The sequence below is a fragment of the Acidisoma sp. C75 genome, assembly GCF_054665095.1.
In genome coordinates this window covers 1-111969 of sequence record NZ_BAAFHD010000004.1, presented here as the reverse complement: position 1 = coordinate 111969, position 111969 = coordinate 1, and the positions used below count along the sequence as shown (strand labels likewise).

General features: G+C 65.5%; 105 protein-coding genes, 1 tRNA gene and 1 pseudogene (1 of these 107 only partly in view). 58 read left to right on the top strand and 49 right to left on the bottom strand.

Annotation, left to right across the window (positions count from 1 at the left end; translation table 11 throughout):
- From tilS to thiD, 5 genes are all read left to right on the top strand, one after another.
- Positions 1–150 carry the final stretch of a tRNA lysidine(34) synthetase TilS gene (gene tilS / locus ACYQ7X_RS06725; protein ID WP_459696141.1) on the top strand. 1167 nt of this gene lie to the left of the window's left edge, so the window shows 150 of its 1317 coding nt (coding positions 1168–1317); the start codon falls outside the window, past its left edge; its stop codon occupies positions 148–150.
- Between the two features lie 258 nt (positions 151–408).
- Positions 409–2349, top strand: coding sequence for an ATP-dependent zinc metalloprotease FtsH (gene ftsH, locus ACYQ7X_RS06720; protein WP_459696140.1), 1941 nt, complete (start codon positions 409–411; stop codon positions 2347–2349).
- A gap of 69 nt (positions 2350–2418) precedes the next feature.
- The gene (folP, locus tag ACYQ7X_RS06715; RefSeq protein ID WP_459696139.1) at positions 2419–3276 is read left to right on the top strand and encodes a dihydropteroate synthase; all 858 of its coding nucleotides are present in this window, start codon (positions 2419–2421) and stop codon (positions 3274–3276) included.
- A gap of 140 nt (positions 3277–3416) precedes the next feature.
- Positions 3417–4811 carry a phosphoglucosamine mutase gene (gene glmM, locus ACYQ7X_RS06710; RefSeq protein ID WP_459696138.1) on the top strand — a complete coding sequence of 465 codons (1395 nt, stop codon included), beginning with the start codon at positions 3417–3419 and terminating at the stop codon, positions 4809–4811.
- Positions 4811–5644 (top strand): bifunctional hydroxymethylpyrimidine kinase/phosphomethylpyrimidine kinase, encoded by an 834-nt coding sequence (gene thiD, locus ACYQ7X_RS06705; RefSeq protein ID WP_459696137.1) that lies wholly within the window; start codon positions 4811–4813, stop codon positions 5642–5644. Before glmM ends, thiD begins: the two co-directional genes overlap by 1 nt.
- Positions 5645–5687: 43 nt before the next feature.
- Here the strand turns inward: thiD and ACYQ7X_RS06700 are convergent, their stop codons facing one another.
- Positions 5688–6953 (bottom strand): sulfotransferase family protein, encoded by a 1266-nt coding sequence (locus ACYQ7X_RS06700; RefSeq protein ID WP_459696404.1) that lies wholly within the window; start codon positions 6951–6953, stop codon positions 5688–5690.
- A 71-nt stretch (positions 6954–7024) separates the two neighbouring features.
- The gene (locus ACYQ7X_RS06695) at positions 7025–7450 is read right to left on the bottom strand and encodes a DUF6314 family protein (RefSeq protein WP_459696403.1); all 426 of its coding nucleotides are present in this window, start codon (positions 7448–7450) and stop codon (positions 7025–7027) included.
- A 296-nt stretch (positions 7451–7746) separates the two neighbouring features.
- Here ACYQ7X_RS06695 and ACYQ7X_RS06690 point away from each other — a divergent pair, with 296 nt between their 5' ends.
- The 6 genes from ACYQ7X_RS06690 to ACYQ7X_RS06665 all read left to right on the top strand — a co-directional run bounded on the left by ACYQ7X_RS06690 (position 7747) and on the right by ACYQ7X_RS06665 (position 14557).
- The gene (locus tag ACYQ7X_RS06690; protein ID WP_459696136.1) at positions 7747–8931 is read left to right on the top strand and encodes a phosphoserine transaminase; all 1185 of its coding nucleotides are present in this window, start codon (positions 7747–7749) and stop codon (positions 8929–8931) included.
- 6 nt (positions 8932–8937) lie between these two features.
- Positions 8938–10527 (top strand): phosphoglycerate dehydrogenase, encoded by a 1590-nt coding sequence (gene serA, locus ACYQ7X_RS06685; RefSeq protein ID WP_459696134.1) that lies wholly within the window; start codon positions 8938–8940, stop codon positions 10525–10527.
- A 31-nt stretch (positions 10528–10558) separates the two neighbouring features.
- A complete protein-coding gene (locus ACYQ7X_RS06680; RefSeq protein WP_459696133.1) occupies positions 10559–10702 on the top strand; it encodes a hypothetical protein in 144 nt (47 codons plus the stop codon).
- 160 nt (positions 10703–10862) lie between these two features.
- Positions 10863–11918 (top strand): NAD(P)-dependent alcohol dehydrogenase, encoded by a 1056-nt coding sequence (locus tag ACYQ7X_RS06675; RefSeq protein WP_459696132.1) that lies wholly within the window; start codon positions 10863–10865, stop codon positions 11916–11918.
- A gap of 278 nt (positions 11919–12196) precedes the next feature.
- Positions 12197–13507 (top strand): O-fucosyltransferase family protein, encoded by a 1311-nt coding sequence (locus tag ACYQ7X_RS06670; RefSeq protein WP_459696131.1) that lies wholly within the window; start codon positions 12197–12199, stop codon positions 13505–13507.
- A 60-nt stretch (positions 13508–13567) separates the two neighbouring features.
- Entirely contained in the window at positions 13568–14557 is a 990-nt protein-coding gene (locus ACYQ7X_RS06665; protein WP_459696130.1) for a glycosyltransferase family 2 protein, read from the top strand.
- Between the two features lie 44 nt (positions 14558–14601).
- On the opposite strand, the gene ACYQ7X_RS06660 is transcribed toward ACYQ7X_RS06665, so the two are convergent.
- The 5 genes from ACYQ7X_RS06660 to ACYQ7X_RS06640 form a co-directional block, all read right to left on the bottom strand.
- Positions 14602–15492: a hypothetical protein gene (locus ACYQ7X_RS06660; protein ID WP_459696129.1), complete on the bottom strand. Its 891-nt coding sequence runs from the start codon at positions 15490–15492 to the stop codon at positions 14602–14604.
- Positions 15493–15577: 85 nt separating this feature from the next.
- The gene (locus tag ACYQ7X_RS06655; RefSeq protein ID WP_459696128.1) at positions 15578–16534 is read right to left on the bottom strand and encodes an acetyl-CoA carboxylase carboxyltransferase subunit alpha; all 957 of its coding nucleotides are present in this window, start codon (positions 16532–16534) and stop codon (positions 15578–15580) included.
- Positions 16535–16600: 66 nt separating this feature from the next.
- Positions 16601–17404 carry an ABC transporter ATP-binding protein gene (locus ACYQ7X_RS06650; RefSeq protein WP_459696126.1) on the bottom strand — a complete coding sequence of 268 codons (804 nt, stop codon included), beginning with the start codon at positions 17402–17404 and terminating at the stop codon, positions 16601–16603.
- A gap of 5 nt (positions 17405–17409) precedes the next feature.
- Entirely contained in the window at positions 17410–18285 is an 876-nt protein-coding gene (locus ACYQ7X_RS06645; RefSeq protein WP_459696125.1) for an ABC transporter permease, read from the bottom strand.
- 120 nt (positions 18286–18405) lie between these two features.
- The gene (locus ACYQ7X_RS06640; RefSeq protein WP_459696124.1) at positions 18406–18804 is read right to left on the bottom strand and encodes a hypothetical protein; all 399 of its coding nucleotides are present in this window, start codon (positions 18802–18804) and stop codon (positions 18406–18408) included.
- 251 nt (positions 18805–19055) lie between these two features.
- Here ACYQ7X_RS06640 and ACYQ7X_RS06635 point away from each other — a divergent pair, with 251 nt between their 5' ends.
- The 3 genes and pseudogenes from ACYQ7X_RS06635 to ACYQ7X_RS06625 all read left to right on the top strand — a co-directional run bounded on the left by ACYQ7X_RS06635 (position 19056) and on the right by ACYQ7X_RS06625 (position 22871).
- A complete protein-coding gene (locus ACYQ7X_RS06635; RefSeq protein WP_459696402.1) occupies positions 19056–20723 on the top strand; it encodes a transglycosylase SLT domain-containing protein in 1668 nt (555 codons plus the stop codon).
- A gap of 241 nt (positions 20724–20964) precedes the next feature.
- Positions 20965–21511 (top strand): annotated as a pseudogene (bfr, locus tag ACYQ7X_RS06630) (bacterioferritin).
- A gap of 94 nt (positions 21512–21605) precedes the next feature.
- Entirely contained in the window at positions 21606–22871 is a 1266-nt protein-coding gene (locus ACYQ7X_RS06625) for an NRAMP family divalent metal transporter (protein WP_459696122.1), read from the top strand.
- 28 nt (positions 22872–22899) lie between these two features.
- On the opposite strand, the gene ACYQ7X_RS06620 is transcribed toward ACYQ7X_RS06625, so the two are convergent.
- The 3 genes from ACYQ7X_RS06620 to ACYQ7X_RS06610 all read right to left on the bottom strand — a co-directional run bounded on the left by ACYQ7X_RS06620 (position 22900) and on the right by ACYQ7X_RS06610 (position 26170).
- Positions 22900–23925: an asparaginase gene (locus tag ACYQ7X_RS06620; RefSeq protein ID WP_459696121.1), complete on the bottom strand. Its 1026-nt coding sequence runs from the start codon at positions 23923–23925 to the stop codon at positions 22900–22902.
- A gap of 8 nt (positions 23926–23933) precedes the next feature.
- On the bottom strand, positions 23934–24656 hold the full coding sequence (locus ACYQ7X_RS06615) for a M48 family metallopeptidase (protein WP_459696120.1): 723 nt from the start codon (positions 24654–24656) through the stop codon (positions 23934–23936).
- A gap of 101 nt (positions 24657–24757) precedes the next feature.
- On the bottom strand, positions 24758–26170 hold the full coding sequence (locus ACYQ7X_RS06610) for an NAD(P)H-dependent flavin oxidoreductase (protein ID WP_459696119.1): 1413 nt from the start codon (positions 26168–26170) through the stop codon (positions 24758–24760).
- A 280-nt stretch (positions 26171–26450) separates the two neighbouring features.
- Here ACYQ7X_RS06610 and ACYQ7X_RS06605 point away from each other — a divergent pair, with 280 nt between their 5' ends.
- From ACYQ7X_RS06605 to ACYQ7X_RS06585, 5 genes are all read left to right on the top strand, one after another.
- Positions 26451–27335, top strand: a complete 885-nt coding sequence (locus tag ACYQ7X_RS06605) for a pseudouridine-5'-phosphate glycosidase (RefSeq protein ID WP_459696118.1) — start codon at positions 26451–26453, stop codon at positions 27333–27335.
- A 68-nt stretch (positions 27336–27403) separates the two neighbouring features.
- The gene (locus ACYQ7X_RS06600; protein ID WP_459696117.1) at positions 27404–28261 is read left to right on the top strand and encodes an N-formylglutamate amidohydrolase; all 858 of its coding nucleotides are present in this window, start codon (positions 27404–27406) and stop codon (positions 28259–28261) included.
- Between the two features lie 15 nt (positions 28262–28276).
- Complete coding sequence (locus ACYQ7X_RS06595; RefSeq protein ID WP_459696116.1) at positions 28277–29320, top strand: Atu2307/SP_0267 family LLM class monooxygenase; 1044 nt, start codon at positions 28277–28279, stop codon at positions 29318–29320.
- Positions 29321–29390: 70 nt separating this feature from the next.
- Positions 29391–30353 (top strand): 2-hydroxyacid dehydrogenase, encoded by a 963-nt coding sequence (locus ACYQ7X_RS06590; RefSeq protein ID WP_459696115.1) that lies wholly within the window; start codon positions 29391–29393, stop codon positions 30351–30353.
- Positions 30354–30365: 12 nt separating this feature from the next.
- Complete coding sequence (locus ACYQ7X_RS06585; protein ID WP_459696113.1) at positions 30366–31400, top strand: L-idonate 5-dehydrogenase; 1035 nt, start codon at positions 30366–30368, stop codon at positions 31398–31400.
- Between the two features lie 79 nt (positions 31401–31479).
- On the opposite strand, the gene ACYQ7X_RS06580 is transcribed toward ACYQ7X_RS06585, so the two are convergent.
- Positions 31480–31770 (bottom strand): DUF1330 domain-containing protein, encoded by a 291-nt coding sequence (locus tag ACYQ7X_RS06580; protein ID WP_459696112.1) that lies wholly within the window; start codon positions 31768–31770, stop codon positions 31480–31482.
- 65 nt (positions 31771–31835) lie between these two features.
- On the opposite strand from ACYQ7X_RS06580, the gene ACYQ7X_RS06575 reads away from it, so the two are divergent.
- Entirely contained in the window at positions 31836–32342 is a 507-nt protein-coding gene (locus ACYQ7X_RS06575; RefSeq protein WP_459696111.1) for a MarR family winged helix-turn-helix transcriptional regulator, read from the top strand.
- Between the two features lie 53 nt (positions 32343–32395).
- Here ACYQ7X_RS06575 and ACYQ7X_RS06570 read toward each other — a convergent pair whose 3' ends face one another.
- The gene (locus ACYQ7X_RS06570; protein WP_459696110.1) at positions 32396–32722 is read right to left on the bottom strand and encodes a hypothetical protein; all 327 of its coding nucleotides are present in this window, start codon (positions 32720–32722) and stop codon (positions 32396–32398) included.
- A 41-nt stretch (positions 32723–32763) separates the two neighbouring features.
- On the opposite strand from ACYQ7X_RS06570, the gene ACYQ7X_RS06565 reads away from it, so the two are divergent.
- Together ACYQ7X_RS06565 and metH are read left to right on the top strand one after the other, a co-directional pair.
- Positions 32764–33762, top strand: coding sequence for an ArsR/SmtB family transcription factor (locus tag ACYQ7X_RS06565; RefSeq protein WP_459696109.1), 999 nt, complete (start codon positions 32764–32766; stop codon positions 33760–33762).
- Positions 33759–37253 carry a methionine synthase gene (gene metH, locus ACYQ7X_RS06560; RefSeq protein ID WP_459696108.1) on the top strand — a complete coding sequence of 1165 codons (3495 nt, stop codon included), beginning with the start codon at positions 33759–33761 and terminating at the stop codon, positions 37251–37253. The genes ACYQ7X_RS06565 and metH overlap by 4 nt, the downstream gene beginning before the upstream one ends.
- Positions 37254–37573: 320 nt before the next feature.
- On the opposite strand, the gene ACYQ7X_RS06555 is transcribed toward metH, so the two are convergent.
- On the bottom strand, positions 37574–40024 hold the full coding sequence (locus ACYQ7X_RS06555; RefSeq protein ID WP_459696107.1) for an SIR2 family protein: 2451 nt from the start codon (positions 40022–40024) through the stop codon (positions 37574–37576).
- A gap of 670 nt (positions 40025–40694) precedes the next feature.
- Here ACYQ7X_RS06555 and ACYQ7X_RS06550 point away from each other — a divergent pair.
- The 3 genes from ACYQ7X_RS06550 (at position 40695) to ACYQ7X_RS06540 (ending at position 42115) form a co-directional block, all read left to right on the top strand.
- Complete coding sequence (locus ACYQ7X_RS06550) at positions 40695–40952, top strand: hypothetical protein (protein ID WP_459696106.1); 258 nt, start codon at positions 40695–40697, stop codon at positions 40950–40952.
- 33 nt (positions 40953–40985) lie between these two features.
- Positions 40986–41279, top strand: coding sequence for an ArsR/SmtB family transcription factor (locus ACYQ7X_RS06545; RefSeq protein ID WP_459696105.1), 294 nt, complete (start codon positions 40986–40988; stop codon positions 41277–41279).
- Positions 41280–41371: 92 nt separating this feature from the next.
- Positions 41372–42115 (top strand): SDR family NAD(P)-dependent oxidoreductase, encoded by a 744-nt coding sequence (locus ACYQ7X_RS06540; RefSeq protein WP_459696104.1) that lies wholly within the window; start codon positions 41372–41374, stop codon positions 42113–42115.
- A gap of 113 nt (positions 42116–42228) precedes the next feature.
- Here the strand turns inward: ACYQ7X_RS06540 and ACYQ7X_RS06535 are convergent, their stop codons facing one another.
- Positions 42229–42975: a dienelactone hydrolase family protein gene (locus ACYQ7X_RS06535; RefSeq protein ID WP_459696103.1), complete on the bottom strand. Its 747-nt coding sequence runs from the start codon at positions 42973–42975 to the stop codon at positions 42229–42231.
- Between the two features lie 22 nt (positions 42976–42997).
- Positions 42998–43981 carry a LysR family transcriptional regulator gene (locus ACYQ7X_RS06530; protein ID WP_459696102.1) on the bottom strand — a complete coding sequence of 328 codons (984 nt, stop codon included), beginning with the start codon at positions 43979–43981 and terminating at the stop codon, positions 42998–43000.
- A 121-nt stretch (positions 43982–44102) separates the two neighbouring features.
- Here ACYQ7X_RS06530 and ACYQ7X_RS06525 point away from each other — a divergent pair, with 121 nt between their 5' ends.
- The 3 genes from ACYQ7X_RS06525 to ACYQ7X_RS06515 all read left to right on the top strand — a co-directional run bounded on the left by ACYQ7X_RS06525 (position 44103) and on the right by ACYQ7X_RS06515 (position 46905).
- A complete protein-coding gene (locus ACYQ7X_RS06525; protein ID WP_459696101.1) occupies positions 44103–44930 on the top strand; it encodes an SDR family NAD(P)-dependent oxidoreductase in 828 nt (275 codons plus the stop codon).
- Positions 44931–45003: 73 nt separating this feature from the next.
- Positions 45004–46548 (top strand): peptide chain release factor 3, encoded by a 1545-nt coding sequence (locus tag ACYQ7X_RS06520; RefSeq protein WP_459696100.1) that lies wholly within the window; start codon positions 45004–45006, stop codon positions 46546–46548.
- A gap of 69 nt (positions 46549–46617) precedes the next feature.
- The gene (locus tag ACYQ7X_RS06515; protein ID WP_459696099.1) at positions 46618–46905 is read left to right on the top strand and encodes a hypothetical protein; all 288 of its coding nucleotides are present in this window, start codon (positions 46618–46620) and stop codon (positions 46903–46905) included.
- Positions 46906–46941: 36 nt separating this feature from the next.
- On the opposite strand, the gene ACYQ7X_RS06510 is transcribed toward ACYQ7X_RS06515, so the two are convergent.
- From ACYQ7X_RS06510 to rpmH, 8 genes are all read right to left on the bottom strand, one after another.
- Complete coding sequence (locus ACYQ7X_RS06510; RefSeq protein WP_459696098.1) at positions 46942–47700, bottom strand: hypothetical protein; 759 nt, start codon at positions 47698–47700, stop codon at positions 46942–46944.
- A 120-nt stretch (positions 47701–47820) separates the two neighbouring features.
- Positions 47821–48513 (bottom strand): hypothetical protein, encoded by a 693-nt coding sequence (locus tag ACYQ7X_RS06505; RefSeq protein ID WP_459696097.1) that lies wholly within the window; start codon positions 48511–48513, stop codon positions 47821–47823.
- Positions 48514–48552: 39 nt separating this feature from the next.
- Positions 48553–49455, bottom strand: a complete 903-nt coding sequence (argB, locus tag ACYQ7X_RS06500; protein ID WP_459696096.1) for an acetylglutamate kinase — start codon at positions 49453–49455, stop codon at positions 48553–48555.
- Between the two features lie 74 nt (positions 49456–49529).
- On the bottom strand, positions 49530–50210 hold the full coding sequence (gene yihA / locus ACYQ7X_RS06495; protein ID WP_459696401.1) for a ribosome biogenesis GTP-binding protein YihA/YsxC: 681 nt from the start codon (positions 50208–50210) through the stop codon (positions 49530–49532).
- Between the two features lie 30 nt (positions 50211–50240).
- Positions 50241–52037 carry a membrane protein insertase YidC gene (gene yidC, locus ACYQ7X_RS06490; RefSeq protein ID WP_459696095.1) on the bottom strand — a complete coding sequence of 599 codons (1797 nt, stop codon included), beginning with the start codon at positions 52035–52037 and terminating at the stop codon, positions 50241–50243.
- Positions 52037–52354 (bottom strand): membrane protein insertion efficiency factor YidD, encoded by a 318-nt coding sequence (yidD, locus tag ACYQ7X_RS06485; protein ID WP_459696400.1) that lies wholly within the window; start codon positions 52352–52354, stop codon positions 52037–52039. The genes yidC and yidD overlap by 1 nt, the downstream gene beginning before the upstream one ends.
- Positions 52355–52359: 5 nt before the next feature.
- Positions 52360–52731, bottom strand: coding sequence for a ribonuclease P protein component (rnpA, locus tag ACYQ7X_RS06480; protein ID WP_459696399.1), 372 nt, complete (start codon positions 52729–52731; stop codon positions 52360–52362).
- 43 nt (positions 52732–52774) lie between these two features.
- Positions 52775–52909 (bottom strand): 50S ribosomal protein L34, encoded by a 135-nt coding sequence (gene rpmH / locus ACYQ7X_RS06475; RefSeq protein WP_459677055.1) that lies wholly within the window; start codon positions 52907–52909, stop codon positions 52775–52777.
- 340 nt (positions 52910–53249) lie between these two features.
- Here rpmH and ACYQ7X_RS06470 point away from each other — a divergent pair, with 340 nt between their 5' ends.
- Complete coding sequence (locus ACYQ7X_RS06470) at positions 53250–53993, top strand: ATP-binding protein (RefSeq protein ID WP_459696094.1); 744 nt, start codon at positions 53250–53252, stop codon at positions 53991–53993.
- A gap of 39 nt (positions 53994–54032) precedes the next feature.
- Here the strand turns inward: ACYQ7X_RS06470 and ACYQ7X_RS06465 are convergent, their stop codons facing one another.
- The 4 genes from ACYQ7X_RS06465 to ACYQ7X_RS06450 all read right to left on the bottom strand — a co-directional run bounded on the left by ACYQ7X_RS06465 (position 54033) and on the right by ACYQ7X_RS06450 (position 57234).
- Positions 54033–55241 (bottom strand): MFS transporter, encoded by a 1209-nt coding sequence (locus ACYQ7X_RS06465; protein ID WP_459696093.1) that lies wholly within the window; start codon positions 55239–55241, stop codon positions 54033–54035.
- Between the two features lie 160 nt (positions 55242–55401).
- Positions 55402–55863, bottom strand: coding sequence for a cupin domain-containing protein (locus ACYQ7X_RS06460; protein WP_459696091.1), 462 nt, complete (start codon positions 55861–55863; stop codon positions 55402–55404).
- Positions 55860–56525 carry an MBL fold metallo-hydrolase gene (locus ACYQ7X_RS06455; protein ID WP_459696089.1) on the bottom strand — a complete coding sequence of 222 codons (666 nt, stop codon included), beginning with the start codon at positions 56523–56525 and terminating at the stop codon, positions 55860–55862. The genes ACYQ7X_RS06460 and ACYQ7X_RS06455 overlap by 4 nt, the downstream gene beginning before the upstream one ends.
- 10 nt (positions 56526–56535) lie before the next feature.
- On the bottom strand, positions 56536–57234 hold the full coding sequence (locus tag ACYQ7X_RS06450) for a DUF6134 family protein (RefSeq protein ID WP_459696088.1): 699 nt from the start codon (positions 57232–57234) through the stop codon (positions 56536–56538).
- Between the two features lie 232 nt (positions 57235–57466).
- On the opposite strand from ACYQ7X_RS06450, the gene ACYQ7X_RS06445 reads away from it, so the two are divergent.
- The 3 genes from ACYQ7X_RS06445 (at position 57467) to gltA (ending at position 61057) form a co-directional block, all read left to right on the top strand.
- The gene (locus ACYQ7X_RS06445) at positions 57467–58000 is read left to right on the top strand and encodes a SixA phosphatase family protein (RefSeq protein ID WP_459696087.1); all 534 of its coding nucleotides are present in this window, start codon (positions 57467–57469) and stop codon (positions 57998–58000) included.
- On the top strand, positions 57997–59595 hold the full coding sequence (locus ACYQ7X_RS06440) for a CYTH and CHAD domain-containing protein (RefSeq protein ID WP_459696086.1): 1599 nt from the start codon (positions 57997–57999) through the stop codon (positions 59593–59595). Before ACYQ7X_RS06445 ends, ACYQ7X_RS06440 begins: the two co-directional genes overlap by 4 nt.
- Before the next feature lie 157 nt (positions 59596–59752).
- Positions 59753–61057: a citrate synthase gene (gene gltA / locus ACYQ7X_RS06435; RefSeq protein WP_459696085.1), complete on the top strand. Its 1305-nt coding sequence runs from the start codon at positions 59753–59755 to the stop codon at positions 61055–61057.
- 191 nt (positions 61058–61248) lie between these two features.
- Here the strand turns inward: gltA and ACYQ7X_RS06430 are convergent, their stop codons facing one another.
- The 4 genes from ACYQ7X_RS06430 to ACYQ7X_RS06415 all read right to left on the bottom strand — a co-directional run bounded on the left by ACYQ7X_RS06430 (position 61249) and on the right by ACYQ7X_RS06415 (position 65412).
- On the bottom strand, positions 61249–63435 hold the full coding sequence (locus ACYQ7X_RS06430) for a methyl-accepting chemotaxis protein (RefSeq protein ID WP_459696084.1): 2187 nt from the start codon (positions 63433–63435) through the stop codon (positions 61249–61251).
- A 151-nt stretch (positions 63436–63586) separates the two neighbouring features.
- Positions 63587–64465: a glycerophosphodiester phosphodiesterase family protein gene (locus ACYQ7X_RS06425; protein WP_459696082.1), complete on the bottom strand. Its 879-nt coding sequence runs from the start codon at positions 64463–64465 to the stop codon at positions 63587–63589.
- Positions 64462–65169: a GNAT family N-acetyltransferase gene (locus ACYQ7X_RS06420; RefSeq protein WP_459696081.1), complete on the bottom strand. Its 708-nt coding sequence runs from the start codon at positions 65167–65169 to the stop codon at positions 64462–64464. The genes ACYQ7X_RS06425 and ACYQ7X_RS06420 overlap by 4 nt, the downstream gene beginning before the upstream one ends.
- A 3-nt stretch (positions 65170–65172) precedes the next feature.
- Positions 65173–65412, bottom strand: a complete 240-nt coding sequence (locus ACYQ7X_RS06415; protein ID WP_459696079.1) for a hypothetical protein — start codon at positions 65410–65412, stop codon at positions 65173–65175.
- Between the two features lie 208 nt (positions 65413–65620).
- Between ACYQ7X_RS06415 and ACYQ7X_RS06410 the strand changes: the two genes are divergently transcribed.
- From ACYQ7X_RS06410 to ACYQ7X_RS06400, 3 genes are all read left to right on the top strand, one after another.
- On the top strand, positions 65621–66352 hold the full coding sequence (locus ACYQ7X_RS06410; protein WP_459696078.1) for an orotate phosphoribosyltransferase: 732 nt from the start codon (positions 65621–65623) through the stop codon (positions 66350–66352).
- Between the two features lie 224 nt (positions 66353–66576).
- A complete protein-coding gene (gene rpsD, locus ACYQ7X_RS06405) occupies positions 66577–67191 on the top strand; it encodes a 30S ribosomal protein S4 (RefSeq protein WP_459696077.1) in 615 nt (204 codons plus the stop codon).
- Positions 67192–67264: 73 nt separating this feature from the next.
- Entirely contained in the window at positions 67265–67777 is a 513-nt protein-coding gene (locus ACYQ7X_RS06400) for a GNAT family N-acetyltransferase (protein ID WP_459696076.1), read from the top strand.
- Here the strand turns inward: ACYQ7X_RS06400 and ACYQ7X_RS06395 are convergent.
- The 4 genes from ACYQ7X_RS06395 to mutS all read right to left on the bottom strand — a co-directional run bounded on the left by ACYQ7X_RS06395 (position 67765) and on the right by mutS (position 74736).
- Positions 67765–68103, bottom strand: a complete 339-nt coding sequence (locus ACYQ7X_RS06395; protein WP_459696075.1) for a hypothetical protein — start codon at positions 68101–68103, stop codon at positions 67765–67767. The two genes, ACYQ7X_RS06400 and ACYQ7X_RS06395, sit on opposite strands and share 13 nt — an antisense overlap.
- 217 nt (positions 68104–68320) lie before the next feature.
- Positions 68321–69187: an SMP-30/gluconolactonase/LRE family protein gene (locus ACYQ7X_RS06390; RefSeq protein WP_459696074.1), complete on the bottom strand. Its 867-nt coding sequence runs from the start codon at positions 69185–69187 to the stop codon at positions 68321–68323.
- A 75-nt stretch (positions 69188–69262) separates the two neighbouring features.
- Positions 69263–72073: a [protein-PII] uridylyltransferase gene (locus ACYQ7X_RS06385; protein ID WP_459696398.1), complete on the bottom strand. Its 2811-nt coding sequence runs from the start codon at positions 72071–72073 to the stop codon at positions 69263–69265.
- Positions 72067–74736, bottom strand: a complete 2670-nt coding sequence (gene mutS, locus ACYQ7X_RS06380) for a DNA mismatch repair protein MutS (RefSeq protein ID WP_459696073.1) — start codon at positions 74734–74736, stop codon at positions 72067–72069. The genes ACYQ7X_RS06385 and mutS overlap by 7 nt, the downstream gene beginning before the upstream one ends.
- A 522-nt stretch (positions 74737–75258) precedes the next feature.
- On the opposite strand from mutS, the gene ACYQ7X_RS06375 reads away from it, so the two are divergent.
- From ACYQ7X_RS06375 to ACYQ7X_RS06335, 9 genes are all read left to right on the top strand, one after another.
- Positions 75259–76380 carry a Hint domain-containing protein gene (locus tag ACYQ7X_RS06375; RefSeq protein ID WP_459696072.1) on the top strand — a complete coding sequence of 374 codons (1122 nt, stop codon included), beginning with the start codon at positions 75259–75261 and terminating at the stop codon, positions 76378–76380.
- 97 nt (positions 76381–76477) lie between these two features.
- Entirely contained in the window at positions 76478–77386 is a 909-nt protein-coding gene (gene speB / locus ACYQ7X_RS06370) for an agmatinase (RefSeq protein ID WP_459696071.1), read from the top strand.
- Positions 77387–77419: 33 nt separating this feature from the next.
- Positions 77420–78442 (top strand): P1 family peptidase, encoded by a 1023-nt coding sequence (locus ACYQ7X_RS06365; RefSeq protein ID WP_459696070.1) that lies wholly within the window; start codon positions 77420–77422, stop codon positions 78440–78442.
- 164 nt (positions 78443–78606) lie between these two features.
- A complete protein-coding gene (locus tag ACYQ7X_RS06360; protein ID WP_459696069.1) occupies positions 78607–79488 on the top strand; it encodes an SDR family oxidoreductase in 882 nt (293 codons plus the stop codon).
- Between the two features lie 8 nt (positions 79489–79496).
- Positions 79497–81065: a GMC oxidoreductase gene (locus ACYQ7X_RS06355; RefSeq protein WP_459696067.1), complete on the top strand. Its 1569-nt coding sequence runs from the start codon at positions 79497–79499 to the stop codon at positions 81063–81065.
- Positions 81062–81556, top strand: coding sequence for a DoxX family membrane protein (locus ACYQ7X_RS06350; protein WP_459696066.1), 495 nt, complete (start codon positions 81062–81064; stop codon positions 81554–81556). Before ACYQ7X_RS06355 ends, ACYQ7X_RS06350 begins: the two co-directional genes overlap by 4 nt.
- A complete protein-coding gene (locus tag ACYQ7X_RS06345; protein WP_459696065.1) occupies positions 81549–81989 on the top strand; it encodes a cupin domain-containing protein in 441 nt (146 codons plus the stop codon). The genes ACYQ7X_RS06350 and ACYQ7X_RS06345 overlap by 8 nt, the downstream gene beginning before the upstream one ends.
- Positions 81974–82894 carry an SMP-30/gluconolactonase/LRE family protein gene (locus ACYQ7X_RS06340; protein WP_459696064.1) on the top strand — a complete coding sequence of 307 codons (921 nt, stop codon included), beginning with the start codon at positions 81974–81976 and terminating at the stop codon, positions 82892–82894. The genes ACYQ7X_RS06345 and ACYQ7X_RS06340 overlap by 16 nt, the downstream gene beginning before the upstream one ends.
- Entirely contained in the window at positions 82891–83778 is an 888-nt protein-coding gene (locus ACYQ7X_RS06335) for a VOC family protein (RefSeq protein ID WP_459696063.1), read from the top strand. The genes ACYQ7X_RS06340 and ACYQ7X_RS06335 overlap by 4 nt, the downstream gene beginning before the upstream one ends.
- On the opposite strand, the gene ACYQ7X_RS06330 is transcribed toward ACYQ7X_RS06335, so the two are convergent.
- From ACYQ7X_RS06330 to ACYQ7X_RS06305, 6 genes are all read right to left on the bottom strand, one after another.
- On the bottom strand, positions 83768–85255 hold the full coding sequence (locus ACYQ7X_RS06330) for an amidase (protein ID WP_459696061.1): 1488 nt from the start codon (positions 85253–85255) through the stop codon (positions 83768–83770). The genes ACYQ7X_RS06335 and ACYQ7X_RS06330 overlap by 11 nt on opposite strands.
- Entirely contained in the window at positions 85252–86064 is an 813-nt protein-coding gene (locus tag ACYQ7X_RS06325) for an ABC transporter permease (protein WP_459696060.1), read from the bottom strand. The genes ACYQ7X_RS06330 and ACYQ7X_RS06325 overlap by 4 nt, the downstream gene beginning before the upstream one ends.
- A gap of 7 nt (positions 86065–86071) precedes the next feature.
- Complete coding sequence (locus ACYQ7X_RS06320) at positions 86072–87022, bottom strand: ABC transporter permease (protein ID WP_459696059.1); 951 nt, start codon at positions 87020–87022, stop codon at positions 86072–86074.
- A gap of 72 nt (positions 87023–87094) precedes the next feature.
- On the bottom strand, positions 87095–88594 hold the full coding sequence (locus ACYQ7X_RS06315; RefSeq protein WP_459696058.1) for an ABC transporter substrate-binding protein: 1500 nt from the start codon (positions 88592–88594) through the stop codon (positions 87095–87097).
- A gap of 139 nt (positions 88595–88733) precedes the next feature.
- Positions 88734–90881 (bottom strand): malate synthase G, encoded by a 2148-nt coding sequence (locus tag ACYQ7X_RS06310; RefSeq protein WP_459696057.1) that lies wholly within the window; start codon positions 90879–90881, stop codon positions 88734–88736.
- A 12-nt stretch (positions 90882–90893) separates the two neighbouring features.
- On the bottom strand, positions 90894–92333 hold the full coding sequence (locus tag ACYQ7X_RS06305) for a PfkB family carbohydrate kinase (RefSeq protein ID WP_459696397.1): 1440 nt from the start codon (positions 92331–92333) through the stop codon (positions 90894–90896).
- 221 nt (positions 92334–92554) lie between these two features.
- Between ACYQ7X_RS06305 and ACYQ7X_RS06300 the strand changes: the two genes are divergently transcribed.
- Together ACYQ7X_RS06300 and ACYQ7X_RS06295 are read left to right on the top strand one after the other, a co-directional pair.
- Positions 92555–92628, top strand: a tRNA-Gln gene (locus tag ACYQ7X_RS06300).
- A gap of 89 nt (positions 92629–92717) precedes the next feature.
- Positions 92718–94460 carry a DUF6538 domain-containing protein gene (locus ACYQ7X_RS06295; protein WP_459696055.1) on the top strand — a complete coding sequence of 581 codons (1743 nt, stop codon included), beginning with the start codon at positions 92718–92720 and terminating at the stop codon, positions 94458–94460.
- Here the strand turns inward: ACYQ7X_RS06295 and ACYQ7X_RS06290 are convergent.
- Positions 94455–95015 (bottom strand): hypothetical protein, encoded by a 561-nt coding sequence (locus ACYQ7X_RS06290; protein ID WP_459696054.1) that lies wholly within the window; start codon positions 95013–95015, stop codon positions 94455–94457. The two genes, ACYQ7X_RS06295 and ACYQ7X_RS06290, sit on opposite strands and share 6 nt — an antisense overlap.
- 407 nt (positions 95016–95422) lie before the next feature.
- Here ACYQ7X_RS06290 and ACYQ7X_RS06285 point away from each other — a divergent pair, with 407 nt between their 5' ends.
- Complete coding sequence (locus tag ACYQ7X_RS06285) at positions 95423–95764, top strand: hypothetical protein (protein ID WP_459696053.1); 342 nt, start codon at positions 95423–95425, stop codon at positions 95762–95764.
- A gap of 338 nt (positions 95765–96102) precedes the next feature.
- Here the strand turns inward: ACYQ7X_RS06285 and ACYQ7X_RS06280 are convergent, their stop codons facing one another.
- Complete coding sequence (locus tag ACYQ7X_RS06280; protein ID WP_459696052.1) at positions 96103–96687, bottom strand: helix-turn-helix domain-containing protein; 585 nt, start codon at positions 96685–96687, stop codon at positions 96103–96105.
- Between the two features lie 218 nt (positions 96688–96905).
- On the opposite strand from ACYQ7X_RS06280, the gene ACYQ7X_RS06275 reads away from it, so the two are divergent.
- The gene (locus ACYQ7X_RS06275) at positions 96906–97157 is read left to right on the top strand and encodes a hypothetical protein (RefSeq protein WP_459696051.1); all 252 of its coding nucleotides are present in this window, start codon (positions 96906–96908) and stop codon (positions 97155–97157) included.
- Positions 97158–97189: 32 nt separating this feature from the next.
- On the opposite strand, the gene ACYQ7X_RS06270 is transcribed toward ACYQ7X_RS06275, so the two are convergent.
- Positions 97190–98830 carry a hypothetical protein gene (locus ACYQ7X_RS06270; RefSeq protein ID WP_459696050.1) on the bottom strand — a complete coding sequence of 547 codons (1641 nt, stop codon included), beginning with the start codon at positions 98828–98830 and terminating at the stop codon, positions 97190–97192.
- 85 nt (positions 98831–98915) lie between these two features.
- Here ACYQ7X_RS06270 and ACYQ7X_RS06265 point away from each other — a divergent pair, with 85 nt between their 5' ends.
- From ACYQ7X_RS06265 to ACYQ7X_RS06230, 8 genes are all read left to right on the top strand, one after another.
- Entirely contained in the window at positions 98916–99227 is a 312-nt protein-coding gene (locus ACYQ7X_RS06265) for a hypothetical protein (RefSeq protein WP_459696049.1), read from the top strand.
- 587 nt (positions 99228–99814) lie between these two features.
- Positions 99815–100471, top strand: coding sequence for a recombinase family protein (locus ACYQ7X_RS06260; protein ID WP_459696048.1), 657 nt, complete (start codon positions 99815–99817; stop codon positions 100469–100471).
- Positions 100472–100622: 151 nt separating this feature from the next.
- Entirely contained in the window at positions 100623–101384 is a 762-nt protein-coding gene (locus ACYQ7X_RS06255; protein WP_459696047.1) for a hypothetical protein, read from the top strand.
- 2 nt (positions 101385–101386) lie between these two features.
- Complete coding sequence (locus ACYQ7X_RS06250) at positions 101387–101707, top strand: hypothetical protein (protein ID WP_459696046.1); 321 nt, start codon at positions 101387–101389, stop codon at positions 101705–101707.
- Between the two features lie 41 nt (positions 101708–101748).
- Positions 101749–102126 (top strand): hypothetical protein, encoded by a 378-nt coding sequence (locus tag ACYQ7X_RS06245; protein WP_459696045.1) that lies wholly within the window; start codon positions 101749–101751, stop codon positions 102124–102126.
- A 683-nt stretch (positions 102127–102809) separates the two neighbouring features.
- On the top strand, positions 102810–102983 hold the full coding sequence (locus ACYQ7X_RS06240) for a hypothetical protein (protein WP_459696044.1): 174 nt from the start codon (positions 102810–102812) through the stop codon (positions 102981–102983).
- Between the two features lie 274 nt (positions 102984–103257).
- Entirely contained in the window at positions 103258–105585 is a 2328-nt protein-coding gene (locus tag ACYQ7X_RS06235; protein WP_459696043.1) for a virulence-associated E family protein, read from the top strand.
- Between the two features lie 346 nt (positions 105586–105931).
- Complete coding sequence (locus tag ACYQ7X_RS06230) at positions 105932–106582, top strand: hypothetical protein (RefSeq protein WP_459696042.1); 651 nt, start codon at positions 105932–105934, stop codon at positions 106580–106582.
- On the opposite strand, the gene ACYQ7X_RS06225 is transcribed toward ACYQ7X_RS06230, so the two are convergent.
- Together ACYQ7X_RS06225 and ACYQ7X_RS06220 are read right to left on the bottom strand one after the other, a co-directional pair.
- Entirely contained in the window at positions 106575–106931 is a 357-nt protein-coding gene (locus tag ACYQ7X_RS06225) for a hypothetical protein (RefSeq protein ID WP_459696041.1), read from the bottom strand. The genes ACYQ7X_RS06230 and ACYQ7X_RS06225 overlap by 8 nt on opposite strands.
- A gap of 24 nt (positions 106932–106955) precedes the next feature.
- Complete coding sequence (locus ACYQ7X_RS06220; protein ID WP_459696040.1) at positions 106956–107168, bottom strand: DUF2188 domain-containing protein; 213 nt, start codon at positions 107166–107168, stop codon at positions 106956–106958.
- A 219-nt stretch (positions 107169–107387) separates the two neighbouring features.
- Between ACYQ7X_RS06220 and ACYQ7X_RS06215 the strand changes: the two genes are divergently transcribed.
- On the top strand, positions 107388–108110 hold the full coding sequence (locus ACYQ7X_RS06215) for a hypothetical protein (RefSeq protein ID WP_459696038.1): 723 nt from the start codon (positions 107388–107390) through the stop codon (positions 108108–108110).
- Here ACYQ7X_RS06215 and ACYQ7X_RS06210 read toward each other — a convergent pair.
- From ACYQ7X_RS06210 to ACYQ7X_RS06200, 3 genes are all read right to left on the bottom strand, one after another.
- Entirely contained in the window at positions 108076–109155 is a 1080-nt protein-coding gene (locus ACYQ7X_RS06210) for a hypothetical protein (RefSeq protein WP_459696035.1), read from the bottom strand. The two genes, ACYQ7X_RS06215 and ACYQ7X_RS06210, sit on opposite strands and share 35 nt — an antisense overlap.
- A 130-nt stretch (positions 109156–109285) precedes the next feature.
- On the bottom strand, positions 109286–110062 hold the full coding sequence (locus tag ACYQ7X_RS06205) for a ParB N-terminal domain-containing protein (RefSeq protein WP_459696034.1): 777 nt from the start codon (positions 110060–110062) through the stop codon (positions 109286–109288).
- A gap of 72 nt (positions 110063–110134) precedes the next feature.
- Entirely contained in the window at positions 110135–110734 is a 600-nt protein-coding gene (locus ACYQ7X_RS06200; RefSeq protein ID WP_459696033.1) for a hypothetical protein, read from the bottom strand.
- Positions 110735–111407: 673 nt separating this feature from the next.
- Between ACYQ7X_RS06200 and ACYQ7X_RS06195 the strand changes: the two genes are divergently transcribed.
- Entirely contained in the window at positions 111408–111599 is a 192-nt protein-coding gene (locus ACYQ7X_RS06195; protein WP_459696031.1) for a hypothetical protein, read from the top strand.
- The last annotated feature ends 370 nt before the right edge of the window (positions 111600–111969 follow it).

Genomic DNA, 111969 nt, shown 5'->3' with positions numbered 1-111969 from the left:
CTGCGCGGCGCGGATGGCAGCCTGTGCTCCGTCGCCGGGCTCGGCGCGGCCCAGTGCCCTGCTTTGCCCGCGGGCGGCCCTCGCCTGCTCTTCGCGCCGCGGCAGCCCGCGAGCGCCGCCCGCTTCACCTCCGTCCCAGCTCTGGCCTGAGGTTTTTCCCATGTCACTACGGCCGTGGCGCCGCCCAGATGCATGCCGCGCGCGGCGAGCGGGCATGAGATGCCCCGTCCAGATAGAGGATGCGCTTTGCGTCAAGACTTCCTATGTTAGGCTTGTATCGCGGATTGGTTCTGGTGAAGTGTTCCGCTGATGGAGATCGTCTGGCACTCTCAGCGCTCGGCCCCGCTCTCGGAGGGGGTCAGGCGCCGCCCGCGATGCTTCTAGGCCGGTTAGGAACTGGATGACGGAATGAGCAATTTTGGTCGCAACCTGGCGCTGTGGGTGATCATTGCCCTCCTCCTGGTGGTGCTTTTCAGCCTTTTCCAGCCCGGTGGGCTGCGCGGGACGAATGATTCCGCGAATGTCACGCAAATGGCCTATTCCGAGTTCCTCACCCAGGTGAAGGATGGCAACGTCAAGGACGTGGTCATCCAGGAACGCAACGTGACCGGCGATCTCAAGGATGGCCGCGCGTTTGCGACCTATACGCCGAACGATCCGTCGCTCGTGCAGACGCTGATGGGCAAGAATGTCGAGATCGTCGCCAAGCCGCCGGAAGCGGACAGCAACCCGCTGCTCCACTACCTGCTCTCCTGGTTCCCCATGCTGCTCTTCGTGGGCGTCTGGATCTTCTTCCTGCGCCAGATGCAGTCGGGCGGCGGGCGCGCCATGGGCTTCGGCAAGTCCCGCGCGCGGCTGTTGACGGAGAAGCAGGGCCGCGTGACGTTCGACGATGTCGCAGGGATCGATGAAGCCAAGGTCGAGCTCAGCGAGGTCGTCGAATTCCTCAAAGACCCGCAGAAATTTCAGCGCTTGGGCGGCAAGATCCCTAAAGGCGTGCTGCTCGTCGGCCCCCCCGGCACCGGCAAGACGCTGCTCGCCCGCGCGATCGCCGGTGAGGCGAATGTGCCCTTCTTCACGATTTCCGGCTCGGATTTCGTCGAGATGTTCGTGGGCGTCGGCGCCAGCCGCGTGCGCGATATGTTCGAACAGGGCAAGAAGAACGCCCCCTGCATCATCTTCATCGACGAGATCGACGCCGTCGGCCGCCATCGCGGCGCGGGCCTGGGCGGTGGCAATGACGAGCGGGAGCAGACGCTGAACCAGCTCCTGGTGGAGATGGACGGCTTCGAGAGCAACGAGGGCGTCATCCTCATCGCGGCGACCAACCGGCCGGACGTGCTGGACGCGGCGCTGCTGCGCCCCGGCCGCTTCGATCGCCAGGTCGTGGTGCCGAACCCGGATGTGAACGGGCGGGAGCGCATCCTCCGCGTTCATATGCGCAAAGTCCCGCTCGCGGCGGATGTGGACCCCAAGACGATCGCCCGCGGCACCCCCGGCTTCTCTGGCGCCGATCTCGCCAATCTCGTCAACGAAGGCGCGCTGCTCGCGGCGCGGCGGGGGCGGCGCGTCGTCTCCATGCTCGAATTCGAGGATGCGAAGGACAAGGTCATGATGGGGGCGGAGCGCCGCTCGCTCGTCATGAGCGAGGATGAGAAGAAGATGACCGCCTATCACGAGGCGGGGCATGCGGTCTGCGCCATCCTCGAGCCGGAATGCGATCCGGTGCATAAGGCGACGATCATTCCCCGCGGCCGGGCGCTCGGCCTCGTCATGAGCCTGCCGGAGGGCGACCGCTATTCGAAGAGCAAGTCCAAGCTGCTGAGCGAGCTGACCATGGCGATGGGCGGCCGCGCGGCGGAAGAGATCATCTTCGGGCCGGACAAGGTTTCCAACGGCGCGGCGGGGGACATCAAGATGGCGACCGACCAGTCCCGCCGGATGATCACCGAATGGGGCATGAGCGACAAGCTCGGCATGATCGCCTATGGCGATAACGGCCAGGAGGTGTTCCTCGGCCATTCGGTGACGCAGCACAAGAACGTGTCGGAAGCGACGGCGCGCGAGATCGACAACGAAATCAAGTCGATCATTGATGCCGCCTATGCCAAGGCCAAGCGCCTGCTGACCGAGAACATCGGCGCGCTGCATGCCATCGCCCGTGCGCTGCTCGAATTCGAGACGCTGACCGGGGATGAGGTGCGCGGCGTCATGCGCGGGGAGCCGGTCGTCCGCAAGCCGGTGGACGATCAGCCGCCCCCCGAGAACCGCCGCGCCTCGGTGCCGACCGCCGGGCGACCGGTGCCCCCGCTCGCCGGCGGCATCGGCCCGACGCCGAACCCGGCCTGAACGCGCCGCCTTCCGCTTCTACGCAAACCCCCGGGTCCCCAAGGCCCGGGGGTTTTGCTATCTGGCGGTATGGACAAGCACCCGCGCCGGCAATGGGCCGGCCTCAGCCTCGGCCGCCCGCTCGTCATGGGCATCCTCAACGTCACCCCGGATAGTTTCAGCGATGGCGGCCGGCATCATGGCGCGGCCGCCGCCATCGCCGCCGGCCGCGCCATGCGCGAGGCCGGGGCCGATATCATCGACATCGGCGGTGAAAGCACCCGCCCCGGCGCGGCAGCCGTGCCGCCTGCCGAGGAACAGGCGCGGATCATCCCCGTCATCCGCGCGCTTGCCGCCGAAGGCGCCGTCGTCTCGGCCGATACCCGCAACGCCACGACCATGGCAGCGGCGCTCGATGCCGGGGCACGCATCGCCAACGACGTGACGGCGCTGACGCATGATCCGGCGGCGCTGCCGCTGGTCGCGGCACGGGGCTGCCCGGTCGTGCTCATGCATATGCGCGGCACGCCGGAGACGATGAACGGCCTCAACACCTATGGCGCGATCGGCGCCGAGGTCGCGGCCGAACTCGGCGAAGCGGTGGCGCGGGCGCTTGCCGCCGGGGTGGAGCGCGCGGCGATCGTGACCGATCCGGGCTTCGGCTTCGCCAAGCTCGGCGCGCAGAACGTGGAGCTCCTGCGCAACCTCGGGCCCTTGCGGGCGCTCGGCTTTCCCATGCTCATCGGCCTTTCGCGCAAGGGCTTCATCGGCCAGCTTTCGGGCGAAGCCGCCGCCGAGCGCCGCCTCGGCGGCTCGCTCGCCGCCGCGCTCTTCGCGCTGAGCCAAGGGGCCGCGATCCTCCGCGTGCATGACGTGGCCGAGACGGTGCAGGCCGTGCGGGTGTGGCAGGCGCTGGCAGACGAGACCCCGGGGCACGGCGGAGGATAATATGCTGCCGGCAGAGGAGGTTTTGGGCCGCCCGCCTGCCTCTCCTCGAAACACGCTGATACCAGCCCTGAATTGCCTGGCCCGCGGCATGTCGCTACACGGCAAAAGCGTGACTGCTGCATGACGAGAGGCTGAACACCATGAGCAACGGCACTGGCGGCCAGCAGGCCGCGCCCGCCCGCGCGCTCTTCGGCACGGATGGCATCCGGGGCCGCGCCAATCTCCACCCGATGACGGTCGAGACCGCGCTCCGCCTCGGCCAGGCGGCCGGGGTGATGTTCACGCGCGGCAACCATCGCCACCAGGTGCTCATCGGCAAGGATACCCGGCTTTCGGGCTATATGATCGAACAGGCGCTGACCGCGGGCTTCCTCTCCGCCGGGATGGACGTGGTCCTCGCCGGGCCTCTGCCGACGCCCGCGATCGCGATGCTCACCCGCAGCCTGCGGGCGGATCTCGGCGTCGTCATCTCCGCCTCGCACAACCCGTTCGAAGATAATGGCATCAAGCTCTTCGGCCCCGATGGCGTGAAGTTATCGGACGCGCATGAGGCGCGGATCGAAGCCGAGATGGCGCGCGGCGACCTCGCCCTTGCCGGCCCCGATGCGCTCGGCCGCGCCCGGCGGCTGAACGATGCCGCCGGCCGCTATATCGAGGGGGTGAAGAGCACCTTCCCGCGCGGCCTGCGGCTCGACGGGCTGAAGATCGTGCTCGATTGCGCCAATGGCGCGGCCTATCGGGTGGCGCCGACCGCGCTTTGGGAATTGGGCGCGCAGGTCATCCCGCTCGGCGTCTCGCCCGATGGCTTCAACATCAACAAGGGCTGCGGCTCCACCGTGCCGGATCATCTCTGCGCCGCGGTGGTCGAGCATGGCGCCGATATCGGCATCGCGCTCGACGGCGATGCCGACCGCCTGATCCTTTCCGATGAGCATGGCGAGATCATCGACGGGGACCAGATCCTCGCGCTCATCGCCCGCTCCTGGGCCAAGGCGGAACGGCTGACCGGCAGCGGGATCGTGGCGACCGTGATGTCCAACCTCGGCCTGCAGCGTTTCCTGCGCGAGATGGGGCTCGATCTGCACCGCACCAAGGTGGGGGATCGCTACGTGGCGGAGCGGATGCGGGCGCTCGGCATCAATCTCGGCGGCGAGCAGTCCGGCCATGTCATCCTCTCGGATTTCGCGACCACAGGGGATGGGCTGGTGGCCGCCCTGCAGGTGCTCGCCGTGCTGGTGCGGCAAGGCAAGCCCGCCTCCGACGTCTGCCGCGTCTTCCGCCCCTCGCCGCAGCTTCTCCGCAATGTCCGCTTCGCCGGCGCTTCCCCGCTCGGCGATGAGCGGGTGCAGGCCGCCATCACCCGCGCCGAAGCGGCGCTCGGACCGGAAGGCCGCCTGCTCATCCGCCCCTCCGGCACCGAACCGCTCATCCGCGTCATGGCCGAGGCGGATGACGATCAGCTGATCAGCCGAATCGTCGGTGAATTGTGCGAGATCATCGCAGCCGTCGCCCGTATGCCGGAAGCCGCCGCCTGATGGGCGCGCCCGGCCGCGTGCTGGTCGTCGCCGGGTCCGATAGCGGCGGCGGCGCCGGCATCCAGGCCGATATCAAGGCGATCATGGCCTTGGGCGGCTATGGCATGACGGCGCTGACAGCGCTCACCGCCCAGAACACGCGGGGCGTCTCGGCTGTGCTGCCGGTGCCGCCGGACTTTCTCCGCGCCCAGATCGAGGCCGTGCTCTCCGATATCGGGGCAGACGCGATCAAGACCGGCATGCTGCCCGACTCGCCGAGCATCGAGGCGGTTGCCAGCATGCTGCAGGGTGCGGCGCGCGGCCTGCCCTTCGTGATGGACCCGGTGATGGTGGCAACCAGCGGGGACCGGCTGCAAAACGCCGAGGCGCTCTCGGCCCTCAAGACGCTGCTGCTGCCGCGGGCCACCCTCATCACCCCGAATATCCCGGAAGCCGAATTGCTGCTCGGGCGCCGCATCACCGATGAGCCGGCGCAGCGGGAGGCGGCGCAGGCACTCCTGCAAACCGGGGCGCGGGCGGTGCTCGTCAAAGGCGGGCATCTGCAGGGCGCCGTCGTCACCGATCTGCTGGCGACCGATCGCGGCATCATCGCCTTCAGCGGCCCCCGCATCGACTCCACCAGCACCCATGGCACCGGCTGCACCCTCGCCTCGGCGATCGCGGCGGGGCTCGCGCAAGGCATGGCGCTCGAAGCCGCGATCGCCCGCGCGCGCGCCTATGTGGCGGAGGCGATCCGCCAGGCGCCGGGCCTCGGCCAGGGCCACGGGCCGCTCGGCCATGGCATCACGGTCGATCCGCAGCGCATCGCGGCCCTCGGCGCGCTTCCGGCCTGACGCGCCTGACAGAGGCGCCCGCCACGCGCCCCTCCGCTCCCCGCTACCCGCTGACCGCGAGGCCCACGAAATTGGCCCAGGCGAAGTAGTTCGTGCGCGCCGCATCGGCCATCTCCGTCCGCAGCACGAGATCGGCGGTGGCGAGGCCGGGCGGCACGGCGAGCGCGAGTTCGCAATCCGCGCCGAAGCTGCAACTGCCCGCCGTCTCCGCAAGCAGGAGATCGCCCTGCCACAGCTCCATCCTGCCGCACACGGCAGCACCCTCGGGGTGCCCATGCTCCAGCCGGCAGCCGATAAAGCGGGCGCCTGCGAGATCCACCGCTCGGAAGCGGACGGCGGAGGGCTTCCCGTGAAGCTCGTTCGGATGCAGCAGAAAGCGGTTCCAGCCTGTCGGAACGAAATAGGAGGGGTCGGCAAGCGCGGAGAGATCGACCGCCCGCGGATCGACCGTATAGGTGATCGGCCGCTGCGGCGCGGCGACAATGCCCGGATCCTCGAAGCCATAGCCGAAGAGCGCCATGCAATGGGCGGATCGTTCATAGACATAGGCCTTCTCGTCCTCCGGCCAGTCGGCCTCGGAGAGGCGCAGGCTCACGCTCTCGGCCTGCGTCTGCTCCGGCTTGCAGCGTGCGAGCAGATCGCGGATTTCGGCTGCGCGCGCCGGCTCGCCCAAGAAGGCAGCCAGTTGGTGCGCGATCTCCTCCGGGCGCTCGACGAGATCGCGATGATCGATCTCGAGCGCCACGCGCCCGAGGCGCGGGCCGAGGCGCCGCCACTGCATCATCGTCTCGACCCATTGGTCGCAGATGGCCCTCACCGTACCGCCATCCCGCCCGAAGCGCCGGCGGGCCGATTCGATCACGTCGATCCCGCGTCTTTTGCAGAAGATGAATCTGGCGCGGGGGAAGTAGGAGAGCAGCGCAGGCGCCGCCCGTACCGCCGCCGGCCCCGGTGTCTTGTCCGCCCAACGCTCACCGAAACGCTGCACCATGAACTGCTCGAACAAGCGCAGCATTCCCGCTTTGAGCGCCAGGAAGGGGAATTCCGAAACGGCCCAGGCGTTGTTGGGCGCCGTCAACCGCAGATCGCCTTCGTGCCGCTCCACATCCGCCTGTAAGGCGGCGAGAAGCTCGAAGAGATGCCCCTCCTCGTAGCCGTGCCAGCCGAGATGGTTGAGCAGAAGGGCGGCCAGGCTGGTCGCGGAGCGGGGGGAGCCGAGCACGAAGACCGGCGCGCTCGCGAGGCCGGGCCCGGGCAGATCACCAGGCGGCGGGTTCGAGGATGCCGGCAGGGTCGGGAGATGGGACATACTGCTCAAAGCGATACTCGTCCTCAAGCCCGGAGACGGTATCGATCCGCGTGGATTGACCAGTCTCCATTCTATGCGGGCAAAGGTAAAGACGGGGCAAGCGCGCCGCGCGAGAAGAGCGACGTGATGACGAGATCCTTGCGCGGCCCGGTGACGCGCCAGGACAGCCACCAGCGATCGGGCCCGGCGAGGCGGTAGCGGCCGCGATAGAGATCGGGCGCGCATTCATGCACGACATGGGCAAGCCCCTGCGCGAAGGCCGCCTCGTGGAAGAAGCGCCCATCGGGAAACAGCACGCGAAAGCCATGCGCCGTCATCTCGAAGCGATAGTCGCGCTTCGCCTCGCTCCGCATCATCGGCAGGGTGAGGAGGCCGCGTTCGGAGAAGGCGAGCACGCCCGGTGCTGCGGGGACGAAGCGCGCCTCCCCGCTCAGGCGGCCGATCTCACCGCGCCGTAGATCTTGAATGCGCCGCGTCAGCCGCCAGGGGCCGCGCAGATAGTCGGTCAGTTCGGCCAGAACTCGGCCTCCATCTCGTTCGCCCAGGCGTCGAAGGCGCGGTCATCGGCGTCGCGCGGCGGAGCATCCGCCGTCTTGCCCGTGGCCCAAGCCTAGCAGAAGCGCGATGGCCGCCAAAGCGGGGGGCGCCTGGGCTCGGCCGTCACGCAATCATCACGCCCGCGCAGGCCAGCCAACGCTTCTGACGATTGCCCTTCGCCAAGCCATCCTCTACAGGCGATAGCGGGTCACACCCCCCCACCGGGGTGCTTCTCTTCTGAAAGGGAGAGCCATCAATGGCGCTCGCATCGAAGCCGGATATCCGTCCGCGCAATCCCAATTTCTCATCCGGCCCCTGTGCCAAACGCCCGGGCTTCACGCTCGACGCCCTCGACGGCGCGCTGCTCGGCCGCAGCCACCGCGCGAAGGAGCCGAAAGCCCGCCTCGCCGAGGTCATCACCCGCTCGCGCGCGATCCTCGGCATGCCGAGCGATTGGAAGCTCGGCATTGTCCCGGCGTCAGACACTGGCGCGGTCGAGATGGCGCTCTGGTCCCTCCTCGGGCCGCGGCCGGTGGACGTGATCGCCCATGAAAGCTTCTCCGAGGCTTGGGCGACGGATATCGTCAAGCAGCTCAAGCTCGCCGATGCCCGGGTGCTGACGGCGCCCTACGGCAAGCTGCCGGATCTCGGCCAGGTCGATCCGGCGCGCGATCTCGTGCTTGCCTGGAACGGCACCACCTCCGGCGTGCGCTTCCCCGATGGCGGTTTCATCGCGGATCGCCGCGAGGGGCTGGTGATCTGCGACGCGACCTCCGCCGCCTTCGCCATGGATCTGCCCTGGGCCAAGCTCGATGTCGTCACCTGGTCCTGGCAGAAGGTGCTGGGGGGCGAGGCTGCGCACGGCATGCTCGCCCTTTCGCCCCGCGCCGTCGCCCGGCTCGAAAGCTTCAAGCCCGAGCGGCCGCTGCCCAAGATCTTCCGCCTCACCTCGGGCGGCAAGCTCAGCGAGGGCATCTTCCTGGGCGAGACGATCAACACCCCCTCCATGCTCTGCGTGGAAGATGCGCTCGATGGTCTGCGCTGGGCGGAGGGCATCGGCGGGCTGCCGGCGCTCATCCGCCGGTCGGAAGCGAACCTCGCCGCCATCGCCGGCTGGGTGGAGCAGAGCCGCTGGGCGCGCTTCCTGGCGGAAGAGCCGGCCACCCGCTCCTCCACCGCGATCTGCCTCCGCATCGCATCCCCCTGGTTCAGCAGGCTCGATGCCGCAGCCCAGGCGAAGGCGGCCAAGCGCCTCGCCGGCCTGCTGGAAGCCGAGGGCGTCGCCTACGACATCGCCTCCTACCGCGATGCGCCGCCGGGCTTGCGCATCTGGGGCGGGGCGACGGTGGAGACCGCCGATATCGCGGCCCTCCTCCCCTGGCTCGATTGGGCGGAAGCCCAGGTTGAAGCCGAATTTTCCACCCTCAAGGCGGCGGAGTAAGCCACGATGGCCCCCAAGGTTCTGATTGCCGACAAGCTTTCCCCCGCCGCCATCGAGATCTTCCGCGCGCGCGGGATCGAGACCGACGTCAAGACCGGGCTTTCGCCGGCCGAGCTTCGCGCCATCATCGGCGGCTATGACGGGCTCGCCATCCGCTCGGCCACCAAGGTGACGAAGGAGCTGCTGGACGAGGCGGCCCGTCTTAAAGTGGTCGGCCGCGCCGGCATCGGCGTCGATAACGTGGACATCAAGGCGGCGACCCAGCGCGGCGTCGTCGTCATGAACACGCCCTTCGGCAATGCCATCACGACGGCCGAGCATGCCATCGCCATGATGTTCGCCCTCGCCCGCCAGCTGCCGGAGGCCTCCGCCTCCACCCGCGCCGGGCGGTGGGAGAAAAACCGCTTCATGGGCGTCGAACTCACCGCCAAGGTGCTCGGCATCATCGGCTGCGGCAATATCGGCTCGATCGTCGCCGATCGCGCGGTCGGCCTCCATATGAAGGTCATCGCCTACGATCCCTTCCTCTCGGACAAGCGGGCGGTGGAACTCGGCGTCGAGAAGGTGGAGCTTGCAGAGATCTTCGCGCGCGCCGATTTCATCACGCTCCACACCCCGCTGGTGGACGGCACGCGCTACATCATCAATGCCGAGGCGATCGCCGCCATGAAGCCGGGCGTGCGCATCATCAACTGCGCCCGCGGCGGGCTGGTGGACGAGGCGGCCCTCTATGACGGGCTCGTCTCCGGCCGCGTGGCTGGCGCCGCGCTCGACGTGTTCGAGGTGGAGCCCGCAAAGGAAAGCCCGCTCTTCACCCTTGAAAACGTCGTCTGCACGCCGCATCTCGGCGCGGCGACGCTCGAAGCGCAGGAGAATGTGGCGCTCCAGGTCGCCGAGCAGATGAGCGACTATCTGCTCACCGGCGCGGTCGCCAATGCGATCAACGTGCCGGCGATCTCGGCCGAGGATGCGCCGCGCGTGCGGCCCTATATGGACCTCGCCCGGCGCTTAGGCGAATTCGCCGGCCAACTCACCCAGGCGAAGGACGGCGTGGTGAGCCAGGTCACCATCGAATACGAAGGCGCCGTCTCCCATATCAACCACAAGCCGCTGACGGCGGCGGCGCTCGCCGGCCTCATGGCGCCGATGATCACGGGCGCCAATATGGTCAATGCCCCGGTGCTCGCCCGCGAGCGCGGCATCGAGGTGACGGAGGCGGTGCATGACCGAGCGAGCGAATACCAGACGCTGATCCGCCTCACCGTCTCCACCCCGTCGATGACCCGCACGGTCGCCGGCACGCTCTTCGCCGGCTCCAAGCCGCGCCTCGTCGAGATCAAGGGCATTCCCGTCGAGGCCGATTTCGGCCGCCACATGCTCTATGTCACGAATAAGGATAAGCCCGGCTTCATCGGCCGGTTTGGCGAGACTTTGGCAGCCGCCGGCATTAATATCGCGACCTTCCATCTCGGCCGCGCGGCGGCCGGGGGGGATGCGATCTGCCTCGTCTCGGTGGACGAGCAGGTGCCCGAAGTGGTGTTGGAGCAGGTGCGCCATCTGCCGCTGGTGATGCAGGCGACGGCGCTGAGCTTCTGAAGGCGGCGGCAAGAACAGGAGGGCGGGCAGAATGGGCGAGCGCGGCACGATCGTGGCCCTCATTCTGCTCGTCGCCATCGCGCTGGTGATGGTGGGCGGCTGGCTGCTCTTCCCCACCCTCACCCATTTCATGCAGCGGCAGGATTGCATCGCGACCGGCCGCGTGAACTGCTGAAAAGCCGCGGGCTTCGCCTAACACTTATGCGCGGCCCTCCCGAAACCGTGAGGGTGGTGCCGCTTCACAACCCCGCTGCCGGCGTGGTTAGATCCTGACCGAAGAGAGCGCTACCACGATCCGCGCTCTTTTTGCGTTTCCGAAATCAAGAGGACTTCCCATGCTCGAATGTGTCGGCTTCGGCGCGACGGCGGCAGACACGCCGGTTTCGCGCCTCTCCATCACGCGGCGCGATCCTGGCCCCGATGATGTGCTCATCAAGATCGCCTATTGCGGCGTCTGCCATTCCGACCTTCACCAGGCCCGTAACGAGTGGCGCAACACCGTCTATCCTTGCGTGCCGGGGCACGAGATCGTCGGCCATGTCGAGGCGGTGGGCGCCAATGTCACCCGCTTCAAGGCGGGCGATACGGCGGCCGTCGGCTGCATGGTGGGCTCCTGCCGCAGCTGCTCGGCCTGCCGCGAAGGGCTGGAGCAGTATTGCGAGAAGGGCCTCAACGGCACCTATAACGGCGTCGATCCGGTGATCGGCGGCCCGACCTTCGGCGGCTATTCCGATCGCATCGTGGTGCCTGAGCATTTCGTGCTGACGGTGCCGAAGGGGATGGACCTCGCGGCGACGGCGCCGCTGCTCTGCGCCGGCATCACCACCTATTCGCCGCTGCGGCACTGGAAGGTGGGGCCGGGCAAGAAGGTCGGCATCGTGGGGCTCGGCGGGCTCGGCCATATGGGTGTGAAGATCTCGCACGCCATGGGCGCGCATACTGTGCTCTTCACCACCTCGCCGGGCAAGGCGGAGGACGCCAAGCGCCTCGGCGCCGATGAGGTGATCGTCTCCCGCGATGCGGACCAGATGGCGAAGCACTATGAGAGCTTCGACTTCATCCTCGATACGGTGGCGGCCGACCATCCGCTCGACCCCTATATGAACCTCCTCAAGCGGGAGGGGACGCTCTGCCAGGTCGGCGCGCCCGAGAACCCGCTCGCGATCGCGGCCTTCAGCGTGATCTGGCGGCGCCGCAGCTTCGCGGGCTCGCTCATCGGCGGCATCCCCGAGACCCAGGAGATGCTCGATTTCTGCGCCGCGCACGGCATCACGGCCGATATCGAGATGATCCGCATGGAAGAGATCGAGACGGCCTATAGCCGCATGCTCAAGAGCGACGTGAAATACCGCTTCGTGATCGACATGGCGACCCTGCCGAAGGCGGCTTGATCCTTCGCAGCCTTGGGGCGGGCCGGTGAAATCTGGCCCGCCTCCCCTTGCCTGCCGCCCGTTGGTCGATGAGAGTTAGCCTCGCGCTCTTGCTCCCATCCAGAAGGCTGCATCATGACCCTGACGCTTAGAGACACGGTTCGCTTCCGGACAGGCAGGTGGGATAATTTCAGCGGCCGGCGGATATTGGGGTTTACCTTGACTGAAGGATTGGACGAGGCTTGCACCGCCAGAGACCGCCCTGTCATCAACATTCAGTTCTGGGCGGGCCGAACCCCGTGAGCCGCCTTCACGCAATCCATAGCGGCTGGGAAGGCGACCTCATCCTTTCCGACGACGGCCAGACGCTCACGCTGGATTTCAGCGGAGAAACGGCGCGCTACGTTCTCAAGGGAGATCATCTCCAAGTTTACTGGCACCGGTTTCCACCGGAGTTGTTCATCAAATGCGGCGACGACTTCGTGTTTGATGAGCACCTCCACCCGGAGCGGCGGCGGCCACACGGCGCACCGATCATCCAGATCCTGCCACAGGGAAACCTCGGCAACCAGATGATCCAGTATCTGGCGGCCGAAGCCCTCCGCGCCCGCGTGCCAGGAGCGTACATCACAGGCCACTCCCTGCCTCAGTGGAATCGCTTTGATGCACTCCCGCAACGCTTTGACTCACCTCTGATGGCCGAGCGTTTTACCTGGCATGATCTTCCTCTGGGGAAGACCGCGCAACGACTTAATGAGCGCTCACTTACCGCTGTGGTTTTGAGCGGCTATTTCCAGCGGCTAAGCCAGCTTCCCTCCGTGGAGGAAAGCCGGCTAATATTCAGCGAGCCTGAGACCGATGCCCAAGGGTTCGGCGACGACACTCTTGTCATCAACATCCGATCGGATGACATCCTGTCCGGCCTGCATCGGCACTACACGCTGATTCCGGTAAACTACTACCGGGAGATCATCGAAACGACCAAGCTCCGCCCGGTCTTTTTTGGCCAACTCTCCAACAACTCCTATCACGAATACTTAAAGAAGCATTTTCCAGACGCGACATTCATCAATGGCACCCAACCGATCAGGGATTTTCAGACGCTGCGCAACTCCAAGAATCTGGTTCTATGCGTCAGCACATTTTCCTGGCTGGCTGGATGGCTCTCGAATGCACAGCGTATCTACATGCCGCTGACAGGATTCTTTAATCCTTTTCAGGATCGTGAGCCCTTTCTTGTTCCGTGCGACGACCCGCGTTACATCTTTCATCTCTTCCCGGTAAACTTTGCCGTCCCGCCACAGAAGCTTGAGGACGCCCACCGCAAGTTGGACAAGCAATGGGTTCAAATCGGGCCCGGAGCGCTTCGTTCGCTCATAGAGGCCGCGGCACGCGCGCAGCGCCCGTCCTTCGAGCAGTACAAAGCCCTGAATGAAGATGAAATCCACAATCATTTCGACTTCGATGAGCAATGGTATGCCCAGACCTATCTCGACGCGGCCATCGATGTCGGCCAGGGCCGCTTCACGACATTGAGGGATCATTACATTCTGAAGGGTCAGAGCCGAGGCTATGCTCCCTGCCCGCGTCTGGCGGAGGCCCTTGCATGAAGAGTACCCGTCAGTTAGGCAGGCATTGCCTCAGTTTTCGCCGCTTGATCTGGAGATAAGATGGACCCGTCAGCCCTGATTTGGTCGGGACGCGCGCTCGATCTTGTAGAGCACGAAAACCTCGATCCAGCCTCCTGGGAGGGCGCCACGCAAGCCGATATGCGCCATTACGTCTCTGCCGGGATGGCACTCCGGCAATCCCTGAAAAGCTTCGTGGTGATCAGCGCCTGCGTTGTCATGATGGTGAAAAACGAGGCGGATATCGTGGGACTCAATCTAAGGCATTTGTATCACCTTGGATTTCGCCGGTTTCTGATTCTCGATAACGGCTCGTCAGATGAGACGCAGGCTGAGCTACGACGCTGCCGCGAGGCATTTCACGACGGCGAGCTTATCATCGTCGATGATTCGACCGTTCGCTATACGCAGTCGGAGAAAACGACGGGCCTGATGTGGATGGCAACCTCCTTCTGGCCGGACTTGCAGTGGATCTTTCCGATCGACGCGGATGAATTTCTTTGTGCGGAGACAAGCTTGGAAGGCTTGTCCCAACTGCCCGCGGACATCGATGCCATTGTGCTTCAGAAAGTGAACCACTATTTCACTGAGTTTAGTCTAACGCTCGATATCGGCAATCCTCTCAGTCGAATGCCGATGCGCACTCATCTGGGGAAAATGCCTCCGAAAGTGGCGGTCAGGGCATCAACAGAATTCGTAATATGGCAAGGCAACCACGACATCATATCCCGCCCTGGCAATCCGTTACGCTATAAAAGCGGGCTTGACTTGGGGCTTTATTATCGCGAGTTCCAGTTCCGAAGCTACGCGCAATTTAAGTCAAAGGTTGTCAACGGCGCTCGCGCACTACAGGCCGCAGAGCGCGAACGAGGGAAATCAGTCGGCGGCGATCACTGGAAAGGCTGGAATGCTGAACTGGAACGGGGCGGTGATGCGGGATTGATAAGCATCTTCAACCACATGGCGATAAAGCCCACAGACGAGTTGAGCTTTGACCCCTTGACCACCGCCAGCCTGCACTCGTCCACCTGAGACTTTGCCTCACCCTTCGCCCAAGCCGCAGCCGCAGCCGCATGTCATGGCGGCTGCAGCACCGCTAAGGCGTCGTGGACTCCGGGAAAGTGCGCTTTGAGCGCCTGCGCCGCGGCAGCTTCCGACCGTTCGTAGATTTCTCTGTCGCGATCGGCCGAAAAGCCGTTGCCCCCGGGGCTGAACGGCGCGTGCACAACGCCCTGAAACCAGTTTTTGAACCGAAAGCCACGCAGAACCATATCCCGGAACCACTGCGTTCCGATATCCAACGTCATAACCCCGAACGGATAGATGCTTCCTTGCGGAATCGTGACGGGCCGCGCCTTGCGCATGTCGATCAAGCAAGCAAATTCGTTGAGACGACATTCGGGAAAAGGCATCGGATGCGCCCGATCAATGCCTTCGGGCACCGTGCGCGGCCCAGGATGGGCCTGAACGATCGCCAGCGCCTCTTCATAGCTCGGATTGAAGGACGCATAGCGATCACCATCGCACCGCCCCGCCTTCGCAGCAGGGCAGTTCCAGCACTGCCCGATCCAGCCGACGCCCGCGAAGTCGCCCGCCGCCTGTTGCTCCAGCATCCCGCCCACAACATCGGCGGAAAACACGCAATCATTGTGCGCGATCAGAAGAAAGTCCTTATCGGTGTTTTCCCAGGCGTATTGGTAGCGAATCGACTGCCGGTGCGCGGCATCGTCCAGGCTCTGCCCGTGATAGAACTCAAGCCCTATGTGGGTTGCCGGCTCATGGTAGACGAAGCGTTCGTGCCTGAAGACCTTGCGGATCGGAGAGATGTCAATCCCGTGCGGCTGCACAGGATCAATCTGCAAAAAAATCCTATCAATCCGATCCCCGCTGTGATGCAGAAGCGACGCAAGGGTCATCGCCGTCTGGTATGGCTTCCCGTACACGCAAATCGCCACGTCAACTTTCATTACGCTGCCTTCGGTGCGGGTACCGGAAAACCGGAGAGACGATAGGACGGGCTAGTTATAATGTTCTAAACACGTTTGGAAAGAACTAACCCAAGCCCTCGCGGCCCATGGAGAGGAACTTCTCCCGCCGCCGGGCGCGCAGCGCCTCGGGCGATTGCTCGGCGAGCGGGGCGAGGGCGGCGCTCACCGCCTCCCCCACCGCTTCGATCATCTGCTGCGGGTCCCGATGCGCGCCGCCCTGCGGCTCGGGGATCACGGCGTCGATGAGGTCGAGCCGGCGGAGATCGTCCGCCGTCAGCTTCAGCGCCTCGGCGGCGAGCGGGGCGGCCGCCGCGTCACGCCAGAGGATGGAGGCGCAGCCCTCCGGGCTGATCACCGAATAGATCGCGTGCTCCAGCATCAGCACCCGGTCGGCGGTGCCGATGGCGATGGCGCCGCCCGAGCCGCCCTCGCCGATCACGGTCGCGACGAAGGGCACGGGCGCGGCGAGCCCCGCCTCGATCGCGCGGGCAATCGCTTCCGCCTGGCCGCGCGCTTCCGCATCCACCCCGGGATAGGCGCCGGAGGTATCGATGAAGCTCAGGATCGGCAGGCGGAAATGGCCCGCCATCTCCATCAGGCGGCGCACCTTGCGGTAGCCCTCCGGCCGGGCGCTGCCGAAATTATGCTTGATGCGGCTCTCCGTATCCGTCCCCTTCTCGGTGCCCATCACAACCACCGGCCGGCCCCGGAAGCGGCCGAGGCCGCCGACGATCGCCGCATCCTCGGCAAAGGCCCGGTCCCCGCCGAGGGGGGTATAGTCCTCGATGAGCTGGCGGATATAGGCGAGCGCGCGCGGCCGCTCGGGGTGGCGGGCGACGAGCGTTTTCTGCCAGGGGGTGAGCTTGGCATAGAGGGTGCGGAGCTGCCGGTCCGCCTTGTCCGACAGGCGGGCGACCTCGTCGGCGATGCTCATACCCTCGGGCCCGGGCATGCGGCGCAGCTCGTCAATCTTCTGCTCAAGCTCGGCGAGAGGTTTTTCGAAATCCAGATAATGGCGCATGGCAGTGTGATGAGCGAAATTGAGCCGGCGAACAAGGCCGGGCGAGGTGAAAAGGCGAAGCGCGCCTCAGGTGAGGGCGGTTTCGGGGAAGAGCGGCGTGATGCCGCCGCTGCCACCGCCGCTGCCGGGGGCGAAAAGCTCCATCACCTCGGCGGTCGGCCCGTCGGCGCGCACGCGCCCATCCTCCAGCCAGATCACGCGGGTACACCAGGCGTGCACGATATCGTTCAGATGGGTCGAGAGCACCAGGATGTCGGCGCCGCGGACCATCGCCTCCAGCCGCGTCTGCGCCTTCTCGCGGAAGGCAGCGTCACCGGCGAGGAACCACTCGTCCATCAGCAGCACCTCCGGGCTGATCGCGGTCGCCATGGCGAAGGCGAGGCGGATGATCATGCCGGAGCTGTAGATGCGCACCGGCAGATCGAAGAAGTCACCCAGCTCGGCGAAGGCGCGCACATCCTCCTGCAAGGCCTCCACCGCCGCCGCACCCATGCGGTGGTAGCGGCCGCGGAGTGCCACATTCTCGCGGCCCGTCAGCTCGGGGTTCATGCCCTGGTTGGGGTCGAGCAGCGCGTTGAGCGTGCCCTGGATGCGCACCGAGCCCGCCACCGGCTCGTAAACGCCGGCGAGCGCCCGCAGCAGCGTCGTCTTGCCGGCGCCGTTATGGCCGACGAGGCCGAGCCGCTCGCCCGGCTGGAGGGTGAAGGTGAGGTCGCGCAGCGCCTCCACCACCAGGCGGTGGCGGGCGTTTTCCTGCAGGCGGCGGCGGCCGGTGGCGGCGGCGAGCAGGCTCTTTTTCAGGCTGCGGGATTGGCCATGATAGAGCGGGAATTCGATGCGAAGGCTCTGAACCTCGATACGGGCGGCCATGGCGATCAGACCCAGAAGGCGATGCGGTGGCGGACGCGGAGGAAGCAGAGCCAGCCAAGGCCGCAGAGCGCGGCGGAGAAGCCGAGCGCGCTGATATAGGTCGCCTGCGAAGGCAGGGCGCCGAGGATCGGCGCACGCAGCACTTCGAGGATGCTATAGAACGGATCGTAGAGCAGGAAATGGCTGCGCTGGCCGAGCATGCCGGGCTTGAACATGACGCCGCTGACGTAGAAGGCGACCTGCATGAGGCTGCTCACGATGGGCGGGATATCGCGGAAGCGGGCGCAGAGCGCGCCAAGCATGAGGCAGACCGCGGCGCCATCGACCAGCCAGAGCAGCAGCGCCGGCACGGCCGCGAAGACCGACCAGTTCACCGGCGTCTGGAAGGCGATGAAGACGACGATGATGACCACGATGTTATGCGCGAAGATCAGCACGTTCCGCGCCAAGAGCTGGAAGATGTAGAGCGAGAAGGGCACCCGCATGGAGCGGATCATCCCCTCGGCCTGGGTAAAGACCGTCGATCCGTCGGTGACGATGGCGGAGAGGAAATTCCACAGCGTCAGCGACAGGGCGAGGAAGGGCAGATAGTCCCGGATCGGCGTCTTGAAGAGATAGGCATAGAGGAAGCCGAGGGCGCCGACCATGACGGCGGTGGAGAGGGTGAGCCAGAGCGGCCCCAGCACCGAGCCGCGATAGCGCAGCCGGATATCGAGCCAGCTCAGCATGAGGGCGAGCCGCCAGAGGCTGAGCCCGCGCGCCACGTCCCGCGCCGCCATGCCGTTGCGGGCCCAGAAGCCGAGGCCGTGGCGCAGATCGATCGCGAAGCCGGCATCGGCCTCGGCGCTAATGATCGTGGGGGAACCCGAGATGGCGTTCATGCGCGGCGCCGATAGCCGATCCGCCCCGCCGCTGCAACTCTTGTCCGCCGAAGCCAGCCGCGCGGGCGGTCCGGCCTTGGGGGGGGCTGAGGGCGAGGATGAACCGCCTTCGCTCGCCCCCTAGCTCGCGGGCGCCGCGAAGCCCGGCCGCACCAGGCTCAGCCGATCGCCCGCGCTGATGACGACGCGGCTGCCGAGCGCCGGCGCGCTGCCGGCGGGCGCGACGACGGAGAGCGTCTCGCCATCATCCGTGCGCACCAGCACCTCGGCGAGCGGTGGGGCGGCTTGCTGCCCGCCGAGGCCGAGGGCTGCGAGCAGGGCGCCGCCGCTTTGCGCCGCCGGGCCAGGCACCGGGCGGATCGCCGCGACCGTCGCGAGGCGCGCGCCGGGGCTCGGGGCTGCTGCCGGCACCAGCACCGTGCGCGGCGCGCCGGCGCAGCCTGAAAGCGCGAGCAGCAGAAGCGCCGCGAGCCCAGGGCGGCAGAAACCGCGCCAGGCGGCGCGCGAAAACGTGACCATTCCTCGGAGACCTCACCAAAGCCGGAGCGTCTTACACTCTAGGCAATCTTTCGGACAGGCACGAGCGCAAAACCGCTGGTTCGTGTTGCGCAAAACTTCACCTTGCACTAATGGGTTAGTCGGTTTTGCTGCCCACGAGGTTTAAGCAATCTTAGGAAAGCGACGGCATCACAGCCGTCGTGACTCAACGGCCCCCGGGCCGCGCCACGACGGAGGCTGCCGTGACCCCGCCTGAAACGCCCGCAGATGTGATGAGCGCCAAGCTTGTTCGGGCGCCGCGGGGCTGGGCACGCCGGCTCGGCCGCCCGCTGCGGCTGGCGGGCGGAATTGGCGCGATGGCGCTGCTCGCCGCCTGCGCCGCCCATAATTCCCACATCTCGGCGAGCCAGCAGGCAGTCAACTACCGGTCGAGCGCCAGGGGCGATTACGCCCCGCCCGGCCCGCCCTCGGATCCTTGGGGCCCCTATATCGCCGAGGCTTCGCGCCGCTTTGATGTGCCGCAAAGCTGGATCCGCAACGTCATCCACGTCGAATCCGGCGGCCATGAATACATTAACGGCCAGCTGACCACCTCCGATGTCGGCGCCATGGGGCTGATGCAGCTGATGCCGCAGACCTATCAGGAGCTGGAAGCCCAGTACGGGCTGGGGGACGATCCCTTCAACCCGCATGACAACATCATGGCCGGCACCGCCTATCTGCGCGAGATGTACGATCTCTTCGGCTCGCCGGGCTTCCTCGCCGCCTATAATGCCGGGCCGCAGCGCCTCAACGAATATCTGACGGATGGGCGGCCGCTGCCCGCCGAGACGACGCATTACCTGGCGATGATCGAGCCGCATATTCAGGGCGACATGCCGAGCGGCCGCTCCCCCGCCGACCAGTTCGCCATGAACAGCATGACGGCGCCGAGCGCGGCACCCTATGGCGGCGGCAGCCAGAGCAGCGGCCCGAGCCTTGCCGAGACCGGGGGCGGCCTCGTCGGCAGCCCCGGCGTCTTCAACGGCATGGGCGCGGGCAGCGGCGCGCGCGGCGGCGGCACGCTCGTCGCCATGAACCAGATCGCCCCCTCGGCGCCGATCGCCGGCGCCGTCGCGAGCCCCGCCGCTTCCGGCGAATCGGCGACCGAGGCGCTGAACGACCAGCAGTTCGCCGCCCATGCCGCGACGCTTGCCGCCAATGGCGGCGGCGCGGTGCCGGCGGACCTCATCATGAGCCAGCAGCAGGCCACGGCGCCCGCCGCCACCGCCGCACCGGTGGTGGTCGCCTCCGCCGCCCTGCCGCCGCCCGTGGTGGTGCCGGCGCAGCCCGCCTATCGCCCGGCCGTCGTCGAAGCGAGCCCGGCGGCCGCGGCCCCGGCGCCCCTGCCCGCGCGCCAGCCCGTCTTCCAGGTGGCACCCGCCTATCAATCGGCTAAGGCCCCTGCGGCGCCGGTGCCGGCGGGCACGCGGCTTGCCGAAAATGCCGCCCGGGCGGCCGCTTTCGCCCCCGCTACCTATCGGCCGGCGGCGCCCGCCGTCATCGGGCCGGGGGGCATGCAGAACCTCGCCGCCGAGATCGGCCAGCCGGTCAACGCCAGCTACCAGCCGCCCGTGCAGCACGGGCTTCACCTGATCGCCCCGGCCGAGGCCGATACGCTGCCGGCCACCAGCGCGCCTGGGCCTGGCGGGTGGGGCATTCAGGTCGGCGCCTTCGGCAGTGCGGGGGATGCGCGGCACGCCATCAGCCTCGCCCGGCATAGCGACCGGATCCACCTCGCCGCCGCCCGTTCCATCGTCATGCCGGTGCAGGTTTCCGCCCACACGCTCTATCGGGCGCGTCTCGCCGGCCTGTCGCAGAACAGCGCGGTGACCGCCTGCCAGGATCTGCGCGAGCATGCGGCCTGCATGGTGCTCTCCCCGGATGCCCTCGCCGAGTAGCGGAGGGCGGCCGCAGCCTACGGCCGCCGGCATGGCGCCAGAGGTCTGATCCGGGCTCCTGGAGCAGTCGGCCACGCTGCCTTGGCAGCCGGCGGCGCGGCCTTATGCCTCATCATCTTCGGTCTCGACAGGGCGCGTCTTTACGTCTGATAAACGGTATCGGATATGACGCGCGGCGGCGATAGAGACCCGGGCGGCTCGAAGCCGCGGCGCGCAGCCGGCGTGAGGGAGAGAAGAGGCCATGCTGCGCGACCCCAAGGTGATCGAATTCCTCAATCTCCAGCTCACCCATGCGCTCAGCGCCATCAACCTGCATTTCCTGCACGCCCGCATGCTGGACCATTGGGGCATCGGCAAGCTCGCGGCTTATGCGGCGAGCCGGATCGAGCGGGAAACCCAGCATGCGGACAGGCTGACCCGCCGCATCCTCGTCCTCAAAGGCATTCCGAACCTGCAGCGGATCCACGCTTTCGCCGCGGCCGAAGGGGGTCGATGCCATCCTCACGGCGGACCGCACCATCAAGACCCGCGCGATCGAGGATCTGCGCGAGGCGATCGCCTATTGCGAGATCATGCGGGACTATGTCTCGCGCGATCTCCTTACCCTCATCCTGCAGGACGAGGAGCGGCACCTCAGCTTCCTCGACCATCAGATCGACCTCGTGGCGATGATCGACCTGCCCCACTACATCCAGCTCAACGCGACCGCCGTAACCAGCCCCGACCGCGATAGCCTCGGCGCGAGCGCCTCCCTCGCCGGCTTCAGCCCGCCTTTGGGGAAGGCCTGACACCCGCAGCGCGCGGGGAGATTTCATTTTACACGGGGGTGATTTTGCGGCCATTTGCAAATCATTCGCAATTTCAACTCCTGGATCGCGTGGAATGACGATGATGACTGCCTCGCCGAAACTCGCCCAGCGGTTCCGCTCCCACCGGGCGGCCGCGTTTTTCGCCGTCTTCGGGCCTGGTCTCGTCGTCATGCTGGCCGATACCGATGTCGGCTCGATCATCACCGCCGGCCAGAGCGGGGTGCAATGGGGCTACAAGCTGCTGCTGCCGCAGTTCATCCTCATGCCGGTGCTCTATATCGTGCAGGAGCTGACCGTCCGCCTCGGCATCTTCACCGGCCGCGGCCATGGCGAGTTGATCCGCGATACCTTCGGGCCGGCCTGGGCCTGGGTCTCGGCGGCGGGCCTCGCCATCGCGACGGTCGGCGCGCTGCTCACCGAATTTTCGGGCGTCGCCGGCGTGGGCGATCTCTTCGGCATCCCCCATGTCGCCTCGCTCGGCCTGTCGGCCGCGGCCCTGCTCGCCATCGTCGTCACCGGCTCCTACAAGCGGGTGGAGCGGCTGGCGATCGCCATCGGCCTCTTCGAACTCGCCTTCTTCGTCGTCGCCTGGGCGGCGCATCCCGATCTCGGCACCATGCTGCGGGATGCGGTGCGGGTTCCGCTCTTCGATGCGCATTACGAATATCTCGTCGCGGCCAATATCGGCGCGGTCATCATGCCGTGGATGGTTTTCTACCAGCAGTCGGCAGTGGCCGATAAGCGGCTGAAACCCGAGCATTTCACCGCCGCACGCTGGGACACGGCGATCGGCGCGGTCGTCACCCAGCTGGTGATGGCGGCGATCCTGATCGCCGCGGCGGCCATCATCCGCCCGCACAACCCCTCTGCCTCGCTCGCCGATGTCGGGCAGATGAGCCAGGCGATGGCGCCATTCCTGGGCCCCGAGGTCGGGCGCGTGGTCTTCGCCCTCGGCGTGCTCGGGGCCGGCATGATCGCCGCGATCGTCGCCTCACTGGCGCTCGCCTGGGGGCTTGGCGAGGTCTCCGGCTATCGCCGCTCGCTGGAATACCGGCCGATGGCGGCCAAGTGGTTCTACGGGGTCTATGCCGTCTGCGTCATCGGCGGGGCAGCCGGGGTCGGCATCGCGCCCAACCTCGTCAGCCTCAATGTCGGCGTGCAGGTGATGAACGCGCTGCTGCTGCCGGTGGTGCTGGGCTTCCTGCTGCGGCTGGCGATGAAAACCCTGCCCGAGGCGCAGCGCCTCAAGGGCTGGTATCTCTGGCTCACGGCGATCGTCTGCACCATCACCTGCGCCTTCGGCGTGCTGGGCGGCATCGGCGGCTTCTTCATCAGCTGAGCCCCGGGCGCTGGCGCCGGCGCCGGCGTCAATCTGCGACGGCGGCGACGGCTTCCGCGAGGCACGCCATCGCCGCGGGGCTGGCGAGCGGGCTGCCCGCCCCTTCCCGTCCGAGCAGAAGGGCGAGGAGGATGCGCGCCTTCTGGCCCGTCAGATCGCCGGCGAAGATCGCCCCCGCCGCCGCGAGATCGACCCCGCCGCCATTGCCATAGACCGGCTTCACCCGCCCCTCCCCGCAGCGGGAGGTGACAAGCACCGGCAGGCCTTGCGCGACCGCCGCCGCCGTCGCGCCGACGAAGGCCGGCGGGCAATTGCCGCGGCCGAAGCCTTCCAGCACGAAGCCGCGGCTGCCATCCGCCATCGCCCAGCGCATGAAGCGATCGTCCATCCCCATCGCCATCTTGATGAGGTCGATCCGTGGCTCTACCCGCTCGGCCGCGATCCGCGGCAGCTGCGCCGGGCGGCGGTAGAGCCGCACCGCACCCTCATCCACCACGCCGAGCTTGCCGTGATCGGCCGAGCTGAAGGTGCCGGGGCGCGAGGTGTGGGTCTTGCGGGCATCGCGCGCGGCGTGAAACGTGCCATCGAAGAGGATGACGGCGCCCAAGCCCTCCGCCGCCCGATCCCCCGCGAGGCGCACCGCGTCGCTCAGATTGCGCGGGCCGTCGGTATCCGCCGCATCGGCATTGCGCTGCGCGCCGGTAAAGACCACCGGCTTGCCGGCGCCGAGCATGAGCGCCACGAGGAAGGCGGTTTCCTCCATCGTATCCGTCCCATGGGTGACGACGGCGCCCCGCACCCCCGGCTCCGCCAGGATCGCCGCGAGGCGCCGGGCGAGGGCATGGGCCATCGGCAGGTCCATGCGGAAGCTGTTGAGGTTGCAGAAGGCCTCGGTGCGCAGCCGCAGGCCCGGCGGCAGATCGCGCAAGCCGCCGGCCAGTTCCTCGGCCGAGACGGAACTCACGAAGGCGTCCGCCGCCGCATCGTGGCGGGAGGCGATGGTGCCCCCGGTGGTGACGAGGACGACCGTATCGCCCGGACGATCCGCCTGCATGCTCCGCCTCAGCCTCCTTCCCCATCCGCCGCCAGGCTGGCGCCGATGCGCAGCAGCCCCGGCCCTTCCACCTGCAACCATTCCCCCGCCGCTTGCCAGCCGGGGCAAAGCACCTCCACCAGCGCCCAGAAGGCGGGCCCATGATGGAGGTGGCGCAGATGCGCCACCTCATGCGCCGTCACGTAGCTCTGCACGAAGCGCGGCGCCATCACCAGCCGCCAACTGAAGGCAAGCGTGCCATCGGCGGCACAGCTGCCCCAGCGGCTGCGCGTGTCCTTGATAAGAATGCGGCGGGGCTGGCGGCCGAGCCCGGCGGCATGGCCGAGGGCCAAGGGCGATAGCCGCCGCCGCGCCTCGGCCCGCAGGAAATCGGCGACCCGCCGGCGCAGGAAGGCGGCCTCGCCGGCGACGCACACTTCCCCCTCCGCGATCCAGGCGCCGCCGCGCGCCCGCGGCAGATGGCGAATGGCATGCGGCACCCCTTCGATGGGCAGCAGCGCGCCCGGCGCGAAGCGAATGCCCGGCGGCAGGGCCGCGAGCCGCGCCGCCACCCAGCCGGCATTCTCGTCGAGCAGCGCGAGCCCCGCCCGGCGCGAAGCGCGGTTCGGCAAAGTGACGATTACGGCCGCCTCCGCCGCGTCGATCCTGAGGGATAGGCGGCGCGCGCGCGGGCTACGCCGCCAGCGGATGAGGGCCTGGCCACCGCCGGGGAGCGCGATGGTCTCAGCCACGGGGGCCGCGCGCGCGGCATCGCCCGCAGGCAGCCGAGGCGGCCGAACCGCCGCCTCGCCCGCGCCGCCGCCCCGCTTCACCGGCTCACCGTCTCACCGGCTCACCGGCCGGTCTTGATCCGCTCGATCAGCTGCTTCACGGTCGGGATGAAGCCGTTGGAATAGAAGGGATCGAGGCCGAAGCGGAAGCCGTTATGGCCGCTGAACATGAGGTTATGCTCCGTCATGTCCTCGCCCTCGGCCTCATGCCCGATCGTCTGCAGCGTCTTCTGGATGCAGAAGCTGCGCGGATCGGCCTTCTTGCCGTTGGTGTATTCCGGCGCTTCCTGGCTCCAGTTGGAGAAGCGGCACTGGCTGAGGCAGCCCATGCAATCCACCTGGTCCTGGTAGATCTGCTGCGCGCGCTCAGGGGTGACGAAGATGAGCGTGGTATCGGGGGTGCGCAGCGCCTCGGTAAAGCCCTGCGCCACCCATTGGCGCACGCGCGCCAGATCAGGCTTGGTGAGATAGACGATGCGCTTGCGGGGGCCGACGCCGAATTCCGCCGTGTGCTCGCCCACCGCCTCGGTGGTGTAAGCCACCTGCCGCTCGCTGCGGCCGCGCAACTCACGCAGGAATTCGTTGTTGACCGCGCTGGAATAAAAGCCGGTCGGGCTGAAGCGGTTGAGGAAGATGTCCCCCTTCTTCAGCGTCAGCAGCTTCTGCTTCCAGCCCTCGCCGATCGGGCTTTCCTGGGTCAGCAGCGGCCGGGTGCCGAATTGGAAGGCGATGGGCCCGAGTTCCTTATTGTCGATCCAGTCCTCCCACTCCTCCAGCCACCAGACGCCGCCGGCCATGATGATCGGCGTCTCGCCCAGGCCGAAGGCGCGCATCTGCTGGCGAAGGGCGAGCACGCGCGGGAAGGGATCTTCCGGCTTGGTCGGGTCTTCGCTGTTCGACAGGCCGTTATGCCCGCCGGCAAGCCAGGGGTCTTCATAGACCACCCCGCCGAGCAGGTTGGAGGCCTTGTGATAGGCGCGCTTCCAGAGCGCACTGAAGGCGCGGGCCGAGGAGACGATGGGGTAGTAATGGACCCCGAATTTCATCGCGATCTCGGACAGCCGATACGGCATGCCGGCACCGCAGGTCAGCCCATTGATGAGCCCCTTGGCGCCTTCCAGCACCCCGGTGATGACGCGCTCGGCGCTGCCCATCTCCCAGAGGATATTGGCGTGGATGCGCCCGCGCCCGGCATTGATCTCATGCGCGCGCTGGGCCTGGGCGATGCCGCCGCGAATCGCATAGTCCACGAGTTCCTCGTGCCGGTCCCGCCGGGTGCGGCCGTGATAGACCTGCGGAATGCGCCGGCCTTCGGCATCGTAGCTATCGGCGTTCACGGCGCTGAAGGTTCCCACCCCGCCCGAGGCCGCCCAATGGCCGCAACTCGCGCCGTCGCTGACGGCCACGCCCTTGCCGCCTTCGACGAGGGGGAGCACCTCCACCCCGCCCATCCGGATCGCATTCAGCGCCTTCATACTTCCTATTCCACCCTGCACGGCCTCACCGCGCTTATGCCACACTTACCACCATTGTCCCGCGCGGAAGCTGCCGCCAGTATGCGATGCAGATCCCCCGCCGGCCTCATGGCCTCTCCCGTCGTCCACTTTTCTGACGGTGCTCGAACCGATGCAACTCCCTAACCCCAAACCAACCCCTGCGGATGCAGACCACCCCGCCGCTTCCGCGGCATCGCCGCCCCGGCAGCGCCCTGCCGGCGATGTCGCGCGCGGCGCAGGTGTTACAATATCTGAAGAGGTGACAGAAGCGTTACAGGCCGGGCGGCCGGTTGTCGCGCTCGAATCGACGATCATCACCCATGGCATGCCCTATCCGCAGAATCTCGCCATGGCGCGGGATGTGGCGGCGGATTGCCGGACGGGCGGGGCCGTGCCGGCGACGATCGGCGTGCTCGGCGGCCGCATCCTGGTCGGCATGAGTGCCGCGGAATGCGAGGAACTCGCCCAAGAGCCGGCGCCGATGAAGCTCTCCCGCGCCGATCTCGCCTTCGCGGCGGCGCTCGGCCGCTCCGGCGGCACCACCGTCTCGGCCACCATGATCGCGGCGGCCCGCGCCGGCATCCGCATCTTCGCCACAGGCGGCATCGGCGGCGTGCATCGCGGCGGCGAATCGAGCCTCGACGTGTCGGCCGATCTCGCAGAGCTGGCGCGCACGCCGGTGGCCGTGGTCTGCGCCGGGCCCAAGGCGATTCTCGATCTGCCCCGCACGCTCGAATATCTTGAAACACAGGGCGTGCCGGTGATCGGCTATCGCACCGGGCAGCTTCCCGCCTTCTGGAGCGCCGCGAGCCCCTGGCCGCTGACCTTGCGGGCCGAAAGCGCGGCCGAAATCGCCGCCGTCATCGCCGGGCAGCGCGCTCTCGGCCTCGAAAATGGCCTGCTCGTCGCCAATCCTATTCCGGCGGCAGAGGAAATCCCCTTCCCCGCCATGGCAGGCTGGATCGACCGGGCGCTTGCCGAGGCAGAGGCCGCGCGCATCACCGGCAAGGCCGTCACCCCCTTCCTGCTCGACCGTCTGCTCACGCTCACCAGCGGCCGCAGCCTTGCCGCCAATATCGCGCTGGTGCGGAACAATGCCCGGCTCGCCGCGGCGATCGCGGTGGCGCTCGCTTCCGCGCCATGATCGGCTGCCCTGCGTGGCTGCCATGATTGGCTGATGACAGGTGCTGCGCGGGGCGCTTGAATGGCGGTATGGATTTCGCCGCCACCGCGCCGCCGCTCAGCCTGCTCATGCCAGCGGTGCAGACCGCACCGCTGGTTTTCTCCTCGCCCCATTCCGGGGCCGATTACACGGCGGATTTCCTCGCCGCCAGCCGGCTCGATGCGCTCACCCTCCGCCGCAGCGAAGATTTCGCCATCGACCGCATCTTCGCCGCCGCGCCCGAGCATGGCGCCCCGCTGCTGCGCGCGCATTTCCCCCGCGCCTTTTGCGATGCGAACCGCGAGGCCTGGGAGCTGGACCCCGCGATGTTCGACGATCCGCTGCCGCCCTGGGTGAATACGGCGAGCCCGCGGATCGGCGCCGGGCTCGGCACCATCCCCCGCATCGTCGCCTCGGGCGAGGCGATCTATGCCCGCAAGCTCCGCTTCGCCGAGGCCGAGGCGCGGGTCCAGACCTGCTGGGAGCCGTATCACGATGCGCTCGGCCGCCTGGTGGCGGCCACTCGCGCCCGCTTCGGCTTCTGCCTGCTGATCGATTGCCATTCGATGCCCTCCGGCCTCGGCCAGGGGAGCCCGGATTTCGTGCTCGGCGATGCCTATGGCAAGGCCTGCGGCGGCGCCATCCTGCTGCGCATCGAGACCTGCCTCCGCCGCCTCGGCTACAGCGTCCGCCGGAACGACCCCTATGCCGGCGGCTACGTCACCCGCCATTACGGCCGCCCGCGCGAGGGCGTGCATGCGCTGCAAATCGAAATCGCCCGCGCCCTCTACATGGATGAGCGGCGGATCGAGCCGCATGGCGGCATGGCGCGGCTGCAACGGAACATGACGGACCTCATCGCCTTTCTGGCCGCCGACGGGCTGCCGCCGGAAGCGGGCGAGGCTTGAGCGGGAGCGCGCGCCATGCAACTCGGCCTTTATAGTTTCGGGGAAACCGCGGTCGATCCGGCGAGCGGCGCCGCGCCCGCCGCCGGGCAGCGCCTGCGCGATCTGGTCGAGGAAATCGCGCTGGCCGACGCGGTCGGCCTCGATGTCTTCGGCATCGGCGAGCATCACCGCGCCGATTACGCGGTCTCCGCCCCGGCCATCGTGCTCGCCGCCGCCGCCGCGCGCACCCGGCGCATCATCCTCACCTCGGCGGTGACGGTGCTGAGTTCGGACGATCCGGTGCGGGTCTTCCAGAATTTCGCGACGCTGGACCAGATCTCCGAGGGGCGTGCCGAGATCACCGCCGGGCGCGGCTCCTTCATCGAATCCTTCCCGCTCTTCGGCTACGATCTCGACGATTACGAAGAGCTTTTCGCCGAAAAGCTCGATCTGCTGCTCACGCTGCGGGACAGGGCGCGGGTGAGCTGGGCGGGGCGGCATCGCGCCTCCTTGCAGGATCAGCCGATCTATCCCCGCCCCTTTCAGGACAGGCTGCCGATCTGGGTCGCGGTCGGCGGCACGGCGGCTTCCGCCGCGCGGGCGGCACGCCTCGGCCTGCCCATGGCGGTCGCCATCATCGGCGGCGAGCCGGTGCGCTTCGCGCCGCTGCTCGATTACTATCGCGATCAGGCGATCCGCGCGGGGCATGATCCCGCCCGCCTGCCGATCAGCATCAACAGCCATGGCTTCATCGCCGAAAGCCGACAGGCGGCGGCGGATGCCTTCTTCCCGGCGCTCTCCTCGGTCATGAACCGTCTGGGCGCCGAACGCGGCTGGCCGCCGATGAGCCGGGCGCAGTATGATGAGCAATGCGCCCCGTCCGGCGCCCTCTTCGTCGGCAGCCCGGCCGAGATCGCCGAGAAGATCCTGTTCCAGCACCAGATCTTTCGCCATCGCCGCTTTCTTCTGCAACTCGCCGTCGGCGTCATGCCGCATGCCGAGATCATGAAGGCGATCGAACTCTTCGGCACGCGCGTCGCCCCTATCGTGCGGGCGGAAGTGGCCCGCCGCGGCTATTGACCGCCGGGCCGCAGCCGCTCATGATACCGATAACAGTGACAGCAAGATCACGGCGGAGGAGGCAAGCGGCATGAGCGGCAGCGCGAGCGAGGAAGACGGCCGGCCTGAGCTGATCATGATGGGCGCCCTGCCCGCCTGGGATATGGCGCCGCTGGAGGCGACCTACCGGCTGCATAAATACTGGGAAGCGGCGGACAAGGCGGCCTTCCTCGCCGCCTGCCGGGGTGTGCGGGCGATGCTGACCAAGGGCGAGATCGGCGCCGATGCCGCCCTCATCGCGGCCCTGCCTGCGCTCGGGATGATCGCGAATTTCGGCGTCGGCGTCGATGCGATCGATTTCGCCGCCACCGCCGCGCGTGGCATCCAGGTCTCCAATACGCCGGATGTGTTGACGGGCGATGTCGCGGATCTGGCGATCGCCCTCGCGCTTGCCGTGATGCGGGAGATCCCGCGCGGGGACAGGCTGGTGCGCGGCGGCCATTGGCCGCAGGGCGGCCTGCCGCCGGCGCGGCGCTTCTTCGGCTGCAAGCTCGGCATTCTCGGCATGGGCCGCATCGGCCTCGCCACCGCAGAGCGGGCGCGGGGCTTCGGCTGCGCCATCGGCTATTACAACCGCTCGGCGAAGGACGGCCTCGCCTATGAGCGTTTCGAAACGGTCGAGGCGCTGGCCGCCTGGGCGGATGTGCTGATCGTGACCCTCGCCGGCGGCGCCGGCACCCGCGCCATCCTCGGCCCGGCGGCGATCGCGGCACTCGGCCCGCGCGGCTACCTCGTCAACGTCTCCCGCGGCAGCACGGTGGACGAGGCGGCCCTGCTGGAGGCGCTGGAAGGCCGCCGCATCGCCGGCGCCGGCCTCGATGTCTTTCATAACGAGCCGCATATCGATGGGCGCTTCGCCGCGCTCGAAAACGTCGTTCTCATGCCGCATCAGGGCAGCGGCACGGAAGAGACGCGGCGGGCCATGGGCCAGGTGGTGCGGGATAATCTCGCCGCCTTCTTCGCCGGCCGCCCGCTGCTCACCCCGGTTTCCTGAGGGAGGAAGGCCATGCGCGCCGTCGTCATTCATGCCGCCCATGATCTGCGCATCGAGGAGCGCGCGGAGGAGCGGCCCGGCCCGGGCCAGGTGCGGGTGCGGATCCGCGCCGGCGGCATCTGCGGATCGGACCTGCATTACTACAGCCATGGCGGCTTCGGCACCGTGCGGGTGCGCCAGCCGATGATCCTCGGCCATGAGGTGGCTGGCGAGATCGTCGAACTCGGCGCCGAGGTGGCGGGCCTCGCGATCGGCGACCGGGTGGCGGTGAACCCGAGCCGCCGCTGCCGGGCCTGCCGCTTCTGCCTCGGCGGCCTGCCGAACCAATGCCTCAACATGCGCTTCTACGGCAGCGCGATGCCGATGCCGCATATCCAGGGTGCGTTCCGCGAGGAACTGGTCTGCGAGGCCAGCCAATGCTTCGTCGGCCGCCGCGCCTCCCTCGCCGAACTCGCCATGGCCGAGCCCTTCTCCGTCGTGCTGCACGGGCTTTCCCGCGCGGGCTCGCTGCTCGGCGCGCGCGTCCTCGTCACCGGCTGCGGGCCGATCGGGGCGCTTACCGTGGCGGCCGCGCGCTTCCATGGCGCGGCCGAGGTCATTGTCACCGACATAGTGGACGAGCCGCTGGCGATCGCCCGGCGGCTGGGCGCGACCCAGGCCTTCAACACGGCGCGCGAGCCCGAGGCGCTGGCGCCTTATGCGGCCGAAAAGGGCCAGGTGGATGTGATGATCGAATGCTCGGGCAATGAACGCGCCTTGCGCGCCGGGATGGAGGTGGTGCGGCCGCGCGGCACCATCGTGCAGCTTGGCCTCGGCGGCGATATGTCGGTGCCCCAGAACATGGTGGTGGCGAAGGAGTTTCTCATCACCGGCTCCTTCCGCTTCCATGAGGAGTTCCCCCTCGCGGTGAGCCTCATCGACGGTGGCCGGGTGGACCTGACACCGCTGCTGACCGGCAGTTATCCGATCGACCAGGCGGTCGCTGCCTTCGAGAAGGCGGGCGACCGCCGCAGCGCGATGAAGGTGCAGCTGAGCTTCGGCGATTAGCCGCGCCTCGCCGGCCGCGCCTCGCCGGCCGCGCCTCGCCGGCCGCGCCTTCCCGGCCGCGCCCGGCGCCGCTGGGGCGTCAGCCTGCGTCCACGATGAACATGCGCGCCTCCTGCGCCGCATCACGCTCGCTCCTGAGCGGCGCATATTCCGGGGAGTGGTAGAAGGCCAGCGCCTCCGCGAGGGTCGGGAATTCGAAGACGCCTGCCAAGGGCAGTGGCGTCACCTCCCCTTCCAGAAGCTGGGCCACCGGTCCGAAATGGAGGATGCGGCCGCCCGCCGCCGTGAGCGCCGCCTGGAAGCGCGGCGCCAATGCGGCCTGCCGGGCAGGATCTTTGATCCGCAGATTGACGTGGACATAGGCCGGCATGGCGTCGCTCCCCTCAATACTGCATATACAGTATTACCGCCGTCGCAGAGTGTCGAGACCTCGCCATGACAGAAGCTTCCGATCTCTATCGTCGCGTCGAGACCGAGTGCCCGGCCTTCCAGGCCAGGGTCACCGCGCGGGCGCTCACGCGCTACTACAATGCCTGCTTCCGGCCCTTGAGGATCACCGCCGAGCAGTTCAGCCTGCTGGTGGGGATTGCCGGAAGCCGGGAACCCAGCCTCGCTGAACTGGCGGCGCGCGCCGGGGTGGACGCCACGACGCTGAGCCGCAGCGTCAAGAGCCTCCAGGCAAGCAATCTCGTGCGCGATCTTGGCGGCCGGGGCCGGGGCGGCAAGCGGCTGGTGCTCACCGACGAGGGTCTTCACGTGATGGAGCAAGCGATCGCCGCCTGGGAGCGCGCCCGCACACGCCTCGCCGAAGCGCTGGGCGAGGAGGAGGCATCCCGTGCTGCGCGGAGCGCCATGTCCCGGCTTGCCGCCGCGGCGCAGGCCGCGGTCTCGGCAATGGGTGGCGAGGAGCCGCGCGGCGGCACGGCAGAACCCTCCGAATGAGCCGGATGCTGCGGCAAATATCCGCCAGCCGCGACGCGGCCCGTGCGCCAGGCTTACGCGCCTCGGGCCTCGTGGCGATAAAGGCGCGAGAGGTATAAGTCAGCCTCCACCAGGGCGAGGATCGCCGCCGCATCGCCTGGCTCTTCGAGGATGATGCCAACACGGTGGAAGAACGGCACCTCGCCCACCGCCCGCGCGCGGATGAGGGCCTGAAGACGGCTGGCGAGCGGGCTGCGGGCGATGCAGCAGGCGCAGCCGAAGCCGTGGGGCGAAGCCTCCGGCGCGGCGCGGCCTTCTTCCGCCCGCAGCCAGAAGACGCCGTCCTCCCCCGGCTCGGCGGTTCTGGCGAGAAAGACGGGGATGCGAGGATCGGCGCTCATGACCCCCTAGACATAAACATATATTGATCTATGTTCAAGGCATGGACGCTTTTCTCTCTGCCCTGCGCGCCGCGGCGGAACCCTCGCGGATGAGAATCCTCGCCCTCTGCGCGCGCGGCGCCTTCTGCGTGAGCGAACTCGTCGCCATCCTCGGCGGCTCGCAGCCGGGGCTCTCGCGCCATCTGCGCCTGCTGGTGGAAGCCGGGCTGCTGCGCCGCCAGCAGGAGGGGGTCTTTTCCTGGTTCACCCTGGCCGAGCCGGGCCAGCCCCTGGGCGAGCTTGCCCGCCTGCTCGTCTCCCGCCTGCCGGAAGACGATCTGGTGCTGGCGGCGGACCGCCGGCTGGCCGTGCAAACCCTCGCCGAGCGAGCCCGCACCGCCTCGGAGAGCTTTCGCGCCCAAGGCGCCGATTGGGATGAGATGACCGCCCTCGGCCTGCCGGCGGCCGAGGTCGAGGCAGCGCTTCTCAGCCTCGCCGGGCCCGGCCGCATCCCCGCCATCCTCGATATCGGCACCGGCACCGGCCGCGCGCTGGAACTGCTCGGCCCACGCGCGGAAACCGCCCTCGGCATCGATGCGAGCGCGCAGATGCTGCGCCTCGCCCGCTCGCGCCTGGCGCAGGCCGGCCTCGGCCATGTCGCGCTCCGCCAGGCCGATATGTATCGCCTGCCCCTGCCCGATGGGGACGGCAGCTCCGGCTTCGCCCTCACCTTGCTGCAGATGGTGCTGCACCACGCCGAGGAGCCGGAAGCCGCCCTGCGGGAAGCCGTGCGGGTGACCCGCAGCGGCGGCACGCTGATCGTGGTGGAACTTGCCGCGCACACCGAGCATGCGCTGGCCGAACGGCTCGCCCATCGCCACCGCGGCTTCCTTCCCGAGCGGATGCGGGCCATGCTCCAAAGTCTCGGCCTGTCGCTCCGCCGGACGGTGACGATCTGCGGCCCGATCCCGGTCGAGATCTGGACCGGCACGGTTGCCGCCCGCCCGGCCAGCAGCGCCGGCCTGCCCCGCCTGCCCGACCATCAAGAGGCCCCAGCATGACCAGCCGCCCGCATCTTCTCGACGCTCTTCGTGACCAGGTTCTCCTCTGCGATGGCGGCATGGGCAGCCGCGTGCAGGCGCTCACCCTCGATATCGAGCGGGATTTCTGGAACCGCGAGAACTGCACCGAGGTGCTCAACCTCTCCCGCCCCGATCTCGTGCGCGAAATCCATCGCGGCTACTACGCCGCGGGCGCCGATATGGTGGAGACCAATACTTTCGGCGGCAGCCCGATCACGCTCGCCGAGTTCGACCTCGGCGAGCGCACCTTCGAGATCAACAAGACCGCCGCCGAACTCGCCCGCGAAGCGGCCGAGAGCTTCGCCGACGGGCGGCACCGCTACGTCGTCGGCTCCATCGGGCCCGGCACGAAGCTGCCGACGCTCGGCAATATCGCCTACGACCCGCTGGAAGCCGCCCTTGCCGAGCAATGCCGCGGGCTCATCGCCGGCGGGGTGGACGCGATCCTCATCGAAACCTGCCAGGACACGCTGCAGATCAAGGCGGCGGTCAATGGCGCCAAGCTCGCCCGGGCCGAGGCCGGCCGCGATACGCCGATCTTCGTGCAGGTGACGGTGGAGACCACGGGCACGCTGCTCGTCGGGCCCGATATCGCCGCGGCCGCGACGGTGATCGAGGCGCTCGGCGTGCCGCTGATGGGGCTGAACTGCGCCACCGGCCCGCAGGAGATGGCGGAGCATATCCGCTGGCTCGCCGCCAACTGGCCGGGGCTGATCTCGGTGCAGCCCAATGCCGGCCTGCCGGAACTCGTCAACGGCCAGACGCATTATCCGCTGGGCGCGGACGATATGGCGGTGTGGATGGAGCGCTACGTCGCCGAAGACGGGCTCAACCTCATCGGCGGCTGCTGCGGCACCTCGACCCCGCATATCACGGCGCTCGACGCCATGCTGCGCCGCCGTGCGGGTGCAGGCCATCGCCCGGCCCCGGTTGCGCGCAAGCCGCTCTGGGTGCCGTCCGTCGCAGGCCTCTATGGCCAGGTGAGTTTGCGGCAGGAGAACAGCTATTTCTCCATCGGCGAGCGCTGCAACGCCAATGGCTCGAAGAAATGGCGGCAGCTGCAGGAAGCGGGCGATTGGGATGGCTGCGTCGCCATGGGGCGCGAGCAGGTGGGCGAAGGCTCCAACGCGCTCGATATCTGCACCGCCTTCGTCGGCCGCGACGAGGTGGCCGAGATGAACGAGGTGGTGCGGCGCTTCACCGCGAGCGTCAATGCGCCGCTCGTCATCGACAGCACCGAGCGCGTGGTGCTGGAAGCGGCGCTGAAGCTGCACGGCGGCAAGCCCATCATCAACTCGATCAATTTCGAGGATGGCGAGCAGCCGGCCGAGGACCGCATGATCCTCGCCCGCAAGTTCGGCACCGCGGTGATCGCGCTGACCATCGACGAAGCCGGCATGGCCAAGACGGCCGAGGATAAGCTGCGCATCGCCCGCCGCCTGGTCGATTTCGCCTGCGGCCAGCACGGCCTGCCGCAATCGGACCTGTTGATCGATCCCCTCACCTTCACCATCGCGACCGGCAACGAGGACGACCGCAAGCTCGGGCAGTGGACGCTCGAAGGCATTCGCATGATCCGCGAGGCTTTCCCCGATATCCAGATCATCCTCGGGCTTTCCAATATCAGCTTCGGCCTCAACCCCGCGGCGCGCGCGGTGCTCAACTCGGTCTTTCTCGACCATGCGCTGCGCGCCGGGATGACGGGGGCGATCGTGCATGTGAGCAAGATCCGCCCGCTGCATCAGATTCCGCCCGAGGAAGTGGCGGTTGCCGAAGACCTCATCTTCGACCGCAGGCGCGAGGGCTACGATCCGCTGCAGAAGATGCTCGAAATCTTCGCCGAGCGGAAACTCGCTGATGCCGGCGCCAAGAAACGCGCCGAGACGGTGGAGGGACGGCTGAAGGACCGTATCGTCGATGGCGACCGCAAGGGCCTCGAAGAGGATCTGGCGGAGGCGATGACGCAGTATCCGCCGCTCGACATCATCAACACCATCCTGCTCGACGGCATGAAGGTGGTGGGCGAGCTGTTCGGCGCCGGCAAGATGCAGCTGCCCTTCGTGCTGCAGAGTGCCGAGACGATGAAGGCCGCCGTCGCCTATCTCGAACCGCATATGGAGAAGATCGAGGGCCAGGAGAAGGGCACCATCGTGCTCGCGACCGTCAAGGGCGATGTGCATGACATCGGCAAGAACCTCGTCGATATCATCCTCACCAATAACGGCTATCGCGTCGTCAACCTCGGCATCAAGGTGCCGCTGAACGACATGGTGGCGGCGGTGCGGGAGCATCGGGCGCATGCCATCGGCATGAGCGGGCTCTTGGTCAAATCGACCGTCATCATGAAGGACAATCTGGAGGAGCTCTCGCGCCTCGGCGTCGATGTGCCGGTTCTGCTCGGTGGCGCCGCGCTCACCCGCAACTTCGTGGAAGATGATTGCGCGCGGGTCTATGCCTCGGGCCGCGTCGCCTATGCGCGCGATGCCTTCGACGGGCTTTCGCTGATGGAGAAGGTCACCGGCAACGGGTTCGACGATTACATCGCCGCCGTGCAGGCGAAGCGCTCGGGCAAGGCGCGCAATACGAGCCGCACGCTGGGCCAGGCACAGCCGGAAGCCTTCCAGCCGATCGATATCGGCGCGGTGCAGGCCCGCCGCCGGCGGCTGACTGCCGACCAGCCGCCGATCACGCCGCCCTTCTGGGGCGCGCGGATTGTGGAGGCAACGCCGAAGGCGATCGTGCCCTTCCTCAACGAGCGGAGCCTCTACCAATTCCAATGGGGCTTCCGCAAACAGGGCCGCTCGCTCGATGATTTCCTCGGCTGGGCGAAGCAGGAACTCCGCCCCGTGATGCGCCGTATGCTGACGCTCTGCGAGGAGCAGGACATCCTCCGCCCGCAGGCGATCTACGGCTATTGGAAGGCGGCGGGCCAGGGGAACGATCTCATCCTCTTCGCCGAGGATGGCGAGACGGAACTCGCGCGCTTCACCCTGCCCCGCCAGCCGCGCGAGGATGGCGAGTGCATCGCTGATTTCGTGCCGGATCTGGAGGATGGCAAGCGCGGGGTGGTCGGCCTGCAGGTCGTCACCGTCGGGCAGAAACCTTCCGACCTCGCGCGCCAGTGGTTCGAGGATAACCGCTACCAGGATTACCTCTACCTGCACGGGCTTTCGGTCGAGATGGCGGAAGCGATGGCGGAATATACCCATAAGCGCATCCGCGCCGAGCTTGGCTTCGCGGGCGAGGATGCGCGGGAGATGGAGAAGATGCTGGCGCAAGGCTATCGCGGCAGCCGCTATTCCTTCGGCTATCCCGCCTGCCCGAAGCTTGAGGACCAGGCCCCGATCCTGAAGCTTCTGGAAGCCGAGCGCATCGGCATTTCGCTTTCGGACGAGTGGCAGCTGCACCCCGAGCAATCGACCAGCGCGCTTGTCATCCTCAACGCCCGCGCGAAGTATTTTTCGGTGTAGGCTGGTTCCGGTTTCGATAGAATCGCTATCAAACACGTCATGCCCGGCCGCGCCTCGTGCCGGGCATCCATGCGCGCCGGCGCCCGGACATGGATCCCGGACCGCCGGCAGCGTTCAAGCACGTTCTTTTTTGAAAAAAGAACCAAAAAACCTTCATTCCCTGCTGCCCGTCACAAGCCGATTGGACCAGACCCGGCCCTAGTTGCTGGCCGACAACTCGGGATGAGTTACTGTCGTTTCTGTTAGGGAAGCATTTCAGAGTATTAGTGTAGAGCCACCTGAGTATGAGGAAAATGCTTCTATATAGCCGCCACCTGATTTTATCTCAGGAGTGGTCGTAGGTTTGCGATAACTATTAACAGGCCTTTTTCGTTCGAAAAAAACCGCTCTACGTCCTCTGCATATTTACGAAGCGTCTCTTTCTGCTGGAAGCTCAGAGATCCACCGGACTTCGCAAAAGCCAGAGCTCCGCCTATGATAGCGTTATAAGGGTGGATAGCAATTCTGCTCATCTGTCTCTCTAGCACTATAGCCTCGCTCAAGGCATCATAAGCTTCCGCGAAAGAGGCTACCCGTCTGGCGGGATTAGCTTTCATGTCTTCCAGCAGCACAGTGCCTAGAGTTGTCAAAGGTAAGGGGTGCTTCTCCACGCGAACTGCATGCCTTGCATGAGTGATAGCTTGAACCAGAATTCTCTCGTCTTTTTCTGGAGCAGACCGAACGTATTGGTCAAGCTTCATGAGTGCAAACTGCTCCCAAAACCGAGAATTCCATTTCCAAAATCTTTCCATCCTGATATAGAATTTTTCTGAATTTGAGCCGATTATCGGATATACGACTGCGTCGTAGTCAAACAATCTGCCGATAAGTCTAGCTTCTGGGGTCCGGCGCTGAACAGCTGACCGGTCGACGTATGGCGCAAGAGAAGTCCCTAACTGGCTATATATCTCGAATACTAAATCGGGATCAGTCTCTGCCACATTACGCAATACACGCTCTGCAAGAACTTGATTGGCCGGAACAACATAGTTGTTTTGATATCGATCTGAATAGGTCAGCGGCAATATATCATGGATATTGAACTGATCATTAACTTTCTTTGCGTCGAAAGCTGTTACAAGTATAGATCTAGAAATTCCTTGATGATAGCACAATGCCGCTATACTGCAGGCAAGGTATCGATCCAGACAAGACGAATCGGCATCGTTGACGAGGGATGAGATAATTCGCGAGAGGGGTCGGAAATCTTGTAAGACCCTACAGACCGATATGGCGATGCAGTCATTCGCGATATCCCTAGCGTGCGATGCCAGTTTTTCCGGTTTGTATGCGTCCGTGGTGAGGCCAAGCTGGTCCATTTTTGTGAGAAGAGAGCGACCTTCGTCTTCTGTGAACCTCTGCGGTACCACCGACTGTGCGGGAAGGCCTGATAGAGTTATCTGCACGTGCTCGCGCCGGTACGTTCTGTCTACTCCAAATATTACGAAATCGTTTCTACTTATCTTTCTGTATAACTCTCGAAATGCACTTACAGAATCTGCAAAGTTGTCAACAACAATCATAAATGGATGTTTCAAGTTAGAGAGCAGCTTGCACGCTAAAGTTAAATCAAATGCGCTTGTGCTTTGGTGGACAAATACATGAAAGCCTTCTCCTGCTAAATCATAGGCCGCTCGATATGCGATGGTGCTTTTCCCGGTTCCTGCATCATCAAAAAAGAGAAAAAAGCCAGCGTCTGGGCGGCCCCCAGAAAGAAATGCTCGAAGAGCACTTTTTGTGGGGGCGGTAGCAGCTCGGGCGATATCCCGCCCCAAGGCCATGTCGTCAAACCCCGGATGCCGTCCGACAAAAAATCCGAGATCGGAGTTTTCCGAGACATTCCTGGGGACGAGATAAGGAAAATCTCGACAGAACAGAGCAATCTCAATCGGCGTGATCGTCCCAGAAAACATCGAACTTTGCAGACTGGTATTAGCCGCCGTCGGGAGCGGTCGCGAAGGTAACGCTACATCCAACTCCGAAAGAAACTCGAGTAACGTCCCAGTGTACAAAGTTAACCCGTGCCGCTCACAATCACGCCAAGTTCCGCGGTCTGGATTAGGCTCAATCAAAAACGATGGACCTCGATCTTGTCGCACGGTGTCCGGACTCCGCTGGGAAAGAAAATATTCTAAATCCGATTCTTCCAACGTTGTTCCGGCAATGATGAACGGTTCACTCGCAAGCGTCTGTGCCAACACATCAGTCCAAGGATTCCCTGGGCTCATTCTCCCCGCATATTCTGCGAGAGAAAACACGTATCCGTCTTCAGGCTTGCCTACCCAACCATGGATGTGCACGGTTTGCACGACACTCGGGTTGTCAGGATGGCGATAGCTATCCCTGTGGGTGAGCGGATTACATTTCTGCTTTGATCGCTCTGAGGCAAATGCCTTTTCGAGGCAGTCATCAATATTAAGCGTATAGATTCGCCTCCACAAAAATTCTGTGACCTTCCGAGCCGTCGGTCCGGGGCGGCACTCAGAGAATGCATCGGTAACATGGACTTGCTTCTCGCCCGGCGTTAGCTGCGCGTAGGCCCTCGCTAGGGTGGAGTCAGCCTTGAGGTCCGTCAAACGAACGAGCGTTTGGCGAAGTTCATTTCCAAGTGGAAGGTCCTGATTGTTTCGATCCTTGCTATCCCGGCTTGCTCCCGCTCCAAGCAGTAGACTATAGCCACCTCCTAGAAGGGTGTCTTTCAGCTCATCGATCAAGTCGGGGCTTAAAGGCATACTAGTTTCTCCTGGAATTTTTGTGAGCAACTATCCTCCCGGTCTATAGATCGCGTCAATGTGGATAGTTCGGAAGCAAACCATATATCTTGCCGTCGCCGGGGAAGCATGTGACAGACCACCGGATCAATGTGGAGCCCAATACCGGCGATGTCTCAGCACCCGGTCATGGCCGCAGCTCTTCGATCGCGGGTTAAGTGCTCCCAGCACTCGCGTCACCATCGTAAAAATCGCACTGAAACGTTCCATAAAGCATGCCTATTGAGGCATTATGGCTCGACAACAGCAACTGGCGATCGCGACCTACGTGCCAACCCCATCACCTTCGCTGCTGGCATAAATAGAGGAGGCGCATGCGGAGCAGCGCCCATCCGGGTGCCGCGCCGTGCCCTTGTGGGTTTCGCCCCGCGCACCCACCCGATGGCCCCACCGCTGCGGGGTCGCGCCCGGTGTATGATGCGCGCGGCCGCCGGGGCCGCCCGGTGCGAACGGCACGATCCTGGCGGATACATCAGTAAGGCGCGTGGATGCCGTGCATCCGCATTGGAGCGGCGTGCTGCTGCTGTCCCTGACGGACGATACGGTCGGCCCATGAGGCCATGACAGTCGCGGCACCTATACGCTCGAGGGCGAGGAGCTGACGGTCCTTTGGGACCGGCCCGCGCCGGATGTGTTCCTGGCCCGCGCCGGCCTGTTTCTGCATCGCAGCCTGCTCAACACGGCGCCCGCGCCGGACCGTCTCTCGGTCGTCGGGATCGGCGGCGCTTCCGTCAAGCTCAATGCCCTGAGCGTGACGGTGCCGGGGGACGCCTATGACGTGACGATCCGCCTGCGGCGGGAGGATATGGGCCGCCCGCCCGGCTCACGGCGCAGGCATTCGCCTGGCTCGGGGCTGCATGGTTGTTTCCGGCGGCCCCGTCCTATCTGAAGTCGGATATTCGGTCCCGGAGGACCGCTCACGATGATTGAGACACCCCTGCCCGACCTGACCGACCGCCAGTTCACCCTCATCGCACGGGCGCTGGCCGAGCCGCGGCGCTTGCAGATCCTCAAGATGCTCGGCGAGCATGATGGGCTGGTGGCCTGCACCACCCTCAACCAGTGCCAGGAGGTGAGTGCGGCCACCATCTCCCATCACATGAAGGAGTTGGAGAATGCCGGGCTGATCGAAATCCGGCGCGACGGCAAATTCGCCAATCTCCTGCTACGGCGCGACGTGCTCCACGCCTATCTGCGGCGCCTCTCCGAGATCTGAATGACTGTTCTGCGCGTGGCACGGGTGGCGCCGATAGTTAGATGAATGCCTAATTATCGAAGCCTTCTTCCAAGGTTTTCAAGGAGAGTGTCATGAGCAAGCTTTCGGGCAAGGTCGCCCTCGTTACCGGCGCCTCCAAGGGCATCGGGGCCAATATCGCCATCTCCCTCGCGGCCGAGGGCGCAGCCGTCGCCGTCAACTATTCTTCCGACAAGGCCGGCGCGGAAAAGACCGTCGCCGCCATCGAGGCGGCGGGCGGCCGCGCGGTTGCCGTGCAGGGCTCGGTCGCCGACGCCGCCGAGCGGATCGTCGCCGAAACCGTCGCGGCCTTCGGCAAAATCGACGTGCTGGTGAACAATGCCGGCGTCTATGCCTTCGCGCCGCTCGAAGCGGTGACGGCGGAGGAATTCCACCGCCAGTTCAACACCAACGTGCTCGGCCTGCTGCTGACGACGAAGGAAGCCGTGCGCCACTTCCCCGAAACGGGGGGGAGCATCATCAACATCAGCTCGGTAGTCACCCGCATCACCCCGCCGATGGCGGTGATCTACAACGGCACCAAGGGGGCGGTGGATGCCATCACCGCGACGCTCGCCAAGGAACTCGGGCCGCGCAAGATCCGGGTGAATGCCATCAATCCGGGCGTGGTCAACACCGAAGGCGCCCGCGCGCTCGGCGTGATCGACGGCGAGTTCGAGGCGATGGCGGTGGCGCAGACGCCGCTCGGCCGCGTCGGCGTGCCGGAGGATATCGGGCCGATCGCCGTCTTCCTCGCCTCCGAAGATGGCCGCTGGGTCAATGGCGAGACCATCCTCGCCGCCGGCGGCATGCGCTGAGCGACGGCCGGAACCTGGGCGGCGGTCCGACCGCCGCCCAGGCGCCGGAGCGATGAGGGGCCGCCGCCGCCGCGCCTGCAGCGCGCAGCCCATCTGCCAGGCGGCGATCGCCCTCAGACGCCGCCGAGCGCCTCGCGAAAAAGGCGCAGCGCCGCGCCATAGCCGAAGCGGGCGAGCGCCGGATCGTAGCGCGGGCCCTCGTCTCGCATGAAGGCGTGGGCGGCATTGACCTCATGCCATTCGTAATCGACCCCGGCCTCGTCGAGCCGCGCCTGGATCAGCCGCCGCCCCTCCAGCGGCACATGCGGATCTTGCCGGCCAAAGACCATGAGCAGGCGGCCGCGGATCTCCGCCGCGCGGGCGAGCGTGCCATCATCGCCGCCGGCGCCGAGGGTATGGCTGTGCAGGTCGGTCGCGTAGAAGCAGGCGGCGGCCTTCACATCCGGCTGCAGGGCGGCGCGAAAGGCGAGATGCCCGCCGAGGCAGACGCCGAAAGTGCCCAGGGCGCCGGTGGACGCCGGATGATCCCGCAGATAGTCCAGCGCCGCGCGGCAATCCGCATCATGCCCCGAGACCGGCTTCTCGAACTTCAGCGCATTGCCGCGATCGGTGCCCGGCTTGTCATAGGCGAGCACCGTGCCCGGCGGCTCATACTCGTGATAGACCTCGGGGATGCCGACGAGATAGCCGTGGCTTGCCAGCATCGCGGCCGTGCGGCGGATCGGCGCCGTCACCTGATAGATCTCGGAATAGAGCAGGATCGCCGGCCAGCGGCCCTCGGCTTGCGGGCGCAGCAGATGCAGGCGCATCACGCCCGCGCCCATGGCCAGATCGGTGAAGCTATCGGCGTCCAGTCGCATGGCGGGCAGTTCCTTCCCTCTCTCAGGCTCCGGTTAGCACCCCCGCCGCCGCGGCGGGAAGCGTAGCCTCTGCCCTGACCTCACCCGGCCTGCCACCGGGGCGCGCCGCCTGGCGCAAGGCATCGATGACCGCGCGGACAGCCGGCGCCATCTGGCGTTGCCGCGGATAGCAGAGGAAGATGCCGGGGAAGGTTTCGCACCACGGCTCCAGCAGGGGGACGAGCCGCCCGCCCGCGACATGCTCGGCGATCGCTTCCTCGACGCAGAAGGCGATGCCGACGCCTTGCAGAGCAGCGGCGATCGCCATCTCCTTGTCGTTGACGATGAGCGGGCCGCTCACTTCTACCGCGAACCAGCGGCCGGCCTCGCAGAATTCCCAGGCATAGGGATGCGCCTGCCCCGGCCAGCGCCAGCGGATGCAGCGATGCTGGAGAAGATCGCGCGGATGAGCCGGCGCCCCGTAGCGGCTGAGATAGGCGGGAGAGGCCGCGGGCACCTGGCGCAAGGCCGGGCCCAAGGGCAGCGCCACCATATCCCGCTCGATCACCTCGCCGATCCTCAGCGCGAGATCGAACCCTCCGGCGACGAGATCGACGACGCTGTCATCGAGCGTGATATCGAGCAGGATCTCGGGATAGGCCGTGCAGAACTCCCCCAGAAGAGGCGCGAGATAATCCCGCGCGGCGGAGCGGAAGCTGTGCAGGCGCACGGTGCCGGCCGGACGGCCGCCGGCCAGCCGCGCCTGGCCCAGGGCGGCGCCGAGCTCGGCGATCGCCGGCATGGCGAGCCGCTGCAAGGTAGCGCCTGCCTCTGTCAGGGCGACGCTGCGTGTCGTCCGCCGCAGCAATTGCAGGCCGAGGCTCTCCTCGAAAGCGCGGACGGTCTGGCTGAGGGCCGAGGGCGTGATGCCGAGGGCCTTGGCAGCGCGACTGAAGCTCAGAGCCTCGGCGACCGCGAGGAAGGCGCGAAGCTGGGCATAGTCGGTTCCGGGTAGAGCGCTCTCCATGGCGGCATTCCAGCATCTTTAAGGTGCTCTAACAAGTCTACGAAGAAATCGTGGTATTATGTCCGGCGGCCCACTCAACTATTTCCCTTCAGGCCAGAACAGACAGCTGAAGGAGGCCATCATGGCGACCTGGTTCATCACCGGAATTACCCGCGGGCTCGGCCAAGCCTTGGCCGAAGCGGTGCTGGCGCGGGGCGATACCGTTATCGGCACCGTGCGGCGGGGGGTGCCGCGCTTCGCCGCGGGGGCGGAGCGGCTGCATGTGCTGACGGTCGATCTCGCCACACCTGGCGCGGCCGAGAGCGCGATCCGCAGCGCCTTCGATCGTGCCGGGCGGATCGACGTCATCGTCAACAATGCCGGCTTCGGCCTGCTCGGCGCTGCCGAGACGGCCTCGGAGGAGGAGATGCGCCAGCTCTTCGAGGTCGATGTCTTCGCGCCGATCTCCCTCATCCGCGCCGCCCTGCCCGCGCTCCGGCGCCAGGGATCGGGGCATATCGTCAACATCACCTCGATCGCCGGACGCGCGCCGACCGTGGGCGCCGCCCTCTATTCCGCGGCGAAATACGCGCTCGAAGGCTTCAGCGCGGCGCTCGCACTCGAAGCCGGGCCGCTCGGCATCAAGGTGACGGCCGTCGCCCCTGGCGCCTTCCGCACCGAGTTCCTCTCGCCCGGTTCGATCCGCCTCAGCGCCAAGGAGGATGCCGCCTATGCCGAGACGATCGGGCGGAGCGCCGCCGCCTTCTCCGGCATGGACGGCCGCCAGAAGGGCGATCCGGCCCGCGCGGCGGCGGTGATCATCGCGGCCGTGGAGGCGGAGAAGCCGCCGCTGCACCTGCTGCTCGGCACCGACGCGCTGGACCGCGCGCGCGCCAAGCTGGAAGCGGTGACGCGCGAGATCGACCTCTGGGAGGACCGGACCCGCTCCACCGACTATCCGCAAGCCTGACGCGGCGCCCCGCAATCCCGCCCTGGCTTGAGCGCGGTTCCTCTGGAGCCGCGTTCTTGCTAGAGCGGCGCGCATGAGCCAATCGACGGACGACATTGCGGGCGAGATCGCGCGCCGGCGGACCTTCGCCATCATCTCCCACCCCGATGCGGGCAAGACGACGCTGACCGAGCGCCTGCTGCGCGCGGGCGGCGCCATTCAGCTTGCCGGCAATGTCCGCGCCAAGGGCGAGCGGCGGCGCACGCGATCGGACTGGATGGGGATCGAGCGGGATCGCGGCATCTCCGTCGTCACCTCCGTCATGACCTTCGAATATGGCGGCTGCGTCTTCAACCTGCTCGACACGCCCGGCCATGAGGACTTCTCGGAAGACACCTACCGGACGCTGACGGCGGTCGATAGCGCGGTGATGGTGATCGACGCCGCCAAGGGCATCGAAGACCGGACGCGCAAGCTCTTCGAGATCTGCCGCCTGCGCGATATCCCGATCATCACCTTCATCAACAAGATGGACCGCGAGGCCCAGGATGTTTTCGCGCTGCTGGACGAGGTTTCGAGCAGCCTGGCGCTGGATGTTTCGCCCGTCACCTGGCCGGTGGGGCGGGCGGCCGATTTCGCCGGCACCTACGATCTCCGCAAGCGCGAATACCACCTGACGAGCGAGCTCTCGCAGTCCGACGAGCGGATGACCCAGCTCGGCGAAGAGATCGACCTCGTGCGCGCGGCGCTGCCGGAATTCGATGTCGAGAGCTTCATGGCCGGTCATCTGACGCCGACCTTCTTCGGCTCGGCGATCAAGGATATCGGGGTCACGGACCTCTTGGACGCGCTGGCCGAGTTCGGGCCCAAACCCCGCAACCAGCCGGCTGATACCCGCGTGGTGGAGGCGACCGAGCCCGACCTCACGGCGCTCGTCTTCAAGATCCAGGCGAATATGGACCCGAACCATCGGGACCGGATCGCCTTCGCGCGCGTCTGCTCCGGCAGGCTGACCCGCGGCATGCGGGTGAAACAGGTGCGGACGGGCAAGCTCATCCCCATGCATGCGCCGCAATTCTTCTTCGCGCGCGATCGGGCGCTGGCGGAGGAGGCTTTCGCCGGCGATGTCGTCGGCATTCCGAACCACGGCACCTTGCGCATCGGCGATACGCTGACCGCGGATGAGGTGCTGAACTTCACCGGCGTGCCCTATTTCGCGCCCGAAATCCTTCGCCGCGTGCATCTCTCGGATGCGATGAAGGCCAAGAAGCTGCGGCAGGCCTTGCAGGAACTGGCCGAAGAGGGCGTGGTGCAGCTCTTCCGGCCGCAGGATGGCTCGCCGCCCATCGTCGGCGTCGTCGGCACCTTGCAGCTCGACGTGCTGCAGGCGCGGCTCGCGCAGGAATACGGCACGCCGATCACCTTCGAGCCGGTGCCCTATTCGATGGCGCGCTGGATCTCGGGCGAGCGGGCGGAGATGGAGCGCTTCATGGCGAGCCAGCGCACAGCGATGGCCGATGACGTGGATGGCGATCCGGTCTTCCTCGCCTCATCGAGCTTCATGCTGAAGCGCGCGATGGAGAACCACGAGAAGCTCACCTTCCGCGATATCAAGGATATCCGCCCGCACGCCGCCTGAGGCAGATCCGGGGCGGCTTCAGAAGAGCGGCGTCAGCGGCCGAGACCCCCTTTCACACGGAGTGCCACGATGCATCTCGCCATCGATCCGCTGACGGCGCTGGGCGTGGTGGTGGCGACCGCCGCGACCGATGCGGCTTATGTGCGCTTCACCGCAGCCGTCGCGGATCGGAAGCGATTCCAGGCTGCGAATTGGAGCGGGTTCTGGTACCTGCTCTCGGCCTTCGCGGTGATCAGCTACACCCAGCACTGGTTTTACGTGGTCTTTGCCGCCCTCGGCTCCTGGATCGGCGCTTTCGTCTCGATCAGCCTCATGAAGCCGCGTGGGCTTCGCCGCAAAGGCGCAGAAGAGGGCTGAGGCAGGGCGGCGTCTCCCCGCCTCAGCGGCCTGCGGTCAGGTATGGGCGGGCTCCGGCAGCATCGCCGGCATGGTATCCCGCACGCGGATGAGGTGCGGCGCCGGGGCGGCGGGCGCCGAAGGCAGCGCTTGCAGAGGCTGCGCCTGCCGGCCCAGGGCTTCGGCGCCGGCTGGCGTCTGCAAGCCTGCCGGCACCGCGCCGAAGGCCGCCGCTGGGCCGCACTGCCCGGCCCGGCGGGAGAGGATCTTGGGCGCCTTGCCGGGGCCCTGGCCGAGAATTTCGACGCTTTCCATGCAGGCAGCGCCGGGCGCGCCGGAATTGGCTGAGATGACGGTATAGCTTGCGCTGCCGCCCACCGGCAGCCCGTTCGGCGTGAAGCCGAAGGCGGCCGGCACCGGCGCGCCGAGCGCGGGCGCGGGCGCTGCCATCATCGCATCCATCGCCCGCATCATGGCCGCGCCTTCGGCGTCCATCGCGGCCGAGATACGGTCAAGCGCGGCGAAGGGATCCGGCCCCAGCATGCCGGGCGCCATCATCATGGCAGGCATCGGCATGGGCATCGGCATCGCGACCGGCAGGGCCGAGACCGGGACGGCCGAAACCGGAACCGCAGAGATGGGCACCGCCGCAATCTCGACCGGCCCGCCGCCGCTGAGCGTGATTTCGGCGACCGTGCCAGGCGGCGGGGTGAAGGTGATGGGCTGGGTATTCGGCTGGGCGGCGAGCGCCTGGCCCGCTGCCGCCAGCCCCGCGGTCAGCGTTCCGGCCAGGGCGAGCATCGTGATCGGCTGCATGAGAATCTCCCCGAGCGAATGAGAAGCGGCGGAACTATCCGCAAACCGCTTTCGCACCCGTCTGGCGGAATTCTGAAATCCTCGTCATGATCTCAAGCCCGCGCGGGGAAGCCCGCCCGATCAGCAGGAAAGCTCCGGCATCGTCTTGATCTGGTTGGGAAAAACGAGCCCCAGCTCATGCAGCGCGGCGGTATCGCTGCTATAGCTGCGCCGGGTGGTGAAGACGCCCGCCGGCACGAACTTCATCGTCCCCCGTTTGAGGTGATAGAGCCAGACGCGATAGCGATGCGGCGCGATATGCGGCTCGTCCCCCCAGATGAAGTTCCACACCGCCAGCCCATAGCCATGATGGCCGCCGAGCTCGCCGACATACATGCCGCCCTCGGCCTGGGTTTCGAGGGTCTTCGGCGTCCAGAGGCTGAGCTTGCCGTGCTCCGAGCCGAAGACGATCGCCTCGTAGGTGCAATCCGACCCGCCCATCGCTGCCGCGACGGCCAGCACCGCGCGCGACGAGGCATCCGGCCCGGGCAGCACCGCATAATGCACGGTCGGGTTGAGGGTTCCGTTCGGCCCGCGCGAGATGCGGAAATATTGCGAGCGGGTATCGCCTACCGTGGCGTTGAGCAGCACCCGGCCATCGGCCGTGGCGAGGGCGACGGAAGGCAGCGCGCCGATCGCCTTGATCGTGCGGATCTTCACCGGGCCGATGCCGGGGAAACCCACCATCGAATGCTCGGCCCAGGCGGAAGCCGCCCCCATTAGAAGGGCGGCCGCCAGCCCCATAGCCACCGCAGCCCGGCGAAAAGACCGCATCCTCACTCCCTATCGCAGATCGGACCCGAGCCCGCTGGCTCAGCCCAGAATCATGGTGCCGACGCCGCCCTCCGTGAAGAGCTCCAGCAAGCAAGCGTGTTCCACCCGGCCATCGAGGATGGTGGCGCCCTTGACCCCGCCGCGCACGGCGGCGATGCAGTTCTCCACCTTCGGGATCATCCCGCCCGAAATCATGCCGCTGGCGATGCCGGCCTCCACCTGCTCCACGGTAAGCTCGGGGATGAGTTCCTTCTCCTCGTCCAGCACGCCCGGCACATCGGTCAGCATCAGCAGGCGATGCGCATGCAGGGCGGCGGCGATCGCGCTCGCCGCGGTATCAGCATTGATATTGTAGGTCTGCCCATCCGCGCCGATGCCGACAGGCGCGATGACGGGGATGAGGCCGGCGCCCGTCAAGGCATGCAGGACGCGGATATCGATGCTCTCCGGCTCACCGACGAAGCCGAGATCGAGCGCGCGCTCGATATTGCTGCCGGGATCGCGGATGGTGCGGGTGAGCTTGCGAGCGCGAATGAGGCCGCCATCCTTGCCGCAGATGCCGACGGCGAGCGCGCCGGCGCGGGTGATGAGCGAGGTGACGTGCTTGTTGACGGAGCCGGCGAGCACCATTTCCACCACCTCGACCATCGCCGCATCGGTGACCCGCAGGCCCTCCACGAAGGTCGATTGGATGGCGAGGCGCTTGAGCATGGTATTGATCTGCGGGCCGCCGCCATGCACGACGACGGGATTGATCCCGACCTGCTTCAGCGCCGCGATATCGCGCCCGAAGCCTTCGGCCAGCATCTCATCCCCCATGGCGTGGCCGCCGTATTTCACGACGATGGTGGCCCCGGCATAGCGGCGGAGATAGGGCAGCGCGCGGGCGACGGTCGCTGCCTGCTCGGCGGCAGCCCGATAGCGTTCGGAAGCCAGACTCATCCCCTCATCCTCCCTTGCACGCAGCATCGCGCCGGCGAATCGGCGGCCGGCCGCCCGCCGAAGCGGCGAGAGGCTTAACCTGCCCCCGCCTCCGACGCCAGAGCCGCGAAAGCGGCCCGCGCCTCGGCGATGCCGAGCCCGGTGCGCGCGCTCGTCACCAGAACCTGCGGGAAGCCGGCGGCATGGGAGCGGGCAAGTGCCGTCAGCTCCGCCTGCTTGGCGGCGAGTGCGGGGGGCTTCAGCCCATCGGCCTTGGTCATGACCAGTTGGAAGGTGACGGCCGCCTTGTCGAGCAGATCCATCACCGCCCGGTCGCTCTCCTTGACCTCGACCCGGCCGTCCATGAGGAGCGCGACGCGGCGGAGGTTCGGCCGCGCGCGCAGATAGGTGAACATCAGCCCCTGCCAATCCTCCTTCACCTTCTTCTCCGCCTGGGCATAGCCGTAGCCGGGCATATCGACGAGGATGAGCCGCTCGGCCCCAAGCTCGAAGAAGTTGAGCTGGCGGGTGCGCCCGGGCGTATTGGAGGCGCGGGCGAGCGCACTCTGCCCGGTCAGCGCATTGATGAAGGAGGATTTGCCGACATTCGAGCGGCCGGCGAAGGCGAGTTCGAGGCCCCGCGGCGGCGGCAGCTGATCGAGGCTTTGGGCGGCGAAGAAGAAGCGGCAGGGCGCGGCGAAGAAGACCCGCGCCGCCTCGATCTCCTCAGGGCCGGCCGGCGCCGGATCGAGGCGGAGATCCTCCGCCCCCGGCATCTCCTCGCGCGCGGCCATCGGCGCCTTCCCTCAGGCCTTGGCGTTCTTGCGCTCGGCCCGCAACATGCGCGGCCGATCGAGCCGGGTGCGGCGCATGATGAACCACTGCTGGGCGACCGAGAGCAGGTTGTTCCAGCTCCAATAGATCACCAGGCCGGCCGGGAAATGCGCCAGCATAAAGGTGAAGAGGATGGGCATGAGCTGAAAGAGCCGCGCCTGCGCCGGGTCCGGCGGCGGCGGGTTCAGCTTCTGCTGCAGGAACATGGTGCAGCCCATGATAATGGGCCAGGCGCCGAGATGCAGGAAGGGCGCGATCGCCATCGGATCCCAGGGGATGAGACCGAAGAGCGTGAAGATATTGGTCGGGTCCGTCGCCGAGAGATCGTGAATCCAGCCGAAGAAGGGCGCGTGCCGCATCTCGATCGTCACGAAGATGACCTTGTAGAGGCAGAAGAAGACCGGGATCTGGATGACCATGGGCAGGCAGCCGGAGGCGGGGTTTACCTTCTCCGCCCGGTAGAGCGCCATCATCTCCTGCTGCTGCTTCGCCGGATCGTCCTTGTAGCGGGCGCGCATCTCCTGGATCTTCGGCGCCATGAGCTTCATCTTGCTCATGGATTTGTAGGATTTGTTGGCCAGCGGGAAGAACAGGAGCTTCACGAAGACGGTGAAGACCATGATGGCGAGGCCGAAATTGCCGAGCACCGTGTTCAGATAGTCGAGCGCGTAGAAGATCGGCTTGGTCAGGAAGTAGAACATGCCGAAATCGACCGCCTTGTCGAAGCTCGGGATGTGATAGACGCTCTGGTAATGATCGAGCAGCTTCACGACCTTGGCGCCGGTGAAGGTGCGGCTGGTGGTGGAGATGGTGCCGCCCGGAGCCAGACGCTCGGCGTGGCTCGCGATGAAATCGGTCTGGAAGCCATCCGTGCCGTTGACGTTGATGGCGCGGACGGAGCCGGTCATCGCGTCATGCTGGTCGGGGATCAGCGCCGTCAGCCAGTATTTGTCGGTAAAGCCCAGCCAGCCGCCGTCGCTCGTCTCGGTATAGCCGACGCCGTCATGGCGCGCGCCGTTCTTCTGCACGCCCTTGTAGCCGATCTCGTGCAGCGTATTGCGGAAAACCCCGACCGGACCCTCGAAGAGCAGGTAATAGCCCGAGGTGGGCGGCATGTAATCCCGCCGGATGCGGGACCAGGGATAGAGCGCGACCTGGCCGCTGCCGTGATTGGCGACCTGCTGATCGACCGAGAACATGTAGTGATCATCGATCGCATAGGTGATGGAGAAGGTCAGGCCCTGGCCGTTCTGCCAGGTCAGGGTCAGCGGATGGCCGGGGGAAAGCGTCTGGGCGGAGGGCGTCCAGAGCGTATCGGAATTCGGCAGGTTGACCGGCTGGCCGCCGATGGTGGTGCCCGGATCGGCCGCCCAGCCGTACTGGATATAGTAGGGCTTGGGGCCGGTCGTCGGCTCCAAGAGCCGCACCAGCGGCGATTTGGGATCGACCGTCTCGTGATAGTCGGTCAGCACGAGGTTATCGAGCAGCGCGCCGCGCAGGCTGATGCTGCCATCGACCGAGGGGGCCTTGATGGCGACCGTGGGCGAGGGCCCGGCCGCCGGCGCGCCGGCATTGGCGCTCGCCCCATGCGCGGTGAGGCCGAGCTTCGCGCCCGTCTCGGCGCCGCCCGCGGTGCCGGGCTTCTCGTTCGCCGTGATCGGCGGCACGCTCGGCTTCGGATGCGGCAGATGCGGCTCCACCAGGAACTGGAAGCCGAGCAGAATCGCGAGCGATACGACGATCGCGATGAAGAGGCGCTTCTGATCCATCAGCCGACTTGATCCTCAACTTTTCCCGGCGATAAGGCTCGCGGCAAGCCATGGTCTTGGCCATCGTCGTGGCGATGGCCGCAGGCCCCCTGGCCCGGCACGGGGTCATACCCCCCCGGATGCCAAGGGTTGCAGCGGAGGATGCGCCGGAACGCCATCCAGCCGCCGCGCACAGCCCCATACTCCCGAATCGCCTGCAGCGCATAGTCACTACAACTCGGCTCGAAGCGGCAATTGGCGCCAAGCACCGGGCGGAGGAGGATTTGCCAGCCCCGCACGAGGCCGATCAAGAGCGCGCGGAGCAGTGTCGCCAGCATGTCATTCATGCCGCGGCCCCCGCGGCGGTGGCGCTTGCGGCAGCGCGGGCAGCCTTCTCGGCGGCGCGGCGGAGATCCTCCAGCAGGTCGGGGAATGGCCGCGCGACCGTCCGGTCCCGTCCGATGACGACGATATCGCAGCCGCGAAAGGCCGCGGCATCGAGGCCGAGGCGGACAGCCTCCCGCAAGCGGCGCTTGGCGCGGTTGCGGGTGACGGCGTTGCCGATCTTCTTGGTGACGGTGAAGCCCACGCGCAGCGGCGCATCATCGCCCCGCCGTAGCAATTGCAGGACAAGGCCCGGCATCGGCGCCTTGGCGCCCTTGCCGGCCACCGCCAGAAATTCCGCCCGGCGCTTGAGGCGTGGCGGCTGGCTCATGCCGGTCGTCGCCACCGCATCACCATTCCCGGGAGGATGGAAATCAGGCGGAGAGGCGCTTCCGGCCCTTGGCGCGGCGGTTGGCCAGCACCTTGCGACCGCCCACCGTTTCCATACGGGCGCGGAAGCCATGCCGCCGCTTGCGAACGATCTTCGAGGGTTGGTAGGTGCGCTTCACGATACTCTCCAGTCTCTTCGGCTTCGGCCGCGCCCGGGCACCCCGGGGGCCCGGCCTCGCGATCCGTCATGATCCATTGCAACAGCATCAAGCGGATGCGCCTCCTGGGAGGGGATCCGGCAAGTCGCGCGGTATAGGATTGCGGGGCGGCCCGCGTCAATGCGCGTCATCCGCTGCCAGCCCAGCGGGGCACGGAACCCTGGCCGGCGGGGCTGAGGCGCCACGCGGGCCTCTGCCCCGAGCGCCGGCACCTCGGCTTCCCGAGGAATTGTACAGGCGGCCCGCGCCCCGGCTCCCCCGCCCCCTCGCTTCCCGGCGCCGCTTCGATATGCTTGCCGCCATGACACAGCATGCCCAGGCTGACGGTCCGCCGCCCGAGGACCGCGGCTTTTTCGATGAGGCCCGGCGGCTGCACGCAGCGCTGGGCGGCGATGCCTTCCGCCTCCGCCGGCTGATCGAGGCGGGCATAGGCCAGGCGAAACTGCATCACGATCTGCGCAACACGCTGAGTTCAGCGCTGATGCTCGCCGAGCGGCTGGCGACCTCGGAGGATCCGGGAGTGAGCCGCTCCGCCCGCATGATCGTCCAGGCGCTCGATCAGGGGCAGGCGCTGCTCGGCAGTGCCGCGGCCTTCGCGAGCGAAGCGGCGCCGCGGCTCGCCCTCTCCCGCATCGCGCTCGCCCCGCTGATCGACGGCGCGCACCAGGCGCTGCGCGCGCGCTTTCCGCAGCTGCTGATCGCCAACCGGGTGGCGGCGGGGATGGTGGCGATGGCCGATGAGGCAGCGCTTGCGGCGGCGTTTCGCCACCTCATCGAAGCGGCCGGCCTCGCCCAGGCGAAGCAGGTGGAAGCGGAAGCGGCGCGGGAGAGCCGTAGCCTGCGCGTCCGCCTCAGCGATGACGGCCATGCCTTCCGGGCGGACCGCCGGGCGAGCGCCTTCACCCTCTGCGGCGGCGGCTATCGCCATGGCAGCACGAGCTTCGGCCTGGTCATGGCGCGCGACATCATCGAGGCGCATGGCGGCCGCATCGCCCTCGCCGAGGGTGCGGCCGCCACCTGTATCGACATCATCCTGCCCGCCTGAACGGGGGGCGGAAGCCTGAGGCGCGCGCCGCCGCCCTGCTCAGCTCGCCTCGCGGCCCATGCGCACCTCGCTGCGCTCCACCCCGAAAGCCGTCAGCACCGCGATGATGACGGCGACGGTGCCGGCAACCCCGGCCAGCGCCCAGCTGTAGTTATGGCCGTTGGCGGCGCCGATCCTGGTTTGCAGCGTCGCGTTATAGGAGGCGAGGAAGTTCCCCAACTGATAGACGAAGCCCGGGAAGGTCGCGCGGATATCCCCGGGCGAGAGCTCGTTGAGATGCGCCGGAATGACGCCCCAGGCGCCCTGCACCATGAACTGCATCAGGAAGGCGCCGAGCCCGATGAGCCAGGGGGAGTTGGAAAAGGCCCAGAGCGGAATGACCGGCAGCGCCAGCACCGCGGCGATGACGATCGCCCAGCGCCGGCCGATCTTCTGCGAGAGCGAGCCGAAGGTGAGGCCGCCGAGGATGGCGCCGATATTATAGACCAGGGCGATCGCGGTGATGGTGCCGTGGCTGAAGCCGTGCTGCACCTTGAGGAAGGCCTTGGGGTAGATGTCCTGCGTGCCGTGGCTGAAGAAGTTGAAGGCGGCCATGAGGATGACGGCATAGAGGGTGAGGCCGGCATGGCGGCGCAGCACCTCCATGAGCGGCGGCCGCGGGCCAGCCACCTGCCGCGCATGCCAATCCGGGCTCTCGGGCACGTTGCGGCGAATGTAGATGACGAGCAGCGCCGGGAGCGCGCCGATGATGAACATGCCGCGCCAGGTGATCCAGGGCATGAAGATGCCGTAGGCGAGGGTCGCCAGCAGATAGCCCGAGGGATAGCCCGCCTGCAGCAGGCCCGAAACCCAGCCGCGCCAGCGCGCCGGAATGCTCTCCATGGTGAGCGAGGAGCCGACGCCCCATTCACCCCCCATCGCGATGCCGAACAGCGCGCGCAGGACCATGAAGGCGAGCAGCGTCGGCGCGAGGCCCGAGAGCAGTTCAAGCACCGAAAAGGCGAGGATATTGAACATCATGATCGGCCGGCGGCCGTAGCGGTCTGCCAGCCGGCCGAAGATGAGGGCGCCGAAGGCGCGCATCAGCAGGGTGAGGGTGATGGCGAGGCTCGCCGTCGTCAGCCCGACGCCGAAGGTCTTGGCGACATCGTCGAAGACGAAAATCATGATGAAAAAGTCGAAGGCGTCCAGCGTCCAGCCGAGATAGGCGGCCAGCACCACATGGCGCGCATTGCGAATATCGGACATCCATCCCCCAGTTTCTGGCGATTAAAGCGCAGTGCCGGAACACCCCCGTGACCGGAGGGGTATCGTGTCAGTTCTGCAAGCTATTGCCAAGGTTACGGAAAGGAGCCCGGGGACGGCGCGGGGGGAGAATGGCGGATGGCCCGATCAGGGGAGCCGTTCCCTAGCGGTGGATCGGGTCGATCCAGGCGACCTGCTCGGGCTTTTCCACCGGCTCGATATCGAGGTTGACGACCACCGCCTCCCCGCCGCTCCGCACCAGAACGCATTCCAGCGGCTCATCCGTGCCGGCATTGATCTCCTGATGCGGCACGAAGGGCGGCACGTAGATGAAATCGCCCGGCCCGGCCTCGGCGACATATTCCAGCCGCTCCCCCCAGCGCATCCGCGCCCGGCCGCGCAGCACGTAGATGACGCTTTCGAGCGCGCCATGATGATGCGCGCCGGTCTTGGCATGCGGCGCGATGGTGACGGTGCCGGCCCAGAGCTTCTCCGCGCCGTTGCGCGCTGCGGTGATCGCTGCTGCCCGCGCCATGCCCGGCGTCGCCGCGGTATGGGGATCGAGCCGGTCGCCGGGCACGACCTGCACACCGCGATCCCGCCAGCGATCCGCCTCCCCGCTCATGTACGCGCGGCCAGGAAGGGATTGCTGCGCCTCTCCTCCCCGATCGTCGAGCGCGCGCCATGGCCGCAGAGGAATACGGTGCGGTCGTCCAGAACCATCAGCTTCGCAGTGATCGCCCGCAGCAGCCCCTCGCCATCGCCATAGGGAAAATCGGTGCGGCCGATGGAGCCGCGAAACAGCGTATCGCCGAAGATGCCGAAGCCGCTGTGCCGATCGATGAAGACGATATGGCCGGGCGTATGGCCGGGAACATGCAGAACCTCGAAGGAATGGCCGCCGATCGGCACCACATCGCCTTCGGCGAGCCAGCGATCGGGCAGGAAGGCGCGCGCGCCGGTGAGCCCGAAGCGCTGGCCGGCGGCGGGTAGATCCTCCAGCAGAAAACGGTCCCGCTCATCCGGCCCCCAGATCGGCACCGCTTCGCCCTGGCGGGCGGCGAGCGCATCGCGCAGCTCGGCCGCGCCCCCGGCATGATCGATATGGCCGTGGGTGATGAGAATGCGGTCGATCGCGATGCCGACGGCGCCGATCGTCTCCAGAAGCCGGGGAACATCGCCGCCCGGATCGATGACGACGCCGCGATGCGTCTCATCATCCCAGAAGATCGCGCAGTTCTGCCGAAACGGCGTCACCTGCTCGATCGCGATCTTCAACTGCCCCATCGGCGCCCTCTCAGGTGAGTTCGTAGGTCACCAGGGAACCGTCCTTGGCCCGGAAAGACAAGCCCACCCACTCCCAGGACTGGGTGAAAAACGTGTCGAAATGCAGATCGCCGCGGGCGTTGTAGTGGCGGGCGGGGATCGTGGTGCCGGCCGCCGTGCTCACCTCTGCGATGCCGAGATCCGTCACCACCGGGCGCATCAGCCGGCCATCCTGCGTGTTGATCATCGGACCACGCAGCATCGCATGGTTCCATTGCGAGGTGGGCAGCGCGCCGGGCGGCGCCACATAAGGCGCCGGCACCGCCGTGCCGCGCACCATGAAATCCTCATGAACCCGCCAGCCCTGGGCGAAGAAGTTGCGGCCGTTCTTGAGCGTGGTGGCGGCGAAGCTGAGCAGCCGGCCGCCCGACCAGCTTTCCGTCTCATGATGCTCAAGGTGGTAGAGGGTGACGAAGGCCATGCGCACCCTGATCGATGCCTCGACCGTGACCGTCAGATCATCCCCTGCCTGATGGAAGGTGACGGTCTCCTCCCCGATCTTGCTGCCGTTCCGCATGAGATCGAAGGCGAGCCGCCGGTCGGCCGGGATGACTTGCGCGAAGCCCGGCTGGCCGCGGAGCACCCAGAGGGCGGCGGCGCCACCGCCGAGGCCGAGCAGGGAGCGACGGCCGCAGCAGGACGGAGAAGCAACTGCACGCCCATGCCTCATCCCCGGCCTCCGCGTGCCGGGAGGGCGGGACCGCCGCTCGGGGGCGCGAACGTCTGACGGGTGCAAGAGCAGGGTGCATACGGCATAGCGGTCTCCCTCAGGCTGATCGGGGGGCGAAGGCGGGGGGGCTGGGCACGGCACGCGCGGCTTTGGCCGAAAATTCGGCGCTTCGCCTCGTGTGACCCCGCCGGAGGCTGGCGACAGCGGCACGGTTTCGTGCCAGGATCGGCCCATGCGTCAGCTTCTCCTCCTGCGCCATGCCAAATCGAGCTGGGATGACCCCTCCCTCAACGATCACGATCGCCCCTTGGATGGCGAGGGGCAGGCCGCGGCCGAGGCCATGCGGCTCGCCTTTCAGCGACTCGACCTCAAGCCGGATCTGGTGCTCGTCTCCTCCGCCCGGCGCACCCGCGAGACGCTGGAGCGGCTGGAACCGCTGCCGGCGGAGCCGGAAATCCGCCGGCTGACGGAACTCTATCTCGCAAGCCCGGGCCAGATCCTGGAGGTGCTGGGCGAACTGCCGCCGACCACGGGCAGCGTTCTCGTCATCGCTCACAATCCCGGCCTCCATGACCTCGCCATGATGCTCCTCGGCGCCCATGCCGCCGCCCTCGGCCAGGCTGGCAGCCAGCGCCTCGCCCGCGGCTTCCCGACGGCGGGGCTCGCGGAATTCTCGGTCGCCGGATCCTGGCAGAGCCTGCCCGAAGGCAGCCGCCTCATCCGCTTTCTAACGCCTTCGGACCTGCAAACCACATCATCCTTATGATGCTTTCCGACCCCGGCCTGCCACCCGGCATCACGCTTTCTTTATCCGCCCCGGTGGCGCTGCAGGCGAAGCTTGCCGCGCATCCGGCCCTGCTCGGCACGCGGCGGCGGCCGGCACGCGGCCGCAAGGTCTCGCTGACCTGGCACGACACGCCCGATCTGCAACTCGCCCAAAGGGATCTCGCCTTGTGCGAAACCGCCGGCCGCTGGAGCCTCGACCGGCTCGGCATCGGCTGGCCGCGCCGGCCGGCAACCCTGCCGCCGCGCCTGGCCGAGGCGATCCATCCGGCGGGGCTCGAAGAGGCGATGGGCGAGGCGCTGCCTGGCCCGCTGCATGCGATCGGCCGGTTCGACGGCACGCTCCTCCGCCTGGCCGTGAGCGACGAGAGCGGCCCGGTCGTCATCCGCCTGCTGCGTGGTGAGTTGCGGGCGCTGGAGCCGGGGGGCGATGCGGCCGCCCCGCCGCGCGCCCTGCTCCGCCTGGAGATCGAGGGCTCCGCCCCCGCGGCGCTGGCCTGGGCGCGGCGGCTCGCGGCCGAACTGCCGCTACTGCCCGCGCTCCGCACCTTGCCGCAGAGCGTGCTTGCCCTGCGCGGCGCCAAGATCAAGGTCTCTCCCCCGGTGCTGACGCCGGAGATGCACACCGAAGAGGCGCTCGCCATCGTCGCCTCCGGCTTCGTCACCACCTTCCTCACCCGCCTCGGCCAGATCGCCGACCGCGACGGGCCGGAGGCGGTGCATCAGGCGCGCGTCACCATGCGGCGCATCCGCGCCTTGATGCTCGGCTTCCGCCCTATTCTGGAGGAGGCGGAAGCGGTGCTGAAGCCGATGCTGGCGGCGCTCAAGGCAGTGCTCGGCCCGGCGCGGGATTGGGACGTGTTCCTCTCCGAGACGGTCGCCGTGATCGCGGCTGACCGGCCGGCCGAGGACGGCGCGGTGGAATGGCTGCGCGAGGCTGCCCTGGGCCATCGCGAAAGCGCCTATGCCGCGCTCATCGCCTATCAGGCGGAGCCCGCCTATCGGGATCTGCTGTGGCGCCTCGTCGGGCTCTGCCATGGCGCGGAGTGGCGGCATCTGCTGGCACCAGAGCCGGTCGCCGAACCGCTGACGATGGAAGCGGCGATGGGCGGCGCTATCGCGCTTGCCGCCCCACCCGCCCGCGCCGCGACGCGCGACGAGACCCGCCTCGGCGACTTCGCGCGCCACTGCGTCAAGAAGCGGTGGAAAAAGACCGTCCATCCGGTGCGCGAGCTGATGGCGATGTCCCTCCCCGCGCTGCATGCCGTGCGCATCAAGTGCAAGAAGCTCCGCTATCAGGTGGAGATCTTCCAGGATGCCCTGCCGCCCAAGGCGGCGCGGCGGCTCATCGAGCAGCTGACGGAGGCGCAGGAGATCATGGGCAAGCTCAATGACGGGGCGGTCGCCGATGAGCTGGCGGCCAGCCTGCGCCCCGCGCCGCACAGCCCGGTGGGCGAGCAGGTGCTGGCCGCCGAGGCGATCGGCCTCGTACATGGCTACGGCCTCAGCCGCACGCGGGGCGGCCGCGATGCGGTGTACGAGAGCTGGGCGCGGCTGCTCGAAGCCTATCCTTTTTAAGCCGCCGCCCCGCCGCCTGGGGCAAGCCAATGCTGCATCCGCGAAGATTGCCAGGATTGCGGGCCCGGCCTATCAAGGCGGGAAAGGTCGGCCGGCGAGCCTAAGGCGGCGGAAGCTGGGGATCATGCGCGAAACCTAAGGCATGAAGGGCGGCGGAATGAGCGAAGCATCCAAGGAAGCAGTGACGGTCTCGCTTGGCGCGGAAAAGAGCACGACCCTGCCGCTGATACACGGCACGCTTGGCCCGGCGGTTGCCGATATCCGCAAGCTCTATGCCGATCTCGGCGTTTTCACCTTCGACCCCGGCTATGGCGGAACCGCCGCCTGCGCCTCCAAGATCACCTATATCGACGGCGACGAAGGCATCCTGCTGCATCGCGGCTACCCGATCGCCCAGCTGGCCGAGCAGAGCACCTTCCTCGAAGTCGCCTATCTCCTGCTGCATGGCGAATTGCCGACGGCGGCGGAGATGGAGGAGTTTCACAAGGGTGTCACGCATCATACCATGGTGCATGAGCAGCTGCGCCGCTTTTTCGACGGCTTCCGCCGCGACGCGCACCCGATGGCGGTGCTGTGCGGCGTGGTGGGCGCGATGTCCGCCTTCTATCACGACAGCCTTGATATTACGAACCCGGAACATCGCACCATCAGCGCCTTCCGCCTGATCGCCAAGCTGCCGACGATCGCGGCATGGGCCCACAAGTATTCGATCGGCCAGCCCTTCATCTATCCGCGCAACGATCTCAGCTACGCGGCGAACTTCCTCTACATGATGAACGCGGTGCCGGCGGAAGAGTATAAGGTGAACCCGATCCTGGCCCGCGCCATGGACCGCATCTTCATCCTCCATGCCGATCACGAGCAGAATGCCTCGACCAGCACCGTGCGCCTCGCGGGCTCCACCGGCGCCAATCCCTTCGCCTGCATCGCCGCCGGCATCGCCTCGCTCTGGGGCCCGGCGCATGGCGGCGCCAATGAGGCGGTGCTGAAGATGCTCACCGAAATCGGGCACAAGGACAATATCCCCGATTTCATCGCGAAAGTGAAAGACAAGACCAGCCATATCCGGCTGATGGGCTTCGGCCATCGCGTCTATCGCAACTACGATCCGCGCGCGAAGATCATGCAGCAGACCTGCCACGAAGTGCTGGACGAGCTTGGCATCAAGGATGAGCCGCTGCTCGACCTCGCGATGGAGCTGGAGCATATCGCCACCACCGATTCCTACTTCGTGGAGCGCAAGCTTTATCCGAACGTCGATTTCTATTCGGGCATCATCCTCAAGGCGATGGGCATCCCGACCTCGATGTTCACCGTGCTCTTCGCGGTTGCCCGCACCGCCGGATGGATCAGCCAATGGCAGGAGATGGTGGAAGACCCGACCAACCGCATCGGCCGGCCGCGCCAGATCTATACCGGCGCCCCGCAGCGGGATTACGTGCCGCTCACGGCGCGCGGCTGAGCCCCCAGCCCGGCTCCGGCCGGGCGTGCCTCAAGCGGGCACGTCTTGGCGGGCCGCCCCGCTTCGCGTCACTCGCGGGCTCGTCCCGCGGGTCCCCCCCCCCCGCCCGGCCACCTCATCAAGCAGATGCCCGGCTTCAATGAAGCCGGGCATGAGGGCGAGGGGCGGGCCCGATCGCCGCCCCCCAGACGCTAAGCGGCGGCCCTGGCCGCCTGGCGCGCCCGCGGCTGTTCGGGCGCACCACCCTCCCGCGTGCGGAACTGGTTCATCAGAGCCGCAAGCTCGGCAGTCTCCCCGGTGAGGTTGACGGCGGCGGCCGTTGTCTCCTCGACCATGGCGGCATTCTGCTGCGTCACCTGATCCATCTGGTTCGCCGCGACCGTCACTTCTTTGAGGCTGAGCGCCTGCTCGCGCGCCGATTGCGCGATCGTCTTGATGGTGTCGCTCATCTCGACGACCTGCTCGACGATCTGGTTCAAGGCTGCGCCGGAGCGATTGACGAGATCAACGCCGGTTTCGACCTGCTGACCGGAGGTCGAGATAAGATCCTTGATCTCACGCGCCGCTTGGGCCGAGCGTTGGGCGAGTGCCCGCACCTCGGTCGCGACCACGGCGAAGCCCCGCCCCGCCTCCCCGGCGCGGGCTGCCTCCACCCCGGCATTGAGCGCGAGCAGATTGGTCTGGAAGGCAATCTCGTCGATCACCGCGATGATGCTGCTGACCTTCTCCGACGAGTCCCGGATGGCGGTCATGGCGGCGATGGTGCGTTCGGCGATCTTGCCGCCCTCGGTCGCGCTGCCGCGCGCGGTATCGATCGCCTGCAGCGCCCGGCCGGCGCCGTCGGCCGTTTCATTTACCCGCCCCGACACATCGCTGAGCGCCGCGACCGTCTCTTCCAGCGAGGCCGCCTGCTGCTCGGTGCGCCGGGCGAGATCGTTGGAGGCGACGGAGATTTCCTTCAGCCCCGCATTGATTGTCCCGACACCCTCGACCACGCTGCGCATCGCGTCGCCCAGAGCGGCGACCGATTGGTTGAAGGTCTCGCGGATCGGCTCGAACTCGGGCGCGAGCGGCGCGCGCATGGCGAAGGTGAGATCGCCCGCCGCCAGCGCGTCGAAACCCTTGCGCACCTCGGCCACGAAAAGGCGCAGGGCCTCCGCTTTGGCGGCCTCGGCCTCCTGCTGACGTTCCCGCTCCTTGTCCACGGCGAGGCGAAGCGTCTCCTGCTCGACGTGGGACGCCTGGCCCCGCGCCAGATCATGCCGGAAGGTCTCCAGCGAGGTCGCGAGCAGGCCGAACTCGTCCGTCTTGTCGAGCCCGACGACGGGGTGGCCGTAATCACCGCCCGCCATGATCCGCACCGACCCCATCACGCCCTGCAGCGGGCGGCGCACGATCATCGTCGAGAGCGCATAGAGGATGCTGAGCGCGATGAGGATTTCGAGGACGCCGCCGATCGCCGTCTGGGTCACCGCCGCGACGACGGGCGCCGTGAAGGTCGCCTGCGGCACGTCCAGCACCGTGACCCAGGTGCTGTTCATGCCTGGGACGGTGACGGGATAGGCGATGCGTGTATAGCCGCCGGGAATGTCGGCGATCACATGCGTCTGCCCATCTGCGATCGCAGCCTTGATCGCGTCGAGCCCCGGATCGGCATAGTCCTTGAGGAGAAGCGATTGATCGGGGTTGGCGAGCCATTTGAGATCGCTGGAAACGAGCATCACGCGGCCGGTGCCGAAGGGATGCATCGTGCCAAGCGCCGCCGCCAGATCGTTCAGCTTGATATCGACACCGGCGAGGCCGATCATCTTGCCATCCACCCACATCGGCAGCGAGACGGAGGTGATGAGGCTGCCCGTGGTCGAGCGATAGGGATCGGTGATGAGGCCCTTACCGGTTTTCACCGGCGCCGCGTACCATTGCTCCGCAGGATTGATGATCCAGGTCGAGAATTCGACGTGGCCATCCTCCGCCTTCGTCCAATAAGGGGTGAAAACGCCATCCTTGTTCAGGCCGGCGGTGCCGGAGAGTTTCAGCGCGGCCGGGTAATCCGGCAGCGTACACATCCAGGCGCCATAAACATCCTTGTACTGGCCCGGAACGCCCTTGATGAAGGCGATGATATCCGCCTGCGAGCGCGCGCCTTGGACGATGTAGTTGGTGAGGGCGCCGGCAAGCCCGTTGCCGGCCGAGAGGGCGGTGTTGATCTCCACCGACACGCGCCCGGCGACGGTCGCGGCCTTCTGCTCGGCCAGTTGCATGACCTCGTGGCTGGCCCGCTTGCTGGCAGCCCAGCCCGAATAAGCCGAGTAGCTTGCGATCAACACCGTCATCGCCAGACCCGCGGCAAGCACGAGTTTGCCGGAAACGGTCTTCAACCGAAATCGCATTGCGCTCACCTAACTGTGATGACGCGGCAAACCTTAGGTGAACGGTCTGAACGAAACGCTAATCAGGCACCGCGATGCCGCATGGTCGCAGGATCGTCACGCCGTCGCGCCGGCTCGCCGCTTCGATGAGGACCGCGCCTCAGGCGCAGCCGATGCCCTTGCCCGCCATGACCGCCCGCGCGATGTCCGGGTAATCGGTGGTGAGGGCGCCGACGCCCCAATCGATCAGCCGCGCGATATCCGCCGGGTCGTTGACCGTCCAAGGATTGATGAGCAGGCCGAGGGCTTCCGCCTCGGCGATCTCGGCCAGCGTCAGCGTCGTATGATCAGGGCCCCAGATCCGCCCTCCGGCCGCCGCCACGGTGCGCGGCACCGATCCGCCGAAATCGACCGGCGCCATTCCCCCCCACCAGAGGCGGGCGGCGGCCAAGGTCTCGCCATCGGTGAGGAAGCCGAGGCTCAGCTCCGGCCGGCGCTTGGCGAGATGGCGGAGCGCCCGCCAATCGAAGGAGATGAAGCGGCACCGCGCGAAAGCCTCCGCCTCCTCGACGACGGCGAGCACCGCATCGGCCATCTCGTCCGGCGGCACCGTCCAGCCCGGATGGTCGGGGAAGGTTTTCAGCTCGATCGCGAAGCGGGCCTCCGGCGCCTGCGCCAGCACATCGGCGAGAGACGGCAGGCGGATGCCGTCTGCCCCCGCCTGGCGCGGGAAGAGCGCGGCATTGGCGCTGCCTGGGCGCATGCGACCGATATCGTAGGCGGCAAGCTCGGCGGCGGTGAGGTCTCGGATGAGATCGCCCGGCGGGGCGATCCAGCCGCCATCCGGGCCCCGGGTAAGGTCGGGGTCGAGAATCGGATCATGGCTGAGCACGGCCACACCATCCCGCGTGAGGGCGATATCGACCTCGACGAAGCTGACGCCGAGGGCGAGCGCGCCCTCGATGGCGGGCCAGCTATTCTCAGGCCAGAGGCCCCGCGCACCGCGGTGGCCGTGCAGTTCCAGTGGCCCGCGCCTCATGCCCCGCCGGGCCGTGGCGCCGCGCGGCAGGCCTCCAGGCTCCGCTTCTGCCGCCCGTCGGCCGCGAAATTGCCGGGATCGAGCCAGGCATCTAACCCCGCGCGGATCGCCGGCCAATCGGCATCGATCATGGCGAACCAGGCGGTATCCCGGTTGCGCCCCTTGGCCACCATGTGCTGGCGAAAGAGCCCCTCATAGGTGAAGCCGAGCCGGCGGGCGGCGACCTTCGAAGGCTCGTTGAGGTTGTTGCATTTCCACTCGAACCGCCGATAGCCGAGGGTATCGAAGGCATGGCAGGCGAAGAGATAGACGGCTTCGGTGGAGATCGGCGTGCGGGCGATGGCCGGGCCGCGCATGATGCTGCCGATTTCGATCACGCCATGCGCCGGATCGATCCGCATGAAGGACTGGCGGCCCTCGGCGCGGCCGCTTCGCTGATCGACCACCGCGAAGGCGAGCGGATCCTCCGACCGGCTGGCCTGCGCCAGCGACTGCGCATAGGCCTCCCTGCTTTCAGGCGGCGATTCGAAGAGGTAGCGGAAGCGGTCTTCCATGCCAGGGGCCACCGCGGCGGCGTAGAGGCCATCGCCATGCCGCTCGGCATCGAGCGGTTCGAGCCGGCAATAGCGGCCCTCCAGCATCACCGGTTCCGGGCGCGCCACGCCCGCCCAACGAGAGAGATCGGCGCGGGTTTCGACGCTCAAGGCTCAATCACACGCGCAGCCGGGGGTGGGGCCGTCATCATCGCGCACGACATGATGATCGATCCATTCCGCCACCAGCCGGCGCGCTTCGTCGATCGACGCCTCCGGATGATGGATGCGGTAGAGCGTAGTACAGGCGCGGAAGGAATCCATATCCCCGTTTCCGCAGCCCCGCAGCTCACGGTAGGCGGTAACGACAGCACGCTCGCAGCGGCGAGCGATGGTGCTGATATCGCGCCCCATCCTGATCCAGACCCCTTCTCATACCCTGATCGGCAGCGAACTGCCGCTTCCCGAGGCTTACCACCAAGCCTCAAGGTGAGTCTCGCTTTTACTGGCAGCGCGGGGGGCGATCAAGGCAGGGCCGCCCGGCGGCAGGGCAGCCACGCGGCTGTCCTTGCGGGAAACGCCCAAGCCGCTAGAACGGGCGGAGGTGCAAGTGGAGCGTAGAATGACGGTACTGTCCCGCAAACTGGCCGGGCATGCGAGCGACTGGGACCGCGACGCGGCGATGACGGCGGCGCGCATCCTGCTCGAGATCAAGGCCATCAACTTCCGGCCCGAGGAGCCCTATACCCTCACCTCCGGCTGGAAATCCCCGGTCTATATCGATTGCCGCCGCATCATCTTCTACCCCCAGGCGCGCACCAAGATCAGCCAGCTCGCGGTGGAGAAAATCCAGCGCAATATCGGCTACGAGACGATCGAGGCGATCGCCGGCGGAGAGACCGCGGGCATCCCCTATGCCGCCTGGATCGCCGACCGCATGGGCCTGCCGATGTCCTATGTGCGCAAGAAGCCCAAGGGCTTCGGCCGCAATGCCTTGATCGAGGGCGATGTGCCCGAGGGTAAGGAGACGCTGCTGGTCGAGGATCTGACGACCGACGGGCAATCCAAGATCCGCTTCACCCAGAGCCTGCGGGAGGCCGGCGCGCTCTGCCATCATGCCTTCGTGGTGTTCTTCTACGGCGTCTTCGAAGGCAGCATCGAGACGCTGGCCGAGAACGACATCTCGCTGCATTACCTCACCACCTGGTGGGACGTGCTGGAAGCCTGCCGCGAGCGGCCCTATTTCCCCGAATCCGCGATGGCCGAGGTGCACCGCTTCCTGGAAGCGCCGGCCGCCTGGTCCGCCGCGCGGGGGGGAGCGACCTCCAACCGCGCCAAGCCCGAGGAAGGCTGAAGCCTGAGCGCCGCCACAGCGCATGGCAGCCAAGGTTTGACAGGAAGCCGGGCGCCGCCTAAGAGGCGCCCCCATTGCCGGGAATGTGGACGGGGAGCGGCCTTCCGCCCTCCGCCCCGCCACCCAAGGCGGCCCCGCCCCGCGCGGCGGCCGCTGCTCCCTTTCGATCAGCGATCATCGGGAGCCGGGATGGACTACTGGCGCCATTGTCGAAGGAGCTGCGCATGACCAAGCGCACGGAATCGAAGTTCAAGATCAACCGCCGCCTCGGCGTCAATCTCTGGGGCCGCGCCAAATCCCCCGTCGCCAAGCGCGACTACGGCCCGGGCCAGCATGGGCAGCGCCGCAAGAAGCCGAGCGATTACGGCGTGCAGCTGATGGCCAAGCAGAAGCTCAAGGGCTACTACGGCAATATAAGCGAGAAGCAGTTCCGCAAGTATTATGAGGAGGCGGTGCGCCGCAAGGGCGATACCTCCGAGAACCTCATCGAGCTGCTGGAGCGCCGGCTCGATACCGTCGTCTATCGCATGAAGCTCGCGGTGACGCCGTTTGCCGCCCGCCAGCTCGTCTCCCACGGCCATCTGCTGGTCAACGGCCGTCGGGTGAACATCGCCTCCTTCCTCGTCGCCAATGACGACGTGATCGAGGTGCGCGAGAAGTCCAAGCAGATGGCCGCCGTTCTGGATGCCGCGCAGAGCGGCGAGCGCGATGTGCCGGAATATATCGAGGTGGACCATCGCGCCATGAAGGGCCGCTATCTGCGGGCGCCGAAGCTCGCCGACGTTCCCTTCCCCGTGCAGATGGAGCCGAACCTCGTCGTCGAATTCTATTCGCGCTGATATCCGGCCGAACGAGGCTACGAAAAAAGGGCGCCCAGACCGGGCGCCCTTTTTTTATTCGGGAGAAGGACGCATGGCAGAGAGAATCGAGACGGCGCGGCTCTCCCTCCGCCGCTTCACACTCACGGATGCTCCTGCTCTCTTCGCCCTGATGAGCGATGCGGAGACCATGCGCTACTGGTCCTGCCTGCCCCACCGGACGATCGCGGAGACCGAAGCCTATCTGGCGGAGACGATTGCGGCGGTCGAGGACGGCAGAGGAGATGATTTTGCCGTCACCCTCGCCGGCATGCTCATCGGCAAGGCGGGGCTATGGCGCGGCGGCGAGATCGGCTTCCTGCTGGATCGGGCCCAATGGGGGCGGGGCTTCGCGTCTGAGGCAGTGCGGGCGGTGATCGGACGGGCTTTCGCCCGCGGTGCGACCACGATCACCGCGGATGTCGATCCGCGCAATGCCCGCTCGCTCGCCATGCTTGGCCGCCTCGGCTTTCGCCCAACGAGCGAAGCCAAGGCGACCTTCCGGCTCGGCGATGAGTGGGTGGATAGCGTCTATCTCACCCTACACCGCCGCGATTACGGGACGTAGTAGCCCGGAGGCGGCGGCGCCGGCGCGTAATAGACGGGCGGCGGAGGCGGCGCGTAATAGACCGGCGGGGGCGGCGGCGCGTAATAGACCGGCGGCGGCGGAGCGGCATAGACGGGAGGCGCGAGCGCACCCCCGACCGCGGCGCCGACGGCGAGGCCGAGGAGACCGCTCGCAATGGCGACACCGGGGCCTGGGCCTTCGTAGCCATGCCATCCACCGTGCCAGCCGTCACCATGCCAGCCATCACCGTGCCAGCCGCGCCAGCCATCCGCATGCGCAGAGCTGGCCAGAGCGAAGGGAGAGGCCAAGCCAGCCGCCAGAGCCATGACCGCCACACCGCGAGCAAAACGCGAAGGCGAGAGGAACCTCATCTCTGATACTCCTTTTGGCGCGAGTATCGCCGGGGTTTGTAACAGCTTGATTGCGCCCCGACCCGTCGCCAGTTCTTGATCATCAAGCTAGGCACTCGATGCGTTCAATCTAGGGCAGGCCTGGCACAATCCCGCCGCATTGGCGTGAGGACCGCAATGCGCGCCCTGCCCCTCAATCCGCGAAGCGGCCGACCGGAACCCCGCGCAGCCCGGCATCGAGCCGGAACAGCCCGCCCCCCTGCGGGAAGGCCGCCCGCTTCTCAGGCGTCGCCGCGACCGCACTCGTGATATAGAGCGTCTCGCCGACGAAGCAGGGCATCGTCATGTTCGGCACCGGCATGGCGATCTTCTCGACGATCCGGCCATCCGGCGCGAAGCGGTTGATCACCCCGACGCCGGAGCCCGCCGACCAGTAGAAGCCCTCCACATCCATCGCCCCGCCATCCGGGCGCCCCTCCTCGTTCGATACCTCGGCCAAGCGCCGGCGGTTGGTGATGGCGCCGGTCTCGGCATCGAAATCCCAGGCATCGAGCCAGGGCCCGCGCGTATCGCTATGATACATGGTGCGGCCATCGGCGCTCCAGGCGAGGCCGTTGGAGTTCTTGAGCCCGGAGACCTTCACCTCCACCTCGCCCTTCGGGGTGATACGGTAGAGGTTGCCGGTGGCGAGGCCATCCGCCCCTTCATTGATAGTGCCGACCCAGAAGCAGCCATCCGGCCCCACCTTGCCATCATTCAGCCGGTTGGTCTCAGGCTCGGAAATCGCCGTCAGCGGCTCAAGCCGGCTCGACCGCAGATCGAAGAACATGAGCTTCTGCTTCTGGCAGACCAGCAGCCGGCCGGAGCGGCAGAGGCCGAGGCTGCCGAGCACTTCCGGCAATTGCCAGGTCTCGCGCTCGCCGCTCTCCGGCGTGTAGCGATGCAGCCGCCCGTTCGGAATATCGCAGAAGTAAAGCTGGCCGGCCGTCTCGTCCCATACCGGGCTTTCGCCCGTGCCACACCGGCTGTCCCAGACCAGTTCCACCGCGCGCTCGACCATCGGAAGCCTCCCCTGCCGCTTCGCCGCCACCGGCCTTGCCGGCGCGCCGCTCATGCAAGGGATATAGGCAAGACCTCAGGCAGCGTCGACCTTCACCCGGTCTCGCGGGGAGCCGGGGCGATCCTGCTCCGGCACCGAGGGGTCGTTGCGCACCAGCGCCTCCAGAATGGCCTGGCGAAGGTTTTCGAGCTTGCGCTCGTTCTGCACTTTGAGGCCGAAAACATCCTTGATGTAGAACACGTCGATCGCCCGCACCCCGTAGGTGCTGACATGGGCGGAGGCGATCTGCATCCCCTGGTCGGTGATCGCGGCCGTCACGTCATGCAAGAGGCCCGGCCGGTCCCGGCCGTTCACCTCGACCACGGTATGGGTGTTGGAGGCGTGATTGTCGATCACCACGCGCGGCGGCACGTGGATCGCGCGCATGCGCTGGCCGAGCAGCGCCTCGGAGAGGCCCTTGATCTCCTTCTCCATGCGCAGGCTGCCGGACAGCGCCTGCTCGATCAGCACCGAGAGCCGGGCCAAGCGCTGGGGGGAGGCGAAGATGCCGCCATTGGCATCCTGAATCCAGAAGGTATCGAGCGCCATGCCGTTAGTGAGCGTATGGATGCGGGCATCGACGATGGAGGCCCCGGCGATCGCCAGCGCGCCGGCGATGCGGCTGAAGAGGCCGGCATGGTCCGCGGCATAGACCGTCACCTCCGTCACCGCGCGGTTATGCAGCACCTCGTGCTGCACGCTGAGCGGCGCCTGGCGGGAAGCGGCATCGCGGATCATGCGGCCGTGCCGCTCATGCGTCGCCGGATCGAAGCTCAGCCAATAGGCGGGATAGCCGAGGGCGAGGAAGGTCTCGATATCCTCGGCCGTCCAGTCGCTCAAACGCTCCGCCGCCGCTTCCTTGGCGCGGGCGACGCGCACATCCCGCTCGGTGGTGGCGAGGCCGCCGGCCAGCACTTCGGCGACGCGGGTGTAAAGCTCGCGCAGCAGCGTCGCCTTCCAGCCGTTCCATACCTTGGGCGAGACCGCCCGCATATCCGCCACCGTCAGCACCAGCAGCAGCTTGAGGCGCTCGGGGGATTGGACGGTATCGACGAGATCGAGGATGGTCTTGGGATCGTCGATATCCCGCTTGAAGGCGGTCTGGCTCAGCAGCAGGTGATGCAGCACCAGCCAGGAGACCATCTCGGTCTCCTCCGCCGAAAGGCCGAGCAACGGGCAGATGGTGAGCGCGAGTTCCGCGCCGAGCACCGAATGATCCCCGCCCCGGCCCTTGGCGATGTCATGCAGCATGACGGCGGTATAGAGCGCGCGGCGCGATTGCAGGTGATCGACGAGGGAGGAGGCGACGGGCGCGGCCTGGGCAAGCTCGCCCCGCTCCAGCGCGGCGACGACGCGCAGCGCCTCGATCGTATGCTCGTCCACGGTGAAGACGTGGTAGGTGTCGAACTGCATCTGCCCGACGATGCGCGCCCAATCCGGCACGAGGCGGCTCAGGATCCCGGTCTCGTTCATGAGGGACATCCAGCGCGCGCCATCGGAGCGGCCGGTCTCGTGATCCTTGCCGCAGAGCAGATCGAGGAAGATCCCCATCGCCTTCTGATCACGCCGCAGCTGGATCGTCATGCGTTCGTGGCGGATCATCGCGCGGAGCGCGAGCGGATGGACGCGCAGATGCCGATCCCGCGCGAATTGCAGAAGCCGCAGCATCACGATCGGCGTCCTCGCCGGCGCATCGGGGTCGGCGAAGAGCAGTTGCCCATCGGCCAGGTGCAGCCCGGCATCGAGCATGGCGCGATCGGTCGGCGCCACCAGGGCGGGGGAGCCACGGGCCACCCGCACGATCTCGGGCTCCAGCACATGGGTCAGCCGGGCGACATCGCGGGCGGTGAGGAAGTAGTGGCGCATGAAGCGCTCCACCCCATCCTGCACGCCATGGCGGGTATAGCCCATGCGGGCGCCGACGATCGGCTGCAGGTCGAAGGTCAGCCGCTCTTCCGGGCGGCCGGCGACGTAGTGCAGGTGGAAGCGCACGGTCCAGAGGAAATCGAGGGCGCGGCGGAAATGGCGCGCCTCCCGCAGGGTGAGCATGGGGCCGTAGGGGCCATCCTTGGCCAGCAGTTCCTCGATATCCTGAATGTCGAAGACATAGGCCGCGATCCAATGCAGATAGTGCAGATCGCGCAGCGCGCCGCGCCCTTCCTTGACGTTCGGCTCCACCAGGAAGGGGCTGTCGCCATAACGGCGGTGGCGCGCCCCGCGCTCCGCCTGCTTGAGGCGGATGAATTCGCTCGCCCCCACGGCGGCGCATTCGGCCTTGAACCGCTCGCGGAATTCGCGAAAGAGCGGCTCCTCGCCGGCGAGGCACCGGGCATCGAGCAAGGTTGTCCGCACCGTCGCATCCGCTCGCGCTTCCGTCAGGCATTCGGCGATCGAGCGCGTCGCATGGCCGACCTTGAGCCCGAGATCCCAGAGGAAATAGAGCATGAACTCGACGGCGGCGAGCGTCTCCTCGGAGGGGTCCGCCTCGGTGAGGAACAAGAGGTCGATATCGCTGAAGGGGGCGAGGAAGCCGCGGCCGAAGCCGCCCGTCGCCACGATCGCCATGCGGTCCGGCGCGTTCGGCCGCGCGGTGCCGGTGGTATAGGCCATCAGCGCCTGGACCACGCCATCCATATGCGCCGCAAGCGTCGCCGCGGCGGCAAGGCCGGTCATGTCTTCCCGCTCGAAGGAATTCTGCAACTGGTGCTGCAAGCGGGAGAGATGGCGCCGGAAGGCCGCGAGCGCCTGATCGCGCGGGACCGCGCCATCGGACGCCGCCGCGATCTCGGCCAGGGCTTCCGTCAGGGCGAGGCTGGAAGAGTGGGTCTGAGGCGAAAGGGTCACGATGAGTCAGAATCCGCGGCAGAAGCAAAAGAGGCGAGGTCTTTGAGGCGAAACAGGCAGTCCAGTGCCTCGCGGGCGGTCATTCCTTCGGGATCGATATCCGCGAGGGCCTGGCGCAGCGCATCGGGCTCCGCCAGCGGCCCGCTGGCGGCCAGCCCGCCATCATGAGGCGCGTTGGCGGCTGCGAACAAGGGCAATTCAGCAGAGTGGGTCAGAGGACCGGCTTTTTCGAGGCTGGCGAGCAGCGCGCCGGCACGGCGAACCACCGGCGCCGGCACGCCGGCCAGTGCCGCCACATGCACGCCCCAGCTGCGCCCCGCCGACCCTGGTGCGACCTCGTGCAGGAAAATGACGCTGCCCTTCCAATCCTTCACCCGCATCGTCGCGGGCTGAAGATGCGGCATTATGCCGGACAATCGGGCCAATTCATGGAAATGCGTGGCGAAGATCGCACGGCAGCGGATTGTATTATGCAGGGCCTCCAGCACCGCCCAGGCGATGGCGAGGCCATCCAGCGTCGCCGTGCCGCGCCCGATCTCGTCCACCACCACGAGGCTGCGCGGGCCGCCCTGGTGGAGGATCGCCGCCGTCTCCGTCATCTCGACCATGAAGGTCGAACGGCCGCGCGCCAGATCGTCCGACGCGCCGACGCGGGAGAAGAGCCGATCGACGATGCCGATGCGCGCCTCCTCGGCGGGCACCGGCAGCCCGGCCTGGGCGAGAATGACGATGAGCGCGTTCTGCCGCAGGAAGGTCGATTTGCCGGCCATATTGGGGCCGGTCAGCAGCATCAGCCGCTGGCGGGGCGAGAGGTCGCAATCATTCGGCATGAAGGCTTCCCGCCGGCCGGCGAGCGCCGCCTCCACCACCGGATGCCGGCCGGCGCGGATGAGGAAGGCCTCATCCTCCGAGACCTCCGGGCGAGACCAGCCGGGGCTTTCGGCGAGCCGCGCGGCGGCCTGGAGGACATCGACCTGGGCGAGCGCCGCGGCGCAATCCGAAATCGCCCCACGCGCGGCCACGACCTGCGCCACCAGCTCCTCGAAGACCGCCCGCTCCCGCGCGGCGGCACGTTCGGCCGCGGCGGCGATCTTGCGATCGAGTTCGGAGAGTTCGGTCTCGCTGAACCGCGCCCCGGCCGCGAGGCCCTGACGCAGGATCAGCTCCGGATAGGCGCGCAGCTTCTCGGCCGCGGCGGCGGGCACCTCGATGAGATAGCCGAACTGCGCGTGATGCTTGATCTTGAGATTGGGCACGCCGTAGCGCGTGGCATAGGCCGCCTGGAGATCGGCGAGGATCTGGCGCTGCTCGTCCCGCAGGCGCCGTTCGGCATCGAGCGCCGCATCGAAGCCCGGGGCGATAGCCCGCCCATCTTCCAGCCGGGCAGGCGCCGGATCGGCCAGCGCCTGGCCGAGCAGGGCCGCGAGATCGGGCAGCGCGGTGACCTGCCGCCGCGCTTCCCGCAGCAGCCGGGGGGCATGCTCGGGCAGACGCTCCCCGAGGTTTGCGGCGGTTCGCAAGGCGCCGCCGATGGCGGCGAGATCGCGCGGGCTCCCCTGCCCGAGTGCCACGCGAGCCAGGGCGCGGGCGAGATCGGGCACCGCGCGCAGATCCTGGCGCAGCGCCTGGGCACAATCGGCTTCGACGGTGAGGAAGGTCCAGGCATCCTGCCGCGCGAGAATCGCCTCCCGATCGGTCAGCGGCGCATGCAGCCAACCGGCGAGCAGCCGCGCGCCACCCGGCGTCAAGGTCCGCCGGATGGCGGCGAGCAGCGTATGCTCGCCCCGGCCGCCCTGGCGGCTCTCACTGATATCGAGGCTCGCGCGGGTCGCCGCGTCCATGGCGAGCACGCAGCGCTCGCCCTGCGGCTGCGGCCGCGCCAGATGCGGCAGCTTGCCGGCCTGGGTGAGGCGCAGGTAATCGAGCGCGGCGGCGGCGGCCTGCGCTTCGAGATCCGCGAAGGTGCCGAACGCATCAATGCTGGCGACGCCGAAGACCTCGGCCAGGCGTGCCCGCGCATCCTCGGGCTTCGGCCAGCCAGGCGGGCCATCGGCGGCGCGGCGGTCCTCGAAGGGGCCGAGGGCGAGCGCCGCATCGGCCAGAACCTCCGCCGGATCGAGCCGGCCGATGAGGCCCGGCAGCTCGCCCAAGCCGATCTCGGCGGTTTCGAACTGCCCGGTCGAGATATCGAGCCAGGCGGCGCCGATCCGCCCACCACCGCTTAAGGCCCGGCCGCGGGGCGCCGGCTCGGCGCAGAGGCATAATAGAAGATTGGGCTGCGCGGCCTCCAGCAGAGCCTCTTCGGTGAGCGTTCCCGGGGTGACGATCCGGGTGACGGCGCGCTTGAGCGGCCCCTTGCCGGACCGCGCCTTGGGGTCTTCCATCTGCTCGGCGAGAGCGACCCGGAAGCCGCGGCGGATGAGGCGGGCGAGATAGGCATCCCGTGCATGGACCGGAACGCCGCACATCGGGATCGGCTGGCCGTTATGCTCCCCCCGGGCGGTGAGCGCGATATCGAGGGCAGCGGACGCCGCCTCGGCATCGGCGAAAAACAGCTCGTAGAAATCCCCCATGCGAAAAAACAGCAAGGCGTGGGGGTGATCCGCCTTCATGGCGAACCATTGGGCCATGGAGGGCGTGGCCCCAGCGGCACTCGGTATCTGCATCTCGCTCCGTCTGGCCTCGCCGGGCCGAAGCTTGCCCCGGACGGCGGGCGACCGACCCTCGGGCTACTCCGGATTAAGGAAATCACCCCCATCGGACCGAGCCCGAGAAGGCTTTGCCCTTCTAGCCGAAACGCCGCCGCGCAAGCTACTCCGCACGACACAATTACGAATAAATCCTCTTGGCTCTGGCCGGCACAGCGGCCGGCAGGCCAGACCCTGCCGCGCCCACTTGGCGGCGGCGCGCAGAGCGGCTCACAAGGGTTTTCCCCTTAACTCATAGTATTGAACCAAGGCACAAACAGATATCCCGACAACATCTTCTCATAACAAAACTTAGACCTCAGTTTTTTTATGTATCTTTGCCAAATTTCTGCGGGTTCTTTATCTCGAACGAGAAATAAACGATTGCCTAAGCCTAAAGATTATGGACAATGGTTAAGGATTGTTCATGTGATGGCTTTAATTCGTATTTCCAGGGCCGCGCGGCGCGGCCGTGATTTCCCTTAGACTCGGCGGTGAGGCATGTGCGCAAGTTTTTGTAGCGGCACACGAATTTTGACGGCCCGCGGGCGCGTTCGGGTGGAAGCCCTCCGGCTCGGTGATATGGTCGTCACCGTCGCCCACGGGCTCCAGCCGGTGCGCTGGATCGGGCGGCGGATCTACAATTACAGTTTCGTCAGGGCCAATCCGAATGCGCTGCCGGTGCGCATCAAGCGCGGCGCGCTGGACGATAACATGCCCTGCCGCGATCTCTGCCTCTCTCCTCTGCACAAGGTCTTGATCGACGGCGCGCTGATCCCTGCCGGCGCGCTGGTCAATGGCAGCTCCATCGCCTATTGCGAGGATCTCGACCCGATCGAATACTATAATATCGAAACCCCCCAGCATACCGCCGTCCTCGCCGAGGATCTGCCGGCGGAAACCTATGTCGATCGCGGGGACAGGGCCATGTTCATGATGGCCCGCAGCTCCAAGCTCACCACCATTCCGCCGGCCGCCGCCTGGGCCGCTTGCGCGCCGATCGTCGTTTCCGGCCCGGTGGTGGAGCGGATCAAGGCCCGCATCGCGCTGCGCGCCGGGATCATCGAGGCGGATCTGATGGATCGCCCGCAGGATGGGCGGCTGGAAGGCCAGGTCGAGTGGGTGGATCATCGCCAGCTCTGCGGCTGGGCCTGGCTGCCCGACCATCCGACCGAAGCGGTCGTCCTCGAAGTGGTGCGCGAGGGCGAGGTGATCGCGATCTCGATCGCCGACCATTTTCGCGGCGACCTCGCCCGCCTCGGCATCGGCAACGGCTATCACGCCTTCCACATCGAATTGCCGACGCCGCTCGACCCGCTGACGCTGCATCGGCTGACGCTCCGCCGCGCCGCCGATGGCAAGCCCCTCACCGAGACCCCGCTTGAGGTCAAGCCCTTCGCGCCCTCCTCCGCGCTCGTCGGGCTCGATCTCTCGCAACTGCTGGCCAAAGCCGATCTGTCCGAAGCCCGGCAGGTGCTGGTCTGGCTGGAACAGGAAGTCTCCAAGCTGCGGATCTATCTGTCGGACGACAAGCTCTCCGCCACCCATTTCCTGGCCGATGCCCAGGCCGCCCTCGGCACCGGCGGCGAGGCGCGGGGGCTCAAGACCTCAAAACGCGCCTGAGGCCGCCCGCTCCTGTCGTCAAGCCGCGCCGCCTCGGCTATGCAGGGCGGAGCGGGCCGGTAGCGGCGCCGCGTGACGCGAGCGAGCAGGTGTGGCCATGGCCGGCGATGTCCCCCCAACCTTCGCGACCGGCCCGGGCTTTCTCGGGCGGCCGCTCTCCGGCCCCGGGCCGAGCTTCACGGTCGCGGGGATTCCACTCGATATCGGGGTGACGAACCGGGCGGGCGCACGCTCGGGCCCCGGGGCGATCCGCAGCGCAAGCCGCATGCTGGTGGATGGCGACCACCCGCATTTCTGGACGGACATCGGCGCGATGCCGATCGCCGATATGGGTGATTTCGCGATCGCCCTCGGCGATCTGCCGGCAAGCCTCGCCAAGATCGAGGCCCAGGCCGCGCCCATCCCCCATCTTCTGGCCATGGGCGGTGAGCACGGGATTACGCTGCCGCTGCTGCGCGCGCTCCGCAAGCGGGAGGGAAGGCCCCTCGCGCTCCTCCATTTCGACGCCCATGCCGATACCTGGGAGGATAATTTCGGGCAGGTCTATGGCCATGGCTCGGTCTTCTACCACGCGATCAACGAAGGCCTCGTCGATCCGCGACGGATGATCCAGATCGGCATCCGCTCCCCGATCCAGCGCGCGGTCTATGACTGGACGCTGAGCCAGGGCGTCACCGTGCTCTCTGCCCTCGATCTCCATATGGGCGGGATCGAGCCTGCGGTGCGGCGCATCCGCCAGATCCTCGGCGGCGATCATCCCGCCTATCTCAGCTTCGATGTCGATTGCCTGGACCCGGCTTTCGCCCCCGGCACCGGCACGCCGGAAATCGGCGGTCTCGCCACCTGGCAGGTTCAGGCGATCCTGCGCCAGCTCACCCAGATCCCCTTCATCGGCATGGATGTGGTGGAAGTGCTGCCGGCGCATGATGTGAGCGAGATCACCGCGCTCGCCGCCGCCTCGGTCATGTGGGAATATCTCGCCCTGCTCGGCCGGCCGAGCGACTGACGCGCCCTTGCCCGACATCGCCGGAGCCCGCCTATGCGCAATCTGCTGACCGACGTGCCAGGCCTCGCCGTGGGGCATGCGACCGATCTCGCCCTCGGCTCCGGTGTCACCGCCATTCTGTTCGACACCCCGGCCACCGCCTCCGTCAGCATCCTCGGCGGCGCGCCGGGCGGGCGCGAGACGGGCTTGCTGGAACCCGAAATGACGATCGAGCAGGTGGATGCGATCGTGCTCTCGGGCGGCTCCTGCTTCGGCCTCGATGCGGCGGGCGGCGTGCAGGCCTATCTGCGGGCCGCGCGGCGCGGCACGGTCTTCGCCGGGCTGCAGGTGCCGATCGTACCGCAGGCCATCTGTTTCGATCTGCTCAATGGCGGTGACAAGGATTGGGGCTATTACAGCCCCTATCGCGAACTCGGCCAGGCCGCGGCGCTTGCCGCGAGCGACGGCGCCTTCGCCCTCGGCTCGGTCGGCGGCGGCACGGGGGCGACGACGCCGCTGGTCAAGGGCGGCCTCGGCTCCGCGAGCGCGGAGACCCGCACCGGCTACCGGGTGGCGGCGCTGACGATCGCCAACCCGGTCGGCAATCCGCTGATCGGGCAAGGGCCGCATTTCTGGGCGGCGCCATTCGAGCAGGGGCGCGAATTCGGCGGGCTCGGCTGGCCGCCGCCGCCCTGGCCGCCGGACGCGCTCTCCCCCATCCTCAAGGGCATGCCGGCCGCCGGCAGCGCGGAACGGCCCGCGACCGCGACGACCATCGGCCTCATCGCCACCGATGCGCCGCTGACCAAGGCGCAGGCCAAGCGGCTCGCCATCGCCGGGGGTGACGGCCTGCCCCGCGCCCTCCACGGCAGCCATCTCCCCTATGACGGCGATACGCTCTTCGCCGCCGCGACCGGGCAGGGCGCGCCCATCTCGCCGCAGGAGCTGACGTTGCTTTGCCATGCCGCCTCGATGGTGGTCGCCCGTGCGATCGCCCGCGGGGTCTATGAGGCGACCGCCCTGCCCTCCGCCGGCGCGCTGCCCGCCTGGCGGGATCTCTTCGGCAGCGGCGGCTGAGCGAAGGCCGCAGCCCGCCGGAGCTTGAGGAAGCCAATCTTGTAGGCGTCAGCTTGCGCCATATATAGCCAGCGGCGGTGTTGCTGCGGGCGTCCTCACGCACCCATGCGCGGCATGCTGTGACTGCGATCTATCGCCGTCGTCTCAACGGGATTGGAGCCAGCATGACCGATCAATCGAGCGGCGGGAAAGACCCGGCCGCGCCGGCAAAGTTCGACCCCAATCGCGTTCCCCATATTCCCTATAACCCCGTGCTCCAGGGGCAACCGGCGCTCGTCACCGGGGCCAATTCCGGCATCGGGCGCGCAGTGGCGCTGGGCTTTGCGCGAGCCGGCGCCGATGTCGTCGTCAACTACGTGACGAACCCGGAGAGCGCTGAAGAGGTCGCGCACGAAATCCAGGGCATGGGCCGGCGCGCGATCGCGGTGAAAGCCGATGTCAGCCGGGAAGACGAGGTCGAGCAGATGTTCGCCCAAGCCGTGCGCGAATTCGGCACCCTGCATATCGTCGTCAGCAATGCCGGGCTGCAGCGCGACGCGCCCATCGACGAGATGACGCTGGAGCAGTGGGAAGAGGTGATCGGCGTCAATCTCACCGGCCAGTTTCTCTGCACCCGCGCGGCGACGCGCGAATTCAAGAAGCGCGGCGTCGTGCCCTCCGTCTCGCTCGCCGCCGGCAAGATCATCTGCATGAGCTCGGTCCATCAGATCATCCCCTGGGCGGGACACGCGAATTACGCGGCCTCCAAAGGCGGCATCCTGATGCTGATGCGAACGCTTGCCCAGGAACTCGCCCCGCATTTCATTCGCGTCAACGCGATCGGGCCGGGGGCGATCCGCACCCCGATCAACACCAAGGCGTGGAACACGCCCGAGGCCTATGCCGATCTCATGACCCTCATCCCCTATAAGCGGATCGGCGAGCCCGATGATATCGCGCAAGCGGCGGTCTGGCTCGCATCCGACGCCGCGGACTATGTGACGGGCGCGACCCTCTTCGTGGATGGCGGTATGACGCTCTACCCCGGCTTTGCGACGGGCGGCTGATCATCGCCATGGCAACCGATCATTACGATATCATCGTCATCGGCAGCGGCCCCGGCGGTGGTGCCCTGGCGCAGCGCCTGGCGGCGACCGGCAAGCGCATTCTCATCCTCGAGCGCGGGGATTACCTGCCGCGCTCACGCGCCAACTGGGATTCGAAGACGGTCTTTGTGGATGGCGCCTATCAGGTGAAGGATATCTGGTATGGGCGGGACGGTAGCCAGTTCAATCCGGGCCTGCACCGCTTCGTCGGCGGCAATTCCAAAGTCTATGGCGCTGCGCTCTTTCGCCTGAGGGAACGCGATTTCGAGGAGGTTGAGCACAAGGACGGCATCTCTCCCTCCTGGCCGATCCGATACGATGCCTTCGAACCCTATTACACCGAGGCCGAGCGCCTTTTCCATGTGCATGGCAGCCGCGGCGAGGATCCGCTGGAGCCCCCGGCAAGCGCCGCCTATCCGCACCCCGCCGTCTCCCATGAGCCGAAGATTCAGGCGCTGAACGACAGCATGGCGCGGCAAGGGCTGCGCCCCTTCCATCTTCCTTTGGGTATTCTGCTCGACGAGACGAACGGCAAGCCGACGCCGACCAGTATCTGCATCCGCTGCGATGCGTTCGACGGTTTTCCGTGCCTGCTCAATGGCAAGGCGGACGCGCAGGTGATCTGCATCGATCCGACCCTGGCCGCCTACCCCAATGTGACGCTCATGACGAACAGCTATGTCACGAAGCTTGAGACGGACGCTTCCGGGCGCCGTGTTTCAGGCGTGGTGGTGGAGCGGTCCGGCGAGACGATCAGCTATTCGGCGGATATCGTCGTCGCCGCCTGCGGTGCCTTGTCCACCGCGCTGCTGCTGCTGCGCTCGGCGAATGACAAGCATCCCGAGGGACTTGCGAACGGTTCCGGCCAGGTGGGGCGGAATTACATCCGGCACAACATGAGCGTTCTCATGGCGCTTCTGAAAGAGCCCAATCATACCGTCTTTCAGAAGACCCTCGCCTTGAGCGATTACTATTTCAAGTCCGACGACTGGGACTATCCGCTCGGGCTGATCCAGATGTGCGCCACATCGCATGCCGAGCAGGTCAAAGGTGAAGCGCTGCCGACTTGGCTGGAATGGCTGCCGGACATGCCGTTCGACAAGATGGCCGAGCACTCGATGGATTTCTGGCTGCAGAGCGAGGATCTGCCGGATCCGAACAATCGGATCTTCTACGACGGCGAACGTGTGGTGCTGGACGTGACCGAGAACAACATGGAAGCGCATCACCGGCTGAAGAAGAAGCTGGAGCGGATCATGAGCGCGGTCGGCGCGCATCCGATCCTGCTGGAACGCCGGCTCTATCTCGGCAAGAACATCCCCCTCAGCGGCACCGCGCATCAGGCGGGAACGGCACGGTTCGGAACGGACCCGGCGACCTCCGTGCTCGATACCGACTGCAAGGCGCATGAGTTGGACAATCTCTATGTCGCTGATTCTTCCTTCTTCCCGTCGATCGGCGCGGTGAACCCGACGCTCACCATCATCGCCAACGCGCTGCGCGTCGCGGATCGCATCAAAGACCGGATCGGCGCATGATCCTCGCCCATGGCGCCGCCCTCGCCGTGCGGTATCTGCTGGTCGTGCTCTTCTTCCCGTTCAGCGCCCTGGACAAGATCCTGAACTTCGACGGGGCGGTGGGACAGGCGCAGAGCCTGTTCAAGGCGAGGCCGATCGCGGTCGGCCTTATCGCGGTGGGGCTGGCGGTCGAAATCCTGATGCCGATCGGCATTCTGACCGGCATCGCGGATCGGCTGGCAGCCTTCATCATGGCCGGCTATTGCGGGGTGACCGCCATCCTCTTCAAGCAGTTCTGGCAGCCGGGCGATTTCTGGGCCAAAGGCCAAAGCAAAGGCCGTGACCTGTTCTGGGACTTTCTGAAGAACTTCTCCCTCGCCGGCGGGTTTCTGCTGATCACCGTCGGCCTCTCGGGCGCAGGCTGTGCCGCTTTCCTCGCTCATCCTCTTGGTTCCAGCCACCCCTATGCCGCTCCCACCTCCTCGAGCCTTGCCGGAGGCACGCATGGCTGAGAAGCCTCGCATTTCCTATTGGCATTTGTGGCGGGACGAAGCGGGCGTCAGCCACCAGAGTTTGTGTCATCTTTCCGAATGGTCGCTGAAGGGCGTGGGTGGCGCGGCACCGCAGTGGAACGACCCCCAGCCACGTTCCGAGGCGACAGTCGTGTTCACCGTGCAACCTGTCGGCTGGGTCGGCGAATGGCATGAGAACCCCGCGCCGCAATGGATCGTCGTGCTCTCGGGCCGCTGGTGGATCGAGGCGATGGACGGCACGCGCATCGAGCAGGGGCCGGGCGAATTCTCGCTCGGCGAGGATCAGAACTGCGTGCCGGATGCGGAAGGCCGGCGGGGCCATCGCTCCGGCACAATTGGTGACGAGCCGGCAGTTTTGATGACCGTGCAACTTCATGTTCCACCGGTCCCCGCACCATGCCACATCAAATAATCGACTGCATCGAAATTCTCGATCCACGCTTCAAGGCGCTCGTTCTGCCGAATGCAGCCTTGCAGCCGCTTGGCGAAGGTTTCGCCTGGCTGGAAGGGCCGGTGTGGTTCGCCGATCAGGACTGCCTCCTCGTCAGCGATCTCCCGAACAACCGGATCCTGCGATGGACGGAGAGCGGCGGCGTTTCGGTGTTCCGCCAGCCGAGCGGCTTCGCCAACGGCCATACGCGCGACCGCCAGGGACGGTTGATCGGCTGCTCGCACCATGACCGCTGCATCACGCGCACCGAGTTGGACGGCCGCGTGACCGTGCTGGCCGATCGTTATCAAGGGAGGCGGCTCAACTCCCCCAATGATGTGATTTGCAAGTCTGACGGGACCATCTGGTTCACCGACCCGCATTACGGCATCAACACCGATTACGAGGGCGGCAAGCAGGAGCCCGAGCTTCCGCCGCGCGTCTATCGGCTTGATCCGGCAGCCGGAAGCCTCACCGTCGTCTCCGACGAGTTTCTAGGGCCGAACGGCCTCTGCTTCTCGCCCGACGAGCGGCTGCTTTATATCGCCGAGAGCGGCCCGCAATTCGCGACCGACCCGGTGCAGCATATTCGCGTATTCGATGTCAGCGAAGACGGCACAAGCCTGCGCGATGGGCGCGTCTTCCATACCGTGACGCCTGGTTTTGCGGATGGGTTCCGCTGTGACGAGGAGGGGCGGATCTGGAGCAGTGCGGCGGATGGTGTCCATTGCATCGACCCGACGGGCCTGCTCCTCGGCAAAATTCGTACGCCGTCCCTCGTCTCCAACCTGACATTCGGCGGCCGAAACCGGAGCCGGCTCTTCCTCTGCGCCTCGCACGCGCTCTATGCCATCTACGTCAACGTGCGCGGCGCCGCCCGCCCGTGACAGTGCAGATCGGCAAGCTTGCGCGGGTGAGCCTCACTGTCTCGGATCTCGATCGGATGATCCGGTTTTACGAGGAGGCGCTCGGCTTTTCCTGCACCGGGCAAACGACGCTCGCGGCGCAGGAGTTGGCGCGCCTCGGCCTCGGCTGCCGCGCCACGCGGGCCTCGCTGCTGCTGGGGCAGCAGGAGTTGGAGTTGCTCTGCCCCGAAACGCCGGGCCGCCCCTACCCGCCGCAGCGGAAGGCGACGGACGCCTGGTTTCAGCATCTCGCGATCGTGGTGGGCGATATGCCGGCAGCCTATGCCAGGATCAGCGCGGAACCCATCACGCCCATCAGCATCGGCGGCCCGCAGGAGTTGCCGCCATCCTCAGGTGGCGTGACCGCCTTCAAGTTCCGCGACCCGGAAGGCCATCCGCTGGAACTGCTGAACTTCCCGCCCGGGGCGGGCGCCACGCGATGGCAGGACAATCCGCATGCGGGCCTGTTCCTAGGCATCGACCATTCCGCCATCACCGTCGCCGATGTGGCGCGCAGCATCGCCTTCTATGAAGGGCTTGGGCTTCGCGTCAGCGCCCGCAGCCTCAACCACGGCGCGGCGCAGGACCGGCTGGACGGCCTCCCCGGCGTGCGGGCGCAGGTTGTGGCTCTGTGCCCGCCCTTGGCCGGAACGCCGCACGTCGAGCTTTTGGGTTACGAGAGGCCGCCTGTCTCCGCATTGGCGCGCCCCCTGCCGACCGCCGATATCGCCGCGGCACGCTTTGTCTTCAGCGTTTCGGCTGCCGCCGAGCCGCACCCGGCGCCTCGGTCAAGCCTCATCCATGACCCGGACGGCCATGCGATCCTGCTCGACAGTGCCGATCCCGAGGAGCACTCTAGCAGGTGATCGCCTCATATTCCGCGGCGAAGCCGAGGAGCCGCGCCTCGCTCCACAAGGGCCCGACGAAGATAAGGCCGAAGCCGGCGCCCGAGGGATAAAGCCCGGCCGGCACCGTTACCCCCGGCAGGCCCGCGATGTTGATCTCCGAGACGGTGGTTTCCTGAATGATCGCATCCGACATCAAGGGCGGCGGCTCGGCCCGCGTCTGCGGCATCACCATCGCATCGAGGCGGTGCGCTGCCATCACGCCATTGAAGACGCGCAGGTAATCCTCCCGCGCGGCGAGGAAGCCCGAAAGGTCGGGCGGCGTCTCATACGCTGCCAGCAGCCGCTCGAACCCGTCGATCTCCCAGAGGTAGGAGAGCGGCCCGGCGCGGTCGAACGGGTCCGCCCCGGCGACCCCGCGCAAGCTTGCCAGCGAATGCACCGGCTGATCGGGGCCGAAGGCCCGCAGGTAGCGCTCCATATCATAGACGACCGATTCCTCGCCCCGCGCGTCATAGGGGAGCACGGTGAGGAAGCGCGCGAGATCCGCGAAGCCGGAGCCCGCGAAAGGATCTTCCACCAATTCGGCGCCGAGTTCGGCGAGGCCCTCGCAAGCTTGCGCGTAAAGCGCGGCCGATTCGGCGGAAAGCGGCGCATGCCGCCAGCCGGGGCCGTAGAGGCCGAGGCGGCGGCCGGCAAGCGCGCCGGGGCGGATGGCGCCGGCATAGCCGCCGAGCGGGCGCTGGCCGATCGCCGCGACCGTCTTGGGATCAGCCGGGGTGTAGCCGGCCAGCACGTCCAGCGCGAGCGCGGCATCCATCACCGTCGTCGCCACAGGCCCCGCGACATCCCGCGTGCTGCCGGCGAGCGGCATGATGCCGGTATTGGGAACGAGGCCGAAGCTCGGTTTGATGCCGACGAGCCCCTGGGCTGCGGCCGGGTTCTGGATGGAGCCGCCGGTCTCTTCTGCCAGGCCGATGACGGCGTAGCCCGCGGCGACGCCGGTGGCGGAGCCCGCGCTGCTGCCGCCCGGCGCGCGCGCAGGCGCGATGGCGTTGCGGGTGGGGCCGGCCCAGCTGTCGTTCGCGTTGGTGCCGCTCGCGCTCAGCACCGGCACGTTGGTCTTGCCGAGGAGCAGGGCGCCGGCCGCGCGCATGCGCTGAACGACCGGGCAATCCCGCGGCGGGAGGAGATCGACCCCGCCGGCGCGGGCGGAGAGCTTCGCCCAGCCGCCGGTGGTGGGCAGGCCCGCCATATCCATCGTGTCCTTCACCAGCACGGGAATGCCGGCGAGCGGGCCGAGCGGCTCCCCGGCCGCGCGGCGCCGGTCGATCTCCCGCGCATCCTCCAGCAGGCGAGGATTGGCGGTGATGACGGCATTGAGCCAGCCATCTTCCGCGGCGATCCGGGCCAAGGATTGCTCCGCCACGGCTTCGGCCGAAATCTCCCGGCGCGCGAGCGCGGCGGAGAGTGTTTGCACCGTCCAGGGTGCGGTCATGCCCGTTTTCTCCGTGCGGTGCCGAGGGCGTCTCTGAGCCCGTCACCCAGCATATTCAGCCCGAAAACCGCCAGCACTATGGCAAGACCGGGGAAAATAGCCATGGCCGGGTCGGTGTACATGTAGGTCTGCGCATCCTTGAGCATGCGGCCCCAACTGGGCGCCGGCGGCTGCGCGCCGAGGCCGACGAAGGAGAGCGCCGCCTCGGCGAGGATGGCGACCGAGAGCTGAATGGTGATCTGCACCACGAGGACGCCGGCGAGATTGGGCAGGATGTGCCGGCCGGTGATGGCGCCGCGGCCACGGCCGAGGGCCCGGGCGGCGCGCACGAAATCCTGCGTCCAGAGCACCGCCGCCGCCGTCTCCGTCACCCGCGCCAGCACCGGCGCGCTCGCGATGCCGATCGCGATCATCACGGTATCGGCGCCGGGGCCGCGCAGCGCGGTGATCATCACCGCTGTCAGCAGCGCGGGGAAGGCGAAGGCGAGTTCCGCCCCGCGCATCACGAGATCCGCGGCCCAGCCGCCCCGCGCGGCGGCATAGAGCCCGGCCGGCACGCCGAGCAGGGCTGCGAGGCCGACGGCCGCGACCGCCACCAGCACCGCGTTCCGCGCGCCGCCCATGATCATCGAGAGGATATCCCGCCCGAAGGGATCGGTGCCGAAAGGATGCGCGAGGGAGGGGCCGGCGAGGCGATGGAGAATGTCGATCGCGGTCGGCGAATAAGGCGTCCAGACCAGCGACAGCGCGGCGATGGCGAGGATCAGGCCGGTGATGCCGCCCCCGACGGCGATACGGCGGTTGATCATGCGCCGATCACTCCGCCGCTGCCGCCGCGAGGCGCGGATCGATCACGGCATTCAGGACATCGACGAGGAAGTTCATGATGATGACGAAAGCGGCGAAGAGCAGGACGAGATCCTGAACGAGGATCAGATCGCGCTCCCCGATCGCTTGAAAGAGCAGCGAGCCGAGCCCCGGCAGGGTGAAGACGGTTTCGATGATGATGGTGCCGGCGAGCAGGAAGGAGGATTGCAGCCCAATGAGGGTGGTGATGGGAATGAGCGCGTTGGGCAGCGCGTGGCGCCAGAGGATGGCGCCCTCCCCCTGCCCTTTGGCGCGCGCGGTGCGCAGATAATCCCGCGCGGTCACCTCCTTCATCGCCCCGCGCACGACGCGGGTGAGGATCGCCGCCTGCGGCAGGGCGAGGGCCATGGCCGGCAGGATGAGCGCGCCGATCGCGCGGCCCGGCGCCTGGCCCCAACCGGGAAAGCCGCCGGCCGGAAACCAGGCGAGATGCACCGCGAAGAGCAGGATGAGGAGAAGCGCCAGCCAGAAATCCGGGATGGCGACGCCGAGTTGCGTCGCGCTCATGATGCCGCCATCGGCGGGCCCGGGGCGCGCCGCCGCCCAGAGGCCGAGCGGCAGCGCGAGGGCGACGGCGAGCAGCATGGCAAGCCCGGCCAGAGGCAGCGTGACCGCCAGTCGCTCTCCGATGAGGGTGGCGATCGGCGCATCATAGGCCGTGCTGCGGCCGAAATCACCGTGCAGCAGGCCGCCGATCCACTGCAGGTAGCGGAGCCAGACCGGCTGGTCGAGCCCGAGCTGGTGGCGGAGGGCGGCCAGCGTATCGGGCCGCGCATCGGGGCCGAGGATGATGAGCGCCGGATCTCCTGGCAGGATCTGCAGCACGGCGAACACCACCAGGGAGGCGAGGATGAGGGCGAGCATCAGCATGGCCGCCCGCCGCAGAAGATAGGTTCTCACCCGCTATCCCTCACGCCGCGCGCCTCTCCGCCCGATGCGCCGCGGCAGGCAGGCCCCCACCGGGCGGCTGCCCTACTTCGCCCAATAGACGCCCGTCACATCGTTGATCGGCATCGGATCGTTCTTCCAGAGCCCGCGCAGCCCCGCCTTCCAGATGCCGATCTTGGGCAGCGCGAAGAGGAAGATATTGGGCTCGTCGGTCGCGAGTTGACGCTGCAACTGCCCGACCAGCGCCTGCTGCGCCGCCGCGCTCGTCGCTGCCACATAGCGCGCGTAGAGCGCATCATAGGCGGCGCTGTGATAGCCAAAATAGTAGTTGCGGCGCGCATAGATATCGAGATCGCGCGATTCGACATGGGCGACGATGGTGGCATCGTAGTCATGCTGCGCGAAGACGGAGGAAAGCCACTTCGCCCATTCCACCGATTGCAGCTTGGCGGTGATGCCGACCTGCTGGAGGTAGGCGGCGATGAGCTCGCCCGAACGCTCGGCATAGCTCGGCGGCGGCAAGGTGAGCGTGAAGGTGAAGCCCCCAGCGAGGCCGGCCTCCTTCAGCAGCGCCCGCGCCTTGGCCGGATCATAGGGATAGACGCCGGTGAGATCGACATAGCCGGGATCGGCCGGCGTGTAATGCGAGCCGATCGGGGTGCCGAGGCCGCTATAGGCGGCCTGCACGATGGCGTTCCGGTCGATCGCATAGGCGAGCGCCCGGCGCACGCGCACATCGTCGAAGGGCTTATGCGCCTCGTTCAGCGCCATCAGCACCTTGCCCTCGGTGGTGCCGATCACGACCGTGAAGCGCGGATCATGCTGGAACTTGGCCACCATCTCGGGGGCGGGGAAATTCGGATAGGCGTCGATCTCGCCGGAAAGCAGCGCCGCGGTCGCCGCCGCCGGATCGGCGATGATGCGGAAGGTGACGGCGCTGAGCTTGGCCGGCACGCCCCAGTAATGCGGATTGCGCACCAGATCGATCTGATCCCCGGGCACCCAGCGGCTGAACAGGAAGGGGCCGGTGCCGACGGGATGGGTCTTGTTCGTCGCGGCCGATTTCGGATCGACCATGACGGCATCGCCCCAGGCCATGTCGTAGAGAAAAGTCGAGGTCGGCTGCTTGAGGGTGATGACCGCTTCGAGCGGCTTGGGGCAGGCGATCTTGGCGATCGGCGCGAAAAGCTGCTTCTGCGCGTTCACGCTATCGGGCGCCATCGCCCGGCCGTAGCTGAACCGGACGATCGAGCAATCGAAAGATGTGCCATCGGCGAAGGTGACGCCGGGCTGCAGCTTGAAATCATAGGTCAGCCCATCGGGAGAGACCGTCCAGCTCTGGGCGAGATCGGGGATGACATGGCCCGCCTGGTCGATCCGCGTCAGCCCCTGGAAGATATTGGCGTAGGTGACTTCCCGAATGGCCGCCGCGGCACCGGCCGTCGGGTCCAGCCCAGGCGGCTCGAGCGGGATAGCAAGGGTCAGCTTGTCCGGCGGGGCGGCGCGCGCCGGGGCGCTGCTGAGCGCGGCGAGGCCGGCGGAGGCGAGAAGCAGGGAGGCGAGCCAGGGAGAGCGGTGCTGCAACGGCCGGTCCTTCATGCGCTATGTCGCAGTGCAGAAGACCATCCTGCCGGCATCTTGCCAAGGTGGTTGATGCCCTCTCACCGCCAAGCCCCGCCGCCGCGGGCAGGCGACGCGGCGGGGGCTGGATGCGCGGGAGGGTTCAGCCCGCCTTGGCGACCCGCCGCCACTGGTGGAGGATGAACTCGGTATAGCCGTTCGGCTGCGCGCGGCCCTTGAACACCAGATCATGCGCCGCCTTGAAGGCCGGCCCATCGAAGCCCGGCGCCATCGGCCGATAGGCCGGGTCCGCAGCGTTCTGCTTATCCACCACCTGCGCCATCCGCCGGAGCGCGGCCTCCACCTCCTCCTGGGAGACCACGCCATGATGCAGCCAGTTGGCGAGATGCTGGCTCGAGATACGCAGCGTCGCCCGATCCTCCATCAGCCCGATGTCATGGATATCGGGGACTTTCGAACAGCCCACCCCCTGGTCGATCCAGCGCACGACATAGCCGAGGATGCCCTGGCAGTTGTTCTCGATCTCCTGGCGGATCTCCTCGGAGGACCAGTTCGCCCCTTCGGAGACGGGAATGGCGAGCAGCTGATCGAGCCCGGACGGCGCGCGGCTGGCCAGTTCCTCCTGGCGGGCAGCGACATCGACCGCATGATAATGTAGCGCATGCAGCGTGGCCGCCGTGGGCGAGGGAACCCAGGCGGTATTGGCGCCGGCGCGCGGATGCCCCACCTTCTGCTCGAGCATTTCGGCCATCCGGTCGGGCGCTGCCCACATGCCCTTGCCGATCTGCGCCCGGCCGCGCAGCCCGGCGGCGAGGCCGATATCGACGTTGCGATCCTCATAGGCGCGGATCCAGGCGGTCGCCTTCATCGCGTTCTTCCGCACCATGGCGCCCGCCTCCATCGAGGTATGGATCTCGTCGCCGGTACGGTCGAGGAAGCCGGTGTTGATGAAGACCACCCGGCCCTCCGCCGCCTTGATGCAGGCGGCGAGGTTGGCGGAGGTGCGCCGCTCCTCATCCATGATGCCCATCTTCAGCGTGTGGCGCGCAAGACCGAGCAGATCCTCCACCCGATCGAACACCCCATCAGCGAAGGCGACTTCCTCCGGCCCGTGCATCTTGGGCTTGACGATATAGACCGATCCCGCGCGGCTGTTGCGGATCGGCCCGCTGGCCTTCAGATCATGAATCGCGATGAGCGCGGTGACGACGCCGTCCATCAGGTTTTCGGGGATCTCCGCGCCGTCGCGGTCGAGGATGGCGTCGGTCATCATATGGTGCCCGACGTTGCGGATCAGCATCAGGCTGCGCCCGGGCAGGCTGAACGTGCCGCCTTCGGGGCTGGTGAAGCTGCGGTCCGGCTCCAGGCTGCGTTCCAGCACGCGGCCGGCCTTCTCGAAACGCGCCGTCAGCGTGCCGCGCATGAGGCCGAGCCAGTTGCGATAGACCGCGATCTTATCCTCGGTATCGACGGCGGCGACGCTATCCTCGCAATCCATGATGGCGCTGATCGCAGATTCGATGACGATATCGGCGACCCCAGCCGGATCAGACTCGCCGATCGGATGGGTGCGGTCGATCACGATCTCCGCATGAAGGCCATTGTGGCGGAGCAGGATGGCAGTGGGCGCTTCAGCCGGGCCGCGATAGCCCGCGAAAGCCTGCGGCCGGGCGAGCGACGCGCCATCCACCAGCAGCGCGCCCGCTTCCACCCAATAGGCTTTGGCCCCGGCATGGCTGCCGGAAGCGAGCGGCGCGATCTCGTCGAGAAACGCCTTGGCGCGCGCGATCACCCGGGCGGCGCGAACCGGGTTAAGCCCCTTGCCGCCACGCGCGGCGCCATCCTCCTCGGCGATCGCATCGGTGCCGTACAGCGCATCGTAGAGGCTGCCCCAGCGGGCATTGGCGGCGTTGAGGGCGTAGCGCGCATTGGTGATCGGCACCACCAGCTGCGGGCCCGCGATGGTGGCGATCTCGGCATCCACCCGGTCGGTGGAAACCACGAAATCCCCCGGCGGCGGCAGAAGATAGCCGATGCTTTCGAGGAAGCGGCGATAGGCCGCCGGATCGCCGAGCCCCTTGTGCTGCCGGTGCCAGGCGTCGATCTCGGCCTGCAGCGCATCGCGCTTGGCGAGCAGGGTGCGGTTTTGCGGCGCCAGATCATGCACCAGGGCGGAGAAGCCGGCCCAGAAGGCGGCGGGATCGACCCCGGTGCCCGGCAGCGCCTCGTTCATGATGAAGGCATGAAGCGGCTGGGCAATCTGCAACTCGCCGGCGGTGACACGTTCCATCTTCGGGCTCCTTCAACTGGCGCGGCGCGAGGCTAAACCGCTCGGCCCCTGGGCGGAAGCGGGCAGCAGCTCGGCGCGCAGAACAGTCCCGCCCCAGGCGATGACCCGATCGGCGCCGACGATATCAGCCTCCTGATGGCTCGCCCCCTTGGCGAGCAGATCGGGCCGCAGCGCCATGATCATATCGAGCAGCGTATCCTCTTCGAGCAGGCAGACGAGATCGACCGCCGGCTGTGCCGCGAGGTCCGCCGCCCGCTCCGCCGCCGGGCGGGCCGGCTTGCCGCCGCCGCCGGGCGGCCCATCGGCATCGATCGCGACGATCAGACGGTCGCAGGCGCCGCGCGCCTGTTCCAGGAAATGCGCGTGCCCCTTGTGCAGGCGTTCGAAACGGCCATGGGTGAAGCCGACGCGCCAGCCCCGGCGCCGCCACCGCTCCGCCTGCTCGATCGCGGCTTCGCGGCTCATGATCTTGCTGCGATTACCCGAATCCGGATCGAGGCGGGCGAGAATGTCATCCCGCCGGGCGACTGCGGTGCCGACCTTGCCGACGACGATGCCGGCCGCGACATTGGCGAGCCGCGCGGCGAGCGGCAGGGGCAGATGCGCGCCGATGCCGGCGGCGAGCACCGCGGCGACGGTATCGCCCGCTCCCGACACGTCATGCACCTCAAGCGCCTCGGCCGGGAAATGCCACGCCTCGTTCGGCAGCACGAGGCTCATGCCGTGCTCCGAACGGGTCACGAGCACGGCGCCGATCGCCCGCCGCGCCATCAGCGCCCGGGCCGCCGCCTCGATCTCGGCATCGCTCTCGGCCGGCAGGCCGGTGACGGCGGCGAGTTCGCGCCGATTCGGCATGATCACATCCGCGCCGGCATAGGCCGCGTAATCCTCGCCGCGCGGATCGACGATGACGCGGCGCCCCATCTCCCGCGCCGCGGCGATGAGCTTGGCCGACATATCCCCGGCGAGCACGCCCTTGCAGTAATCGGAGAGGATGGTGACGCTGGTGGCCGCCATCGCATCCTTGGCGATCCGCAGCAGCCTCTCGCCGATCTTGGGGTGGAGCGGCACCGGCTCCTCGGTATCGACCCGTAGCAGGTGCTGGCCCTGCGCGAGGAAACGCGTCTTGACGGTGGTGGTGCGGCCGCCCTGCACCAGCAGCCAGGGCTCGACCCCGGTTTGCCGGCCGATCAGCGCCGTGAGGTCCGACCCCGCCATGTCATCCCCCACCACCGAGACGAAGGCGACCGCCGCGCCGACGGCGGTGAGGTTGCGCACCACATTGGCAGCCCCCCCCGGCAGGGAGAGTTCGCGCTGCACGCAAAGGACGGGAACCGGTGCCTCGAGGCTGATGCGATTGGCTTCGCCGTAGAAATAGCGATCGAGCATCGCATCGCCGACGACGAGCACCGAAGCGCGGCCGAGTTCCTGGGCGGCCCTGGCCAGTTCCATCGGCGAGGCGTCGGGCAAGATGCGGGGCACGCCATCACGATCCGTCATGCAGGTGACATAGCGGTAATGGAGGCCCGACGGTAGTGGCGCCCGTGCCCGCGCAACCGCCTTGGCCCCTGGCCGGGCGCCCTCCGCCCGAAAGCGGCCCCCATATGACGGTGCCGCATGCGAGGGAGGTTGATCCCCCCGGGCGCGCGTGTTAGATGCCGCCACCCGCCGCTTGGGGGATAGTTTAGCGGTAGAACTCCCGGCTCTGACCCGGGCAGCCTTGGTTCGAATCCAGGTCCCCCAGCCACCTAATCTTTTCAATGACTTACGGCCATTTCGGCGAATGTGGGCTTAGTGCTCCACGTCGCTGATCCACAGTTCAACTTGTGGGGCCGCATGAAAAGCCGCCTGTCCCGCCGAAGCGGGGTCTACTGGTTCCGCAGGCGGGTGCCTGCCCCGCTGGCTCAGAAGCTCGGTCTCTCCGAAGTCCGACGCTCGCTGCATACCCATGATTTCCGTATTGCCCGGGACCGCTTCGCCTCGGCTTGGGCAGCAACCTCAACCGCATTCCGTCACATGGCACTCAATCCGCAACTGCAATCCGCCCAGGCCCGCGCTCTTCTCGATCAACTTCTGAGCGAAAGCGTGCTCGACTCCCCAACCGCCGATGCACTCATCGACTCGCTTGCCGAGGATGACGGGTATGCGGCGGCCTTGCTCAACGGCGCGCTTGTGGAAGCGGCATCCGCCCTACCCGGTGAAGAAGGTGACCGGATCGCGTTGCACTTAGACCGTATCGTGAACCGAGCCGAGGTCCGCATAGCCCGTCTCAAAGCCGCAATCGCGAGTGTGAGGAACGATTTCGCCCGCTATAAGGGCGCGCAAGCCGAAAATCGATTGGCTGAAACGGAGGAAGCCCTGCGCGAAGCCGAGATCGCCCGGAGGGTCGCGGAAGGTATACGGGACGCAATGAAGCCATTAGCCCGGGTGAGCGATGCCGAGTTCACCTTAGAGGCCCCTACCCCGCCCGCTCTCGCCGCTCCACCCCCTAAAAGCCGGTCCAAGCCGAAGATCCCACGCCTGTCGGAAGTCGAGGCGCCCTTCCTTACCGACAAGACCCGTGGTGACGGCTATACGGCCCAGACCGTGGCCCAAACTAAAGCCAGCCTCCGGTTGCTCATGGACATCATCGGCGACAAGCCGTTGAACGAATATACTGGGACGGATGCCGGGCTCTTCCGCGATGCGGTGCTTCGGATGCCGAACGCTCATGGAAAACGTGGGACACACGTACCCGCCCTCGAGGCCATCCGGGAAGCTGATGACCGCGAGACCCGAAGCGGCGAGCCTGTCCCAAGACTGACTATGAAGACAACCAAGCGGCACTTTTCGTCGCTCAGTCAGCTTTGGGAATGGGCCAAGCCCCGCGACTACGTTGAGCGCAACATCTTTCGGGGCTTCACCTTCCAAGGCGCCAAGACCAAACGCGGCACGCGGTCAGATTGGTCGGATGATGATCTCATCCAGCTTTTGGGCTCAAAGTTCTATTGCCTGGGGGTGCCTCACGACAGTGCCGACCGATGGCTCCCGCTCATCGCCATGTTTAGCGGAATGCGCCTTGAAGAGATTGCCAGTCTCCGTCCGGTAGAAGACTTCGAGCTAATAGACGGCTCCCACTGGGTAATGAAGGTCCAACCACATCCGGATGGCTGGACGCCCAAGACCGAGGCCGGCGAGCGCATCGTGCCAATCCACCCGGTTCTAGTAGAATTCGGGCTGATCGCTATCGTCGAGGCACGGCGGCAAGCCGGTGTACCGCGTATGTGGCTGGACCTGTCCCCGAGCGGCCCCGACCAAAAGTATGGCACGGCGTTTTCACGTCGCTTCGGCAAGTTGAAGGACGCGCTTGGTATCGGGTCGGCTGTAACGTTTCACAGCTTTCGCCATAACGTCAGCACCATCCTACGAAACACCACAACGCCTGAAGCCTGGATCGATGCCATCCTCGGCCATGAGGGTGGCGAAGGCCGCTCGATGGGGGCGACGATCTATCTGAAACGGATCGGGCTCGAAAATCTTCGCAGCACGGTTGAGAAGATCGGCTATTCCCAGAAGGTGATGGAGGCGATCCGCTCATAAGGCCACTGGTCCGGTTATCTTCTCTACTCGAACAACCTTTTCGCAAGCCTCCTCAAACTCCTTCCGCCTCACACCATGCTCGCGCAACAGCGCGCCTAATTGCCCCCAAAGATATTCTCGGTCCACCGCAAACCTCGGGAAGTCTAACAGGATGGGGCGAAGTTCATGCTGGGTCAGCGTGTGAATGATCTTAAAAAACTGAACCGCGAGCTTGGCCTCCTGTTCCTCTTCGCGACGGGTTAGCCACATCCCGCCAGGATGCTCAGCGTCCAAAGCACCACCCTGAGCAACCGCGTCTCGCGTAACTCGGATACGGCTCTGAGCCGCTGATGCCAGGTCGCGAACCGGAACGATAACTGCCTGAAGTTGAATCACGTCGCCGCCCAGGAGATCCCCGAGCAAGTCTGCGTAGATCGGCGATTTCAGCACGTATGGACTCTCGGGCGTCGCGTCCAAGATCTCCAAGCCCGCATTCGAAATCGGATCGACGCTGGTCAGCGCTTCGCTAAGTTCAAAGCCTGTATCGAAATCCAGCGCCGTGAAGAGCTGCACCAACAACGTCGTTCCCGCGCGTCCGGTGCCCGTGATGAGGATCTTCTATTTTCGGTTCCTTGATCCCTTGCGGAAACAAGTTCGTCCCAGCCAAGCCAATCCGCCCCCCCCCCCACTTCGAGACTAACCGAAACATCCCCGGACACACGGGTCTGTCAAGCCCATCCCTATCTGAATCGCTCTACCCCGGCGCATCAACTTAAAGACTTCCGAAGATCTTTGAAGTATTCATACACGCCGCGTGTACGGAATATTTGCCCTATACCACGAACTTGGGGTAAGATCAAGAACACTATTCTTGTTTTTTGCCATTCATAGCAAATATATGGCTTTTATACTGACTCTAAATTGTATACGAGTCGCGCACGGCATCGCGATATGCCGAATCCTTTAGTGAAGGAAAACCCCCCGTGGCCAAGCAGGTTGCAAAGAAGGTTGCGCAAGTAGCTCCTTTTGAATTCAATCCCGATGCCGATCCATACGAGCAGGCGGAAGCTTTCGTCGCTATGTATGACAAACGCATCATGGCGGAAGGCTTGCCCGGCTATGATCGGGCACTCTTACCAATGCAGTACTCGCCCGAGCTTTTCTATGTGATGACCCGGGAAAACCAAGGTCGTCTCCTCGCCGCCAACCCGTCGCAACCGGTTTACAACATCTTTCGCGATACCACGCCCCTCCAAGCCCAGCAGATGAATGAGATGCTGATGATGGGTATGGACCCCGACGAGATCCCGCACACGATTCACTGAATGACTGGAGACGCCATGATAGACGAGAAGCGCGCCCGCTTGATTGCGAACTTGCCGGCCTGGCCGAGGAGCCTGGGTGAAGCCCTCGCGGCTGCCTATGTCGGTTTGTCTGTTTCGTCGCTTCGGAGCGAGGTCTCTGCCGGCCGCGCTCCGAAGCCTATCCGCCTTACTCAGAAGCGTCGTGCTTGGCTGCGAGAAGATTTGGATGCCTGGCTAGATAAGCTGGCGGGTAAGGGGGCGCCTGAACCCGTTGTGGCGTCCCAGGACTGGATGGGGGCCTTTGCGCAGTTTGAAGCGAACGGTGCGACGGGAAAGGCGCGTGGTGCTAAAAAGAGGCCTTAGTTCACGTCTTCGAAATCGAGATCTTCGAGCAGGAGATCTTGCCCACTACGCAATGACTCTACTGTCTCAAGGCCGACAGAGGCCGGCTGATTTCCAATGTTCACCACGACAGTAGGCTTTTCATCGCCAACACGAAAGCCACCCTTGGACTCCAGGTAGAATCTGATTGATTTATGGTGACCGGTTTTCGCGGCATCAACCAGTGCTTGCGAAGCCTCGTCAACTCCGAGTGCAAGGCCGCCAGATATTGCGGCCGCCAGGTCAGGGAGAAAAACCAAGGCCTGCCGGAAAGTCGAACGTGGAATCGCGAGCCGGTCAGCGATTTGTTCCAGCGTCATTCCCTGACGTCCGAGGCGCGCAACCTGCGGCAGCATGGCGCGATATGCAAATGGGTCGGCGGACTCTCCGAGTTCGTCTTGCCGCTGGCGCAACACATGAGGCGCGGGCAATTCTACCCCGTCGGATTGAGCAACTGCCAATGCGGCACGCGCAAGCGTTGATAACGCCCATCCGGGGAGGTGTTCGGGGCCGGTGGGCTTCACTGATGTATCGACGGGAGTCGCCACAAGTGATTCGGTCATGTGGCGTTCCGCCGACTGAGTAGCTCCGCAAGGGCATCGGTCAAGATCATGGCAGTATCATGATCGCACCCGCAATAGCGCTCAAACCACGACATGACCTCGAGCCGGCTGCCATTTTTCCCGACCATCGGGCGGACGGTTGAATCCCAGAACGCCACCAGCTGCTTTCGGTCGCTTGGAACCCGGAACGGTGCCTTCATGAAGGCACCGTCTGCAAAGTGTACCACTTAGATGCCAGCCTGCTCGAGGATGACGCGTTCGGCTTCACCGATCAACCCGGCTGTTGTCAGGTGAGACTTCCATATCTGGCCGCGCTGGCGGATGCAGTCGACGCAATTATCATTGCTCAAGTAGCGGCGTGGGCTTTCGTGGTCGTTTCGGCACCGGTTGCCATGGTCGACATAGGTAAGCGCGGTGGGATCTTTGCGCAAGGCCGTTTGTCGGTTTTGAAGGCGGCGGGCGGTGGATGAGGCGAAGGTTCGTTTGTTAGTCATAGTATTACTCAATTCGTTGGCGGGCCGGGCTGCTTCCCGCCCTGCGGTGTCGAGTAGTTTGCACCCACACTGGCGGCGTTGCTGAACTCTATCGTTGTGATACCCGAGGCGTTCGGATCAATCACATAGTTGCCGTTTTGCTTCATGGCTGTTCCAAGATGAATGGCCGTAAGCAATTTCGCGTCTTGGTAAACCGACTGTGGCAGCCCCCGTGACAAACGAAGAGTGGTCGTGGCGCTTTGCGGGAAGGTGAACGAATGCGTGACGCCCTCGACGTAAAACATCCAAGGTACGTTATCTTTGAACGGTACGTATGTGAAGGTCGTGCCCACAACAATATCGGGTCGCATCGGCATCACGACTGTCGCATTCGCCATCAAGGCGCCCGGCTCATACATACTCATAACACGTGCCAGAAGGTCGTTGTACAGGGCCGTCATTCCTTCCTGGTTGCCTTGCGCAGCGAGCGATTGCGCGTATATCCCGGCCGGATCGTAGAGCCATTGGGTCTCGGTGATCTGCGGCCGGTAGCCGTAGCCGTTGACCGAGCTTTGATCCTTGTAGGCTATATGCGATGTCACGAAGGCGTTGACCGTGCTGTTATCCGAACCGGTCAGTAGCCCCATGCTGAGCGGATTAATCATGTAGAAATTGCGAACCATCTCCGGCGAGAAGGAGATCACCGAATCATAGAAACCCGCGTTGTCAAGCGTGTAGTTGGGAAGCGCATTCCATCTGCTCACGTCCATTGACCAGGACGGAGCTTGTGGGGTTCCCGCATTCACGAGATGGGGCAGTGGGTTTACACGTCCGACGACCGTCACCTGATAGTTGGGAAACAAGCCATCGAGGGGCGGCATGACGCTTCCACCCGTCGCGCTAGGGTAGAACTGGGATGGCGTGGTGTTGATGAAGAACTCGTACCAAGGCCACTGCAGAAAGGACGAAAGTTTGTTGAACCAAGTGCCTTCGTCCGAAAGAAAGTTCGCCCCGGTCGGGATCTCAATTTCCCCATCGAACTCCTCAAACCACGTGGCTAACATCTTCGAGAACGGAATCTTCTGACCGTTGGCAACATTGAAGGTGGTCGTCGATAGGATGCCGCCTTGCTGCGAAGCGTTTGTCGGATCGCCTGCCATGATGTTCGTGTACCAATTCTTCGCAAGGCTTGCGGGTGTTCCCGCAATGAGGCCCTTGTTTTGAGCATCCAACATACCGACACCGCCCACGGCTGCTGCTGCATTGCCGAACAGAAAAGTGAGGTTGTAATAGCCAGCCGTTGCAAAGAAATACCCGAGGTCCGCTCCTTGGATGTCCGTCACGCGTTGGGCTGTACCACCCGTCCATGCTTGGCGCTCGGAAACGTTGGTCACAATGCCCGCCATTACGGTTCCCTTGTAGCCACCGCGAATAGCGCTGATGACGACAAAGGAACGTGGCGTGCTTAGCTGTGTCCAGGTAGGCGAAGAGGTACCACTTGGGCCACCAGGCGACAGCTGAATAGAAAACGTGCCGTATTCGGCGCCGAGGGTTTTGTCCGTTGCGCATGAAAGAAGGTACGCGTTGGCGTCTCCGATGTAGTACTGGCCGCCTTCGTAAGGATAAACCTCGATGCTGAGCCTTACAGCGAAATTGATAGAACTAGACATTAGGTTTCCGGATTAAATCAAGTTTTAATCTGGCCTAGATTGAGCGAGGGTGCTATAGTCCGCCGGCTTTTTGGGGGAGGCATCGATGCGCTACCGCAGCGGCGAACCGGATTACGCAAATCTATGGTTCAAACTGCAATGGGTGCGGCTCGGCGGCAGAGTAATTGGCGGGGTTGGAGCGGTCGCGGTCTTTGTGATTTGGGGTATTTTGAACTTGGTCGGCGGTCAGGATGTCGGTCAAACGTTTTTGAACATTCTGGCCTTTGCGCTGCCCATAGCCTTCATCGTGCTCTGCGTGATGGCGGTGTGGCGGACGCTTTTCCCAAAGCGGCTGAGCGCTAAGTACATCGAGCCAAACCACAATGTCCGCCGCGATCGGATAGAGCCGCGCTTCTGAATTTCCTAAAATTTCTAATAAAATTTTTTGGAAGACGCCTCCTCGCCGATAGAGGCCGGTAGCCGAAGAGGCCCCCGGGGGTCCTCAGATTCACGTCATAGTGGATTTTCTGAGCGGCAGGGACCCCCCCTTGTGACGGGCGTCCGAAACCACCCTCACCATCCCCGCCGGCCCCACCAATGCTAGCGGAGTTGCGCGCGCAAGGCAAGGTGATTCTTTGCAGCCATACAGATATTTTGACGAATGTTGCTGCATCGTCACGCCGTCACGCCGTCACAGACTCATGGCTGCACGCTTATTCATTGTCACAAATCGGCATGCAGCGGCGACGGCGTGACGGCGTGAGAACCTTGACCGCTTGACGGCGTGAGAACCTTGACCACGTGACCGCGTGACGGTGCGATGGTGCGGCTGCATCATGCCGTAATATGTTGCGTATGCGCATCATGCAGACGGACTCCGATCGCGTTTCGAGTCAAGCGCGATGTCGGCGTGAAGGCATGCGCTTCTTAAAGTGCGAATTGTGGACTCCATGTTTCCGAAGCGGTGTATGGTTCTAAAAGACGCTGGTCAGATGGAATCATACGATGGACAAGTGGGTGAGCTATTACCGGGTGTCGACCCAAAAACAGGGGCGCAGCGGCCTTGGGCTGGAAGCTCAGCAAGCCGCAGTCAAGGGCTACCTCAACGGGGGTAACTGGAAACTCATCGCCGAGTTCACCGAGATCGAATCGGGAAAGGTCAACGACCGTCCGCAACTCAAGGCTGCCCTCGCTCGCTGCAAGCTGACCGGTGCAAGGCTGATCATATCGAAGCTAGACCGGCTCAGCCGCGATGCGGCTTTCCTCTTTAACTTGGAGGAGGCCGGTGTTGAGTTTGTCTGCGCCGATATGCCGCATGCGAACAGGTTGACGGTGAGGCTCATGGCCGTTCTAGCCGAGGAAGAGCGGCGGATGATCAGCCAGCGGACCAAAGATGCCTTGGCAGCCGCAAAGGCGCGTGGGATCAAGCTGGGCGGTACACACGACAAGCATAAGGTTGACCCGGCCCTTGGCCGCGCTGCGTTGGCTGAGAGAGCCGATGAGTTCGCCCAGCGGGTCCTACCGGTCATTCGTCCGTTGCGGGATACAGGCGCGTCTCTACGGACCATCGCAGCGTCCTTGACTGAGCAAGGCATCAAGACATCGCGCGGTGGGGCTTGGACTGCCGCAGCTGTCAATGCGGTGCTTGCACGGGCCGCCTAAGCAAAGCCGCTCTTGCGCTCTTGCGCTGCTACTATAGGTGCTGTGCAACGCGAACGGCTAATCTTCGAAGAGCGGCGGCAATCTCGCCCCGCTTTTCGAGAACAAAACGTTGACTTTTACTAATGCTGCCCTGCAGCGATATCACAACCCGATGCAAGACCCGCTGGTCAAAGCGAAACGGGCATTTCTGAAATCAGAGAAAATGCTAATCAAGGCCGAAGAAGACCTCGCGGAGAAGCGCGAAACGCTTCAACGTCTGCGGGAGCGTGCACTCGCAAAGGGTCTGGCACCCACGCCAGACCCACTGAAGAAGGCCATCGCTAAAGCAAAGGCCGAGGAGCGCGAAGCACAATTGGACCTCGGCGTGATCGAGGAGATGATCGACGAGGAACTCGATGATTTCGACCTCATGAAGGCCGCTAAGCTCATGTTCCAAAAGGGCATGATTCCGAACGCGCGCAGCACGACTGAGGCCTTCCAGATGCTCAAGGCATCTCTGCCATCACGGATGAACCCGGCGGAAGTACAGGTCAAGCCGGGCGTCGATACCCCTTACACGACGACCGCGAAGGTTGGCGATGCCATGAAGCCCGAAGGGGTTTCAGCCGATCAGCCGCACGGCGGGAAGCGGCTAACGATCAATGCGACCACTTACACGGCCATTCAAGCATCGGTTTCGGGTATTCGCGAGATGGCGCCCAGGATCAGCGCGGTCGTCGAAACTGAGGCGGGGGATGCTTTGACCGCCATGGTGGGGCAGAAAGTTAATCTCACGCTGGTTGATCTCAGCGACGAAGGGGCGGTGCCTGTTCGTGGCTACGCTATGACAGTGGACAGCGTAAGCCGCGTGGGCGCTGGCGGCACGTACGCAGTTGCGCTGTCCGGTCTTCCCGGCGCGCTGCGGGTGGGTTGACCATGTGGAAAGCGATTTCCATTGACGGCGCCAACGCTGTTCAAATTCACAGATGCAAATATGAGGTGAGCGAGCCGCCGCTCGAACAGTTGGGCGTTAAGGTCCGTGGCGGCATCCCTGGACGGTTGACGGTGCAAGTTGACCCAACGCTTGACCTTGAGCTTGGTGAGCACGTCGTTGCCGTTTATGGCGGACGGGCGGGCACTAACGGAAAGGCCCGAATGAAGCTGGTTTCCAGCGAGACGATTTACGATCCGGGGCGCGGCGAGCAGCGGGTTCTGACATTTGACCATATCGACCACTACGGCTTTGCGTGCGGATGAGCATATACTTTCGAGACGCGCCCGAGCCATCGAAGGTGCGGGTGACGCTGGCCGATCCCGCTAAGGCGCCGAAGGCAACTTTTGAAATAGAAGGCTGCGAGTATTTCCCGGGCAGCCAAATGGGCGGTGCGGGGTTCCGGCTTGGTTGCGCGGCACGTGCGCCGGCGGCTCGGCCGATGCTCACCCTTCTGCTGCGCGCTGGTGCGATCGGAGATCTTCGGGGACTGATCGAGTCGGGGAGGGATTATGACGTCCATGTCGAAGAGGTCGAACCTGGGCGGGTGGCCGGTTCGATCGCACTGCGCGACGCGCGATTTTGCAGCTGGAATGCAAAACCCGACATGGCGACGGGCCTCACCCGCGTAATATTCGTTGCGGACGGGCCTTCGACGCGATTTGGTGGGAGGTTGACTGCATGAACTGAATAACGTATCGCCCGGTTGAGACACGAAGAGGCCGCCCCGTTGAGGGCGGCTTTTTTGTTGCGCGTGTCAAACGGGTTAGCAGGCGTGACGGCTGCTAGATTAAGCGTTGCGCAGTCAGCGCACATGGGGTTGTCTGCCGTTCTGAAATTAATAATTGACATTTTTCAAGGCGAGGCCCGCAAAATGAAGACCAGAACGGCGGATAGGAAATAAATCATTTCCCCTGTGGGCTACCCTCCGCAACCTATACTAGGCAATCGCGGTTCAGAGGATTAGACTCCCGCTTCCTTATTGCCCTGGCAAAGAAAACCCCGCGCATCATTGTAGACGGCGGGGCTGGAGGCGGCTTGAATTTGACAGTTTCCTGATAGCCGGCAGATCCATACGCAAGCACGCATGCTGTTATCACGATTTCGTGAGGTTGGAGCGTATATCTCAGTAGCAGCCGCTTCAGCCGGCAGGTATGGCAAGCAACCCTACAACATAAAGGGGCTTATGCGAGGCAATGCACTAGATCTAGCGCCCTCGAGGACCTTTGATTATTATACGTGATTAGGAAATGCGTGTCTAGCGATGTCCTTAATACAATAGGAAATCGTATGTTTTTGCGGTATGAAGAAAACAGGCGAGGCACATCTCCGCCCTTCCCCCTCCATATACCAAATGAAAGTCAAACAATGGCGCTGCCATTCGAAACCCGCACATTCACCATCAAGGCCAGCGTGCCGCATTTTCAAGAACTTCGAAAGGTCGCCTTCGAACGCGAAGTCACGGTTTCGGCGCTGGTTCGAGAGATTCTCGGCGCCTGGCTCAAGGGCCGTGAAGCCGATAAAACCCGCGAAGCCGCGTAGATAAAGAAAAAGCCCGAAACCGGTGGGGCCGGAATGGGCTTTGAGTTCGCTTCTAATCTAATGAGTGTTCAATATATACATGCGCACGTCTACTTTTGCAAGCGTTGATGCTAAAGCATCTTGGGCGAATACGCTTACGCTGGCTCGAAATTCTCGATGGCCCGATGAACTGCTAGTCCCGCTTGTGCGGGCTGACGATCTCAGTTGGCCCGAAAAGAAGCGTGGCAAAACGCCGGGCTACCCCGTAGTGGAAGGCTCCCGCACCGCTAAGGGGTTGACCGATTGGCAAAACGGCACAGCGGTGGATAAGCTCGAGGCTGCTGGGTCTTCAGGGTTCAACTTTGGCATTTTAACTGGACGGCCCGTAAACGGGTGGGCGTACGTTGCGATCGATGTCGACGCAAGGACCGAACGCGATATAAACCTGATAGACGGGCCAAGTGATGCCGAATATCTGCAAGTGGCACGAGAAGCCTGTAAGGCGGTGCGCGCGGCCGTTGAGGACGTGACAGGCTTCAGTGAATGGTGGCGTCACACCCGAGAGGGGCGGATTGCGCTTCTTGTCAAAGTGCAGGCGGCTACGCCAACGGTCGGGCATCAGAGTATCTACTTTTCAAAGGGTGGTTCCACCTTCGGCGAGGTCGAGTTGCTAGGCTCGGGAAACCAACTGGCAGCGCTCGGCACATATGCCAAGACCCTGATGGCGATCGAGTGGAGGTGTGAGGGTGAGGAACCTGTGGCAATCTTGGATACGTCTCAGGTCGCGGAATTCGAGTCAGTCGAGCAGGTTAAAAAGATCGTCGAGACGGCCTTGAGAGACGCGGGCTTCACCGTCACGGCAAAAGACCCCAACCAGCGGAAGCGGGTTACTGTTGAGCGGCAGCCGGGCGCTCAACAGGCGCACACCCCAAAAGGGTTGCGAAGCGAAGCGGCTGATGCCCTCATGCGGAAAGTCTGTCTTGAAGGTGCGTCTGCCGAGGAAGCGATGGAGGCCTTGGAGACTTCCCCCGACTATGGGGTGCGAGACTGGTACGTCGAGAAAGGCGGCTGGGAAAGCCGGGAAGTTCAACGGATCTGGCAGAGGGGTCGCGCAAACCGAATTGCGCGCGAGGTTGTCGAAGCGAATAGGGCGGAACAGATCACAGATGCCGACCTTTACGCCAAGGTATGCGCGGCGTGGTGCGCGGATGCCGATGGATTTCGGTGGTTCAATGACCGTGGGAACCCTGGCGGCAGTGACGATAGCGAGGCACGCAAGGTGTTTAACGGCATTCTCCTGGGTTTCGAGACGCTGGCCGCCGAGGAAGAATTCGCGCCGCTTGAACCGGCCAACTCGAATCAGCCGGCAGGTGTGATCGCGCCCGACGAGACGGCGTGGAGGCAATACATCAAGCGGGACGAGAGGAACGCCATCCTCAAGAATGAATTCAATGCGGTCGCGATTCTGAAGCACGCCCCAATTTTTCGTGACCGACTACGTTTTAATGAGTTTGCTCTAACGGCTGAGTTTGATGGCCGCGAGCTAACTGATGATGACATCACTATGATTGCCTGCATCGCGCAGCAGAACTATGCGAACATATCCGGTGCGCTCTTCGACAAAGCTGCAACTCTGGTAGCAAAGCTTAACCCCTATCATCCAATTCGCACGTGGCTGCAGGCTCAAGTCTGGGACTGCGTTCCGCGCATTGATACTTGGCTCATCGAGCATGCAAGCGCAGAAGACAGCGCTTTCAACAGAGCCGTAGGCCGGAAGTGGCTAATCTCGGCCGTCGCCCGAGTGATGGATCCAGGATGCAAAGTTGATACGGTTCTGGTCCTCGAAGGACCGCAGGGCATGCTCAAGAGCACACTCCTGGAACACCTTTGCCCCGACCGCACATGGTTTCGCAGCGGGATGCCGCCCCTCTCCGATCACGACGCCATGAGCGGTTTGCGTGGCAATTGGATCATTGAACTCGCGGAACTTTCGGCCATGAGGCGTGCCGACTTGGATAGTGTTAAGGCTTATCTCGCAAATCGGGTCGACAAGTACCGGCCAAAGTACGGCAGGCGGGACATCACGGTGCCTCGGCAAAACGTCTTTGCTGCCACCGTCAACGATGATTCATACCTTAAGGACGCCAGCGGTGCCCGCCGCTTTTGGCCTGTCGCCTGTGCGGTCGGGAAACCTGTAGGGTGGGAAATAGACATCGCAAGCTTCGATGGAGTCGTTCCGCAGATCTGGGCCGAGGCAGTTGCCGCCTATGCCGCTGGTGAGGCGTGGTGGCTCGAAGGCGCTGAAGCAAAGGCGATGCAACGGGATGCGGCGGAAGATCGCTTCGACACCGACGAGTGGCACAACCACGTCGTTGAATGGCTCCATGAGCGAGGTAGCCCTAGCGAGATAACCATCGGTGGGGTGCTGAGTTCTTGCCTGGGCATTTCTGCTGACCGGCAAGGACGGGCGGAGCAGAACCGGGTTAGCGCCGTCCTGAAGCGCTTGGGCTACTCTCGAAAGAAGATCCGGCGCGGGAAAGCCACACCCTGGGCATGGGTGGTGGAACACGAGGAACCGATTTCGACCCCGGCAACAAGTCTGTCGGATCTGTTGACCGATTAGTGTTCCTCATGTTCCTCAAGTTCCCTAGAATTCCCTATATATATATTTGGTGCTCTCCACCCCCACCACCTACGGTTTCTCAGAATATCTTTTCTAGCTAATAAACGTAGGGAACATGGGGAACAGAGGAACAATCCAGATATATTCTAGACCTTTCTGTTCCCTAGTGTGTTCCTCATCGCTCTAAAGAAGCCCCCCGGTGGGGAACACGCCCATATCGGCCCCCACCCGAACACGCAAGGTCGCAACCCTGATGGGGAACACTCTCCAAAACCCCTAACCCCTCCAACCCCGCGCCCAACCGAAAAACCAATCGGCGCACAGCTTTTGAATTGACGAAACTAAAATGACTATCCCGACCAATCCGGTGGATCTCATCCCCGGGCTTACCCTCCCCAAAACCGGACTCGCCATCATCGCGGGCGGCTCTGCCACCCATCTCCCCCAGATCTTGGCCCTCACAGCGCTGCACAGCGCAACCGGTCACCCGTTCGATGATGGCCCTGCCACGCGACCCCTTCGCACGGTCCTCCTGACCGCCGACCCCGATCAAACTCAGCGAACCATCTCCGCACTCCGATGCCTGATCGACCTATCCGGCGGTTGCCTCCTTACCACCATCACCGCCACCACGCTCGAGGACGAAGAGGCCGCAACCGCCGCGATCACCACCGTTGCCAGAACGCGTCCGGAGTTGATTGTTATCCCCGATGAGGCTTATAGCCGCACCGCCGTCCCGCTGCTTCGCCTGGAGACGCTATTGCGCCTGCGAGATGCCAACCCCGGCGCGCTGGTGCTGACGGCCGACCGGAGCTTCCATCCGCGCTACGCCCGGGCGGCTGATGCCTATCTAAGAGCGCGATGGCACGATGGGCGGTGCATCATCACCGGGCCGGGTGCAGAGGTTGCGCGGTTCGACGTGCGCGAGATGAGCCGATCGGCTTTTATCACGTTGCCGCGCTTGGTGGCACCCAAGACCGATTTGCAGATCATCTAGCCGACCGGATTCTATCAGCCTCTATATGCCAGGGCGCTAGGCTTTCACCGTCCTCTAACCACTCCTCATGGCGTGCCATAACCCGCTGGTAGATTTTGAAAGATGGAACGTCGGACCCGTCGGCTGCAAGCTCTTCGTCAAGAACGCTCTTGAACTTGAGACGGATCACCCAGCCGGAATCGATCACTGACCCGAGGCTGGCGAGCGCGTGAATGCTAGTGTTCTCTTGTACATCGAAAGGACCGCCGCCGAGGCCGAAGCTGCCATCGTGGATCGCACGCTGGATCATCGCATTATGATGCAACAAGACCTCAGCGCATTTGTTAATATCAGCTTCTTTCATCGACATCGGCACCACAAACCGCAAATCGGATCATGGTCTCCTCCACTTGTCCGGGTGGCCCGTCGAGACGTTTCGGACGCGCTCAACGTGGATCGTCGCGCCTGGATTCATCTGGCGGGCTCGCTCGATCGCCTCTTTCTGAGTGCCCTCGATAGCACTGGCTCGGTTGGAGTTAGGCCTCCTAACTGCGAAGTCGCCACTGTCCCGGCGTTTCTCGATGAAATACTCGTTGTCTTCGCTCATGATACGGTCGCCCACCTTTGCTACATGTTGTGGTATCCTCTAGCCACACTCACTATATCTAGTCTTCGTGACGCGTTGCGGTAAACAGTTCGTGATCCAAAGCCGCACGGCTCCTCTGCCTGTTGACAGGGTTTTGGTAGTTCACCGGTTTTAGCTAATCCAAGCGGACATGCCTGCACGTGTTGACGCCCGTTCCGGCTCGGGAGCAAAGAAGTATTCATGACCGCTGACGAATCGGTTTTCAACGATGAGCCTCCACCCCGCCGGGGCGATGTAGTATTCGGGTCAGGCGGCGCACCGGCTACGGAAGCTTATGTTCATAGCATTGACAATGCGATGGCTTACCAAGACGGGTACCGCCGCGCCGCGCTCGCGCTAGTGGAGCAAGTCTGCTCAAACGGCCGGGGGCAAGATTTCCTCGTCTACCCGATCGTCTACCTCTACCGGCACCACGTCGAGTTGGTAATGAAGTCAATTGTAAAGACGACTCATGCTTTGATGGATCACTCCGCTACCGCAGAAGAGCAAGCCATCCTTGGGCGACACAATTTGATGGACCTGTGGAAAACTGCCCGGCCCTTGGTCAATCCCGTCTGTGCCCTCGGTGGTTGCGCTGATCTCCCTGAAGCCGATCTAGAGGGTATAGACTGGTATATCTCGGAGCTACACAGGTACGATTGCGACGGCCAGCGGTTTCGCTATGCGACAGCCAAAATCAGAAATCGAGGTGGAGGAGTTGAGCGGTCCCTTCCGAAGGATCTGGTCACGATCGACTTGCATCAGTTTGCTACCGCGATGGAAAAACTCGCCGATTATCTCGAGGGAATGGACAACTGGTTCGGCGACCTACTCGAAGCGAAATGGCAACATAAATATGCTCGCATGCCTCGGATCGTAACCCCGGAGTCTAGTTCAGACCCTTCAAGGAATCTTGGCGCTTAGCGACTGCCGCTTGGCACGCAGAAAACCCCCTGTAGAAGTCGTAGACCGACTCCAGGTTACCGATGGTCGACGGCTCGCCAACTTCGACGGCAATGGGGTCGCCGTTGGCATTTCGCTGCGTGATCACTACGTCATCGTGTAAGCCGCTCTGTTGATCGAACGTGATCAGGTCAGCTGGTGACGTGGGAATGGCGGACGTCCCACCTTCGATACAGTTGTTATAACGGTTGAGGATATACCACGCGGTGGCGGCGTGCGCCTCCTCTTGCGCCGCTCGCTCCTCTTCGGCCTTTGCGGCTCGCTGTTGCTCAGCTTGAACTTTCGGATCTGCCTCCTTCAGCCAATACAGAACGCTTTCCGTCGCACGGGCAGTTGGCGCGTGCCAGTGAACCCGTCCCGCTTTAGGATCAATGTCGAAGGACATCGTTTCGGGGACCATGCAACCACTGAGGCACTCGTCGTCATCGTGATGTCGCTCTACATCGCTTAGCGTCATGCGGTTGTTCGTAACGTTGACCTTCAAATCATTCACGCTGTCCGCAACCAAAACCTCGACTGGCTTTTCGTTGCGAACAACATAAAGTGTGAGCTGTAAGTCGCTAGTGTGATCTGCACCAAAGCTGTCACTCGCTACGACGGTAACTAGCGCATATGGCTTAGTTCCAATAAGATAGACACCAAAGGAATATCCTAGCTCGTTCTTGTATGCAGGTGGCTCATTTTGATTATACGGCTCATCTTGCGGCGAATACACATCACTCGATGCATCGATTAGCGGTTTTCCACCGACATAAACTTGCTCAGTGCAAGCGGGGTCCATGCCCTGGTTAATACCGGCATCTGACGTCTTGCTAAAGCTCAAAGATATAGGCAGACCGCCAAACGTCTGTCCCTCCACGCCCTTGAGCGTGCTGCACTGATTTGCACTTGTCACATGTTGCGCCATGAGGAGTGGCGAGATCATGATGGCTTGCCCAGTGACATGAAAGGTCTGAGCGATTGACGGGTTAGCTGGTTCCGTCTCCGCGCAAACTGGGGCGCTCATGCCCGTCACTCCAACTATAAACACCGCTGAAGCTAGCCATGTCCTCATAGTTGCGCCTCCCAATTTCTGGGAATTATTGACTATTTTGGCTGTTCCGGCTAGGAATCTTCGTGCTGAGACCGTGAACGGGCTAATATGGGTCCATTGCCATCAGACCCAACGCCCGACCCCGCCAGTCCGCCGACCCACGGTTCCAGACGGCGAACAGCGCCCGCCGCCAATCTTCCTCACTTTCACCCGGGTCTTTAACGACCGGGGACGGTTTGGGCTTCTTGGGCGCTTCGCGAATCGCTTCGAAGGCTTTGCGTTGCTCATTCGAAGGGAGTGCTGCCAGACGGTCTAGGACGGTTCCCTTGTCGTGTTCCGTACCCCGGATGTCCTCGAGGATATCGGCGCGGACGTTCTGCCCGCGTTGGGCGTCACGTTGGACCCTGCGTTCGCTTTGACCGGTCTTGGTGGCCGTATCCTTCGTAAAAGCCTTTGCACCGATCAAGTCGCCAAGTTGGCGACTTGATTTCCTATCCCCACCATGCCGCGTCTCGGGATGCTTCGCCTCGTACGCATCCTTGCGCCGTTGGGTGAACATCGCCCGCTCGGATGGCGTCAGCTGGGTGCCGCAGAGGTTTTCATCGCACTCGGCGATCTGGCGGTCGAGGTCGTCCAGATCTACCACGTTAGCCTCTATCTCGGTGAAGCCGAGCGACCGGCAGGCCTCGAGGCGATGGAGACCCGCGACCAAGCCGTACCCGTCCTCGGGCATCTGACGACGATAGATGCGGCAGCGATGGACCGTGATGGGGGATAGGAGACCCACTTCGCGGATACTCTCGGCCAGGGCGCGAACTTGGTTATCATCAGCTCCCCGGAGCCGGTCTCCGGGGGTAATGTAGTCAATCGGGATGAGCATGGTGGGTTACTCTTCGTGGGAATTGGGACGGGTAGATAATGTCGAAACGTTTTTGAGCGTGTGCGGCCACGCCTATACGGGTTGCGAGCACTTCGAGTAGTCACTCGCCATGATGGCCCATTCCTCGGCCGTCCCGTCGACCACGGCAGACTTTGCCCCGAAGATGACCATCTCGGCTTCGCCACGTTCGGTTGTGTGATGAACGATCCGGCTGGAAGGCACTTCGGCCCGGAGGAGGAATGGCTGTTTACCCCCGGCGCGTCTCCGCCAGTAATCGACAAAAAACGCAGCTACCCGCTTGTCTGTGGTCCAACTCCATCCGGCGCGAACCCGGTCCAAGCTACCTACGCCGCCGCGCCAAAGGGTGGCCCTTTTCGGCAAGCCAGTTGGTTTGGCACCGTTTGCCTTGAGGATCTGCCAGGCAAGCCGGCGGCCAAGCTTTGCGACAAAGCTCCGATGATCCTGAGCCCACACATCTGCGACCACGGCGCGAACTGCCGGATGCCCCTGTCCGAGCACTCTTACAAGTACGTACATGATCATGGGGCGGTCCTCGTTCATAGCGGCGAAGGCCACCTCTTGCGCGGCTGCAACATCACCCGCAAGGGCGGCATCGATCTGAGGATCTGGTGATAGGCAGCCGGCTATCAGGTCGCGGGGCGTAGAGATCACGGCTTCGACCTCGAGTAAGGGTTCGGCCGCGAGCCATCCCGCCACCTCGACGCACGGACATAAACCGATACCTTAAGTCAATCTCTGTTTTGCAGGATATGACATCGCAATGAAACACTTGACGTACGATAGATTTTCCGACCCGCCACAATTTTTCACAATAACGTAATGACCGCATCCAATCGGTGTGAGGTTCGCATTGAACTCTGCGCTTCTAAGAGCAACTGTTCTGGTTCACGCCTTTTGTTCGGCGTGACACGAACGTGCCCCTTGACTGTGACACAAATCTGCTCCACGAATTGTGTCACACCGCCGCAAGCCATTGAGAAGGCACGGGGATTTCCCGCTACCGTGGAGTCCAGGTCCCCCAGCCACCTCTTCAAGAGGCGGGCACAATTCCGTTTTGGCATCAGAGACTTGTCTGTTTTAAAAGGACTTTGTCGCGCCCTGCCAGACCGACACTCCTACGAAAACCTACTCCGGAAGGGCGCGCATGGAAGGTTTCTGTGGCCAAGTCCGTTGCCGTCAAAGGCTCGCCTACCCCCACCCGCGGATGACCGTACCCGCCCCCTTTAGGTTTAATTAATCAGCTCTGGTCGACTGTTCTAAGAATTCGCGTGCCTGAAAAGAGCCGTCAATTTAGTAGCGCGCCGTGCTACAGGAGTGGGGCGAAATGGCTTATGAGGCTATCCGCGCTGGCGTGAAGGCGGTGGACCGCCTGCTTTTAGCTCTTACGATCTGTGCAGCCATTATCGCGGTCATTGTTATGCGCGCAGAGATGAGAGTAGAGCAGGAAGTCCTGTCGAAGGTGGGCGTAAATTTGACGGTCCCGCTTGATCTTCCGGCTCTTGGCAAAAACCCATAGAAGACTTCTTCAAGCCCTCTATGGGATTGCAAGTAGAGCCACAGGCTGCCCGGCTCAAGGAGTCGGACGGCGGTAGCCCGACGAGGTGCAAGTTGAACTGCTCCCCGTTTGGACCGGACACCGCCCCCGCATCGAGCCCTCCTCGGCAGCTCTCGATGAACGCTGACCGAAACGAAGTCTTGGTGTTCATATGGGACCGCGCGGGCCTCGCTGAGCCTCTCCGGGAGGCAGCCAGACACCAAAGTGCTGCGGCACCGCCCAAAAAGGCGTGACAATTGCGCTGGCGGGTAAGCGTCGCGGCACCGGCACATTGCGGCGCGCGGTAGCGCTTTGATGCAAAGCGCGGATGGACGAACCGCCTGACATCATT

Bases quoted from the DNA above. Each gene is read 5' to 3' on its own strand.
- ftsH (WP_459696140.1), top strand. From the start codon at position 409: ATGAGCAATTTTGGTCGCAACCTGGCGCTGTGGGTGATCATTGCCCTC.
- folP (WP_459696139.1), top strand. From the start codon at position 2,419: ATGGACAAGCACCCGCGCCGGCAATGGGCCGGCCTCAGCCTCGGCCGC.
- glmM (WP_459696138.1), top strand. From the start codon at position 3,417: ATGAGCAACGGCACTGGCGGCCAGCAGGCCGCGCCCGCCCGCGCGCTC.
- thiD (WP_459696137.1), top strand. From the start codon at position 4,811: ATGGGCGCGCCCGGCCGCGTGCTGGTCGTCGCCGGGTCCGATAGCGGC.
- ACYQ7X_RS06700 (WP_459696404.1), bottom strand. From the start codon at position 6,953: ATGTCCCATCTCCCGACCCTGCCGGCATCCTCGAACCCGCCGCCTGGT.
- ACYQ7X_RS06690 (WP_459696136.1), top strand. From the start codon at position 7,747: ATGGCGCTCGCATCGAAGCCGGATATCCGTCCGCGCAATCCCAATTTC.
- serA (WP_459696134.1), top strand. From the start codon at position 8,938: ATGGCCCCCAAGGTTCTGATTGCCGACAAGCTTTCCCCCGCCGCCATC.
- ACYQ7X_RS06680 (WP_459696133.1), top strand. From the start codon at position 10,559: ATGGGCGAGCGCGGCACGATCGTGGCCCTCATTCTGCTCGTCGCCATC.
- ACYQ7X_RS06675 (WP_459696132.1), top strand. From the start codon at position 10,863: ATGCTCGAATGTGTCGGCTTCGGCGCGACGGCGGCAGACACGCCGGTT.
- ACYQ7X_RS06665 (WP_459696130.1), top strand. From the start codon at position 13,568: ATGGACCCGTCAGCCCTGATTTGGTCGGGACGCGCGCTCGATCTTGTA.
- ACYQ7X_RS06660 (WP_459696129.1), bottom strand. From the start codon at position 15,492: ATGAAAGTTGACGTGGCGATTTGCGTGTACGGGAAGCCATACCAGACG.
- ACYQ7X_RS06655 (WP_459696128.1), bottom strand. From the start codon at position 16,534: ATGCGCCATTATCTGGATTTCGAAAAACCTCTCGCCGAGCTTGAGCAG.
- ACYQ7X_RS06650 (WP_459696126.1), bottom strand. From the start codon at position 17,404: ATGGCCGCCCGTATCGAGGTTCAGAGCCTTCGCATCGAATTCCCGCTC.
- ACYQ7X_RS06645 (WP_459696125.1), bottom strand. From the start codon at position 18,285: ATGAACGCCATCTCGGGTTCCCCCACGATCATTAGCGCCGAGGCCGAT.
- ACYQ7X_RS06640 (WP_459696124.1), bottom strand. From the start codon at position 18,804: ATGGTCACGTTTTCGCGCGCCGCCTGGCGCGGTTTCTGCCGCCCTGGG.
- ACYQ7X_RS06635 (WP_459696402.1), top strand. From the start codon at position 19,056: ATGAGCGCCAAGCTTGTTCGGGCGCCGCGGGGCTGGGCACGCCGGCTC.
- ACYQ7X_RS06625 (WP_459696122.1), top strand. From the start codon at position 21,606: ATGACGATGATGACTGCCTCGCCGAAACTCGCCCAGCGGTTCCGCTCC.
- ACYQ7X_RS06620 (WP_459696121.1), bottom strand. From the start codon at position 23,925: ATGCAGGCGGATCGTCCGGGCGATACGGTCGTCCTCGTCACCACCGGG.
- ACYQ7X_RS06610 (WP_459696119.1), bottom strand. From the start codon at position 26,170: ATGAAGGCGCTGAATGCGATCCGGATGGGCGGGGTGGAGGTGCTCCCC.
- ACYQ7X_RS06600 (WP_459696117.1), top strand. From the start codon at position 27,404: ATGGATTTCGCCGCCACCGCGCCGCCGCTCAGCCTGCTCATGCCAGCG.
- ACYQ7X_RS06595 (WP_459696116.1), top strand. From the start codon at position 28,277: ATGCAACTCGGCCTTTATAGTTTCGGGGAAACCGCGGTCGATCCGGCG.
- ACYQ7X_RS06590 (WP_459696115.1), top strand. From the start codon at position 29,391: ATGAGCGGCAGCGCGAGCGAGGAAGACGGCCGGCCTGAGCTGATCATG.
- ACYQ7X_RS06585 (WP_459696113.1), top strand. From the start codon at position 30,366: ATGCGCGCCGTCGTCATTCATGCCGCCCATGATCTGCGCATCGAGGAG.
- ACYQ7X_RS06580 (WP_459696112.1), bottom strand. From the start codon at position 31,770: ATGCCGGCCTATGTCCACGTCAATCTGCGGATCAAAGATCCTGCCCGG.
- ACYQ7X_RS06575 (WP_459696111.1), top strand. From the start codon at position 31,836: ATGACAGAAGCTTCCGATCTCTATCGTCGCGTCGAGACCGAGTGCCCG.
- ACYQ7X_RS06570 (WP_459696110.1), bottom strand. From the start codon at position 32,722: ATGAGCGCCGATCCTCGCATCCCCGTCTTTCTCGCCAGAACCGCCGAG.
- ACYQ7X_RS06565 (WP_459696109.1), top strand. From the start codon at position 32,764: ATGGACGCTTTTCTCTCTGCCCTGCGCGCCGCGGCGGAACCCTCGCGG.
- metH (WP_459696108.1), top strand. From the start codon at position 33,759: ATGACCAGCCGCCCGCATCTTCTCGACGCTCTTCGTGACCAGGTTCTC.
- ACYQ7X_RS06555 (WP_459696107.1), bottom strand. From the start codon at position 40,024: ATGCCTTTAAGCCCCGACTTGATCGATGAGCTGAAAGACACCCTTCTA.
- ACYQ7X_RS06545 (WP_459696105.1), top strand. From the start codon at position 40,986: ATGATTGAGACACCCCTGCCCGACCTGACCGACCGCCAGTTCACCCTC.
- ACYQ7X_RS06540 (WP_459696104.1), top strand. From the start codon at position 41,372: ATGAGCAAGCTTTCGGGCAAGGTCGCCCTCGTTACCGGCGCCTCCAAG.
- ACYQ7X_RS06535 (WP_459696103.1), bottom strand. From the start codon at position 42,975: ATGCGACTGGACGCCGATAGCTTCACCGATCTGGCCATGGGCGCGGGC.
- ACYQ7X_RS06530 (WP_459696102.1), bottom strand. From the start codon at position 43,981: ATGGAGAGCGCTCTACCCGGAACCGACTATGCCCAGCTTCGCGCCTTC.
- ACYQ7X_RS06525 (WP_459696101.1), top strand. From the start codon at position 44,103: ATGGCGACCTGGTTCATCACCGGAATTACCCGCGGGCTCGGCCAAGCC.
- ACYQ7X_RS06520 (WP_459696100.1), top strand. From the start codon at position 45,004: ATGAGCCAATCGACGGACGACATTGCGGGCGAGATCGCGCGCCGGCGG.
- ACYQ7X_RS06515 (WP_459696099.1), top strand. From the start codon at position 46,618: ATGCATCTCGCCATCGATCCGCTGACGGCGCTGGGCGTGGTGGTGGCG.
- ACYQ7X_RS06510 (WP_459696098.1), bottom strand. From the start codon at position 47,700: ATGCAGCCGATCACGATGCTCGCCCTGGCCGGAACGCTGACCGCGGGG.
- ACYQ7X_RS06505 (WP_459696097.1), bottom strand. From the start codon at position 48,513: ATGCGGTCTTTTCGCCGGGCTGCGGTGGCTATGGGGCTGGCGGCCGCC.
- argB (WP_459696096.1), bottom strand. From the start codon at position 49,455: ATGAGTCTGGCTTCCGAACGCTATCGGGCTGCCGCCGAGCAGGCAGCG.
- yihA (WP_459696401.1), bottom strand. From the start codon at position 50,210: ATGCCGGGGGCGGAGGATCTCCGCCTCGATCCGGCGCCGGCCGGCCCT.
- yidC (WP_459696095.1), bottom strand. From the start codon at position 52,037: ATGGATCAGAAGCGCCTCTTCATCGCGATCGTCGTATCGCTCGCGATT.
- yidD (WP_459696400.1), bottom strand. From the start codon at position 52,354: ATGCTGGCGACACTGCTCCGCGCGCTCTTGATCGGCCTCGTGCGGGGC.
- rnpA (WP_459696399.1), bottom strand. From the start codon at position 52,731: ATGAGCCAGCCGCCACGCCTCAAGCGCCGGGCGGAATTTCTGGCGGTG.
- ACYQ7X_RS06470 (WP_459696094.1), top strand. From the start codon at position 53,250: ATGACACAGCATGCCCAGGCTGACGGTCCGCCGCCCGAGGACCGCGGC.
- ACYQ7X_RS06465 (WP_459696093.1), bottom strand. From the start codon at position 55,241: ATGTCCGATATTCGCAATGCGCGCCATGTGGTGCTGGCCGCCTATCTC.
- ACYQ7X_RS06460 (WP_459696091.1), bottom strand. From the start codon at position 55,863: ATGAGCGGGGAGGCGGATCGCTGGCGGGATCGCGGTGTGCAGGTCGTG.
- ACYQ7X_RS06455 (WP_459696089.1), bottom strand. From the start codon at position 56,525: ATGGGGCAGTTGAAGATCGCGATCGAGCAGGTGACGCCGTTTCGGCAG.
- ACYQ7X_RS06450 (WP_459696088.1), bottom strand. From the start codon at position 57,234: ATGAGGCATGGGCGTGCAGTTGCTTCTCCGTCCTGCTGCGGCCGTCGC.
- ACYQ7X_RS06445 (WP_459696087.1), top strand. From the start codon at position 57,467: ATGCGTCAGCTTCTCCTCCTGCGCCATGCCAAATCGAGCTGGGATGAC.
- ACYQ7X_RS06440 (WP_459696086.1), top strand. From the start codon at position 57,997: ATGATGCTTTCCGACCCCGGCCTGCCACCCGGCATCACGCTTTCTTTA.
- gltA (WP_459696085.1), top strand. From the start codon at position 59,753: ATGAGCGAAGCATCCAAGGAAGCAGTGACGGTCTCGCTTGGCGCGGAA.
- ACYQ7X_RS06425 (WP_459696082.1), bottom strand. From the start codon at position 64,465: ATGAGGCGCGGGCCACTGGAACTGCACGGCCACCGCGGTGCGCGGGGC.
- ACYQ7X_RS06415 (WP_459696079.1), bottom strand. From the start codon at position 65,412: ATGGGGCGCGATATCAGCACCATCGCTCGCCGCTGCGAGCGTGCTGTC.
- ACYQ7X_RS06410 (WP_459696078.1), top strand. From the start codon at position 65,621: ATGACGGTACTGTCCCGCAAACTGGCCGGGCATGCGAGCGACTGGGAC.
- rpsD (WP_459696077.1), top strand. From the start codon at position 66,577: ATGACCAAGCGCACGGAATCGAAGTTCAAGATCAACCGCCGCCTCGGC.
- ACYQ7X_RS06400 (WP_459696076.1), top strand. From the start codon at position 67,265: ATGGCAGAGAGAATCGAGACGGCGCGGCTCTCCCTCCGCCGCTTCACA.
- ACYQ7X_RS06395 (WP_459696075.1), bottom strand. From the start codon at position 68,103: ATGGCTCTGGCGGCTGGCTTGGCCTCTCCCTTCGCTCTGGCCAGCTCT.
- ACYQ7X_RS06390 (WP_459696074.1), bottom strand. From the start codon at position 69,187: ATGGTCGAGCGCGCGGTGGAACTGGTCTGGGACAGCCGGTGTGGCACG.
- mutS (WP_459696073.1), bottom strand. From the start codon at position 74,736: ATGCAGATACCGAGTGCCGCTGGGGCCACGCCCTCCATGGCCCAATGG.
- ACYQ7X_RS06375 (WP_459696072.1), top strand. From the start codon at position 75,259: ATGTGCGCAAGTTTTTGTAGCGGCACACGAATTTTGACGGCCCGCGGG.
- speB (WP_459696071.1), top strand. From the start codon at position 76,478: ATGGCCGGCGATGTCCCCCCAACCTTCGCGACCGGCCCGGGCTTTCTC.
- ACYQ7X_RS06365 (WP_459696070.1), top strand. From the start codon at position 77,420: ATGCGCAATCTGCTGACCGACGTGCCAGGCCTCGCCGTGGGGCATGCG.
- ACYQ7X_RS06360 (WP_459696069.1), top strand. From the start codon at position 78,607: ATGACCGATCAATCGAGCGGCGGGAAAGACCCGGCCGCGCCGGCAAAG.
- ACYQ7X_RS06355 (WP_459696067.1), top strand. From the start codon at position 79,497: ATGGCAACCGATCATTACGATATCATCGTCATCGGCAGCGGCCCCGGC.
- ACYQ7X_RS06350 (WP_459696066.1), top strand. From the start codon at position 81,062: ATGATCCTCGCCCATGGCGCCGCCCTCGCCGTGCGGTATCTGCTGGTC.
- ACYQ7X_RS06345 (WP_459696065.1), top strand. From the start codon at position 81,549: ATGGCTGAGAAGCCTCGCATTTCCTATTGGCATTTGTGGCGGGACGAA.
- ACYQ7X_RS06340 (WP_459696064.1), top strand. From the start codon at position 81,974: ATGCCACATCAAATAATCGACTGCATCGAAATTCTCGATCCACGCTTC.
- ACYQ7X_RS06330 (WP_459696061.1), bottom strand. From the start codon at position 85,255: ATGACCGCACCCTGGACGGTGCAAACACTCTCCGCCGCGCTCGCGCGC.
- ACYQ7X_RS06325 (WP_459696060.1), bottom strand. From the start codon at position 86,064: ATGATCAACCGCCGTATCGCCGTCGGGGGCGGCATCACCGGCCTGATC.
- ACYQ7X_RS06310 (WP_459696057.1), bottom strand. From the start codon at position 90,881: ATGGAACGTGTCACCGCCGGCGAGTTGCAGATTGCCCAGCCGCTTCAT.
- ACYQ7X_RS06305 (WP_459696397.1), bottom strand. From the start codon at position 92,333: ATGGAACTGGCCAGGGCCGCCCAGGAACTCGGCCGCGCTTCGGTGCTC.
- ACYQ7X_RS06295 (WP_459696055.1), top strand. From the start codon at position 92,718: ATGAAAAGCCGCCTGTCCCGCCGAAGCGGGGTCTACTGGTTCCGCAGG.
- ACYQ7X_RS06280 (WP_459696052.1), bottom strand. From the start codon at position 96,687: ATGACCGAATCACTTGTGGCGACTCCCGTCGATACATCAGTGAAGCCC.
- ACYQ7X_RS06270 (WP_459696050.1), bottom strand. From the start codon at position 98,830: ATGTCTAGTTCTATCAATTTCGCTGTAAGGCTCAGCATCGAGGTTTAT.
- ACYQ7X_RS06265 (WP_459696049.1), top strand. From the start codon at position 98,916: ATGCGCTACCGCAGCGGCGAACCGGATTACGCAAATCTATGGTTCAAA.
- ACYQ7X_RS06260 (WP_459696048.1), top strand. From the start codon at position 99,815: ATGGACAAGTGGGTGAGCTATTACCGGGTGTCGACCCAAAAACAGGGG.
- ACYQ7X_RS06255 (WP_459696047.1), top strand. From the start codon at position 100,623: ATGCAAGACCCGCTGGTCAAAGCGAAACGGGCATTTCTGAAATCAGAG.
- ACYQ7X_RS06250 (WP_459696046.1), top strand. From the start codon at position 101,387: ATGTGGAAAGCGATTTCCATTGACGGCGCCAACGCTGTTCAAATTCAC.
- ACYQ7X_RS06240 (WP_459696044.1), top strand. From the start codon at position 102,810: ATGGCGCTGCCATTCGAAACCCGCACATTCACCATCAAGGCCAGCGTG.
- ACYQ7X_RS06230 (WP_459696042.1), top strand. From the start codon at position 105,932: ATGACTATCCCGACCAATCCGGTGGATCTCATCCCCGGGCTTACCCTC.
- ACYQ7X_RS06225 (WP_459696041.1), bottom strand. From the start codon at position 106,931: ATGTCGATGAAAGAAGCTGATATTAACAAATGCGCTGAGGTCTTGTTG.
- ACYQ7X_RS06220 (WP_459696040.1), bottom strand. From the start codon at position 107,168: ATGAGCGAAGACAACGAGTATTTCATCGAGAAACGCCGGGACAGTGGC.
- ACYQ7X_RS06215 (WP_459696038.1), top strand. From the start codon at position 107,388: ATGACCGCTGACGAATCGGTTTTCAACGATGAGCCTCCACCCCGCCGG.
- ACYQ7X_RS06210 (WP_459696035.1), bottom strand. From the start codon at position 109,155: ATGAGCGCCCCAGTTTGCGCGGAGACGGAACCAGCTAACCCGTCAATC.
- ACYQ7X_RS06205 (WP_459696034.1), bottom strand. From the start codon at position 110,062: ATGCTCATCCCGATTGACTACATTACCCCCGGAGACCGGCTCCGGGGA.
- ACYQ7X_RS06195 (WP_459696031.1), top strand. From the start codon at position 111,408: ATGGCTTATGAGGCTATCCGCGCTGGCGTGAAGGCGGTGGACCGCCTG.